Raw genomic sequence first — 87,474 nt, 5'->3', positions numbered from 1 at the left:
GTTGAGTTCATGATGGATTCCTCGCGTAGGTGACGATGGAATCAGTGTGGGGCGGTTAGTGGCTGGAAAAAAGGGGCTGATTTAAGGGCGCTTACGATTGAGTTTACCAGGTTGGTATCATCCTCAAATCTCACATCAGACATAGTAACCACCAAAAATGAGCGCTATAGTCCGTGGAACTATAGCCACCTAATGATGATAGTTCTACCTTTTGGGTAGAACTATCATGCGTGATGAGCGGTTGGTTGCTTTCGGGCAGCGTGTAAGAGCACTTAGGAAGGAAAAAGGCCTCTCACAGGAGGCATTAGCTGCATTGGCTGATATCGATAGAAGCTATATGGGCCATATCGAGCGGGGGGAGAAAAACATCACGCTCACAAAGATTTATCAAATAGCTGATGCTTTATGTATTTCTATTACTGATTTTTTTAATTAGATTTTATTCCTTGAGTAAATCAGTTACACCTAATTTCTCTGCAAAACTTAAATTTCGCCTATGGGCTCGCTCTGCTATGGAGGACAGTTTTATTATCTCAACCTGCGCATTTGCAATAGCGTGTCGATTTTCATCCATTGTCGGGATAGTGACATTCGGCCGAATCCAATCCCCGTTGACAGTCTTTTTGTAATCCCAATCTAGCGTCGCATATGGGCTTATATTCTCACCTATCAAGTAACAATAGAATGAAGTTACTTTTTTAACCCCGTAGTTAGCTATCAAGATACAGTACTTTGTCATTTGATTTAAATAATCAGATAAGTCTGTATCAGGCTCCTTAAACTCAACAATCAAACACTTTTCTTCACCAGGGTTTAGATAAATATCTGGTCGACCAGTCTTCTTAAAGCCAAGTTCTACAACAATCTCATGAGGAACAGGTCTTAATAGAGCTTCTCCATTAACATCAGATATTTTGTCTATCTGAATATCAGAACATCCTTCGAAGTGAACAAATTCCTCACTAAGAATCCATAGATCATTTACTGAATTTGTAGATTTGGATTTTCGTTTAAAAACCAAGTCATGAATCAATCCTTCTTTATCTTTATTCTTCCGTCCTTGAACTGGTTGTTTTTGATAGTCTAAGTCCTCATCAAGAATCTTTTTCAGGATGTTAACTACCATCTCTCTTCTTATTACATATTTGCTAAGTTCCTCTTTATTCTGGTCATCTACTAGTTTTGAAAGCTCTTTCGCTTTTTCCTTAATATCATGTTGATAGGTGTCGGATGTGGGGTTCATACTGACAAGCCCATCATATATTCTTTTAGCTTTATACCCTACCTCAGCTAACTCTTTCGCCTGACAAGCATATAATTTACTAGTGATAGTTTTTTCACTATCACTGACCCTAATGCCCGACTTGGATATCAAATTAAATGGTATCCCGTGTGCTTTAGCTATTCCTTGTACATTGGCTTGTGATGATTCTATGATATCTGAAATAAAATCATATATACTATTCAATTTTTCCGATACTCTATCAAGCAAAAGGTCTTCAATAATTAACGGAGTACTAAAATCAAAAAACAGTCCTTCCGCTTGATATCTAATTTCTTTTTTACTTGGGAACGTAAATTCATCTACAGAATCGGTAACATTTTCAGGCTTATTAAATAGATCCCCATAGAAAACGGATATATATCTTTTTCCGTCAAATGTATCTTTTTTATTGAACAAGTGATTTCCAATTGACTTAACTGGTATATCCTTGCTGCACAAATAAATCTTATTAAAATCAAGATCAGCATCACTGAATTCAAAACAAGCCCAGTTCAATCGTTCATTTTCACCTTCTATCTCTTCAAATCTTACTCTGGTTTTCCCACTTCCAGGTGCAACAACACTACAATATGGAATATCAATTACACCCTCCTTTATTGGTTCAGGTAGGCTTTGTGAATTTATTTCTTTTTTATTTATTTCTTGACCATCTTCAACGAAGCTTAAAGTAATCGAAGGCGCACCTAAACCTTCCTTCGACTCCAAATAAATTCTTAGTAAGAAATGATGTATAAATGATTCAAAAACATTTTTGAATTTAGATTCAACGAGAACAGATCGGTCAGGATCAGTAAGTATTGGCAAACATAGCTCAACCGATGTAAAGTACTTTTGCTCTTTTGAAACTTCTAAAATTTCTTTAGATATAAAGCTATCTTTATAGCATTCTATATATCTATGCTTGAATTCTTCATTCTCATAAAAGAAGCTTGATATTTTCACTAAACCAAATCTATGAAAATATTGAAGTCTTCCACTGCCTCTATTACCAAAACCTTTACTTTTATCAAAAAATTCTACGAAACGGTTATAACTATCAGAATAAAATCCGCTTCCATTGTCTTCTACAATGACGCAGTCTAACTCTTTAGATTCATCCAACTTTGTTTTATAAATAAATTTTACATTGACAAAGGCTTCAAAGGAATCATCACTCTCTTTTCTATAGAAAATCGATTCTAATGAATTAGTAACAGCCTCAAAAATTGGTGAAAGGGGATTATTTGATTTTTTAATAATCCTCATGGCGCCATCTAAGTTGATATAAGCCTTACTATTCATAAAAATTCACCAATTTAATCATTACCGAGTTCCTTTCGAAATATAGCTTATGGACTATATTACAGCTTACTTATTTCACGGTGACCTGACCGTTCATTAGCATGGGAAGAAGCCAATCGCGGAGCTTTATAAGCTCTCGATTTTCAATACTTCGCTCAAATATCATTTTATTGTACTTGGTTACTACTTCATCATATTTATTTAGCAAATCTGGTGTTGGATATGCTAGTTTCAGTGAGTGCAAATCATTTTTTGTAATAGAGCCGAACGTTGTACCTTCAGAATTTCGACGATCAAAAATCTTTTTAAAATATTTCATGACATAAAATAGAAACCCGTCTGATCCAGTCTTACTGTTTAATGCGGCTAAGCCGCGTCCAATACAGCAATCTGTGTTGGCAATATTCATATCACCAACAGGTGCCCGAACACTCAAAAGAATATCACCTTTCTTTGCCATGCGGCCTGGTTCCGTTGTGTATTGTCGGGTTGTAGGAAATAGCCAGCCAAAGTCTGTGGAACCTTGATAAAAAATAGTTCCAACACTCTCATAGTTATAGGAGCCCCCTTCTGGAGATTGCCCCATAGTAATGTTAGCTATTTCAGACAGCGTTTTGTCACTCCAACCCGCAGGTATTTCCCGCTTCAGGGTTAGGTTGTAGACCATTTTTCCGCCAGAAGTTTTGTATGGTTTTCCATTGGCATCAGGGAAGTCATACTGTACAAACCAGTAGTCGTAAAGGGTTTTGGCCATGGATTCCAACTCGGCATTGATGCGGTTGTTGAGTTCGATTTTTGTTTCGAGTGCATCAAGCAAATCAACGATTTTCTGTTGTACGGAAACAGTTGGGAGAGGAACCTTTACGTCGTATATCCTTTCAGGAGAAGTGTGCTTAACTTTTGAGCCAGATGAAGTGAGGCGAATCTGCTCTCGTACAGTCTTAGTCTTGAACAGATGATATACGTAATCTTTCAGTATCTTTTTCGAATCTGCAGTGATTAGCCCCAACCGTTGATTGTGCAAATAAATGCCTGATTCTGGAACTCTGGCACAACTCCCCAACAAACCGGCTGCTTGCTCAGTCATTGCAACAATTAGGTCACCAGCTTCATGTAGGTATTCTTCCGGAACTTCTCCAGTATAAAATTTCTCTTTCCCTGCCTGCCTCTTGAAACCACCTTTTTCATAAAAGTTTCCGGGCGTCAGCACAATATAGTCAGTCTTTTCATCCGAAAAGAATTCACTCTTAAATGGGAACCCATGCTTAATACTGATCTTCCCTTTTAAGTTAGAAAGGGGATAGTTACTCATACCTCAACCCCGCCAACTGGTTTTTAATCTCTACTTCCAGATCACGTGATTGGTTAAACAGGCAATCCAGGTTAGTTGTAAAGCGTTGCAACTTATCGGCAAACTGCTCTGGGGTAATATCGACATATTCGATTTTTAGATCGAAATACTGACCCGCGCTTAGGCTATAGTTCTTCGCTTCGATTTCGTCATAGCTGACCGCAACGGAAAAGTCTTCCATTGCCTTCTTTGCATTAAAGGTATCGATAATGCGAAGCTCTTCTTCCTGGCTAAGCACGGTTTTCTGGTTCTTACCGTCTCTGATTTTTTCGCCTAGGCTGGAGGCGTCAATCAGTACCACGTTATCTTTGTTGCTATCATCCATAAACAGGATGGAGACATTGGTACCGGTAGTAGCAAAAATATTGGAGGGCATGGACACGACACCTGCCAGCATCTTGTGCTCTACCAGGTACTTACGAATGCCTTTGTCAATGCCCGATTGCGCGGTAATAAAGCCTGTAGGCACCACCACGGCCGCTTTGCCACCTTTTTTTAGTGAGTGGATGATGTGTTGCAAAAACAACTGGTAGATTTCCATCTTGTCCTTGGCTTTGGCTTTGATCTTGGGGATGCCCGCAAAGAAACGCTCTTTGTTTTCTTTGCTGTCCAGTTCATCGCGGAAATCACTGAAGTCCATCTTGAACGGCGGATTGGAGACGATGTAGTCAAAACGCTTCAGGTCTTTGCCGTCCCGGTGATAGGGGTGCAGCACGGTGTTGCCCTGAATCACATTGGGGATGGAGTGCACCAGGTTATTCAGGATCAAGTTAAGACGCAGCAGGTTTGAGGACTTTTGCGAGATGTCCTGGGTGTAGATGCTGCAACGGTTCTCACCAATGGCATGGGCTACGTTCATTAGCAGGGTGCCTGAACCTGCGGAAGGGTCGTAGCAACTAACGTTCTTGACTTTGCCTTGTTGCTCCGTGGGAACCAAAATAGCCGCCATAATGCGGGCCACGGCATGGGGTGTGTAGTACTCGGCGTATTTGCCGCCGGAGTTGCTGTTGTAGTCCTTGATCAGGTATTCAAAGATGGTGGCATAGAAGTCAAATTTCTGCGTAAAAATACGCTCGAAGCTGAATTCCACCAGTTTGTTAATGATGGCACGGCAGAAAGCATCGCGTTTGGATTCGTCGGCAATGTACTCGCTTATGCGGTCAAATAGAACTACCTTAGCACCACCGTCGGTCTTGACTGCAAACACGTCATTGTTGGTTTGTGCAATGTCACGCAGAGTATCATCAAACAGCTTGGCGAAGTCCGGTATGTTCTGCTGGCTGAACAGGTAGCTAATAAAGTGGTGAGGTTTCAAGCGTGCGGTATCACCACCCATTTGCAGCTGGAGCATTTCCAGCTCGTCTTCGCTCATGGCGACCAGGGCTTCTTCCCACTTTTCGGAGTTGGCGACCTTCTCGTCGATCTTCTTCGCCTCGTAGGCGAATTTATCGTTAAGGAACTTGTATAGAAAGGTTTGGGTGATGATTTTGAATTCATTACCGTCGTTACCCAAGCCATAGTGGGCACAGATGTTCTTCAGACTATCGATCAGCGCCTTGGTTTTGTCTCTAAATTCAAGTTCTACCACGTACGTGCTCCGGTACTAAATTCTTTCAGGTATTCGCCGACAACCAGACGATTGATATAGCGAGAGGCGTCGGCGTTGAGTTGTATTTTTTGCTCACCCTTGAAGCGCCTGATCACTAAAGGCATCATCTGGCGTTCAAAGTAGCTTTCGTTGTCCAGTATCTGACTGTTGTTCAGTACCTGCTCATCGGCGTCCTGCTTTACTCTGGTAAGGGCTTCGAAGATCTTGCGCTCTGACTCACTGATGCCGCCACGTTCTTGCAGGCGTTTGTGAATGCGGGTGTATTTAGTATCGCCATGGTATTTTTGGCGAAGCTGGTTGTTCTCGCGATTCAGCTCTCTGACGCGCTCGTGGATCTTGTTGAGCGCATCGATGTTGGCCACCATTTCATCCTGGGTGACTTCGCTGAGATTCTTTTTCTTGAAGAGCCTTTCCAGCTCCTCTTTTAGAGTAACGAACTTGGGGTCTTGCTGATCAAAATTATTGGCCAAGGCTTCGCGGGTTTGGCGTAAGGTGTTTTTCAGTTTGTCGGCCAGTACCAGTTCTTCTTCGCCCACCTTGATGAATTTAAAGATGACATCCTCAAGGGCCACATTCAGTAAATTGTCTGTATCCGTGCCTTGTTCGATGCTTTCCTTGAGGTTGAGCAGATCCAGGTGGTTAGAGGCTTCCCGATAGAGGATGTTCAGTTTTGCGAAGTCCAGCTCATTTAGGATGCTGTACTCACCTTGCAGGCGGATGAGGTTGTAGAGGCTTTTCGCATCGCCCAGTGCTTTCTTCAGAGCCAGGATGGTTTCCCTCTCCTGAATCTGGCTTATCTGGTCGGTGAATACCTCGGCATTTTCGATGTCGAAGCGGAATAGAACATCCTTGATATGCTCGATTTCCTGCTTTATTTCCTCTTGGGATTTGAACAGGTTGGAGTAGTGCTCCATTTCATCGCCGAGTTCTAATTGCAGCTCGTCAAAATAGGCTTTGTTGGTCGCGTCAAACTCCTTGCGGATGTCGGCAAAGTCCACCACATAGCCGTAACGGAAGTCCCTATAGGTGCGGTTTACCCGTGTTAAGGCTTGTAGCAGGTTGTGCTTGCGGATGACTCGGCCCAGATAAATTTTCTTTAGCCTTGGGGCATCAAACCCGGTAAGCAGCATGTTGAATACGAACAGGAAGTCGATTTTCCCGGCTTTGAAGTCTTCCACCCAATCCTTACGCTCTTCCTTGGTGCCAACATCATGTAGGATCAGAGCCGCACTCTTCACCTTGTTGCCATGCTTAGCCCTAGCCGCATAGCTGTCTGGCTTGGCTGTGGCAATCAACGATTGGGCAGAATCGTGGATCTCGTATGGTGTAGTGAAGGCCTGTGCGTATACACCATTAAAGATGTCGAACATCTGCTTAGCCTGATCTGCGCTGTCGCAGATCACCATGCCTCCGATTGTGGCATCATTCAGAGCGCCCCGACTTTTCTCAAAGTCAGTTATTATGTAATCAAGCATGGGTTCGACGAAGCTCGGATGAGCATAGATAAGCTTCCGATCCACGTCCCCCATTCTAACTTCTACCTCCTCCAAAGCCTGTTTCAGCGCCATTTGGTAGTTAGTAGCAATCTCTTCCCGAATCAGGCGCAGTGTGTAGCCATCAGCAATGGAAGCGTTGTAATAGTATTTGTGAATGTATTCGCCGAATAGCACTCGGGAGTTGTAATCGTCGCCTAATAGCGGCGTACCCGTGAGGCCAATTTTGATGGCATTGGTATCCGATTGGCTCAAGTTCGCCAGGAAGCTGCCCCTAGGGTTGTAGCTGCGGTGGACTTCATCCAGGAAGTACACGCGCTGGATGGCAACATCGTAGTCCCTGGTTGAGACGACATCCGGGTCGTCCTTAAACTTCTGGATGTTCACGACCGTGATTTCAGGCTTGCCGGAATGGTTGTGGATAGCCTGAGTTGCCTTAATGTCGCGGGTAAAGGCTTCACGGGAATTAACTGTGTGCACTGTCAGGCCGCGAGCGGTGAATTCCCTCTGAGCTTGTTGCAGCAAGTCCAGTCGATCGACAATGAAGTAGAACTTGGGAATGATCTGTTGCTTCTGGAAGTAGTCAGTTAGAAAGCGCACGTTGTAGAAAGTCAGCGCTGTTTTGCCGCTGCCCTGGGTGTGCCAAATGATCCCCTTCTTAACACCTTCATCGAGCTTTCTTTCGATAGCCTTGGTCGCGAAAAGCTGCGGGTAGCGCATGATGTGCTTTTGCAACCCGTCTGTCTCTGACACATAGGCGAGCGCGTAACGCAGGATAAACGCAAGCCGGTCTCTGTTGACTAGGGAGGTGCAAATACGGTTGGTTGGCCGGTTCGGGTCTTTATTGACTATGAATTCGGGATTACTGCGAATGACTTCCAGGTTGTTGTCCTTCAACACCTTGAGCTCGCCTTCATCCGATAGCGGCTTGAGCAGCGCCGTAAGGTTCAGAATCTCCTCCTCACGGAAGTAATTGAAGACCGGCTTGTGATAGGAGCTGCTGGCGTAGAACGCGCCCTGAACAGGTTCTGGGTCGCCGTCGTCATACTCCATATTGTTTGAGAAAATCATGAACTGAGTGATGTTGGCAAAGCGCTTGAACTTGGGGTTCTGGAAGCGCTTGTTGATGCGATCCCGCTCCGCCAATATGCCTTCACGGTTATTCGGCTTCTTCACTTCAATAAAGACCAGCGGCATGCCGTTTATCAGCAGGGTGACGTCTGGCCTAAACTCTTCATCGCCATTCTGGCAGGTCAGCTCGGTAACGACATGGAAGCAGTTGTTGTCGAAGTTTTCGAAGTCGATCAGTTTGGTGTTGGAGCGGTCGCTTAGCCTTTCAAAGAAGGCGCGCCCCAGGTCTTCGTTGTCGAGCAGAAGTTTGACGTCTTCCAGGAGCCGGGAAACATCGTCCACCTCGATGCCGGGGTTGATTCGTGTGATTGCTGATGAGAACAGCTCAGGGAATATGTTGGTGTCCAGATCCCAACTCTGGCCCTTGAGCGAGAGATACTGATAGCCCAGCCTCATCAGATGGAGGATGGTCGGGATTTTTACTCGGGTGTCTTCGTTAAACTTCATAACGTTCCCTGTCTATTATTTTGTCAGTTCGAGCAGATCCCCTATCTGACATTCGAACAGCCGACATAGCTTTTCAATTGCATCCAGATCCACTTTCTGTGCTGTCTCTTTGTAGAGCAAGGTGACTGTGGCCCTACTAAGACCAGTAGCTCTGGCAACATCAGCTATGCGCATCTTATGCTCACCCATCATGCGGGCAAGATGGCATCGAATCATCGTCGTAACCTCAGACTTTGTAGTCTCATGGTAGTCGTAGAAGAATACCACATGCAGTGAATTTTACTCACATTATGTTAGTTCAACTCACATTTTTAGTACCACAATGAACAGCAAGCGCTCCCGGTTCATGACATGGGAGACTTGATGCGTCCGAATTTGAACCGAAAAAGAACTGGTGATCCAGACTCTTGCATCTTGTAGTCTGTCAGCAACATCGATAGAGATATTGTGACCGGTTTGTAGGTACGGTCAGTATGATGAAACCCAATTAGTGAAGATACCGGTAATGAGCAGCAAAGACCTCAAAGAGATACTGGAACGGCAAAAGGCCCTAAGTGACCAACTCCGGAATCCGCTGGCAGACCGGCTTGCAGAACTGGAGTCCACGAACGTCATGCGCTCCTTCTCACAACAATCGAATATCGCCAGGATGTTAGAGGAGCTAAACAAACCCACCATTGCTTCCGAAGCATTAGAACGAGCGGCAGAGATCGCGAAAAGTCACGACTGGATACGTGACTACGGAAAGGAAGCTGAGCGTGCGACCCAATGGATTAAAAACCTGGAAGTACAAACAGCGTGCACCCGGCAGTGGCTCAAAGGTTTAGAAACGCAGTACCGTCTTCCCGAATTTAATGAAGCGACACGCTTCCTGCGAGAGATCGAGAACAACAGCGCCTTTCGTGCAACACAGGAACTGCATAAGCATTTCGAGCAAACACAACGCGCTATGGAAGCAATGCGCTCCCCGTGGCTAGATATCAATAACAGCTTACGCTCGGTCAACGCATTCACAGAGCTACAGCTTCTCGGCCATACATTGCACTCTAACGCGCCGTCATACAGTGATTCGGTATCAAATGCGCTCCGTATAGAGCTGGGTGACTGGAGAGATCAGATCACATGGCCGGAGCGGATATTTACAGATCCGATAGCGCGCTCCGATTTTTATGTAGAGCGCGGCTTCAACGGCGATCTCGCGGATTTTCCCCCGGAAGCTTTTGAGGAAAGCCTGACGCTTGCCGGTCTTGGTCAGGATAGCACCGAAAGCCCTAGCGGTAACGCCAATGACGATGAAGAAGGTTATCAACGCACCAATGATGCACATGGCCAGTTGTTCCGGTTCGAAAGACAGGTTAGGGCATTCATTGCTTCCCGTATGACTGAAGCATATGGGAAGAACTGGATTAAGACACAGGTCCCGCCAAATATCCGCGAAAGATGGGCAGAGAAGCATGAAAAGGCACAGAAGTACGGAGAGCAGCCTTTGCCACTGATCGCCTATGCCGACTTTACAGACTACGTACTGATCATCACAAAAACAGATAACTGGAGTACAGTATTTCAGCATTATTTCATGCGCCCTGAGCTGGTTAGGGAGTCTTTCCAGCGGCTCCACCCGATTCGCCTCTGTACGATGCATGCACGGGTCATCACGCAGGACGATGAGCTCTATCTCCGGGCAGAAACGCTCAGAATTCTGAAGGCAATGGGGCTATCCTGAAAGGCCCCACTCCCACCGAAAGCAAACTTTCACGCAATTTTCAGGCCTTCGATATTACCGCCAGGATCGTGGTATTCCCTGAACACTGCCGGTGTACGGCACGCATTGGTGCTATTTCCTAAACTTCGACTCGCCAAATCAGTGTACTAATCAAGAGGCGAAACTATGAAAAAGCATGCAACCGATGAACAAAAGCTTTTCTATGAAGTGAGTGCCACCAGCTGGAGCACCTATGTATATTTCAATGAATATGCCTGGATCAATATCTTCGATACTGAACCATATCATGATCGGTACTATATGTGTCTGCACGGCTCCGTGATCAAGGCAATAACCAAAAAAGTGAAAACGGGACAGAAAGTGAAATTCGCCATTCATCCTGCGGATTTCAAGGATTTAAACGTCAACCGGTACGGCCTTGAGCCAATCGGAGACATGGAAATCTCAACCATGAAAAATAATGAAGGCAAGAAAGAAAAAATATTAGTTTTCCGCGTATCTGTTCCAGAAACGTCATTCTGCCATATTAGGTCAGCGATGACCGGTAACCACACTGCGACCGTCAGCATGACCGGAACGGATATTTATTACCGGAAAGGACAGATATTCCACCTGACCTTTCAGAGCACGTCAGAATGAATGTGTAACGTGATAAATAAGGCAGTCCACTTCGTTAAATATCATTCAAGGCCAAAGTTTTGTTTCATATCTTCCAACTTCTTTTGCCTGACTTTATCGTAAAAGTCTCTTTTGGACTTTTCTTTTAGTACTACCATTTTCTCATATTCAGAAAGATAATCTTCCAGCCAATCTCCGGGCACAAACCCTATTAGCCCGCCAGTAGTATAAAACATCACGTCTTCAACATGTACTCGAAAGATCTTGGTAGCCAATAAAAGTTCACCTTCTGCATTACGCAATATCAACTCATATGGATACCTGCTCTCTTCATTATAATCTATAAACCCTCTATCCTTCTCAACAGAGGTCAGAGAATAGTTTTTTCCAAAGAGTGTAAAGGTCAAATCCTCTTTCTTCTCTTTTTCATTTTTCTGAGAAGATGGCTCTTCGATAGAAAATTTTCTATATTTAGGCCAGTCCTCACGTTTAAAATGTACAGGGTAAGGCCGAATTTCATCCCATATATCAAGTAGCTTCTTTTCCAGATCCAGAATTTTAGCGAGCTGTTTGCGTTCTGCCACAACTTTTTCTATATCGCTTTCACTTAATACAGGAGTAGCGTCTAAAAAATCGAACTGTTCACGCAAAGCCTTTCGCAAATTTTCAATAGCGGCTTTAACTTTATCAGACACATCATTGTTGGCATTATTCATAGAGAACCCCTCCTCTTATTCCGACTTATATTAATCCTGAATTTCACCGGTAAATTTTTCTGTTCCTGCCGCAAGCAAGACAATGATAGTACGGCCCGTAGCGACCACTCCGCTCGGATACAATGCCTCCGCAGCTGTCACAGCTTTCAGCATTTCCTTGGTACCACTGCCACAGGTTAAAGCTCTTGTACAAGGCAGAGAGCACTCCCAATGCAAGCAGCGAAAGGGAAGCCCACCGGCTAAAGATTTCGATGTTCACGGCCAGTGCCGCCAGCATCGAAGAGTCGGCTAGTCGGTCCGGTAGCCAAATGTCGAAGACCAAACGGACAACTACAGCACTGATAATGAAAAGCAAGGGAAAAGCATATACGCGCATCAGCATCATATTCCCCATACGACCTCCTGTCCGATGTTCCGTTGTTGATTCAATCTTGATCAGCTTATAGGACTCTGATCCAGACTAGATTTCAATAGATTAGGGAAATTAGGCGGCTAGATTTCTTGAATGGCTACGACAAAAGGGCTGCACAAAACAACCCAATCACTAGCATACGAGTATGCCACCAAAAGCCAAACTCATCCTCAACTGACTACTGGCACTCTACACTAGGAGGTTTTTGGACTTTGCGCTACGACTGGGTCTTTTCGCTTTTGTTTTCCTTTGGACCTTCTTACCCATGCCCCGCAAACCAGAGAAACTCTGGTTTTCAACCTCACCAATCAACGCCGTCAGACCTTCGGTCAAAGGCTGCATGAACTGCCCATATCGCATTCGTTTCTCACTGATCGCTTCCAGCTGGGACTCCCAGTGTGCAGTCATATCAGGAACAACCATTCGTTCCGGCAAGCTATTCACCAGTTGCCTTCCGATCTCAGTTGAGTGGATCTCCTTGCCTTTCTTGGTCAGAAACTGACGTTTGAACAACAGCTCGATTATCCCGGCACGAGTGGCCTCTGTCCCTAGACCGTCTGTATCTCTCAGAACTTTCTTGATCTCCTGGTCTGATACAAATCGAGCAATGCCTGTCATGGCAGCCAGCAGTGTTGCATCCGTAAAGCGCTTCGGCGGGCTGGTCTGCTTCTCGTCCAGCCATCCTTCAGTGCAGGCTACAGAATCACCCGTTTTGACATTCGGCAATGCTACTGACGAGAACTCGCCATCTTGCTTTGCACTTCTCTGGGGTGGCAAGAGAGCTTTCCATCCATCGGAAATGACAGACTTCTGCTTAGCGATAAACAAGCCGCCTTCGACCTCGCTATCAATCTGATGCTCTGCATATTCAAAGGGTGGGTAGAACTGCATCAGGTACTGCCGGGCAACAAGTTCGTAGATATTCTTCTCATCCTGTGAAAGCCGATCAGAAGGCATTGACCTGGATGTCGGAATGATGGCGTGGTGGGCACCCACTTTGGAGTCATTCCATGCCTTGCTCCTCAAGCCAAGGTCAGCGTTATTTACAGCATCCGCAAGCGACGTTGTAGTTTTGGCAATCGACTGTGTTACGGTTTTACGCTCGTCATAGTGGCCGTTTGGCAGATAACGACAATCAGACCGTGGGTAGGTGATCAGCTTGTGACGCTCATATAACTGCTGGCAAATATCCAAGGTCTTTTGAGCGTTAAGGTTGAAGCGTTTCGACGCATCTATCTGTAGAGCAGACAGGTTGTAGGGCAAGGGCGCAGGCTGTTTTTTCTTGTCACGTTTAACGGCTTTGATGCTGCCGTTTTTTCCCCTCACTTTATCTAGCACGACTTCTGCAAGTTTTCGAGAGAGCACACGACCTTCTTCATCCATGTAAGGCTCGCACGCAGCGCTTGGTTTCCACTTTGCGATAAAGGACTCACCCACTTGTGTTTGAAGCGTGATGAACACCTCATAGAAGGGCTTGGAGACGAAATTTTCTATTTCCTGGTCACGGTGTACTACCAAGCCCAAAACGGGTGTCTGTACACGCCCAATGGACAAAACGCCGTTATAACCAGCACTTTGCCCTAACAAAGTACATAAACGGGTCATATTGATACCGTACAACCAATCCGCCCTGGCTCTTGCCAAGGCCGATGTCGCTAACGGAATGAAATCTGTGTTCTTGCGTAGGTCATTCAACGCTTTTTTAATCGCAGCGGGGTTCATGTCGTTGACGAGACAGCGCAGCGTAGATTCACGCTTTGCTTTACTGACGCCTGAGTAGTTGATCACTTCATCAACCAGAACCTGACCGACCCGGTCAGGGTCACCCATATTTACAAGCTGATCAGCTTCTTTGATCAGCTTCTTGACTGTATTGAACTGCTTTCGTGTTTGGCTTTTGACTTCCTGCTTCCACTCAGTGGGGATGATCGGCAAATGCTCCCTTCTCCACTTTTTGTACTCAGGGTCATAAGCCTCCGGTTCAGCCTGTTCCAGAAGGTGGCCAATGCACCAGGTCACAACATCGCCGGTGGCAACCTTGATAAAACCATCACCCTTTTGATGTGGCTTAGGGAGTACGTCAGCAACTGCCCGACCGACACTTGGTTTCTCTGCAATGTACAAAATCAACACTTTTTACCTCGGTCCAGCTCTACTACCTTCACTTTTTTCACCTCAGCCTCAAGCGCATCAATCCTCTCAAGCGCCTCGTAAAGGGAAAACTCCAAATTCGCATTGCGCGCTACCACCTGATCGCAGAACTTCTTGATTTCGTCTCGCTGTGATCTATAACGCTCTTTCAACTCACGCTCTTTGTCTCTTTGAGCTCTTAGCCTATCTATATATATCTTGCTCGAAGTAGATGAATAAGTAGATTTTTGTGAATTATGCTTTTCTATTTCTTTCCTGGCTTTATCAACGAATTCAGCATAGTAATAGATACCACCTGAACTAAGCCCTGCTTCTTTATTTATACGGCTTAAGCTAATTTTGCCATCATTTGGTGTCCGCTCTGGCTTTCCATTTATCAATCGCCCCAGAGCAGCTTCCAGACGTTGGACTGTAAGATTGCCTCTTTCTGATAAGCTTACTTCGCTACTCATATATTGAATTCCTTTTCATTAAATATTTCGTAGTCGATATTGTGTTCAGAAAGAATTTTTTCGATAGATCTGATCTCATAATATATTTTTGAGATCACATTGGGCATATCAATACCACTGACCACCAAAGAATTATGTTTAGCTATCAATTTTTCTTTTATTGGTATTAAAGACCTAGCCTTCTCAATGGTTACTACCTTGTATTGACAAACGGTCATATCGCAAATTCTATCACAACTTGGATTGGTGCAATATCCACCAGGATGTTCAACAATAGATAGGCGCGCTTCCTCTATCTGTTTCAGAATTTCTTCTTTACTAAGGTATATTGTTGAGTCACCTTTAGCACGGAGATTTTTAATCCTTCTCCCTTCTGGACCCGCCAATGTTTCTGCCTCATTGTAAATATGATATAAAATATCCGCAGTATAATTTTTATTTTCTCCCGCTATTTCATCTTGCAAGTCAGAATCGATCATCATGTCGAAATAAGAAGCAATATTTGCCTGATTAGAATACCAGGAAGTCATTGCTATATTCATATGTTTAAACTGATGCTTTATATCTAATAACGATGCTAATTTATTACGAACCAAGTAGACCGCAAATGTACGACGGAAGCAATGAGGGTGGACTTCTAGTATATCTCCAACCTTAAGATCACCTTTACGGGTAGGATTCAAACGATCGAACTCTTTTACATCATCAAAGCTTGCTCGGTAGCCTACCGAGTACACAAATGTTTTAAGAGATCCTGAAATAGACTGTTTACCCGCTCTTGGCTTGTATCCTCCAAGATAAGGTAGAGTTAGAAATAGGCTATTAATATCTCGTAGATACTTATTACGCTCGTCACGATGATGAATAGCATTTACCTTGCATTTCCAACCCTCACGAGCAAAGTTAAAAGCATCCCAAAGTAACTCAATGGCTTTCTTAGTAATTGCTACAGTTACCCAAGACGTATTTCTCTCAACGCCTCCAATATTGGGCTTGGTATGAATGCCATTTAGAACGGATACTGTAATGCCTGCATACTTTTTTTCTTGGTATGAGTCGAGTCCAAAAGACTTAATTTCACCATCTCTGCACCCTGTAAAAGCAGCAATAACTATATAGCATGCACCTCTCAGCTTTGATAACCAATAGCCACCATAATCAAAATCAACATCTAACCCGCTCAAAGAATTTTTTATCTTCTTAATGGCATATTTTCTTCGCGTAAGATTACTAGAGTACCTATTAGTTTCTATTATAGCCTTATACTCATTTGTGAATTCATTATATGCCTTTGAGATTTCATGTCTAAATGGATGTAATCTTTCAACAAGCTCAATAGCATTTTTGTAGTATACTGATGCAATTCTTTCCGGCAGACAAACTGCTTGAGAAACAGCATCGCCATTTGGTGCCAAGTATATGGAAAGTTTTTCAAAGTTATCTATGCTCCGCTTTATAAAACCTTCTTTTTGAGCATGTGAAACAAAGATAAGGTGATTCTTCCAAGTCTTATATTTTAACTTTCTATTCTTGGCCTCTTGCAAGAAAAGCCTATAGTTTCGATCATTATCAATGAACCCATAGTCATCACCACCACAAGCCTTAATACAATGTTCAAAAACGGATGCTCCTGACAATAAATTATCTATTGCGCTTTTTTTTGATTTTAGATTTATATCATTTATTACCTTAAAAACTATTTTTTTAGCGCTCGATTTAAACTTACCAGAAAGCATAGTGAATGAAGCTGTGAAATCGATAGACCACAACACCCACTTATCTGATGAGTAATAACTATAAGGATTTCCTTCAGTATCAAATGATACCGCCACCTCTTCATTACAATCATCTACTTGAAGTGCTTCATCCATCAGTATACCCCTAGTAAAAGGTCAATATCTTCTATATCACTCCAGAGCGGATGCGGATCATCCATATGCTTCATATAAGCCTCATCATAAATTGCTTTATGATCTGACCTGATTTTATCTATAATAACCTGGAGAGTATTGTAGACTCTACCTAATAAGCTGGTCGGTTTGGAGTTAACTGCAGGCCTATTCATAGAATCCAAAATTACATCATTGAAGGATAGCAATAGCCATACATCATCTACTTCCGCTACAACAGCATGATGTATACAGCCAAAACATTCTAAAAACTTATGACAAGCAACAAGATCATCTTTGCTAGAAAGACCTTCCCTACGCAGAGCATTTTTTATTTTTATAGACTTTTCTCCGAAAGCTCCACTACATCTCAAACCATTCGAGAGCTTTTTATAATCTTTACCTATTTCAACCTCTTTGACAGGATCTCTAAAAATGAATGAGCTTTCTTTTACGGCCCTATCTAATGGTTTTCCTAACGCTGTTTGCTCTCGTACATACAAAGCAGATGCTAGCGAAAACTCAACAGATACCGAGTCACCATCAGCATAGTGCTTTCCTGCAGTTTCTACCGAGTTATTTAACCCCTGAGCTACCATGAAAATACTTTCAGTAGCTCTCATAATAAGTACTGCCTTAGTCTTCCTGAAACGCTGATTACTTAAAGCTGGTATTCCATAATTAACAATGAATTTATTTACTATGCTCATAAGAGAGCTTGTCATTTTGGACGGCATATCGTTTACAATATTTGGAAATAAATAACCATCTTCATATAAATTTAGCTTTTTACTGATTTCTACCCATCGTTCGAAAAAAGCTTTTGATCGGTTTGTAAAACCAATACTAACTTCATTTTTCTTTCCTGACTGACGTCCTTTAACAGTATTCAACTTATACAAGCGTCGTGTGACATCCCTAAAAGGATTATCTGTCAGGTCTGATATCTTTAAGTTTAACAGTGGAGTTGAATTAACACCGGTGTAGAAACAAGTTATATAGTATGCCACCCTTACCAAATCGGCCTTCCAGACGCTATTGTTGGTTCTATAAGATACAGTTCTATTGGATATCTTATCACCCGATATTGACCTAATAATTCCCTCTTCATTTACTATTTCAAGTGGGAAATTCTCTGGCGTCGTGTCATTTTCCAAATGAGCAGAATAGTCATCATATATTATCAAAAGATTTCTTATAATAATCCTAAGTTCATCATCAGTGTATGGCACAACATGAACTGTATCTTTAGGAAAACAAATGAAGAAATCTTTATATTTATCATATAACTTATGATCGAACTCTAAAATCAAAGCCTTTATTGAATTCTGCCGTGATAGGATAGTCGACCCTTGTTTACCCGAATTGTATTCGTCAACAAGGCTTTCTACATACATTGATATCGAATCATGACAGAATGGTTGGTCGATTCCATTATCGTCCATAATCCGCATAAAGCGGACAAGCTCATTAAATATATTTATTTTTGTTCTATTTGATCTATCCTTTGAGTGGATAATATTACATATTTTTATAGCGAATTCTTTTCTTCCAGCATCAATAATACTCGGCTGATTATTTGGAATTACAATACGCCTGCCGCTAATTGGAAAAACGGGGCATCCTTTATATAACAGCCTTTTAAAATCTGCTGTGCCATGACCATCTGTAATTATCTTATCTGTTAGGTTTATATTAGTGACGTTTGAGTATTGCGAACTGCTGGCCGATATTGTTTTTCTCTTATCTTTTTTTATAAAAGCCATTGTTATTCACCAATTTTCAAAACTATATCTAAAGCCAATTCATGTACTTCGTTCGCAGTCACTTTATGCTCACAAAGCTTAAGGTAGCCAAGCAAAGTTGCCCTCTGCTTATGTCCCATTACAGACTGCAAGTAATCGAGTGCTTTTCCTTCCTTTAGTCCAGAGTTCAGCAATTCCTTCAACCTCTCGACCGCATATGTGGAGCGCAAGTTATGGAACTTATGCTTGAAGTTTGGATGCTCTGTCTTCACTGCATTTCTTATTTCTCCCCAGCGAGCATCAAGACTTTTAGGTGAATACGGGCTGCCACTTTGGTTCAAAAGCAAAGGAGGATTTTCGCCTTCGTCAGGGTTGGTCTTTTCATAAAGCTTTCTGCGCTGAATATATCTGGCCGAATTTATGTATTCGTGTAGCCTATTCATCAGTTCAGAAGGAATCTCTGCTACCCTTACGGTTCCGTTTTTAGTTACGACTCCTAATCGTGGATCAAGATTAAGACCATCCGTATTGATAAGATATTTTTTACTTAGTTGTTCAGAGCTGGGTTTATAGATAGTGCTTGCACGAAGAGTAACGATTTCTGAACTTCTAAGTCCAGCATAACGACTTAATTCAACCGCTATCTGAAACTCATTTGATATCGAAACTTCTTTAAGCTCACCACCTCTATTGGAGTAGCCAATACCGAGTTCTTTATAGTATTTTTCTACCAAATCCCATTCCCCATAATTTATCGGCAATAACTTACGTGACAAGCCGTTATAGCTAGTGTCATTTGGAAGTTTCAACCTCAAGTCAGTGGTGTCTACGTGAATAAATGTGTTCCGCATATACTCATGTGATCCTTGCTTACTGACTTTCACCACTTCATATTTGAATGGTGGGTTTTCAAACGCGTGCTTGCGAGCCAGGTAGAATTTATAAAAATTAATAACTACACCCATGTAGGTGCTTGCGGTGGAGCGCGCGATCTTTCCGCTTTTATAGGCTTCACGTAAATGTTTTCTAAAGCCATAGGTAGGCCTCAGCCTCAAGGGAACTGGCATGTCATCCCATGACATGCCGATGTCCTTCAAAAAGGTAAAGTAATGAAGCAAGGCCTGTGCTTGAGTATTGACGCTTTTCTTTCTGAGGTTGGCTTTAAGATGAATAAGCCAGATATTGGCCACTCTAATACTTGCGCCATTATCTTCGAATAGGAGGGGGAGTTTTCCTAAATTGCTGCCCGTGCCTTCGAAACGTATCGACAGTTCACCGGTACTCGTATCGATATGGCGTTTAATCTGCTGATCTACAACGAAGTCTGGAACTTCCCAAAGTACGATACCCACACGTTCACCTGCGCTACGAATTTCACTATTTCATGGATTGTATACGTAACAATCGTTTTCAATAGAAAAATCGTAACAGTGCGCGGTCCGGGTCACCGGCATGAACAATCTGATCCGCCTGCTTAACCAGCTTGCGCAGCACCGCCACCTGTTTGGCCACGCCGCTGCGCGGCTTCAACTGCCATTCACCGGGTACGATGGGCAGATGTTCCAGTCGCCACTGTTTGTAGGCCGTGTCATAGGCATCCGGCTCCGCCTGCTCCAGCAGATGGCCGATGCACCAGCTCACCACCTGATCGCCACCACAGCGGATCAGCCCCTCTTCCTTCTTCTGCGGACCGGGCAAAACAGCGGCGATGGCGCGGGCAAGACTGGGTTTTTCGGCGATGTAGAGTTTCATGATGTTCGGGATATTGGCATGGAAACGCCAAGAGTAAGAGATCAGGCAACATAAGTCGACAATAGCTGTATATAAAAACAGTAATATCAAATTAATGCCGCTATTTGGAAGGGCTCCTTAAAAGCATCCATAAAACTGATCAATTATCACAATAATTAACCATTTTTAATCAACTGCGTGACAACTATAGTTAACTCATCCTATCAAATACGTGGAGAAACACGATGAACGCTTCCCTGATCACCCGCCTGCTGAATACATCCAACAGCTATGCCCCTCTGGTACTGCGTGTCCCGGCAGGCATTATTTTCATGGCACACGGCGCTCAGAAACTGTTCGGTGCTTTCGGTGGTCACGGCCTTGAAGGCACAGGTCAATGGATGGCGTCGATCGGCCTGGAACCCGGGTATCTGATGGCGCTGCTGGCCGGCAGTGCTGAATTCTTCGGTGGTCTGGCGATTCTTATCGGTCTGCTGGTACGCCCGGCGGCAGCAGCGCTGGCCTTTGCCATGTTGGTCGCCATTTTCGCCGTGCATATCGGTCACGGCCTGTTCGTCTCAAACAACGGTTATGAGTTTGCTCTGGCGCTGCTGGCCATGTCCGTTTCGCTGCTGATCAGTGGCGGGGGCAACCTGTCTCTGGACCGAATGCTGCACCAGCGTCAGAGCTAAGCTCTGACGTCGCTCTGGCCAGGACATTCAATTAACCGACGTCACTGACAATCAGGAGATTTTCATGGGCTTGCTGCTTGATGGCCGCTGGGTTGACCAGTGGTATGACACCAAATCCAATCAGGGTCGCTTCGTGCGATCGGAGTCACAGTTCCGTAACTGGATTACTGCCGACGGCCAGCCTGGCCCCAGCGGCGAAGGCGGTTTTCAGGCAGAGCCCGGGCGTTACCACCTTTACGTATCACTGGCCTGTCCCTGGGCGCACCGGACATTGATTTTCCGCCACCTGAAGGGTCTGGAAGAGATGATTTCGGTATCGGTGGTCAACAGCCACATGGGTGACCACGGCTGGACCTTTGCAACAGAGCCGGGTGCAACCGGTGATGAGTTGTATGGGTTGGATTACCTCTACCAGCTCTATCTGAAAGCCGATCCGAACTACTCGGGCCGGGTCACTGTTCCGGTACTCTGGGACAAGCAGCGTCAGACCATCGTCAACAACGAGTCAGCGGAGATCATCCGCATCCTGAACTCCGCCTTTGATGAGATCGGTGCAGCCCCGGGGGACTACTACCCTCAACTGCTGCGCAGTGAGATCGACACGCTGAACAGTGAGATCTACGACCGCATCAACAACGGTGTATACAAGGCGGGGTTTGCAACCACTCAGGAGGCCTACGAACAGGCTGTTTACCCCCTGTTTGAAGCACTCGACGCACTGGAGGTCCGGCTGAGCACGCACCGTTATCTGCTGGGCAACCAGATTACCGAAGCCGACTGGCGTCTGTTCACCACCCTGATTCGCTTTGATGCAGTCTACCACGGTCACTTCAAGTGCAACCTGAAGCGGATTGTCGACTACCCTAACCTTTGGGGGTACATACGTGAGCTTTATCAATGGTCCGGCGTGAGCGAGACCGTCAACATGCAGCACATCAAGGACCACTATTACCGCAGCCACCACACCATTAATCCGACCGGCGTGGTACCTGTCGGCCCGACTCTGGATCTTAACCAGCCACATCAACGTGAAGCAGTTGGTCAATAAAACCCGGGAGGTTCAATCATGAGCAAGATTCTTGTGCTTTATTACTCATCCTATGGCCATATCGAGACACTGGCTCAGGCCATTGCCGAAGGCGCCGCAACGGTTGAGGATACGGAGGTCATCATCAAGCGTGTACCGGAACTGATGTCAGAAGAAGCGGCCCGGAATGCGGGCGTCAAGCTGGACCAGACAGCTCCGGTTGCCGATCCCAAAGAGCTGGGCAACTATGATGCCATCATCTTTGGCACACCAACCCGCTTCGGTAACATGGCCAGCCAGATGCGCAACTTCCTTGACCAGACCGGTGGGCTGTGGGCAAAGGGAGCGTTGGTCGGCAAGGTGGGCAGTGTCTTCACCAGTACCGGCACCGGTGGTGGCAACGAAACCACCATCCAGTCGTTCCATACCACCCTGCTCCATCACGGCATGGTCGTGGTCGGACTACCCTACACAGCACCTGAATTGAGCGACATTTCCGAGCTCAAGGGTGGTTCGCCATTGGGGGCCGCCACTATCGCCGGCGCCGATGGCTCTCGTACCCCGTCCGAGAAGGAGCTGTCTCTGGCTCGTTTCCAGGGCGCACATGTGGCTGGCATCGCAGCCAGGCTCAGTGCCTGAAGACAACGTGGGCCGGTGTTCCCTGCCGGCTCACAGCCTTCTCCGACATCACCACAGTCATGCCTCTGCGGTCCCTTCCGTTTTGAATGCTGGCGACACACCACTTGATGAACCGGTGCAACACCAGCCCACGTAGCCGGCGGCCTCTTGGCAGGTAAAATGCCATATCAATGCTGCCATTCTGACAGCGGCGAACCTTGCGTGTTTGCGAGTCTGTACTGGCAATCATCATTGCGCCCTCCCTGTGAGCATTGATGACAGCTTAAGACAGCCCTTGTATTATGAATAACGATTAATTCAGATCATATTGATCGTTATTTGTAATGGATTAGCCATGCCACAGCCCAATCTGAGTACCGAGTTGCTGCGCACCTTTGTAACCGTTGTCGATGAAGACGGTTTTATTCGAGCGGCAGAGCGCCTGCACAAGACACAGTCCACCGTCAGCCAGCAGGTTCGCCGCCTGGAACAGGAGCTCGACGTGGCCCTGTTCCGTACTGAAGGACGCAAGCGCGTGTTGACCTCAACCGGCGAAACCATGCTGGGGTATGCACGTCAGCTGCTGGCACTGCAGGAGGATGCGCTGGCGGCCATTACCGAGCAAAGTGCCGAAGGGGAACTGCGCATTGGTGTGTCGCTGTCTCTGACCGAAAGCATGCTGCCGTCCATTCTGGCTCGCTTCAAACAGCACAACCCCGGCATCCGCCTGAATGTGCAGACCGACTACAGTAACAGCGTCTGTCAGGACTATGACGATGAACAGTATGACCTGGCACTGATTCTGCGCCGGGATCGCAGCCAGGTCCGTGGTGAGTTGCTGGGCTATGAGCCACTGATATGGATTGGACCGGCAGGCTATCAGTGGTCCAAGAACCGCCCTCTGCCACTGGTGCTGCTGAACGTGCCCTGCCTGTTCCGCGAAGCCACCCTGCAGGCGCTGGATGCAACCGACATCAGCTGGCGCACCGTGTATTCAACCACCAGTTTTACCAGTTTGATGGCGGCCGTGCGGGCGGGACTTGGCGTGACAGTGCGTACACAGGGCGCACTGACTGAAGGCATGGATAACATCGGCTCACGCCTGGGATTGCCCGAGCTGCCTCCGGTCTATATCGAACTGCGCTATCACACCAATACCCCCGGCTGTGAACAGTTGGCGCAGTTGATCCGGCACGAGCGACTGCAGGCCTGGTAATCAGGTCTCGAGCATCTCTTCAGGCACACCGGCCTGCAGTGCCAACAGCCGGGCCGCTTTCATTCGCGCGCCGGCCTTGAGTGCCCGCCGGCGAGCTTGCTCCAGATCGTCGAGCCGTTCCACTCGCTCGTTGTCCGCGTTGGCTTCAGCCATCTCCGCTTCCAGCTGCTCGAGGTCGGCGGCGGCTAACTCGGCCAGGCGCTGCGCATCCTTGAACGCATCAAGCGCCCGGGCGCATTCCGCCGCCTCACCCTCTTCCGGCTCGGCATCCAGATCGATATCCTCGGCGGCCAGTACGGCCACACTGAGTGGCAATGGCTCCAGTGCCACATTGAGTGGCTGGCCATAGCAGTCCACCGGCTCATTGCGTTGCAATCTGAACGGGAGGAACACCAGCGAGGCATCCAGCGAATAGCGCTCCCGTGCGCCCGGGTCGGCATGATCGATCAGCACTGCCCGCGCATCGATGCGACTTTGCTCCAGGTAGTGACACACATCATCCGGTGTCGCGGCCGGGTCATCCTCATCACTGCGTACAATCAGAATTCTAAGGCTCGCACCCTCCCATTGAGGCGTACGCAGCATAAGGTGACCCAGCAACAGCATCAGGTGACTGGACGTATCCCCCCACCACCAGATGTCGATGCGGCGTTCCTCGGATGGCACCTGTTCCAGTTTCGCCCAGCGCGCTTCGTCACCGTCGAACACCAGCAGGCTGCACCCCTCATGAAAGGCGGTCCACAGGTGCCGGGCAAAGATATGGGTTGCCTCATCCGACAGCGTGCGCGGATCATGTTCCAGCCAATTCAGCAGGATCAGGTTCGCCTTAAGGTTGCCAAGGCCAAAACTCTGCAACAGGGTACGCAGCCCAGCGTCGAATTCATTTACTGTCAGCGCCAGCGGCCAGGCATCAACACCCGCCTTGCGGATATCCTCGGCCAGCACCTGCTCCGCTTCATCCCGCTGCCGGCGCAGACGCAGGCCTTTGCCCTCCAGCAGTTTCACGGCGGTCACAAAACCGCTGCTGCCTTCAAGTCCTGCCGCCAGTTTCAGTAACGGCAACCGACGATGGCTGCTGTCGGAAAACAGCAAAATATTGGGACGCCAGTCGCGGGGGCTGTCCGGGGCGTTACGAATTGACAGCAGGTGCTGCCGAATCCGTCGGGTGTGATAGGAGCGACGCCCGTCCGCCCAGCGAGGCATTGGCGCCTTGAGCTGCAGATAGCGGTAGATAAGCGCCATGATGCCCAACGCCAGCACGCCGGCCATCAGATCAATCGCCAGCATCGCCAGCAGACAGGCCAATGCTCCCGCAAGGCTTAACACGGGATGATAAAAACGGAAACGGGGGCGGAACGACGGGCTGGCGGCACGCGCCTCAAACCAGGTGGCGTAGTTGATCAGACCATACGAGATCAAAAAGAACATGGAGACCACGGGTGCGATCAGATCCAGTTCCCCCAGACCAATGGTCAACAGGGCCACCACGGCCGCAAGCACCAATGCGCGACGGGGGTTGTCGGCCTCGTCACTGCCCTTGGCAAAAGGCGTCAGCAGTGGAAAAAGACGATCCTGCGACACCGATTGCAGAATACGTGGTGCCCCCATGAACGAGGCCATGGCCGACGAGAGCGTTGCCGCCAGCACACCCGCCAGAATCAACGGTGCGAATGTTGCCACCTGTTGCATGGCGGCATAGTCCCGACTCAAGGTATCGGCCGGCAACGCGCCGGCAAAGAGAATGGCCGCCGAGAGATAGACCAGTATCGACAGTACCACGGCACTCAAGGTGCCATTGGGAATGCTGCGCCCGGGATCACGCAGCTCACCCGACATGCTGACACCCTGGGTAAAGCCGGTGACTGCCGGGAAGAAAATGGCGAACAGCAGCCAGAAATCGACCTCCCCCGGCACTGACCAGTTGGCCGACAGCTGTGCGGCATCGAAACGCTCGACGCCTCCGATGAAGAAGGACACCAATGCCAGCGCGAGGATTGCCATAATGCCGAATTGCAGCCTTGTGGCCCAATCAGCGCCTTTCCAGGCGAAGGCGAACAGCAGCAGCGCTGCCAGGGCGGCAATCAGCTGTATACTCCATCCCGGCGCATCAGGGAGCAACCCGGCCACCGCTTCGGCAAACCCGATACAGTAGAACCCCACCGACACCGCCTGCGCCAGAAACAGTACCAGCCCGATCGCCCCACCGAACTCCTGCCCGAGCGTGCGTGAAATCAGATAATAATCGCCGCCCTTTTTAACCCGCAGATTGGTGGCCACCGCCGACAGTGAGAGACTGGTCAGCACTGAGATCAGGTTGGCGGCCAGCAGTATCAACAGCATCAACCCCAGCCCGGCTGCCCCGACCACATAACCAAGCCGCAGGAACAGGATAATCCCGAGAATGGTGAGGATGCTGGGGGTGAAGACGCCGGCAAAGGTGCCCATATGCCCGGTTGCCGAACGTGTTGGGGTGGTTCGCATCGTCAGACTCCTGTCGGATGACGCCCATGGATGTTGCCAGCATAGCGGGACTTAAACCACCTGAACAGCATCCGTCTCAACAAGCGACGCCACGCTCCAGCACCCTGCGCAGCACAAAACTGGAGTGTACCCCTGTAACCCCTTCAATACGTGTAATCTGGTGCAGCAGCAGGTCATGGTAGGCATCCATATCTTCCACAAGTACCCGCAGCTGATAGTCCGCATCCTGTCCGGTGATGATCAGACATTCCAGCACCTGGGGCAGCTCCGCGATCTTGCGCTCGAAATTCTCGAACCGCTCCGGCGTATGCCGGTCCATGGAGATATGCAGAATCACGGTGAGGTTCAGTCCCAGTTTTTTGGCATCCACCAGCGCCCGGTAACCACGAATCAAGCCGTTCTCTTCCAGAGCCCGCACCCGCCGCAGACAGGGGGATGGTGACAGACCGATACGGTCAGCCAAATCCTGATTACTGATGCGCCCTTCCTGCTGCAGTATCTGCAAAATGGCATGGTCATAGCGATCCAGTGTCGCACGATCTTCATGTGTAGGCATAAAATTGCTCTGTAAAATTAATTTGAGATTTATATTGCCAAAAATAGACCATATTGACGCAATTTAGCAATCGCCTGACCGTACAAATCCCCTATCATGAGTCCCATGTTCAGTTTAGGTCCGCGCAGGCGCCAACCGGCTTTACCCGAGCCCTGACGGCGATGACAACTCTACCCGGGATGTCGAATGCAGCGGCCCACCCACAATCAATGGATTATCTCTAATGGAGAGCAAGACCATGGCAAGTGCCAATTTCAACCATCGCAAGTATCAGCCGGTCGAACCTGTCACCGGCTTTACCCGAACCTGGCCTGACCGTCAGGTGACCGAAGCCCCGATCTGGGCCAGTGTCGACCTGCGCGATGGCAATCAGGCCCTGCTGGAGCCGATGAATGTGGCCCAGAAACAGCGCCTTTGGCATCTGCTGGTCAAGCTCGGCATCAAGGAGATCGAGATCGGTTTTCCCTCCGCCAGTCAGCCGGATTACGACTTTACCCGCTGGTTGATCGAAGAAAACCAGATCCCCGATGACGTGCGCGTGCAGGTGTTGGTGCAGGCCCGTGAAGAGCTGATCGCCCGTACCTATGAAGCACTCAAGGGTGTGAAGCAGGCGGTGGTGCATGTTTACAACTCCACCTCCCGCATCCAGCGTGAGCGCGTATTCGGCATGAGCCAGGACGAGATCAAGCAGATCGCCGTGCGCGGCGCGCGCTGGGTGAAAGACTATGCCGAGCAGTATCCTGAAACGGACTGGACCTTCCAGTATTCACCGGAGAGTTTCACCAGCACCGAAGTGGACTACGCGGTTGAAGTCTGTGAAGCGGTGATGGATGTGTGGCAGCCGACGCCCGAGAAGCGCTGCATCCTCAACCTGCCCACTACGGTTGAGGTCGGCCCGCCGAATCACTTTGCCGATCAGGTGGAGTATTTCTGCCAGCATTTGAGCCGCCGCGACAGCGCCATCATCTCCGTACATACCCATAACGACCGTGGCGGTGCAGTGGCGTCCGCTGAGCTGGCCTTGATGGCTGGTGCCGACCGGGTGGAAGGTACCCTCTTGGGCAATGGCGAACGTACCGGCAACATGGATATTGTCACGCTGGCGTTGAACCTCTACAGCCAGGGCGTGGACCCACAGCTGGATCTGTCCAACCCGGACGAGATTATCCAGGTCTGTACCGAATGCACCGGCTTGCCGATTCACCCGCGTCATCCATGGATCGGTGAGCTGGTCTATACGGCGTTTTCCGGCAGCCATCAGGATGCGATTCGCAAGTCCCTGAAGCAACAGCAGGACGACGAGCCTTGGCAGGTGGCCTATCTGCCGATCGACCCGGCGGATTTGGGCCGTGGCTATCAGGCGGTGATTCGCGTCAACAGTCAGTCCGGCAAGGGCGGCATGACCTTCCTGCTGGAGCGCGATTTCGGCATCAGCATCCCGCGCTGGCTGCAGCTTGAACTGGCCCCGATCGTACAGAAAAAGACAGAAACACAGGGCGGCGAGCTGGACAGCCAGGTGATCCATGATCTCCTGGTACAGAATTTCGTGCAGGACCGGGCACCGGCGAGTCTGGACGGCTACCGCATCGAGCGCAGCGGCGATGCCGAAACCCTGGCAGCCGATATCAGTGTCGATGGCGAGCAGGTATGTATCGAAGGCAAGGGCAAGGGTGCCATGGCGGCCTTCATCAACGCCTGGCAGAGCCGAACCGGCCTCAACATTCATGTGGTCGACTACGCCGAGCACGCCATGGGCGAAGGTTCGGATGTAGCTGCCGCGGCCTATGTACAACTGAACGTGGAAGGTCAGCGCGTCTGCGGCATGGCGGTCGATGCCGATACCGTGAGCGCTTCACTCAAGGCAGTGCTGTCAGGCCTGAACCGCTGCGGCAAGTCGACACAGATCGCCGCTGGTGCAATCACTCAGCACGCCTGAGCCTCAAGGGCACCGATTTTCGGTGCCCTGCCCGTCCCCGACACTGAGCGGGCGCTTGTCCCCAGAGCACTTGAGGGCTTCACGCCAGCATCACGCAGACGGCACCCGCCACGATCAATCCCAACCCCGCCAGATCACGGCCATTGAGTTTCTCCCGAAACCAGCGCGCTGAAATCATAAGAGTGAACAGCACTTCGATCTGACCCAGCGTTTTCACCAGCGCAACGGTTTCGAGGCTCATGGCGGTAAACCAGCCCAGTGACCCGATGCAACTGAAAAACGAGATCGCCAACACCAGCCTTGGCCGCTGCCACAGCGCGATCAGCGTATGCGGTTCACGCAACAGCAACCACCCCAACAGCATAAGCGTTTGTGTGGCGATCACGCAGAGCAGCACCCAGGCTGCGCTGTACAGAAACGGCAGCCCCAGCAGCAGGCTGGCTTCACGTACCCAAAGTGTGGTGAGTGCAAAAGCAAGCCCGCTGCCAAGCCCGGTCAGCAGCGTGCTGACTGACACCTCACGCAGGGCGCCGGGATTGGTCATCAACCAGAACGCCAGCGCACCGATCAGTACACCGGCCCAGGCCAGCGGTGACAGCGGCGCGGCAAAAAACAGTGCTCCCAGTACCGCGGCAATCACGGCCTCGCTTTTGGCCAGACCCACACCGATGGCGTAATTGCGTTTTCGGAACAGCACCACCATCAGCGCCGTGGCAATAATCTGCGCCACTGATGCCAATACAATCAACAGGATAAACGAGCCGGTAAATGCCGGCATGGGTGCCGCTTCCCAGCGATACAGCAGCCACAGATATACCGCCGCCAAGGGGCTGGCCCAGATGAAACGTGCCAGCGTAACCCCGGCAGTACTCACGTCTTTGCTCAGGCGGCTCTGAAAGGCGTTGCGCCAGGCCTGCATGAACGCAGCCAGAATGGTAAAGGGTATCCAAAGCCCCATGGAGCATCACCTATGGCAGAAGAAACAGGGAGGCGCATTCTAGAGAATGTCCCGCTACTTTGGTACCGACGATAGTGCCGCCCCTTTCCTGTCGCGACCGGCGCCGGTAAGCTGAAACAAAAAAATAACGGACATTACACAATGAGCGAGATACAACGGCCTGCACGCATTTTGCCTCTGCTGGTACTGGCGCAGTTTCTGGGTACCGTCAACTGGCTGGCCGGTAACGCGATCATGCCGGCTCTGCAGACCGACTGGGGGCTCCCCGACAGCGCGGTCTCAAGTCTGACCAACTCGGTACAACTGGGTTTCATCAGTGGTGCACTGCTGTTTGCCGTGATCGCACTGGCCGATCGCATCTCACCCCGCATTCTGTTTTCACTCTGCGCTGGCGGCAGCGCATTAATCGGCTATCTGCTTGGCTGTCATACCGAAACACTGGAGCAACTGCTGGTGCTGCGCTTTTTCAGCGGCGTGATGCTGGCCGGGATCTACCCGGTGGGCATGAAGCTGGCGGCCAGCTGGTATCCACAAGGGCTGGGACGTGCGCTGGGTTATCTTGTAGGTGCACTGGTGCTGGGCAGTGCTTCACCTCATCTGCTGTCCGGTGTATTGGGAGATCACTGGCAACTGGTGATTTTGGCATCCGGTGCCGCCTCAGGCATTGCCGGGCTGATGATTCTGCTGGGGGTACCGGATGGCCCAGCGCTGTATCGCGGCGCTCCGCTGCGCTGGCATGCATTGAGTCTGGCCCTGCGCCATCGTCCGCTGAGACTGGCGGCTGGCGGCTATTTCGGCCATATGTGGGAGCTGTATGCGGTTTGGGCCTTTGCTCCGATCTGGTTACTGGCCTGGAGCCGGGAGCATGAGACCGGCCTTAATATCGGCCTGCTCAGCTTTCTGGTGTTGGGTGCTGGCAGTATCGGCTGCATTATCGGCGGCAAGCTGTCAGTCCGCTGGGGCAGTGATCCGGTCGCCCGCAGCATGCTGATGCTGTCAGGGCTCTGTTGTCTGCTTTCACCCTTGATGTTTGCCATGCCATTCTGGCTGATACTTGTTTTCTGGCTGGTTTGGGGCCTGAGTGTATCGGCTGATTCACCTCAGCTATCGACGCTGTCCGCCCAAAATGCACCGTCAGAAGTCATCGGCAGCGCCCTGACCCTCATGAACTGCCTGGGCTATACCCTCTCGGTACTGTCGGTGGCACTGCTGAGCCAGCTGCTGGCAGCGATCCCGGTACACTGGTTGCCATGGATATTGCTGCCTGGGCCGGTGTTGGGGCTTTGGAGTCTCGCTCGGTTACGGAGGCTGAGTAGTGCGCCCGGGCAATAATAGTTCAGTTAGGCATCAAGGATGCTTGCCTCTAGCCGACTGATCATGTCAACTTGACTCGTATCTGACACAAACTGACATGGATAGAACAGTGACGCGTGTACTTTCAGCCTGTCTGGCAAGCCTGTTTCTGCTGACGCTACTCAATGCCCCCGCAGCTTGGGCTGACACGCTGGCGCTGGACTCGCGTGAACAAGCCCTGATCGACAGGGGTGAGCCCATTACACTGGCGGCCATGTATGACTTCGTGCCGTTTTCCTTTATCGAGGACGGCCAGCACAAGGGATTTGTCGCTGACCTGATCAGCCTGCTGGAGCAAAAAACCGGTGTTCGCATTGATGTTCATACCGGCGAGTGGTCCAACAACCTGCGCATGCTGCGCGAGCAGCAGATCGATGTCATTGCCGATATCTCATTCAAGCCCGAGCGCACCCCCTATACCCTGTACACCACGCCCTACTTTGAAATTCCCACCGTTGTGTTTACGCAAAAAAGCTTTGGCGAATACAAGAGCCTTGCTGACCTGTCCGGCAAGCGCGTTGGCGTACTGCAGAACATTTTTTACCTGCCCGAACTGCGCTCCCACAACGATATCGAAGTGGTTGAATTTGATGATTACGAACGACTGGTACGGGCGCTGGCCTTTGGCGAGGTCGATGCGGCAATCCAGAACCTGACCAGCGGCTATCACTACGCCTCACGCAACGCCTACACCAATATCAAGGTGGCGGGCGAGTTCCAGCTGCGTAACGTGGGCCGTGAAGACCTTCGTTTTGGTGTACGCGTTGACAGGCCGGCGATCCGCTCACTGCTGCAGAAGGGAATGGACGCAATTACCGACGCTGAATGGCGTGAATTGATTGACCACTGGGTTGGCAGCGAATCACTTGGCTTTATCCGCAACGCCCGCACCGTTGCACTGACACCTGAAGAGCGCGAATTCGTCAAGCAGATGCCGGTGATCCGGGTCCATAACGAAGAGAACTTCGAGCCCTACAGCTTTTATGAAAATGATCAGCCCCGTGGACACTCGGTAGACTTGATTCGACTGCTCGCCGAGCGAGCAGGCCTGCAGGTGGAGTTTGTCAGCGGCAAGCGCTGGGATGACTACCTGCAGATGATGCGCAGCGGTGAACTGGACGTCATGACCAATATCGTGCGCTCACCGGAACGTGAGCGGTACATGCTTTTTACGACGCCCTACCTGCGACTGGCTCAGGCACTGTATCAGCACAGTGACAGCCAACCCATCAATACGCTGGAAGAACTGAAAGGCAAATCACTGGTACTGCCGGATGGTTTCTTCCTCTATGACCAGTTCAGCCGTGTTGATGGGCTCAACCTGATCGCTTCATCAGACAGCCTGGAGTCACTGATGATGGTCAGCACCGGTCAGGCAGATGCCACCATTGAGCTGATGAGCGTTGCCGATCACCTGAGTCAGAAATATGGCATCCCCAACCTGAAAACGCTCAGCACCCTGAATATCAAGGGTGGCGACCCGCTCTCTCTGCAGCTGGCGGTACGCAAGGATCTGCCGCTGCTGCGCGATATTCTGCAGAAAGCGATGAACAGCCTGACCGAAAAAGAGAAGCGCGAGCTGCAACAGGAGTGGATTGCCCGCACCAACAACCCAACCCACTATGTTCACCTGACCGGCCAGGAACTGTCCTGGCTCGAATCCAGAGCTGCACTGCGCATTTGCGTTCAACGCCACCGAATGCCGTATGAGCAGATCACCGAAGATGGTCGCCATGTCGGCGCCTTTGCCGACATGCTGGAAAAAATCCGCAACCACTCAGGCCTCAGTTTCCGATTGGTGCCGGTGGAACACTATGCAGCGGCCCTGAAAGCACTGCAGCAGGGGCACTGCGACCTGATCTCCAAGTCCCCCCTGCTGCCCGAGCAGCAAGGCCTGAGTTTCACCCAGCCTCTGTTTAACACCTCGTTGGTGATCGCCACCCGGCTCGACGAAGTGTTTGTCAGCCGTACCGAGCAGCTTGAGCAAAAAACCATCGGTGTTGTCCAGAATGACGACCCTCACTTATGGTTGCAACAGTCCTACCCCCAGCTTCAGTTACGACCCTATCTGGATCTGTCAGCAGCACTTAAAGCGCTGAACGAGGGCGAGATCTTTGCCGTAGCCGACACCCTGCCGGCAATGGCACGAGGACTGGGGCAAAATTTCTTTGCCAACCTGAAGATCTCCGGCCAGATAGAGTCGGACTACACCGCCCGATTTGCGATGCGCGCAGAAGACGCCACCCTCAACCAGATCATGAACAAGTCACTGATGTCGGTCACGGACGATCAGCGCGAATCGATCAGCAACCGCTGGATGACAGCACCCACCTATGCCGAACGAACCGACTACACGCTGGTCGGCCAGGTCACGCTGGCCACCGCCTTTGCACTTGCGCTGATCCTGCTCTGGAACCGTAAGCTGTCACGCCTGAACAACACCATCCGCGAAAACAACCTGCAGCTGCTGGATGCGCATGAAGAGCTGAAGCTGAAAAACCGCATGCTGGAACAGCTGTCGGTAACAGACCGACTGACCCGGTTAAAAAACAGGCTTTATGTGGAACGTATTTTTGACCAGGAGATTGCCCGTGCAGAGCAGGGTGGTCAGTATGATTTTGCCGTACTGCTGCTGGACATTGATCACTTCAAGCGGATTAACGACCACTTCGGTCACGCAGCCGGAGATGCCACGCTGACCGACTTCGCAACGATCCTCAAGGGCAGCTGTCGCGAACGGGATGTCATTGCCCGCTGGGGTGGCGAGGAGTTCATGGTAATCTGCCCGAACACGAACGCCGAGAATGCCGAAGTCCTTGCCCAGAACCTGTGTCGCGCGATCCGTGAACACTCCTTCCCCCTGATCGGTCATTGCACCACCAGCATCGGCGTCACTGTCTGGCGCCCCGGCGACCGTCAGAAAAGCCTGAGCATTCGCGCCGACACCGCACTCTATGCGGCCAAGGAAAGCGGTCGGGATCGCGTGTGTTGTGAATTCTAGACCGGCTTAAACGCTTTACAGAAAAGATGCTTTCAAGATACACTTTATAAAGATGTCATATTAATACACTTATAAGGAAGCATCATGCTGAGCCAGAACACCATCGATATTGTCAAATCCACAGCCCCCGTAATTGCCGAGGCCGGTCCTGCCATGACCGCGCACTTCTATGAGCGCATGTTCAGCCACAACCCTGAGCTGAAGGATATTTTCAACCTCACCCACCAGCAGTCAGGCCGCCAGCGCGAAGCGCTGTTCAACGCGGTCCATGCCTATGCCGCCAACATCGACAATCTGGAGGCGCTGCTGCCGGCCGTTGAAAAGATTGCGCAGAAACATACCAGTTTCCAGATCACGGCCGCACAGTACGATATCGTGGGGACTCACCTGCTGGCGACCATCGATGAGCTGCTTTCCCCCGGTCAGGCCGTCATTGACGCCTGGGCCGAAGCCTACGGCGTGCTGGCCGGCATTTTCATTGACCGTGAAGAAGCCATCTATCAGGAGAGTGAGCAGCAGGCCGGTGGCTGGCGTGGCAAGCGCACGTTTGAGTTGGTAGAAAAGCGCCGTGAAAGTGATGTCATCACCAGCTTCGTGTTCAAACCGGTTGATGGCGGTGCCGTAATGCCATTCAAACCCGGCCAGTATCTGGGTATCTATTTGAAGCCTGAAGGGTTTGAGTATCAGGAAATTCGTCAGTACAGCCTGTCGGCTGCACCCGCCAGTGACCGTTACCGCATCTCGGTCAAGCGCGAGCCGGAAGGCAGGGTGTCCAACTTCCTGCACGATCACCTGCAAACAGGCGACCGTGTGGAGCTAGTCCCACCGGCCGGCGACTTCTACCTGCAGGCACAGACAGACACCCCGGTCACCCTGATTTCAGCCGGTGTGGGCCTGACACCAATGCTGGCCATGCTGGAAAGTCTGACCGAACAGAAGGCCAGTGTGAACTGGTTCCATGCGACCGAAAACGGCAGTCATCACGCGTTTGCAGAACATGTCGATCAGCTGTGTCAGCAGCATGAGCAGTTCAACAGCCAGGTCTGGTACCGAATCCCGGACGCGACAGACAAGGCCGAATCACGCTTTGACCATGAAGGCCTGCTGGATCTGAACGCCGTGAAAGAGATGATCAGCGACCCTCGCATGCAGTTCTACTTCTGTGGTCCGCTTGGCTTCATGCAGTATGTCGCCGGCCAGCTGAAAGCCCTGGGCGTGGAGGACAGCCGCGTTCACTATGAGTGCTTTGGTCCGCACAAGGCACTTTGAAGATCCGCATTCAAACTCCCCTTAAACAATCAAGGCGCCCATGGGCGCCTTGATTGTTTACTGCCTGACAATTCAGGAATCAGACACGAATATCGATATTTTGGCCGACCGGGCTGGTCGGATCGACCGTGGGCACGGGCGCTGCACTTTGAATCAACTGGACCGCCTGCTGCCCGGTTGTTTCGATCTGATCCTTCACCATCGAGTTGATCTTGGTAGCATGAGTGGCCTGAGTCTGCATGTTACTCATGGCGGTGCTCATTGAAGCGATATCCATGGATATCCTCCTTTACTTAGAACATGTGACACCATTTTACGACATCCATGTCTGGCATAACAGTTCAGAGCATTCCCCGCTGATGAAGATTATTCACGCACCAGAATCAACCTGATTGCATCCAGTCTGAGTTCGGCATTTCCCAGCGCCGCCGCCATCTGCTCGGTATCCGCCTGCAGAGCGGCAAGCTCTTCGGGACGCACCATCGGGTTAATTTCTGCCAGAGCCGCCAACCGCTGGTATTCAGCGCTGCGCTGTTGCTTCAACTGCTCCAGCGCTTCGCCACGCAGCTTCACCAGTGCATTTGCTACCAGTGGGTCGGCCTGTTTCAACTGGGCACTGATCTGTTCCCGCGCCAGGCGGACCATTTTCTGCCCGGTATTGCGAGTCACTGTTTCCAGCAGCTGGTTCAGTGGCTGATGTCCGATCATACCGGCCAGATCACGACCATCCTGATCCAGCAGCAGGCGCACACTGCCACTGGGCAGGTAACGCTCCAGCTGCAGCTGGCGCGGAGCCGGACAGCTCAGCTCATATACGAGTTCCAGCAGTAAAGTGCCCGCCTGCAACGGCGGCAGTTTAAGGGTGCACACCGCGCTGTTGCCCAACTCACCCCGCCCGATCAGCTCCATGGTGCCGGTCAGCAGAGGATGCTCCCAGCTCATGAACTGGATATCTTCCCGTGCCAGCGCACGCTCACGACTGAACGTGAGGGTCAGCCCCTCCTCGGGCAGGCCCGGCAGCTGACACAGCATGTGATCACCAGGGTGCAACACCAGCCCGTCCGGCCCGTGCGGCTGAGTATCAACGCCAAAACGGTCAAACAGTTTTTCCGCAAACGCCTGCAATTCACGGCTGTTTTCTGCCGCAGCCACTTCATCCAGCAGTTGCCGGGCCTGCTCCGGCCGGCAGCTGCTCAGCTCAAGCAGCCGGTCACGACCATTAGACAGGTCGAGTTCCATTGACTCACGTTCATGTCGGGTATCATCCAGCAGCGCCTGCAATGCCTCAGTATCTTCTGGCTGCTGCAGGCACTGCAAAAGCCGAGGAGCAAAGCGGCGGTAAAGCGCATCGCCCACGGCACAGACCCGACCAAAGGCATTCAGCCCTTCGTCATACCAGCGCAACAGCACTTCACTGGTACCACCGGTATAGACCGGCACATGGATCTGAATATCATCACACTGACCAATACGATCCAGACGCCCAATGCGCTGCTCCAGCAGGTCCGGGGTCAGTGGCAGGTCAAACAGCACCAGATGCTGGGCAAACTGGAAGTTGCGGCCTTCACTGCCAATTTCAGAGCAAACCAACACCTGAGCACCCAATTCCTCTTCGGCAAAATAGGCTGCTGCACGATCTCGATTGACCAGACTCATGCCTTCATGGAAGACGGCAGAACGCACCCCCTCACGCAGATTGAGGTGATCTTCGAGCGCTACAGCCGTGGCGGCTTGGGCGCAGATCACCAGCACCTTGCGGTTGCGATTCAGGCTCAGCCACTCGACCAGCCACTCAACCCGCGAGTCCACTTCGAGCCAGTCATCCTCGATGATTTTTTCCGGATGCAGCCAAGCCTCGGGAGCCACTTCCTCATCAAACAGGGCCAGCTCTGGCGGCATTTCCAGTGAATGCACCTGCAGCTGACGCTGCGGGAAGCCACTGACAGTATCACGGGTGTTGCGGAACAGAACCCGCCCCGTGCCCTGACGGTCTATCAGCTGGCGGATCAGTCCATCCAGCCCCTGCGCCTGCTGTGGTTCGGGCAGCCGCAACCAGTCATCCACCACCGTGTTGCCAAGCCGCTCGGCCAGAGCCTTCTGCAGATGCACGTCAGCCTGCAGGACACTGGCCCCGTCATCACCCAGCAAGGGTTCGATCAGACTGTTCAGCTGCAGGTAACGGTGTTCCTCATCCAGAAACTGCTGCAGATCAGGGTAGCGAGCCGGATCAAGCAGGCGCAGGCGGGCAAAATGACCTTCAGGCCCAAGCTGCTCAGGTGTGGCGGTCAACAACAGAACGCCCGGCGTATCCTGTGCCAGCGCTTCAATGGAACGATAGGCATGGCTTGGCGTCTCCTGACTCCAGCCCAGATGGTGAGCTTCGTCAACCACCAGCAGATCCCAGCCGGCCGCCTGAGCCTGCAGCTGGCGCGCATCCGAGCGCGTCAAAAGAGACAGCGGGCAGATCACCAGCTGGCTGGATTCAAACGGATTGGCCTGCCCACCCAGTTCAATATCAACGCAGCGCGCCTCATCCAGCAGGCTGAACCTCAGATTGAAACGGCGCAGCATCTCCACCAGCCATTGATGCACCAGTGAATCCGGCACTACAACCAGTACACGGCTGGCACGTCCGCTGATCAGACGCTGGTGGATCACCAGGCCGGCCTCAATGGTCTTGCCAAGCCCCACCTCATCCGCCAGCAGCGCTCTCGGCGCCATGCGCTGGCTCAGCTCGCTGGCAATGTAGAACTGATGCGGCAACAGCTGTACACGGGCACCCAGCAGACCGTGTGCAGCCGAAGCTCTGAGCCGATGCTGTTGCTCAAGAATCGCGACACGCAGCTTGAACAGGCCATTGCGGTCGATCTGCCCTGCAAACAGCCGCTCCTGTGGTCGGCTGAAATGAACCGCGCTGTCGAGCTCCAGTTCAGGCAAAATGACCTCTTCGCCCGCCTCATCAACGCCGCGGTAGATGAAGCACTGGTTATGCTCCATCCGCTCAACCACCTCCATCGCATCTCCGAGCATATTGCAGACCCGGTCTCCGGGTTCATAGGCAACACGGCTGAGAGGTGCGTTATCGGCGGCATAGGTACGGGTTTCTTCAGCGGCCGGAAAACGGATCTCGACACGGCGGTTGGCATATTCGACGACGATGCCCAGACCAAGTTCTGCTTCACTGTTACTGATCCAGCGCTGTCCGGGTACAAATGGCGGTAGTGACAAAATGTGGCTCCCTTGAATTCAGGCCGGCAATTTTAGGCGCTTGGCGGACAAGACTCAAAGCCTGATCGCCAAAGTGGCTCAATCCGACATAATTAAGGCTATCTTCCGCTGCAATTGAGGCAATAACTCCTGCTCGAACCAGGGGTTGCGCCGCAGCCACAGATTATTGCGCGGGCTTGGATGCGGTAACGGTATGCGGCTCGGTCCGAATTCCTGCCAGCGGCTGACCCGCTCGGTCAGGCTCATGCCCTTGCCCAAATGCCACTCCTGCGCATAACGCCCTACCAGCAGGGTCAACTCAATGTCAGGCAGCTCGGCAAGCAATTGTGCGCGCCAGGCCGGGGCGCACTCCGGGCGAGGCGGATTATCACCTGACTTGCCGCGTCCGGGATAACAGAACCCCATGGGTACAATCGCCACTCTGGAAGGATCGTAGAAACGGTCACGGGTCAGGCCAAGCCACTCCCGCAGACGATCACCACTGGCATCGTTGAACGGGATGCCAGTTTCATGCACCTTCAGCCCCGGCGCCTGCCCCACGATCAGCAAGCGCGCCCGAGCGTCTGCCTGCACCACCGGTCTGGGGCCAAGCGGCAGCTGGTCGGCACAGATGCGGCAGGCACGCACCTCTCGCAGCAATTCAGTCAGTGGCATCGGCATCCGGCCCTCCGCTAAATTCTCAATAGCCCTGTTGTATCATACTGATGCCAGTGTAGAAGCCATTTTAAATAAGTGGGTTTTGTTGTACTGTCCGCTAATACAACAACGCCTGTCGAGAGGGATCTTTCATGAAACAACAGGTACGCTGGCTGCTCGGCCTTGCTCTTGTGGTGCTGACTACACTGACACGGGCCGAACCTTTCTCCCCCTCGCCTGCCACCATGGCCCAGCTTGAGGCCATCCGTGAGGGGGGATATGTCCTGTTTATTCGCCATGGCCCTACCGACTCGGGCCAGCCGGATCAGGTACCAATTGACCTTGACGACTGCGGCACACAGCGCCCCCTTTCGCAGGCCGGTCGCGACATCATGCGTGATGTCGCCCGCCAGTTTCATCAGGCCAACATTCCCTTCAGCGATGTATACAGCAGCCCGCTGTGCCGAGCCTACCAGACAGCCGCCATCATCTTTGGTGATGAGGGGTATCGGGTTGATCAGAATCTGATGTACGTGGCGGCGCTGACCAGCAGTGAGAAACAGCCGATCATTGCCCGCACCCATGAGCTTCTGAGTACACCCGTAGCACCCGGCAGCAACCGAGTTCTGGTTGCCCACGGCCCGAATATGGTTGAAGTGATGGAGTATTTCCCGGTCGAAGGCACACTGGTCATCATTCGCCCCCGCCCCGATGGCAGCGGCTTTGATTACGTTGCCAGCATCGAGCCCAACCACTGGAACAGTCTGCTGCAAGTGGCGGAGTAAACCTGATGCGCGCGGGTAAAACCATCCTGATGATGTTCCTGTTGCCCGCTCTGCTGGTACTGTTCATGGGCATACTGCTGGGCTATCTGTCCCTCAACAGTCTGCGCCAGCAGCAACAGGACAGCAGTGCTGCCCTTGCGCTGGACCTGGCCACCATCCATCAGGAGGCCAGTTTTAACCGTGATATCGCCCATCTTCACAGCCGTGTCATTGATGTCCTGGATCGGGCCCGCACTCGCGATCTGACTGAAGTCCAAGTCTATTACGCCCACCGGGATTTCGTTGATGAACTGGCAGAGATCAACACTCGGGTTGAAACCCTGCGCCAATCCAGCCTGCTCAAGGAGGTCAACCACAACTCGGTCAACCGACTGGCAGAAGAGTTCGAGGCCTATCGCAGCATGGTGATCATGGCCACTGAGATCGCCGCCATCGACCCGAATACCGCCAATCGCTTCTTCGCGACAGCCCAGCAAAGCTACAACGAGTTTTCACAGTTTACCGGTCGAATATCGGTGCTGCTCACGGAGCGCGCTCTGCAGCGTGAACGGGAAAGCCAGACCCGTTACGACCAGACGTTCCTGCGCATTCTGGTCATGAGCCTGTTGGCCGCATTGGTCATTACCCTTATCGTGATTCTCGTGGCTCGCATGATCAGCAGCCGAGTACGAGACATTGCCGATGCACTCAGCCAACTGGCCTATAACCAGAGTGCCTGCCTGAAATTGCCATCCATAGAACGCTTGCAGCGCACCTCCAAAGGTGAGTTCGGGCGTATTGCCGGCGTCCTGCTGGGGTTTCGTGATGACATGGTGCGGCGTATTCAGGCCGAAGAGGCCAATCACCGCCTGATCTTCTATGATGCACTCACCGAGTTGCCCAACCGCCGCATGCTGCAGGAACAACTGATACACCTGACCAGCAGTGAGCGGATGAAAAACTACTACGCCCTGCTCTGGATCGATCTGGACCGCTTCAAGCTGCTGAACGATCTGCGTGGCCACCAGGCAGGTGACAGCTTCCTGTTCGAGCTGGCGTTGAAGATTCGTACCCTGCTGCGTGAAGGCGACCTGCTGGCGCGTGTCGGGGGGGACGAATTTGCCGTACTGGTCGAACTGCCTCAAAGCGATCGTTCTCTGGCAGCACGGGAAGCGGAACAGATCGCACAGGAATTGCGCTGCGGCCTTGAAGGCGAGTACTCAATCGAGGACTTCAATCATTTCCTGAGCGTCAGCATCGGTATTGCACTGTTTACCGACCGCCAGTTTGAAAGTGAAGCGCTTCTGGGGCAGGCCGAGCTGGCCAAGTATCAGGCCAAGGAAGCCGGACGCAATACTGTCAGCTTCTACGACCCACAGATTCAGGCCGAAATCAGCCAGCGTGCAGAGCTGGAAAATGAACTGCGTCAGGCGATCGACCGTGATGAGCTTGAGCTTTTCTACCAGCTACAATTCGATTGCAAGGGCAACGCCACGGGGGCAGAGGCCCTGCTGCGCTGGCGTCACGCCGAAAAGGGGCTGGTCTCTCCGGCTCAATTCATTCCGCTGGCGGAAGAAACCGGCCTGATCGTACCGATCGGCAGCTGGGTACTGAAAACCTCCTGCGAACAGCTTTGTCGCTGGCAGGACAATCCGCTCACGGCCAAGCTCCAGCTGGCGGTCAATGTCAGTGCGCGTCAGTTCCGTCAGTCCGACTTCGTGGCCGATGTTGAGGCAATTTTATCCCAAACCGAAGTGCCACCCGGCAAGCTCAAAATCGAGCTGACCGAGTCCACCGTGCTTGACTATGTCGAAGAAACCATCAGCAAGATGGTTCAACTGCGCGAGCGCGGCGTGAAATTCTCAATGGATGACTTCGGGACCGGCTACTCATCACTTCAGTACCTGAAACGACTGCCGCTGGACCAGATCAAAATCGATCAGTCGTTTGTACGTGATATCGCCACTGACAACGACGATGCCATGATCATCAAGACCATCATCGCCATGGGCCACGCCCTGTCTCTTGACGTTATCGCAGAAGGTGTCGAAACCGAGCAGCAGCGCGCCATTCTTGAAGCCTATGGCTGCCTGCACTATCAGGGCTATCTGTTTGCTCGCCCTCTGCCGCTTGCCGAGTGTGAACAGCAGTTGCAAACAGGATCGGCGTCCGTTCATTGACGATCCGCCACTTTGTATTTAGATTTATCTAATATATTCAAAGAGGCCTCACCATGTTATCTGCACCGCTGCAACGTCTGCTTACCGTTCTGCTGCTGGGCCTCGCCGGCAATGTCATGGCTGCCGAGTCGATTGAAAGCGTCTCTGTCGAGCGCCGTGCCCTGGAAGAAAAGGTACAGCTCGATGGTGTTATCGAAGCGGTGCAACAGAGCACGGTTTCGGCTCAAACCAGTGGACGTGTCACTGCCCTGCCCTATGACGTAGATGATTCGGTACCGGCCGGAGCTCTGATCGTGCAGCTTGAAGACAACGAACAGCAGGCGCGGTTGCAGCAGGCCCAGGCTGCTCTGTCTGAAGCCGAAGCGGGCCTTGCGGATGCACGTCAGCAGTTCAGTCGCAGTCGCTCACTGCATGAGCGCCGCATGATTGCCGACCAGGCGCTGGATCAGGCTCGCAACCAGCTCAGCGCCAGCGAAGCACGTCTGGCTGGTGCTCAGGCAGCGGTTGCCGAGGCCCGCAAGCAGCTGGACTATACCCGTGTTACCGCTCCCTACGGGGGTATTTTGACCGAACGCCATGTAGAGCTGGGTGAGAGCGTCAATCCCGGCCAGCCCCTGCTCAGCGGCCTTTCACTGGAGCAGCTGCGTGTGGTGGTGGATTTGCCGCAACAATATGCCGGTATCGCCCGCGAAGCACGCAAGGCCCGTGTCACACTGCCGGATGGTGATGTGCTGCCCACCGGCAAAATGACGTTCTACCCCTATGCTGACCCGATAAGCCACAGCTTTCGACTGCGCATGACGCTGGATGAGCCCGATACCCGCCTGTTTCCGGGCATGCTGGTCAAGGTCAGCATCCCTGTTGCCAACCGCGACGCGCTCTGGATACCCGCTACCAGCCTGCTGCATCGCAGCGAACTGAGAGCCGTGTTTGTGCTCGATGGCAACGACCACCCTCGCCTGCGTCAGGTACGCACCGGTGTTCGCAACGGTGACCAGGTCGAGATTCTGGCAGGCCTGATTGAAGGAGAACGCATCGTGGCTCATCCGCTGCAGCTCAGCGGCCAGCCTGAACTGAGTGTTAGCGGGGAGTCTCGGCCTTGAGCGCGTCACTGCCGCCCGTCGGCCCTTCGGGCGCGATCGCCCGCGTATTTCAGAACTCGCGCCTGACACCTCTGCTGGCCCTGCTGGCCATCCTGCTCGGTATTCTGGTGCTCGTGTTCACCCCCAAGGAGGAAGAACCCCAGATCGACGTGACATTGGCCGATATTCTGGTGGCCATGCCCGGTGCCGGTGCCGCTGAGGTCGAGAACCTGATCGCCACGCCCGCCGAACAGGTAATGAGCGAGATCGAAGGGGTCAAGCATGTCTACTCGGTATCACGTCAGGGACAGGCCGTGATCACCGTTCAGTTCAAGGTTGGTGTCAGCCGTCAAGAGGCACTGGTCCGACTCTACAATCAGGTCTACTCCAATCAGGACTGGCTGCCTGCCGACCTTGGCGCCAGCCCGCCGCTGGTCAAGCCACGAAGCATTGATGACGTACCGATCATGACTCTGACGCTGTATGACCCGCAACAACGTTACGGCGGTGAGGAGCTGACCCGGCTGGCACACATGCTGGAGGTGGCACTGAAGCGGATACCGGGTACGCGGGATATCTATACCGTTGGCGGTGTACCTGATCGGGTCGAGGTGCATTTTGATCCCGCCCTGCTGGCCGGGTACCGACTTGCCCTGGATGATATCGCACAGGCATTGCAGGCCGCCAACAGCAGCTCACAACCGGTCAGGATCACCCGTAACAGCCTCTCCATTCCGGTGCAGGCAGGCCTGCTGCTGGAAGATATTGAGAGCATCCGCAGTCTGGTAATCGGTATGCACCAGGGAGCCGCTGTCTTCCTGCGTGATGTAGCCGAAATCAGCAGGGGCCGTACTGTACCGGATCGCAGCGTTATGCTGGGGTTCGGCCCGGGCAAGGCAGCGGATAGGCCCGGCACCATCGGACAGGTATATCCTGCCGTAACACTGGCCATTGCGAAGCAGCCCGGCGAAAATGCGATCAACATTACCGAAGCCATCGAAGCAAGGCTGCAACTGCTCAAGAACCGGGCATTGCCCGAAGATATCGAGGTGGTGATCACGCGCAACTATGGCGAAACCGCTTCAGCCAAGGCCCGCAAGCTGATCACGGATCTGGTCTCTGCCACCCTGTGTGTGATGCTGCTGGTGCTGGCCGCCATGGGCTGGCGCCAGGCCACTATCGTCGGTGTTGCTGTACTGGTAACCCTGCTGCTGACACTGGTGTTTTCCTGGGCCTGGGGCTTCACCCTTAACCGGGTGTCGCTGTTCGCGTTGATTTTCTCCATCGGGATTCTGGTAGATGACGGCATCGTCATCACGGAAAACATCAACCGGCGCATACAGAACTCTCTTCATCCAGTGAAGGATATCATTCCGGTTGCCGTTGACGAGGTGGGTACGCCAACCATTATGGCCAGTCTGACCATCATGGCTGCCCTGATCCCCATGGCTTTTGTAAGCGGCCTGATGGGCCCGTACATGAGCCCTATCCCGATCAATGCATCGGCCGGCATGGTGATTTCACAGATTGTCGCCTTTGTGGTCGCCCCCTGGCTGGCACTGCGTCTGCTGCACCACCGTCAGGGGACACAGGCCAGCGAAACCGGCAGTTCGGGTGATGGTGTCAACCCGACAACACTCCGGCTTTTCAGCCGCCTGCTGACTCCGTTTCTGGGGGCTCACCGCGGCCGCCGGGCCCTGCTGGCACTGCTGGTGGTCGGCCTGACGTTGCTGGCCGCTGCCCTGCCGGTGTATCAGCTGGTGATTCTGAAAATGCTGCCGTTTGACAATAAGTCGGAGCTGCAGGTCGTGGTCGACATGCCGGAAACCGCTCCGATGGAGGAGACGCAACGCCTATTGCTGGCGCTGGGGCAGCACCTTGAAACCGTTGCGGAAGTTGCGAACTGGCAAAGCTATGCCGGCACCTCGGCGCCGATCAACTTCAACGGGCTGGTACGCCAGTATTATCTGCGCAGCGACCCCTGGCAGGGAGACCTGCAGGTCAATCTGGTCGCTGAAAGCGAGCGTGAACGCCCGTCACACAACATTGCCCAATCGTTGCGCCAGCCCCTGCAGGCGATCGCCGCGCCTTTTGACGCTTCGGTGAAAATTGTCGAGGTACCTCCCGGCCCTCCCGTCCTGTCACCGCTGGTCGCCGAAGTGTACGCGGCCGATGCGACCAGACGAGCGGAGCTGGCGCGTCAGTTGATGGCACAGATGCAGCAGATCGAAGGATTGGTCGATATCGACTCAACACTGGAAGCACCCACCCGGCAATGGCAGGTGGTGGTTGATCGCGCCCGTGCGGCTCGGCTGGGCATTTCCCAGGCGCAGGCCGTGCAGGCACTGCAGACAGCACTTGGCGGCAGCAACCTGAGTTATCTGCATGACGAACATGCCAAATATCCGGTCCCGATCCGGGTTATTCTGCATGAAGGCGACAAGGCACAGCCATCGGCACTGCTCTCGCTGCAGCTGCGAAACCGTGAAGGCCAGCTGATTCCTCTTGCCAGCTTCGCCCAGGTTGTTGAGTCAGACTGGGACGCGGCCCGCTATCACAAGGACCTGCTGCCGGTGACCTATGTCACGGCGGACATGGCCGGTGCGATCGACTCTCCACTCTATGGCATGTTCCGCATGGTGAATGCACTGAATCAGCTGGAGGATGCGCCGGAACAGTTCTTTATTCGTCAGCCGGACCTGCCGGAGCTTGGCACACTGAAATGGGACGGCGAGTGGCAGATCACCTATGAGACGTTCAGAGACATGGGACTGGCCTACAGTGTTGGCGTGTTCATGATCTTTGTACTGCTGGTGGCGCAATTCCGCTCCTACCTGATGCCGCTGGTGATCATGGCCCCCATTCCGCTGACGCTGATTGGGATTCTGCCCGGCCATGCTCTGCTGGGCCGCGAGTTTACCGCGACCAGCATGATCGGCATGATTGCTCTGGCAGGCATTATCGTGCGCAACTCCATCCTGCTGGTGGTATTTATTCGTCAGTTACAGGATGAAGGGATGGCATTGGAAGACGCGGTGGTGATGGCCGGAGCCGTCAGGATCAAGCCCATCGCTCTGACAGCGGTTTCCGCGATGGTGGGTGCCTGGTTCATTCTTGGCGACCCGATCTTCAACGGACTGGCAATCTCGCTGGTGTTTGGCCTTGCCATGTCGACACTGCTGACGATCATTATTGTGCCGCTGCTGTATTATGCGTTTGCACGCCGCCGCTGGTTATAGCCGCGGCGGCAATCAATCCAGGGCTTCAGCCTCAGGCTGCCACTGCTCTGTCCACTGCTGCAGCCACGCCGAGAGCTCATCATTCGGCATCGGTCTGGCAATGGCATAACCCTGGCCCAGCTCACAGCCCAGATCCAGCAACGCCTGACAATGGGCCTGAGTTTCGACCCCTTCGGCAATAACAGAGCGACGGAAAGCCTGAGCCAGACGAATGACACCATCCAGAATCGCCAGATCATCCGGGTCATCAAGCATGTCACGCACAAAGCTGCGGTCAATCTTGAGCAGCTCAGCCGGCAGACACTTAAGATAGGTGAGCGACGAGTAACCGGTACCGAAGTCGTCCAGCGCAAAGCCCACGCCCAAACGCTGGCAGGCGATGATGATGTCCGATACCTGCACCACATCATCCAGTGCCGTGGTTTCCAGAATTTCCAGCTCCAGATCACCGGGCTGAATCTCGGGCCGCTGTTGCAGCTCTTCGTCCAGGCGCTCGACAAAACTGGCATGCTGCAGATGGATGGCGTCGATATTAACGCTGACCTGCAACGCGATACCGGCCCGTTTCCAACTCAGCAGCTGATCCAGCGCCGTACACAGCACCCAGTGCCCCAACTCAATCGCCAGGGGGTGGTTTTCAATCACGGGAAGGAAAGCAGCCGGTGGCAACAGACCCCGTTCAGGGTGCTGCCAGCGAATCAGCGCCTCACAACCGATCACTTCGCCAGTGCGCATGTTCACCTTGGGCTGATAGAACAGCTTGAATTCCTGGTTGTACAGCGCTTCCCGGATGCGTTCCAGGCTTTCATGCTGGTCACGAACCGCCCTGTCACGTTCCACATCAAACAGATGGTACCGGTTCTTGCCCGCCTGCTTGGCCTGATACATCGCCTGATCAGCCTGACGCTGCAGCTGATCGGCATCCAGGGACTCCTGCTGCGGATAAAACACCACACCAATACTGGCGGAAACGGCCAGCTCCAGATCATCCAGCTGGACCGGTTCGGCCGCCGACTGCAGCAGGCGCTCCAGTACCGGCGTACTGGCACTCGGGCTTTCCAGGTTCTGCAATACGGCAACGAATTCATCCCCACCCAACCGGGCAAGAGTGTCTTCATCACGCATCACCCGCTTCATGCGCCGTGCCACCTGCACCAGCAGCTGATCACCCACTGCATGGCTATGGGTATCATTGACAGCCTTGAAGCCATCCAGGTCGATAAACAGCACCGCGATGCTGATGTCATGACGATTGGCCTGTGCCATCGCCTGTTGCAGACGATCCGCCAGCAGAGTTCGGTTGGGCAAGCCGGTCAGCGGGTCAAAGTGGGCGATCTGCTCAAGCTGTTTCTGCTGCAGCTTGAGGGTTGTGATATCGGACAGCAACGACACATAGCCCTGCAAGCGACCGGCCTCGTCGTAAAATGCATTTACCTTCTGCAGTACGGCATAAAGTTCACCTGCCTTGTGTCGGTTCCAGACCTCCCCACTCCAGTGGCTATCACGTTGCAGGGCCTGCCACATGCTGGCGTGGAAGTGCTTGCCCTGAAGGTCAGAGTTGAGGAAAGCGGGGGTTCGCCCCATCACCTCGTCGGCCGCGTAACCGGTTGTACGGGTAAAGGCGTTGTTGACGCTGACAATATTGCCGTCAGGGTTGGTAATCATGATGCCTTCGTTAGCGTTATCAAATACGCTTGCAGACAGGCGCAGCTGGCTCTCATGCAGCTCTCTACGTCTCAGGCTCACCAGCAGTTCGGCAAACAGTTTCAGCAGAGCCACGGTTTCGCTGCCAAATTTATTGCGGTGGCGCATGGAGGAAATACCGATAAAACCGCTACAGCTGCCCCTGCCCATCAACGGCTGATCAATCAGGCTTTTGGTGCCCTGTGATTTCAGTATTTCGGCTACAAAGGGGTCGGGAACCTGCTCCAGGTCCGCTATGACAATCGGCTCGCCTCTACCGTGCAGATCAATCCAGTTGGGGAACTCATCCATCGGTAGCTGCTGCAGCTTGTGCGCTTGTGGGTCAACGCCCTTGGCACACCATTCAAACGTCATCGAGGCGGTTTTACGCTCAAAGTCATACTCGAACAGGTAGCAGCGATCGGCATCAAAAAAGCTGCCGATCTCGCGCATGGCATCATCCAGAGCGGATTCGATTTGATTCAGCGGCAGGTTGATGAAACGGCTGGAGAACTTCAGCACGATCTGCCGATAACGATCCGCCTGTGCACTGAGCTGTTCTGCATGACTGCGCTGCATTTCGGCACTGACGCGGTCCACAAACAGTTGCATCAGTCCTGTTGCCATATGCGCCTGCTGCAGTGGCCGCTGACTTAAGGCAACCAGCAGCCCAACAGGTTGCTGCTGCTTGTCCAGCAAGGCACTGCCAATATAAGCCTGCGCCCCCATATCCACCAGCATCAGATCCTGGGGGTAGAGTGTTTGAATATCGTTTTCGTGCAGCAGCTGATGATGCTGCAGCACGTCTGCGCAGGGCGTATCGGCCAAGGCGTAGCTGAAGCGGTGAATACTGCCTTCGTCAGACCAGCCGGCCAGCACTTCGGCCCGCTGGCCATCACTGGACAGCCTTGCCACGAAGGCATATTCAACACCCAGCGCCTCAACCAGATGCCGACTGACCGCCTCATAGAAGTCTTTCCCTGACAGCGGAGCAAAGCTGGTCGCCAGAGCAGCCAGCGCCTGCCGCGTCAACTGCTGCTCGGTAATGTCCTGCACCGTCCCCAATGTCTGCACCGGCTCACCCTCGGGCGTATACACGGTTTCGGCACACACACTGACGTGTTTGACGATATCACCCGGCAGCAACAGGCGATGATTGATCTCATAGGTTTTGCCGGTTCTCAGGGCCTCACTGTACACCTCCCTGATTCGCTGTCTGTCTTCAGGGTGCAGTCGCGACAGCGCCTGGCGATAGCTGGAGTCATTGTCAGACGGATCAAGATCCAGCAAGCGGTACATTTCATCCGAACAGGTAAAGCGCTGATTGGTGTGATTCAGCTCCCAGCTGCCAACTCTGGCAATGCGTTGAGCCTCTCGGAGGCGTTCACTGCTCAGCTCAAGTGCTGCTGTGGTTCTGCGGCGTTCCCGCTCCAGTTGACGCCTGCGCTGGATGTTCAGAATCAGTATGGTGATGACCAGCGCCTGCACCAGCAAACCTCCGGCCAGCAGCCAGACCTGCAGTTTGCGACTGCGCTCAAGTTCATTCACCTGTGCATCCACCATCGCCTCCAGCCGCTCCTGATAGTGCCAGAGATCCTGTGCGGCGTGCCGCCCCGGAGTGATATCGGTGATGATGGAAAACAGCAGGTTCTGTTCGTTGAAGTAATAGGGGCGCGAATGGACTTCAACGGTGCGAACTTCGCCATCGGCCAAACGGTGGCGGAACAGGAAATAGTTGCGCCCTTCGGCTTCGGCCAGGGCTCGCTCCTGTGCCACCTGCTCCGGGGTAAAGGTATTGATCTGCTGGATGCTCATGCGCTGCAGCTGTTCAACCGGATAGCCGTAAAAAGCGGCTGCCGCGGCGTTGGCTTCGATGATCCGGCCACTGTCGGGCTCGATCAGCAGCATCATCACGCCGGACTCGCGGAACACCTGCTCGAACTCCGGCCCCTTGGCCACAACGGAGGCCAGCCCTGACACCACCAGCAGCATCGACAGCATCACCGCCAGCAGCATGCGGCTCAGCTGGGGCAGTGAAAACCGCTTCAGTACAGATTCAAACATCCGCCACCCCGACAGGATGACTCGCAGTGTTTGCCGGGACAAAGGTCACAGAAGCAGAAACGGGAGGGAAACGATGGGGCAGACACGGGACATGCCTGCGATCAGGGTGCTCGGTAAGGGTCTCAAACAGGGCCATCAAAAGGCTTGCTCCAACTACTGCCATCCGCTCGGTCATTCAAACTAACAAATATTGAAACCGACAACAAGCGTTTAAAGCTGTCGCAAGCCAGATACGACTTGGCCATTGATAATAATCAGATATTAGTCTTTCCTGATATGGCTTCCAGCTGATCCACGATATGGGCGGCAATCGGGATGGCGGAGGTGGCAGCCGGTGAAGGTGCATTGCACACCACCAGTGCCCGCTCGGTTTTCACAAACAGGAAGTCATCCACCAGCGAACCATCCCGCGCCACCGCCTGCGCCCTCACCCCGGCCGGGTAGGGTTTCAGATCCGCCAGGGTCAGCTGTGGGCAATACTTGCGTACCAGCTGCAGATAGCCGTTGCGGAACAGGCTGTTTTTCATCTCGGCCAGTCCCGGCTTCAGGTTGCGTCCCAGCATTTTGAGCAATCCGGGCCAGCTCAACATGCCGGTCATTTCGGACAGGCTCAGATCCCGCTTGCGGTAACCTTCTCGCTTGAACGCCAGCACCGCATTGGGGCCAACGGTGACGGTGCCATCGATCATCCGCGTCAGGTGTACGCCCAGAAACGGCAGATCGGGGTCGGGAATGGGATAGATCAAGTGGTTCACAATCCGGTTGTGCTCGGGCGGCAACAGGAAGTATTCACCCCGAAACGGCACGATGCGAAAGTCCGGCGTCTGCCCCAGCATTTTGACCATCCGATCCGCCCAGAGTCCGGCGCAGGCAATCAGATGCTCTGCGCTGAACAGTTCCGCATCGGTTTCCACCTGAACACCGGACCCGTGCTCTTCTATCCGTCTCACCTTGGCGTTGAAGCGCACCTCGCCACCGGCCTGATGTACCAATTCCACCATCTTTTCACAGATGCGGGCGTAACTGACAATGCCGGTCGAAGGTACGAATATGGCCCCCGCCCCGGTAATGTTGGGTTCGCGCGCCCTGAGCTGGTCGGCATCGAGCACCTCGATCGGCAACTCATTCTCGGCACAGCGTCCGATCAATGCCTGCATCCGCTCCAGCTCCTGCGCGTTGGTCGCGACCAGCAGTTTGCCGCATTCATCAAACGGAATGCCGTGCTCACGGCAGAAAGCCTTGGTGGCGGCATTTCCCGCCTTGCAGAAACGCGCCTTCAGACTGCCGGGCTTGTAGTACACCCCGGCGTGAATCACGCCGGAGTTGTGGCCGGTCTGATGCTGCGCCGGAGCGGATTCTTTCTCCAGCACCAACACCCGCTTGCCCGGAAAACGCTGTTGCAACTCCAGAGCCGTTGCCAGCCCCAGAATGCCGGCGCCGATCAGAATATAGTCATGCATGACGGGCATGCTCCTCACCTCCTGCCGCTGCTGCTTCGGAAAAGCGTCGACTGAACAGGAACAGCGCGACAAATGCAACTGCAGCAACCAGGTCATAAGCCAACTGACCGTGGGGCCAAAGCAGACCGATGGCACAGACACCGCTGAGCAGACGCAACAGCAGGTTGAGCCGCCCTTCCAGATAACCTTCCATGAAGCCGACGAAGGCGTACATGCCGAGAATACCGAAGGCAAAGATGGTCAGTACCTCGGTCCAGCTGCCGCCGATAAACGGGGTGTAGGCAAACAGCAGCGGTACGACATACAGCCCCTTGGAGATTTTCCAGGCGGTGAAACCGGTCGCCATGGGCGGTGTACGGGCAATCGCCGCCGCCGCAAAGGCGGTCAGGCAGACCGGAGGGGTCACGTTGGAGTCCTGCGACAGCCAGAAAATGATCATATGCGCGGCCAGCAGGATCATCGCCAGCTTCTCGGGCGCCATCGCCTGCTCCAGCAGCTGCCCCTTGAAGTCGGCCGGTACCTGCTCCAGCAGGCCCATCGCCTGCGCCTCGCTCATGGGTGCAGCCAGTGCCGTCAGACTGTTCGGGTCCACCAGCATGAAGATGGTGCGTGCCATCTCCGGCAGCTGACCATTGACCATCAGCTGGATCAATTCACGTTCGGCCATCAGACCATAGAGCGCCGGTGCCGACAGGGTCGCCAGCACGATGTAGGCAGCCGTGACCGGCAGCCCCATCCCCAGCACCAGCGAGGCCAGCGCCACCAGTACCAACGTGATGAACAGGCTGCCACCGGCCCAGTCGGTCACCATCAGCGAGAAGGTGTTGCCGATGCCGGTCATGGAGACCACATTCACCACCAACCCCACAGCAATCAGCAGCATGGCGGTGGTGGCCATGTTTTTCGAGCCTTGCGCCAGGGCATCGATGATCTCTCGCGGCCCCATTTTGCGCGGCGACAGCCAGGACGCCACCACCACGGACAGAATGGAAATACCGGCCGCGTAGGTGGGTGTAAAACCCTGTACCAGCAGGGTGACCAATACCACCAGCGGCAGCAGGCAGTGCCAGCCTTCCTTGAACACCTCACCCACCGGGCGTGTGTTCATCTCAACGGCGTGCGCATGGCTGCGCTTGGCTTCAACCCGTACATAGAAGCCCACCGACAGAAAGTACAGCAGCGCAGGCAGCGCCGCGATCCCGATAATCGTCACATAGGGAATCTGGGTATAGGACGCCATGATGAACGCCCCGGCGCCCATCACCGGCGGCATCAGCTGACCACCGGTAGAGGCTGCCGCTTCGACACCGGCGGCAAAGCGCGGCGGAAAACCGGCCTTCTGCATCAGCGGGATGGTAATCACACCGGTGGATACGGTATTGGCCACGGAGGAGCCGGACACCGAGCCCATCAGACCCGAGCCGAACACGGCCACCAGACCAGGCCCACCGACCATCTTGCCGGCCACGGCACGGGACAGATCGATGATAAAATCACCGGCGCCGGATTTCACCAGAAAGGCACCGAACAGGATGAACATGAACACATAAGTCCAGGAGATCATGGCAATGGAGCCAAACATTCCCTCGGACGAGAAGAAACTCCGGTACAGCACGGTTTCCAGGTTGAGGCCGGGGAAATTGAACATGCCCGGCACATACTGCCCCCACCAGAACACATAGGTCAGGGCAAACAGAATAAGACAGGGAATAAACCAGCCGGTGGTCCGGCGTGTCAGTTCCAGCGCAATCGCAATGGCGACAATCGATACGATCCAGTCCGTGGTGACAAAATTGACACCGCGCGCATAGAGCGCATCTTCAAACAGCATCAGGTACACGGTTGTTCCCACCGCCGCCAGACCGATCAGCAGGTCCAGCCCCAGCAGCAGCTTCGAGTCACCGGCCTTGCGGCTCATCGGCACCATCAGCGCACAGATCAGCGCAAAACCGGCAAAGTGGATTGCGGCTACCCAGAGTTCGGACAGGGTGCCCAGGGTGTTGAAATAGATATGAGCCAGCGCAAACAGCGCACCACCCCAGTAGATGAAGCGTCCACTCAGCGAGTGCTCGTCACGCTTGGTCAGCTCAAGGCTTTTGAGGCGCTCGGCGGTCTGCTGATCATTCAGCGGCGTTGAGGTCATCGACTCTGTCCTCTGTTGTTCGGTATTCACCACAACCGCACACCCCGCCCCTTGGCGGGGGTGCAGTCGACAGACTGGTGAGCAAGCTCGGCTTACTCGGCGATCAGGTGATCCGGGATTTCAAGGCCCGCTTCACGGTAGTAACGCACCGCGCCCGGGTGCAGCGGAACCGGCATGCCGGCGATCGCTTTTTCCAGCGCCATCGCTCTGGTGGCGGCATGGATACCGTTGAGGAAAGTCAGGTTTTCATAAATGGTCTTGGTCAGCTGATACACGTCCTCTTCCGACACGTCCGCGTTCACCGCCAGGAAGTTCGGCTGGGCAACGGTGTTGATCGCTTTGGTCTGGCCTGGATAGGTGTTGGCCGGAATGACATAACGGGTCCAGAGATCATAGCGACCGTTGGCCTGCTTCATCTGCTCGTCGGTGAAATCCAGCGTGGTGATGTCACCGCCCATGGCCGCATAGGCGCGGGTGATGGCCGAGGTCGGAACGCCCGACGGAATATTCATGCCGTCAATGGTGCCGTTCTGCATCGCATCCGCCGATGGACCATAGCCCATGTAGGCCAGACTGAAGCTGTCCGGATCGATACCCAGGTTGCCCAGAATGGTACGGCCCGAACCTTCGGTGCCGGAGTTTTTCGGCCCGATGGAGAATTTTTTGCCCTCAAAGCCTTTCAGGTCGGTAATGGTGCCGGTTTTGGCATAGGGCGTGCGGACCACGAACTGCTCCACGTTCTGCCACAGCATGGTGACCGAGCGCAGGTAATCCTGTTTGCCGGACTGTTTCAGCTCGCCCTCACCGTTCCAGGCCCAGGCCCCATAAAGACCCTGCAGGATCGAGAACTGAACCTGGTTCTCACGCATCAGTTTGATGTTTTCACCGGAACCGGCGGAGTTGATGGCAGAAACGGACAGGCCGATGGTGGGCTCAAGCTTTACTTTTGCCAGTGTCGCAATGGCCACGCCGACCGGGTAGAAGGTACCGCCGGTTGATGCGGTGGCCATGATGTAGGAACGTTTTTCTTCAGCCTGTGCCAGACCGGCAGTGCCGCCAACGGTTGCCATGGCCAGCGTCAGACCCATCGCCTTGATCAGGGTGCGTTTGCTCTGATTCATCTTGGTATCCCTTATCGTTATGTCATCAGTCATTGTTGTTAGTGACCTGAATAACAAAGCAGGAACCGGGCCAATTCACTCGATTCTTACAACCCTTTGTTTTTTAAAAACATTCATCATGCAACACTGACCTGATGAGCGAGATTTCGCCTATTAAGCTCTCTGAGCATAGGCAAAAAACCGCTTATTGCGCGGTAAAGTCACTGCGATTCAGGCCATAACGCTGCATTTTCTGATTCAGTGTGCGTCGCGGCAGGTCCAGCTCATCCATCACCGCCTTGATATTGCCCTGATGCCGCTCCAGCGCTTCACGGATCAGTTGCGATTCATACTCAGCCACCCTTACCGCCAGCGACAGCGTCTGGCGCCCTGCCAGCGGTGCACTGACCAGCGGCGTCTGCCGTGAAAGCAGCTCAGCCACACTGGCACGCGGATCAACCGCATACCGGATGGCGATGTTTTTCAACTCGCGCACGTTGCCCGGCCAGGCATAGGATTGCAGCGCATCCAGATCATGATCACTGAGCTGGCGCGCTTCACGATCATGCTGATCAGCCCCCCGACCGGCATAGTGGGCGAACAGCAGCGGCACATCCTCGATCCGCTCCCGCAGCGGCGGAATATGCAGCTCGGAGACACTGAGGCGGTAGAACAGGTCTTCGCGGAAATTGGGGTCGCCGCGCAGGTCCACCTTGGCGGCAGCGACCACCCGCAGATCGACCGGTATCAATGTATTGGACCCCAGCCGTTCGATCACATGCTCCTGCAACGCTCGCAGCAGCTTGATCTGCAGGTGCAGTGGCATGCTCTCGATTTCGTCCAGAAACAGGGTGCCGCCACTGGCATACTCAAACTTGCCGATACGGCGCTTGGCCGCATGGGTAAACGCACCGGCCTCATGACCAAACAGCTCACTTTCGATCAGGTTTTCCGGAATGGCACCACAGTTGATCGGCACAAACTGCTTCTTGCCACGGGTGCTGTACTCATGCAGACACTGCGCCACCAACTCCTTGCCGGTACCGGTCTCACCATAGATGATCACATTGGTATCCAGCTCGGCCAGCGCCAGCAGTTCACGTCGCAGGCGTTGAATGGCCGGTGAAATACCGATCAGGCGCGCTTCCAGCACTGAACGACTGGCCAGACTCTGCTGCAGACGCAGATTTTCAAGCATCAGGCGCCGCTTTTCACAGGCTCGGCGAATCCGCTCGACCAGGCGCTCGGGCACAAAGGGCTTTTCGATAAAGTCGTAGGCACCTTCGCGCATGGCCGCCGTGGCCATATCCACATCGCCATGCGCCGTGAGCAGAATCACCGGCAGATCCGGTGCACGCTTGAGAGCTTCAGTCATCAGCTCAAGGCCATCCATGCCGGGCATGCGCACATCGGTCAGCAGAATGCCGGGGCAGAACGGGTCGATCTGCTCCAACGCCTGCTCGGCCCGGCTGAAACACTCCACACTGAAACCGGACAGCTCCAGCCACTGGGCGGTAGCTTCACGCACCATCGCCTCATCATCCACCAGCAGTACGCGGCCCTGATCAATCATTATTCGCTCCTTGTTGGTAAAGCGGCATGCTCAGCCGGAAACAGGCACCTTCAGCCTGATCAACAGGTTCGATACTGCCACCGAGGTCACGCAAAATACTGTGTACGATTGCCAACCCCAACCCAAGCCCCTGGCCCACCTCCTTGGTGGTGAAAAAGGGTTCAAACAGTTGAGCGCGATGCTCGGGCTCAATGCCGGGGCCGTTGTCCCGAACATCCAGCAGCATCCGGCCATCCTCTACGGCCTGCACACTGATCCAGAGGTGGTGTTCACCGGGTCGGGTCGACATGGCATCGCAGCTGTTCTTGATCAGATTGATCATGACCTGCTCATAGCGTGCGGCATCGCCGGCAATTTTCATATCAGGCTGCGGCGGATCGAAATGCAACTGCAGATCCAGCTCCTCGAAGCGACCACGGAACAGCTGCAACACCTGTTCCATCACCTGCTGCAGCGACACCGGCTCGATACGTTCCGGCTTGCGATAGGCGAAGGTTTTCAGCTGCCCGGTGATCAGCGCCATGCGGTCGAGCAGCTGCTGTTGCTGGCGCAGGTTACGCACCAGTGCATCAGGGTTATCCAGCTGCTTTTCAGCAATGGCGAGATAGGTACGCATGGCGGTCATCGGCTGATTGAGTTCGTGCACCACCGAGGCCGACATCCGCCCCAGCGCCGCCAGCTTTCCGGCTTGCACCAGCTCGGCCTGTGCCTCTTCCAGTGCTCGGGTACGTGCCACCACTTTCTGTTCCAGGGATTCATTGGCTTCACGCAGTGCCTGCTCCAGCCGTTTGCGACGGCTGATATCGATCAGAGTCACCAGATACCCGAGTTCAGGGTGGTGCGCCATCTGCCGAATCGAGATCAGCATGGGAAACTCACTGCCATCGGCACGCTGGCCGACCACTTCCAGCCCGGTCAAGGGCTGAAAGCGTTCGCTGCCGAGCGCACCCAACGCTTGCTGCAGTGGTCGGGCCGAAAAGCCGGCCCGCAGCAGGTTCAAGACCGGCTGATGCCGAATCTGCTCTACCGATACGCCGAACAGCTGCATCGCCATCGGGTTGACCAGCTCAACCCTGCCCGAAGGCGTAATGTGTATCAGCCCGACCTGCGCGGTATTGATGATGTCACGCTGCTGCTCTTCACTGCGTGCCCGCTCCTGCAGCCGCTCCAGCTGGAGACGACGCTTCTGACGTGACTCGCGCAGATACAGCAGCAACAGGCCCAGCGCCACCCCGCCGGAAAGTACCGAGGCCACCACCAGCTGCTCACGCTGTTTGGCCGGACGGATATCGGTCAGTGTACTCACCTGCCAGCCCAGATCATCCAGCTCAACCCGATGCACGATCGCCATGGAGTTTTCATGCGGCACCAGCTGCAGACGGGTACCATCACTCAGCAACCGGGACTGCATCTGCTCCAGTGGCCAACCCAGATCAGACTTGAATACCAGCTCACCCGTCGGCGATACCACCAGCAGCGGATAGTCCGTTGTCAGTTGCTCGCCCAACCGAGGCACATCCAGCCGTATCACGGCCACCCCCACCAGCCCGCCATCATAGATCGGGGCCGACATGAAAAAGGTCGCGGTTTCCAGATCTTCCTGATACTGCAGCTCCTGCCCCTGCTCTCCCGCCAACGCCTGCTGGAAGTAGTGCTGCTGCCACTGCGAGCGCAACCGCTGCGAGCTTTCATCACGCCAGTTGCTGTACGCCAGCGCCTCACCCGTGGGGTCCAGTACAAACAGAGCCGTCGAGCCGGCCACCAGGTTGAACTGCTCCAGCACCCGGTTCACCAGAATACGGTTATGTTCATCGGGCTGGCGCAGAAAGTCTCTGACCTGCAGGTTCTGTGCAACCAGAAAGGGCAGATAGTTGTATTGACCCAGGGTGCGGCGCAGCTGGCCGATGCTGTTCAGCAGTCGATCGGAGCCCTCTACGTGCAACTGCTGCATGGCCCGATCATAGGCCACCCGACCGCCCCACCAGGCCAGCAGCAGAAACATCAGGCTGTACAGCAGAATTCTGAGGCCAAGCGACAGGCGAAGTTTTGAAGACGTGGCACGTTCAGGCATTGGCAGTCTCTCTTGGGCAGGCGCTGAACCTTAGCAAAGGCAGATATTTTTTTCAGCCGATCAACGCCTGTGCCATAATAGCGGCCCCATTCTATTCAGTCTGTATGGATACCATGACCGCCAACACCATTATCGCCTATCAGGGCCACGAAGGGGCCTATTCCCATCTTGCCTGCCGCCACGTGCACCCGGAGCTGACGCCCCGCGCCTGCGAAAGCTTTGTTGAAGCGATGTTTATGGTCGAGCGCGGCGAAGCGCGACTGGCGATGATTCCGCTGGAGAACTCCACCGCCGGGCGAGTTGAAGAGATCTACCGCCTGATGCCGAAAACGCGCCTGCATGTGATTGGCGAGCATTTTGAGCCGGTCAACCACTGCCTGCTGGCGCTGCCCGGCACCCGCATCGAAGATCTGAAAACCGTGTCCTCTCATCCTCAGGCGCTGGCACAGTGTGCCGAGAACATCCGCAGCCTCGGAATTGAGCCGGTTGCCGCGCTGGATACCGCAGGCTCGGCCGATGAGTTGTCGCAGAAACGCACCCAGGGTCATGGCGCCATCGCCTCCAGCCTGGCGGCTGAGCTGTACGGGCTGGAAGTGCTGCGAGAAAACTTTCAGGACAAGACCGGCAACACCACGCGCTTCATGATCCTCTCACGCGACCAGATGATGCCGCCGCTGGAGAAGGATGTGCGTTACATCACGTCCCTCATGTTCCGTGTGCGCAACATCCCGGCGGCGCTGTACAAGGCACTGGGCGGCTTTGCCACCAACGGAGTGAACATGGTGAAGCTGGAAAGCTACATGGCCTCTGAAACCATGACCGTGTCCAGCTTCCACCTGGATATTGAAGGCCACCCGCATGAGCAGGCGATGAAGTTCGCGCTGCAGGAGCTTAACTTCTTTGCTGAAGAGGTGCGCGTGATCGGCACCTATGCAGCTCACCCTTTCCGCTTCAGCCACCTGAATCTGGAGCTGTAGTCCGGCGCTCAGCGCTCCGGCGTACATTCACCCCGCAGGGCACAGCCCAGTGCCTTGCGGATTGCATCCGGTGAAAGCCCAAGCGCAATCAGATGATGCAGCTTGGTGAAGGCCGCTTCCGGGGTCAGATCGAGCCCCGACACCACACCGACCTGATTCAACAGAGCACCCGTTGCATAGGCTCCCTGACTGACCGCTCCCTGCTGGCACTGGGTCACATTCACCACCACCTGCCCTCGCGCACCTGCTCGGGCCAGAACATCCAACAGACCGGTTTCGGTTTCCGGCGGGTTACCAACACCATAGGTAAGCAACACCAGTCCTTTTACCGCATCGGGTGCCAACGCCTCCTTCAGCAGCCGCAGCGGCATGCCCGGATATACCATCAACATGACCACTGCATCAGGATCATACGCGGGTATTTCAAAGCGTACCTGTTGCGGCGGCAGTCGCTCTGCACTCAGCTCAATGTCAATCCCGGCCTTACCCAGCCAGGGGGCATTCGGCGAATCAAACGCATCCAGGCCGCTGCTTTTCACCTTGCGGCTGCGATTGCCGCGCAGCAGGCGTCCATTGAAACAGATGCATACCTCAGCAAGATCAGTACGCGACGCCAACAGCAGCGCCGTGACCAGGTTATCCAGCGCATCATTGCGCAGCTGACTGAGCGGAATCTGAGAGCCGGTCAGAATCACGGGCTTGTCCAGCTGCGACAGCATGAACGACAGTGCAGACGCGGTGTAGGCCATGGTATCGGTCCCATGCAACACCACAAAACCCGTGTAGTCACGCCACTTTGCCTGCAGGGTTCTGGCAATCTGCTCCCAGTCGGCCGGCACCACACTGGCACTGTCGATCAAGCGATCAAACTCCAGCAGGTCAAACACCGGCAATGCCCGATCCCCCAAAGCCGCCCTGAGCCGAGCATCAAAGCCCGGCTCAGGCACATAGCCATTGTCAGAGGCCACCATACCGATGGTGCCGCCGGTGTAGATCACCAGAACCCGGTTCATCATGGCGCTACCGCAACCGGTGCCAGCATGGCATGAGGACTCAGAATTGCATCCAGCTTGGCTTCGGGCAGCAGCCCTTCGGCCAGCACCAGTTCGCGCACGGTAGAGCCCGAGGTCAGTGCGGCAGAGGCGATCCGCGTTGAATTGCTGTAGCCGATATACGGCACCAACGCCGTGACGATTCCAATGCTGTTGTCCAGATGCCGGGCACACTGTTCTTCATTGGCTCGAATGCCACGAATGCAACGATTTTCAAGCATGGTACAGGCCGAGGTCAGCATCTTGATTGAATTCAACAGGTTATACACGATCAGCGGTTCCATCGCGTTGAGCTGCAGCTGCCCGGCTTCAGCCGCCAGCGTCACCGCCAGGTCGGCAGCAATCACCTGATAGGCCGTTTGATTGACCGCCTCCGGAATCACCGGGTTGACCTTGCCCGGCATAATGGAAGAACCCGGCTGCATCGGCGGCAGCATAATTTCACCCAACCCGGTACGTGGGCCGCTGGACAGCAGACGCAGATCGTTGCACATCTTGCCCAGCTTGATGGCAAAACGCTTGAGAATGCCGGAGAACATGACGAAAGCGCCCATGTCTGAGCTGGCTTCCACCAGATTCGTGGCGGATACCACCGGCTTGCCGGAGATCTGCGCCAACCGCCCCACCGCCAGCGCCTGATACCCCGGCGGCGCGTTGATGCCGGTCCCGATTGCCGTACCGCCAAGATTGACCTCGCACAACAGCCGCGCCACCTCATGCAGGCGGTCGATATCCTCATCCAGATTGACGGCAAAAGCCTCAAACTCCTGCCCCAGCGTCATCGGCACGGCATCCTGCAGCTGAGTACGTCCCATTTTGACGATATGGGAAAACTCGCGCCCCTTCTCTTCCAGCGCCTCGATCAGGCTGCGGATTGCCTGTTCAAGCGGCTCAGCTGCAAACTGAATCGCCAGGCAGACCGCTGTCGGATAGGCATCATTGGTGGACTGGGAGCGGTTAACATCATCATTGGGGTGCAGATACTGGTACTCCCCTCGCCCATGCCCCAGCTTCTCCAGCGCCAGATTGGCGATCACCTCGTTGGCGTTCATGTTGGTCGATGTACCGGCGCCGCCCTGAATCAGGTCGACCACGAACTGATCATGCAGATGACCGGCATCAATCTCGTCACAGGCGGCGATGATGGCACCCGCCTTTTCTGCCGGCAGCACACCCAACTCACGGTTGGCCCAGGCGGCAGCCGACTTGACCTGCACCAGCGCACGTACCAGCGCCGGAAAATGGCTGATGGGCACACCGGTAATGGAAAAGTTATCAAGAGCACGCTGGGTTTGAATGCCATACCAGGCTTCAGCCGGTACCGCCAGATCACCCAAAAGATCATGTTCAACGCGCATGTTCATCGAATGCATAGACCCTTGCAAACAGATTAAAAAGACCCCCGGGTTCGTCGTGAACCCGGGAGCAACTGGAGAAGCCTGTTACCTGGCAGCCTTGCCGGAAACGGTTTCACGCGCCTTGATCCGTTCCAGATCTTCCGGCTCAATTTCCCAGGCGACCGGGTCCACATTCATATCGCGGAACTGGCTGGCATCGAAAACCGGCTGTTCGACCCCCTCGCCGATCTGGCGATCAAAATCACGCAAAATGCGCAGACCCGGCTTGACCAGAAACAGCAGCGCGATCAGGTTAGCCAGCGCCAGCAGCCCCATGGTGACATCGGCAAAGCCGAATACGGTTCCCAGATCGGTGGTAGCCCCCCAGCACACAAGGCCAATGATCAGAACCCGGAATCCATTGAACAGATTCTGGTTTTCCGTGCTGAAGAAATTGAGGCTGTTTTCACCCAGATAGTAGTTGTAGAGCATGGTACTGAAGCCGAACAGCACCAGTGCAATGCTGACAAAGGCACGCCCCCAGTCACCGACATGATCGGCCAGTGCCGACTGTGTCAGCGCGACACCTTCAACCGCGACACCGCTGCCCGGCTCATAAACCCCGCTGAGCAGAATGATAAATGCGGTTGCCGAACAGATAATCAGCGTGTCGATAAAGACCGAAAAGGACTGCACAATGCCCTGATTGGCAGGGTGCGGCACATAGGCCACGGCTGCCACGTTGGGTGCACTGCCAAGCCCGGCCTCGTTTGAAAACAGGCCACGCTTGACCCCCATCATGATCGCCGCGCCAATGCCGCCACCGACTGCAGGTTCAAGGCCGAAAGCGCTTTTAACGATCAACATGAACACATCCGGGATACGGTCAAAATTGAGGCCCAGTACGACAAACGCCACCAGCAGGTAGCCACCGGCCATGATCGGTACCAGCACCTCGGCGACTTTGGCGATACGCTTAACACCGCCGAAGATGATCATGCCCACCAGCATCGCCATGGCGATCCCGGTATAGAACACCGGCACCCCAAAGGCGTCACCGACTGAGGTCGCAACGGCATAGGATTGCAGCGCCGTAAAGCAGAAACCAAAGGTCACCAGCAGCAATACGGAGTAAATCGCAGCCAGCCAGTTCCACCTTTTGCCCAGCCCACGGGAAATATAGTGAGCCGGGCCACCACGATAGGTGCCGTCCGGCTCGGCCTGCTTGTAGGTTTGCGCCAGCGTACATTCAAGAAAGCTGGTGGCCATACCCATCAGACCAACCACCCACATCCAGAAAATGGCACCGGGGCCACCCAGCGTAATCGCCACGGCAACGCCGGCGATATTGCCGCCCCCCACGCGCCCGGCCACCGACAGCAGCAGCGCCTGAAACGAACTCAGGTGGCCATGTTTATCATGCTTGAACGCCTGACTGGCGCTCAGAATTCGGAACATGCGACCGAAATAGCGAAACTGGACAAAGCGCGAAACGACCGTAAAACCCACACCAATAAGGATCAGCAGGCCGATCAGCACCTTGCCCCAGAGAAGCTCGTTGAGAAATTCCAACATCACTGCACTCCACTCTATTCTTGTTTTAGGACGGTGGGTCATTTAATCAATGATTCAGCACTGATAAAATTTGTCACTCTGACTACAGAATGGCGTATTCTGGCGCACAAACAACACCAAAAAGTGCCAGCGCATTTTGGCGCATTCCCAACTACACGCCTTCAGGAGGTGACGCGATTGAACGAGGACCTGGCCCAAAACCTGCGCCTTCTGTGCAGCTATCACAAATCGATCGCTGAAGTGTGCCGCCGACTTAACATCAACCGTCCGCAGTTCAACCGTTACCTGAGCGGACGTTTCAAGCCCTCAGCCGGCACCCTGCGTCGTATCTGTGATTTCTTTGGTGTTGATGTACACGAGATCCTGCTGCCGCATGACCAGTTCCAGCGTCTGGTGCAGGTACGCCCCAGTGCCCTGCCACCCAGCGATCCCTCCACGGATAACCTCAGCGCACACCTTGATCACCTGTTCCGCAGCGGAAGCCAGGGGCTGGAACGCTATATCGGTTACTATTTCGAGTATTACCTGTCGATGTCGGCGCCGGGAAAATTGATCCGTACGCTGGTCTGTATCGAGGAGCGAGATGGGCGCTACCTGTTCCAACGCACCGAACGGATGCAACCGGAGCCGGGCGAACCCGCCTGCCACAACCGCTACCAGGGTGCTGCCGTAATGCTCAGTGACCGGCTGTTTCTGGTTGACTACGAAACGCTGAATCGACATGAACTGACCCAGACAATTCTTTTCCCCAGCTTTCGTAACCGACTTACCCGGCTGACAGGGCTGCGCGTCGGAGTGTCGGACAACAGCGAACGCATGCCCTGCTGCACACGGGTGCTGTATGAATATCTGGGCACCAGCATCAGAGTGCGCAAGGCGCTGGCGATGTGCGGACTGCTCGACGCCGATCAGGATGAGCTCGACCCCAGCATTTCTGCTGCGGTGCAAAACAACATGACAGAGGAAGAGATTCATTTTCGTGCCCGACACCACACCGGCCGATAGCGTCCGAGCGCAATATCAGAACATTACCATTGTGATATAAGAGCTTATATTTATTCCGCACCGCACAAAAATATAATTTCTTAGAAGGTTTTATTCTAAAAATACTATTGTGCATTGCACAAAAAGAGGCCATATTGAAGCTGTCCTGCATCGCAGGGCACCGCGAGAGTCGTTGCTCTTCCTCAATCTCTCGCATCCCATTTCCAACTCTGGCCGTTTTGAGTTGTTTGCACTTTGCCTGCCCCTCTTCACTGAAGAGGGGTTTTTTTTGACTGAATTCAGGAAGGAAAGGTGTGGCGGGGCAAGCGAGTGTCGCGCGTCAGACTGCCTGCTCGCGGGCGGCACGTTCCTGCAGTTTTTTAAGCACCCGTGATACCGCCACGAAGCCGAAGGTTGCCGTGACCACGGTGGTGGCGCCGAAGCCACCGGCACAATCCAGTCGCGTGCCGTTCTCCATCACGCTCTTCTGCTGGCAGACACTGCCGTCCGGCTGCGGGTAACGCAGCTGCTCTTCAGAGTAGACACATTCAACGGCAAAGCGACGACCGCTGCTGCTGAAACGATAATGGCGCCGCAGGAAAGAGCGCACTTTGGCGGCCAGGGGATCGGTTTGCGTGCGCGTGAGGTCGGCCACGCGGATCAGCGTCGGGTCGACCTGACCACCGGCACCGCCGATGGTGATCACCGGCACCTTGCGTCGCTTGCACCAGGCGATGACCGCTGCCTTGTCCTTCACGCTGTCGATGGCATCCACCACGTAGTCCAGATCGTCGTGCAGCAGCTCATCCAGGTTGTCGCGGGTTGCGAAGGCTTCCACCTCATGCACCAGACAGTCCGGGTTGATATCTCGGATACGTTCCGCCATCACCGCGACCTTGGACTGTCCGATGGTGGAGCTGAGGGCATGGATCTGGCGGTTGGTATTGGTGACACACACATCATCCAGATCAATAAGCGTAATTTCGCCTATGCCGCTGCGCGCCAGTGCCTCCGCCACCCAGGAGCCAACGCCCCCGATGCCGATCACGGCCACATGGGAGCGCTGAAACAGTTCGAGCCCGTCCAGCCCATAGAGCCGAGCCGTACCACCGAAGCGCTGATCGAGTGCGTTACTCATCGTCGAACTCATCCTCGGTCAGCTCAGTCAGTACGACTTCACCACACTCGTTGCATTTGCCTTCGATAAAGACCAATCCATACAGCTCGTACTCCTCAGGCTCAGACATACCCAGCCCCAATTGTTGGCAGTGGTCGCACCAAGTATCGGTCAGGAAGAGTTGCTGTTCTTCAGAGTCGCGGGCGTAAAAATCCCGCTGCACACGATTCTCGTTCATTTTTTGATCAATCTTCATAGGAGGCGCATGATAAATCAGCCGGCAGCACCATGCCAGCGCAGAGCAAAAGGATCACGCCAGTCACCCGCCAGCAGCGCTGTCATCTCGGGCAACCTGAACAGCTCACCCCGGTCAGGATCAGCGCGGAACGCACAGGGTGTACCTGCAAGACTGAAACTCAACTGCCAGGCATGCAGATAGCCACGGTCCGGTCGGGCCGCATCCGTTTTTTCATGATAGATCGGATCACCGATAATGGGCGCACCGATGCTTTTCAGGGCCACCCGGATTTGATGCGTTTTACCGGTATAGGGGCGACACAGAAAGGCGCGCAGGCCCGGCTGGATCGATGCACTGTAGAACTCGGTACGCGCCCGGTTTTCGTCTGTACGGGTAAGCTTCCAGCTGCCGCGACGGCTGCGAACCATGCCGCCTTCGATACGGCCCTGCTTTTTGCGCGGCTTGTGATCGCTCAGGGCCAGGTACAGCTTGCTGACCTGTTGAGTTGCAAATGCCGCCGACAGCTCAGCGGCACTGTCCGCCGAGAGCGCAAACACCACCAGTCCGGACGTGATTCGGTCCAGCCGATGCACCGGCCAGACCGCTTGCCCCAACTCACGCGCCAGCAACATTGCCAGACCGGCGGCTTGATCATCCTTATGCATACTGATGCCCGGTGCCTTGTCGATCACGACAAAGCGGGCATTGCGTTCAATGATGCGGAAGGCAGGTGCGGTGTCCGGATGGCTCACCAGTTCATGACCTGTTTGACGAAGGGTACGGTAATCTTGCGTTGCGCACTGAGCGAGGCCACATCCAGCTTGTCCAGCGTCACCAGCAGGTGCGCCATGTTGCGGCTGCCGTGATGCATCAGATAACGAATCACATCATCACCCAACTGCAGGCCACGGGCCTGAGCGCGTGCACGCAGGGCAACCACCTTGGTGTCGTCATCCAGTGGCTGCAACTGAAACACCATGCCCCAGTTGAGGCGTGACTCAAGGTCGGCCAACCGAATACCGAGCTTGGCCGGCGGCAGGCTGGCGGCGATGATCAAGACATGGCCGTTGGCGCGCATCCGGTTATACAGGTGGAACAACGCCTCTTCCCACTCCGAGTCACCGGCGATCTGTTCCAGGTTATCGATGCACACCAGGTCCAGCTGATCGAAATCTTCCAGCAGCTGGGGGCCATACTGTTTAAGCTCGGCCAGCGGCAGGTAGACGGCACTGCGGCGAACCGGGTCGGATGCATGGCAACAGGACTGCAACAGATGCGAGCAGCCCGTGCCCGCATGCCCCCAGAGATAGAGATACTGCTCGCCAAAACCGGCCACCGATTTCTCCAGTGCAGCGCACACCAGTCCATTGCGGCCACAGACGAAGTTCTCGAAGCGGGCATCATCCCGCAGCGTTATTCCCAGAGGTAACTGCACAGGTGCAGCAGAACGGCTTTTCTCTTTTTGAATCACTGCAAGCGTCTTATGGTTCGCGATACCGAGGAAAAACATACGGCGTGTAAATGACGCGCGTAACTCTAACACAGAGCGCCCGCAACCTGATAAACTAGCGCGATAATTTTTTACCGTTATTTACCCGCTTTAAAGGTTGACTCACCCATGTCTACAGGTTCTGAAAAAACTTCCCTGAGCTACAAGGATGCCGGCGTTGATATTGATGCCGGAAACGCGCTTGTCGAGCGCATTAAAGGTGTCGCCAAACGCACTGCCCGTCCTGAGGTCATGGGTGGACTGGGTGGGTTCGGTGCCCTGTGCGAACTGCCGGCCGGCTACAAGCAGCCGGTACTGGTATCCGGTACCGACGGTGTTGGTACCAAGCTGCGCCTGGCAATGGACCTGAAAAAGCACGACACCATCGGCATCGATCTGGTCGCCATGTGTGTCAACGATCTGGTCGTGGCCGGCGCCGAGCCGCTGTTCTTCCTCGACTACTATGCCACTGGCCATCTGAATGTCGACATGGCCGCTGACGTTGTCACCGGCATCGGTGCCGGTTGCGAGCTGGCCGGTGCCGCGCTGGTGGGCGGTGAAACCGCTGAAATGCCGGGCATGTATGAAGGTGATGACTACGACCTGGCCGGCTTCTGCGTGGGCGTGGTTGAAAAGTCCGAAATCATTGACGGCAGCAAGGTTCAGGTAGGCGATGCCCTGATCGGCCTGGCCTCTTCCGGCCCGCACTCCAACGGTTACTCCCTGATCCGCAAGATTCTGGAAGTGGCCAATGCCGATATGCAGCAGCCGATGGGTGACAAGACACTGGCAGACGCCCTGCTGGAACCGACCCGCATCTATGTAAAGTCGATCCTGAAGCTGATCCGCGAATCCCAGGTCAATGCCCTGTCACACATCACCGGTGGCGGCCTGCTGGAAAACATCCCGCGTGTACTGCCCGCTTCGGCCAAAGCCGTGATCGACATCGATTCATGGACCCTGCCGCCGGTATTCCAGTGGCTGCAGGCTGAAGGCAACGTGGATGCGCGTGAAATGTACCGCACCTTCAACTGTGGCGTAGGCATGGTCATTGCCGTTCCGGCTGACAAGGCCGATGCCGCCATCGCCCTGCTGCAGGGTGAAGGCGAAAGCGCATGGCTGATCGGCCAGATCGAAGCGGCCGCCGAAGGCGAAGAACAGGTTGAGCTGCGTCAGGGAGCCTGAGCATGGCATCCAAACGCATCGTAGTACTGATCTCGGGCAGCGGGTCCAACCTGCAGGCCATTCTTGATCAGACCCTTGACGGCCAGATCGACGGCAACATTGTGGCGGTGATCAGCAACCGCCCCGATGCTTACGGCCTGACCCGGGCAGAACAGGCGGGTGTTGATGCCCGTCTGCTCGACCACAAACAGTTTGCCGACCGTGAATCCTTTGATCAGGCACTGGTGGAACTGATCGACAGCTACAGGCCTGATCTGGTGATACTGGCCGGCTTCATGCGCATCCTGACGCCCGAGCTGGTCCGTCACTACCATGGCCGCCTGTTCAACATTCACCCCTCCCTGCTGCCCAAGTACAAGGGGCTGAACACGCACCAGCGTGCGCTGGACGCCGGTGATGACAGGCACGGTTGCAGTGTGCACTTCGTCACCGAGGAGCTGGATGGCGGGCCTGTCATTGTGCAGGCCAGCGTACCCATCACCACGGATGAAACTGCCGACAGTCTGCAACAGCGCGTACATGCACTTGAACACCGGATCTACCCGCTGGCGGTAGAATGGTTCTGCACCGACCGGTTGGTACTGACCGATGCAGGCGTGACGCTGGATGGGGAACCTCTTCCCGCTACAGGTTTCCAATACGGCAACTGACCGATGGAGGCTGCATGACCCTGACATTCAAGACAGCGCTGCTGTCCGCCCTGCTGCTGACAGGCGCACCCGCTTTCGCTGAAACCGACCCGTTGCCTCCGTTCAAGGCGGTCTACACGACCGAGTTTGATCTGGGGGTATCTCTCAGTGGCGAAGCGGTGCGCGAACTGCGCCGTGAAGCCAACGGCCACTGGCACTTCAGTTCTGAAGCGTCCGCCATGATGGCAGGGATACGCGAGGCGTCAGAGTTCGACTACCGCAGCGGCGAGATGATCCGTCCAATCAAATACGATTACCATCGCAAGGTACTGGGCAAAAGCCGCCGCGCCAGCATCGATTTTGACTGGCCGGCCGGCAAGGCCACCAATGTGGTCAAGGACAAGCCCTGGAAGATGGCCATCGAAGCCGGCACTCAGGACAAACTGAGTTACCAGTTGCAGATGCGGCTCGACCTGAAGGCAGGCCTGCAGAGCATGTCCTATCTGGTAGCCGATGGCGGCAAAGTGAAAACCTACGCCTTTGCCGTGACCGGCGAAGAACAGGTCAAAACCCCCTACGGTACGTTTAATGCGGTACGTGTTGTCCGCGACCGTGGCGAAGATTCAGATCGGGAAACCCTGATCTGGTTCGCCCCCGAACTGGACTACCTCATCGTTCGTTTGCAGCAGACAGAATCCGATGGCAAAACCTATGGCCTGCTGCTGAAAAATCTGGAGACACCATGAGTGAAGCATTGATCAGCGCAACCGAAAACCGCCTGCTGGCACGTGAACAGGCTGCGCTGGACAAGCCCGATGAGCTGTTTTACTGCAGCTATCTGATCAGCCACCTGAACCTGGTGGCGGCTGAACTGCCCGAATCAGGCGAAGCCTTCCTGCATGACCTGCAGCAAAGCCTCGACAGCGCCTTCAGCGTTGACCAGCTCAGCGATCAGGACAAGTCAGGCATCAAATCGCTGTGGAATGAAGTCTGCGGCGAAATCGGATCACCGCTGGCCAGCTGATCCAGCACATCCACCAGCAGCACCCGCTGCTGGTCCAGCGCCAGCGTCAGGGTAAAGCAGCGCTGGTTGCCACTGATGTCCATATAGGGCGCCGAGCGCAGAATCCGCCGCTCATAATCCTCAGCCGCAACCAACTGATAGAACCAGGGACGCCAGCTCCAGTTGTGGCCGATCACTCGCACATCCTCGTGCCACTGGCCGTCACGGTATTCATAGTTGGGCGATACCTGCAGCCCCTGACGGTCACAGATAAAGCAGCGCAGAATGGCCGCATCCGGGCAGTAGTGCCTGAGGGCTTCAGCCCCCTCACCCGCCAGCAACAGATCACGCAACGCCAACAACTGGCTCTGCAAACCTTCCAGATGCCACTGCCGCCGCGCCGACTGCTCAATCATCTGCTCAAGATAACGCTGCAGCAACTGCTGTACGCGGTCGTAGCAGGCATCCGGTGCCAGAAAATCGGGCAGCGCGGGGTCAAAAATGAACCCCTGCACATAACTGGCGTTGCACTGCAGCGCGAGAAAAAACTCCTCTTCCGTTTCAACGCCCTCGAAAATCAGCTTGCTGCCCAGCCGTGAGGCCATATCGCCGAGCGTATGCAACAGTGCACTTTCCTGGTGCCCGAATGCACTGTTCTTGAACATCCGCATATCGATCTTGAGCAGATCTGGCGTAAACGCCAGCAGCCGGTCCAGCTGCTGAAAACCGGTGCCAAAATCATCCAGCGCCACCCGCACCCCTTCGGCACGGTAACGGCGAGCCAAGTGGTGAATACGATCAATCCCGCCCCCATGCTCTGTGATTTCGACAATCACACGGCTCAGGTCCACACCGGCCTCACGCATCATCTCCAATGTTGGCAACGGCTCCAGCGGATCCAATGCATCGATCCACTCCGGCGACAGGTTGATGGTGAGATAAGTATCTTCCGGGGCTGACAGGAAGGCATTCAGCGCCTGACGGCGCACGCTACGGTCCAGCTGCAACCGCTCAGCCGGTGAAAGGGTCGGGTCCTGAAACAGCCCGCCAGCCGATACGATCTTGCCACTGTCATCCCTGCGTCGCGCCAAGGCTTCGTAGCCGGCAACCCGACCGGTGGCAATCTCCACGATCGGCTGAAACCAGGGAAAAAGCGTGTGTTGCATAAATACCTCGGAAAACATGCGGCTGTGTGGCTTACCCATAAGCAAAACCCGGGCCAGTGTATTACGGACCCGGGTTAACGATGGATCATTAATCAGGGAACGATCAGCGACCGATGCGCTCGCCCCAAAGGTCATGTTCATCGGCGTCGGTTACGCGCACGCGCACCCGGTCACCCGGTTTCACGTCCACATCATCCAGCAGATAGATCTGACCGTCGATTTCCGGCGCATCCGCCTGGGTACGACCGATGGAACCATCCAGACCGACCTCGTCGATCAACACTTCAAGCTCGCGGCCGATTTTCTGCTGCAGCTTGCGCGCACTGATGGCCGCCTGCTTCTCCATAAAGCGCGCCAGACGCTCCTCCTTCACCTCTTCAGGTACAGCGGGGTGAATCGCGTTGGCGGTGGCGCCGTCGACCGGTGAGTAGGTGAAGCAGCCCACACGGTCGAGCTGAGCTTCATCCAGGAAGTCGAGCAGGTACTCGAACTGCGCATCAGTCTCGCCCGGGAAGCCGACGATAAAGGTGGAGCGCAGCGTGATGTCAGGGCAGATATCGCGCCAGGCATTGATGCGATCCAGCGTTTTCTCGCTGGCGGCCGGACGCTTCATGGCACGCAGCACATCCGGATGTGCATGCTGGAACGGGATGTCCAGATAGGGCAGGATCTTGCCCTCGGCCATCAACGGAATCACGTCATCCACGTGCGGATAGGGATAGACGTAGTGCAGACGCACCCAGGCGCCCAGATCGCCTATCGCCTCGCACAGCTCCTTCATGCGAGTCTTGAGCGGACGCCCCTGCCAGAAGCCGGTACGGTATTTGGTATCCACCCCGTAGGCACTGGTGTCCTGCGACACCACCAGCAGCTCCTGTACACCCGCATTCACCAGACGCTCGGCCTCATCCATCACATCGCCTACCGGGCGCGAAACCAGATCGCCGCGCAGTGACGGAATGATGCAGAAGGTACAGCGGTGGTTACAGCCTTCCGATATTTTCAGATAGGCGTAATGACGCGGCGTCAGCTTGATCCCCTGCGGCGGCACCAGATCGATGAACGGCTCATGCTTGCGCTCGGGCTTGGGCAGGTACTGATGCACCGCACCCACCACCTGCTCATACTGCTGCGGCCCGGTCACGGCCAGCACCTGCGGATGGATATTGGTAATTTCATCCGCCTGCGCGCCCATGCACCCGGTCACGATCACCTTGCCGTTTTCGTTCAGCGCCTCGCCAATCGCTTCCAGCGATTCCGCCTTGGCCGCATCGATGAAACCGCAGGTGTTCACCACCACCAGATCCGCCTGATCATAGGAGGGCACCACCTCGTAACCATCGGAGCGCAACTGGGTCAGAATACGTTCGGAATCAACCAGCGCCTTGGGGCAGCCAAGGCTGACAAAACCAACTTTGGGTGTGTGTGCAGACATAGGGATCAACTGTTCAGGATTGAGCCTGAGGGCGAACGCCGACAGGGGTTAAGAAAGGCGCGATTATAGCGCAAAGCGGTGGAAGAATCCCTATCCCGATCGGCCCGATCAAACATCACCCAGATTCTTTTGCCAAAACACGGCACTCCCCGCCCTGGGGTCCAACTCGTAACCGGAGAAGCCGAACTTCTCATAGGCGGACTTCGCCACGGTATTGTTGCTAAGCACCTCCAGTGTGATCTTGCAGCACTGTTTCTCTCTCGCCACGGCCTCCACTTCCTCCAGAAGCCTTTGACTCAAGCCCATGCCCCGGTACTCGTTGAGTACACAAATATCATGAATATTGATCAACGGCTTGCAGGCAAAGGTTGAGAACCCCTCAAAGCAGTTCACCAGACCGGCCGGCCTGTCATTCACGTAGGCCAGTATACTGAACGCATGGGATACGGCAGACAGCGCCGGCACCAGACGGTGCATCACATCATCTTTCAGCGGCACGCCGCCGCCCATCGGATCGCAGGCATAGGCATTCAGCAGGAACGGGATATCCAACCGGTGCCGACTGTTTTCATAATCGGCCCGTACGATTTCAATATGCATGTTTCATCCTTTCAGCAACATAAACAGATCCGCCAACAGCCAATTTAATATGCAAAAAACATGCAACGGGTTACCGAATCAGAAACACGCATGATACCGTCCGCCCTTGGGGGGGCTTCATGCAGACGGGTGGTCAGCCCGTCTTAATCCTTTACCCACCTGTCGCCTTCCTTGTGATATACCTTTTTGACAGCAGCCCAAGCCACCTTGTGGGCCGTTTCCTCCCGCCCCGCATCGCCCCGGCGATCTTCAGGATCACTGTATTCATCCCAGGCGAAATGGAACGCCTTGCGATAGATCTCTTGAGCCTTAGCCGGCAAATTGTCGCGCACACTGTCCGGCAGGTCTGAATTGTTATCGTATGGCATCGGTCTGCCCCCCTGAATGTTTCAATCAGTGACAGCGTAGCAGCTGCCGGCACCAGTATCGTGCAAAGGGAGGTGTGGGGTTTTACCGCAGCGCTCTTCGCGAGCATGGATGCCAGGCTCAACTCAGCGAAATGCGCAAGATGGCGCGGTAACGCTATGGTTTTGCGGCGTGTCGGAGCGCCAGCACAGGGGCGCCCGACAACAGCCGCTGGTTAACCCCTGAGTTCGAGATCTTCCCGAATAACCTCGGGATGGCGAAACGCAATGTCGATGAGCGCCTTTGCCGGACCAGAAGGTTTACGTCGACCTTGCTCCCATTCCTGCAGGGTACGTGGAGAAATATGCAGTACCTCAGCAAACTCAACCTGGGTTAGCCCAGTTTTGCCGCGCGCCTCCGCAACCTCGTTAGGCTCAACACGACTGATTCGCGCCGCTTTACCTGCTTTCATTTCTTTAACAGATTGGAGCAACTTGTTGCCAAGCTCCTCTGCACTCAGGGTCTCGTCACTCATTTTCCAGCGCCTCACGTATCGACTTCAGGATATGCGCGGATATGTTTTCCTAGACGGCCTTTTTGTAGATCACCAATAACCAGATCTCACCACTAGCCAACCTGGTGAAGTAGATGACTCGCACCCCACCACGCTTCCCTGAACCCGCTACCGACCATCGAACTTTTCTACAACCGCCGCTACCAGGAATTGGGTCGCCAATTTCCGGATTGGCTGCCAACCAAGCGAAGAACGCATTCCTTTCTTCCTCAGTCCAGATATTTCTGGCATCTGCTTCGAATGTAGGGGTTTCGATGATGGTAAACATGACTACCAATATACGTCATTGACGGAGTTATGCAAGAAGGATGGCTTGAAGGGTTAACGTTTGCAGCATGCGCGCCCACGGAATGGAGCCGAAGGCGCAATGTAGTGGGCGTCGCCGTGCCTGCGTTGGTTAGGTGATAACTTCATGGTATCTAAGGAATTCTCTTAATCGATAGAACTGCTCAAAGCAAAGCTCTGTCAGATCTTTTAACCCGGTTCCAAGATCAACGTAGTGACTTGACCCCAGAGTCACCTTGATCACTCCGTCTGGGGTAAATTCCTCTACCTCCTCAATAAGCTTAGGCTTTGCCCGCATATCGAAATTTACAGCATTTGGAGCAGGTGGAATATAACCTGAAAAATCCGGGCTCACATGTCGATCATGTACAGTTATATTCCTTAGCCCACCCTTGCCCTTAAAAATTGATGTGTTTTCATCTTTATATTTTTTAAGAGCATCAACGCCAATTATAGGCTTAGCCTGCTCCAGTGCTGAATACAGTGCATTTAATATTGCGCTCAACAGATAGGATGCTTCCTTTTCGCATGTAGCATCTCTGGTGAGCGGAGAGTTGCGGCTCTCTAGGGCATCAAGAAGTTCGAGAAAAAATCGAGCCTCTGCCAACTTTTCTGAAGCACTCATTACTCTCACCTAACGCCTTGCTTTGGGGCTGCCGAAGCGTAGCGTAGGCAGTCCCAGCCACGATAGTGGCGACAACAGCAACTTGTTATGTTGCTTTGGCACTACCGTATTAAAAATGTGGTGCGAGGGAGAGGACTCGAACCTCTCTACGTCCCTATTGGCTGCAAACACTTAAACTAATACACCATCTCTCGTAAGGGTTGGAATGTCCCACCGTGGCCTCGCAAGAACGCCATTCCGCACCATACACATGATTTAACGTCTGATATTTTCATAACAAGCTCCTTTGCTTTCTTTACGCCATCGTTGATAGTTTCAATTAGCTCAGTCACTTGGAATTCCAACCCAAACGAGATGTCAGCATTAATCTCCATGTTTACATTTACTGCCAATTCTTTGAGTTCAAGCTGAACTCGATAAAGCAACATAACGCTGCCAACAGCGGCCGAGCGTAGCGAGGTCCCAGCGCACGTAGTGCGCGATGCTGCTTGGCCTTGTATGGATAATTCTCTGCGTTTTCCGGGTAAATTGGGACCCACCCTCAACGGCCATTGAGGGCCTTCATGCAGCAGCTCGATGATTGGCCGGCTCCTCTTGCGAGAGACCGATAACAAGTGCGTAGCGCTGCATGACTCGTTAGCGATAACTCGAACAGTCATCGGGGCCCCGAGCCCGCATAGCAAGGCAAAGTTAGCTTATGACCATACACACAGAAAGCCAAATCCAAATCAACGTCGGCGTAGACGTCGGTAAATCCAAACTCGATATCGTCCTGCATCCGCTGGACCTCCATTTCCAAATTTCGAACGACGAGCAAAGCATTCTCAAGGTCGTTCATGTGCTGAAAAAGCGCAACATCGAACGCATTGTGGTCGAAGCCACAGGGCGCCATGAGCACGCATTCGTGTTCGCCTGTGACCAGGCCAATCTTCCCATTGTCGTGGTCAATCCAATCAGCATAAGGCGATATGCCCAAGCAATTGGCGTACTGGCTAAAACGGATAAGATCGATGCCAGTGTCATCGCCCGTTTTGCCGCCACCATACAGCCTGACATTAAGCCAATTCCTGATAAACAGTCTCGCCTTATCAAGGACTTACTGATTCGCCGCAGCCAGCTACTTGAGATGCAAACCATGGAGAAAAACCGACTCCAAATCTTGCCCAAAGCGCTGCATCGTTCCATCAAAACACTGCTTCGCTCATTACAAACCCAAATCAGTACCATCACCAAACAGATCGATGAAGCCGTCATGCAGGTCAAACACTGGCGCACCAAAACGGAGATCCTGACCAGCGTGCCGGGCGTCGGTAAAGTCCTCGCCTATACCTTGCTCAGCGATCTACCAGAGCTTGGCAAACTCAACCGCAAAGAGATCGCTGCACTCGTCGGTGTCGCACCCATGAACCGCGAAAGCGGCTCCTGGAATGGCAAACGGCGCATCCGCGGAGGCCGTAACCGTATCCGCACGGTCATGTTCATGGCGATGCTGTCATCAATCCAGTGTAACCCTGTGTTCAAACGCTTCTACGAGCATCTGAAAGCCCAGGGCAAACTGCCCAAAGTGGCCATCATTGCCTGCATGCGCAAGCTGATCGTGGTACTCAACACCATGCTCAAGAATGAGACACGCTGGGGCGAAAATATGGCTTAAATATTTAACTGGACACCACAGTCACTTGTTATGTATTTAGTAGTCATCCCACCGACCTGATGACATCTGAATGAATGCACCGGAATCATAAGAAGAGTCAGTATATGTAGATTTACAGACCTTACACTCCCAGTACCCCTCACCATTTCCTTGTAATCGAATCAGCTTATGGTCGCCATCAAAGCATTTCTGGCAATATGGACCATTTTTATTTGACGCAGCTCCAAGCCAGTAATAAGGCTCTTCCCAATTCACTTGCTCTTTTAGTTTAAGCCGGCTTTCGAGTTCTGATATTTCTTCTTGTTTCTTTATTAATTCTGTTTGGATCTCTGCGATCTCCATTTTTGCATCAGCGAGAGAGCTTACAAGGTCAGCCAGCTTCAATTTCAGTTCGGCATCTTGTAGAGAAAGATCACTATTCTTTATAAGTTTTGCTATTTCCGTAGCCGTTTTGATGCTACCTAATGCTGAAGAAATTGAAGCTATGTCCATAGATACTCCATATTAGAATACATAACGCCCTAATCAGCCGCGCCGTCTTTTGGCGTCGGCTGAATTTGATTGTTATGCGTATGTTGCAACCTACTTTGACGCCAAATGACACCAAGCATCAGAATTACAATACCAATAAGAATGTTGTTATAGAATTTTGCAGTCTCAATTTGGGACGTGAGAGACCTTAGCTGAATAGAAACAGTTTTATCCAGAGACGCTATTTTCTGCTCGAACAATTTAGTATCAGTCTCTTGTTTTAACTTAATATCTTTAAATTCAAATACTTTTTCTGGGTCATCTTGCACGATCTTCATTAACGAAGTTACTTGCTCGTATTGCTTTTTAATATCTGCCACTTGCAGCTTTACATCTAGAGCTTCTTTCTCACCTAAGGTGAGGTCACTGATTGAATTTAGCTTTGAGTCAATCGTTTCAATCTTATATGTAAGGCTATTAATTTTGTCATTGTATTCTTCAATGACAACTTGAATTTGTTTTGAGTTTTTCACGCTCTCAACATTGCTTTTTATGCCTTGTGTCCATGCGAAAAAGCCAACTGCTATGGCAAAAATCAACAACATACCGCTGAATAGCTTATCTAAAATATCACTCAATTTTTATATCCTTGTTGTAATAACTTCAAAACGCATAACGCCGCCAACACGCGCGGCTTTGTAGTGAAGGCGAAGCCGCAACGGAAAAGCCGTCGCTGTGCTTGGCATTGTTAGATTTCATCTCGCGAACGAAGCTCTTGCAGAACCACGAGGTACTGATTAGCCATTAGCTCAATGGTGTATCCAATTTTTAGGACGGGAAAATTACAGGTCTTTCCGAACACGTCTTGAAATATTGCGCCCAGGTTTTTTCCATGCGTATCGAAGCTAGTGATTCGATATACGAAATATAGGTAGTTCAGTCGATCACCATAGTCGTTTGTTGACTGTGCCATCATGCTGTTGACATCAAGCACTCTCGGTAGAGCCGACCAAGAAGGATCAGCTGGTTCGAGTTGGTCCTTATGCGGAAGATGATTCTCGTTCAGAAGCTTCACGTAGTCCCGCTTAAAGGAATTCTTTAACTCTTCGTATCGGTTACTTGTCTGTGCTGAATCATCGAACAGGTATATCGTCCAAAAGTAATTTTCTAGCAACGACCTGACGAGAATATGAGTGAAATAGCGCTCATCAGTATTGGCCGATTCATCCAGGCGAAAATCACATCCTTCCACCAAGGTGCCAGCAATTGAATGAAAGCGAAGCACCTCTTGCCCGAAGAAACCAAGATGGCCACCTCTTGAAGAAAGAGACCGAAAGGCTTCAAGTTCGGATTTTAACTGTTCAAAGTAATTCGTAGTCATGCACTCTCCTTGAAATCTAACGCCCGCAGCACGTGCGGCTTTGTAATGGAGGCGCAGCCGCAATGTAAAAGCCGTCACCGTGCCTGCGATTGTTAGCTGACTATAATCTGTTACCTTTTGAAAAGTTGCAACGCTCACAAAGTAATTGCAAGTTCCTAACCGTATTACTCCCACCTTTCGAAAACGGAACAATATGATCAAAGCATAACTTTGCATTGGAGCTACATTCTACGCACTTACCTCCATCCCTTTGCCAAACCTCCCTCTGAACCGCTCTTGGTATGGCCTCTCGGCGCGGCTTCACTGGCTTAGAAATAGGCATTGACGATATATCGACACGAATCAAACTTTCGTCAGTGACAGGCTCAGGCTGTAAATCCTGGCGTGGCTTAGCCTTGAAATCAGGTAGTGGTTGAAAAGACTTAAAAGCATTGATGTGAGCTATCAGATCATCAAGCTCTTCAGTACTCGTGATGATTAGTTTTAGAGCAGGCTTTCCCTTTCCTAACCCTGGCGATGGATAAGTATTACTATGCCGACCAGATTCAGCTGCATATTCCAGAGCTATTTCTGGTACAGATTCCGAATCTGGAGGGTATGGCAGCCATACAAAAGCATAATCATCTTTATTTGGTTGATCTGTTTGAACTACTACACCGAGGTTACTTCCAACATCCCATGCAGTGACTTTCACCGTCTCACGCGATGGCAGCCCGAACTCTTTGTTAATTCTATCTATCACCTGATCTTTAAACATCAAACTAAATTTCCTATCTACTAAGATGCAGCTAACGCGAAGCTTTGCGGCAATTTTGGAACCGCGCAGCGGTGGAAAAATTGTCCGGCAACAGCGACTGGTTATGATGGAATGACAATGCTCTTATCATACTCATTCACTACCAGCTCATAAGCGTCCAGAAATAGATTGAACCATCTCTGACCGGTTGGTGACGTGCTTGGATAATCCATCAGTAGCCGCCCAACACTCAGACCTTTTCTTGCTCCTTGGGGGACCTGCATTTGAGGCAAGATCTTGTTGTAGTCTTTAACAGCTTTCCCGCCGTTATGAGCAATACGGTTTCGGACTTTATGCGCGTGAGCGAGCCGATCATAGACTGGTTTCGTTATTACCTTCTCGAATCTGCCGAAGAAACCATTTTTTCCATTAAGAGCTTGCGCCCTCGACTGGACTTGATGCGGAGACGCCCAGCCCATAACGCCGGCAAGACCTTTATCCGATGACCCCATCAGATGAACGGCCCGCTGGGGCTCCACACCAAACCTGTGCCGAATTTCTATTTTGAAAGCTTCACAACAGAACCCCTCGTACTGTGCTGCAATCTCAAAAAATACGTACTGCGCTATATCCCTGCGGTCGTGATTCATTAACTTTCGAAACCCATCGCCGTCTTGGTAAGCCCCGTTCAGCGCTATTCGATCAAATACTGTTCTCGCCCTGCCCAAGTCATCCTTGAACCCTTTAACGAGTTTATCCTTTACTGTCTTTTTTAATGCCACTTAAACCTCAATGATCATAACAGTCTGTTAATGAGGTCTTTGACCTCATAATAATTATTATCAGGTATACCTTTTATTTTCCCTGAGCCAGCCATAACCCACTGATTTCATTGAACTCGAAACGCTACTCTCAGAAGAAAAAGGTAAAACAGCTCCATAGCTGCGGTTCAACCGAGTACAGACCAAAGCAATACGGGATGGGCACTTGCCAGAAAGAAGATGATCAACTGCTGAAATATGAAAACTGCAAACCGTCCCGGTCATCGACCCTTCCTCTTTTCCCTGTCATTGTGGCTGCCGACTTCCCGCTGGCAGGTTTCAAGATTGCCCCAGATGTGCGCGTTTGGCAACAGGGTTGGTTACAGGTGTTTCTCCATATGAATATGCTCAATACCGGCATCCATAAACGTTTGGCCGTAAGGTGCAAAGCCCAGGCGTTCGTAAAAGCCGGTGGCGTGTAGCTGGGCACCGAGGTAGACGCGTTGATGCCCGGCTGTTGCTGCCTGTTCGGTCAGGGCCTGTACGATTTCAGCGCCGATACCCTGTCCGCGATGGGTGCTCAGCACGGCGATGCGGCCTATATGACCGTCACTGAGTATGCGCCCGGTGCCAACCGGCTGGTCATCTACATAGGCCAGTACGTGCATGGCACTGGCGTCCAGCCCGTCGTATTCCAGCTCGGCGGGAACGCCCTGCTCCTGCACGAACACGGTTTCACGGATCGAGCAGATGGCGGTTTTGTGCAGGCCTTCAAAATCGACAGGGATGATTCGGGGCATGTCGGATCTCCTGCGTGAGTGCAGTTTCAGGGGAAGGGTTTGAGGCGTTTCAAAAATGGCAGCAGAGAAAAGTTAAGCTGCTGGCTGATCACGCGGGCGCGCTTTTCCAGCTGGCTTTGGCTCTGGCCGTGATCATCTTCAGCGGCGAAGACGATCCAGTTGCCGCTTTGGGTGTGGCAGCCGTAAATCGTGCCGAACTGTTGCAGCAGCAGTTCCAGGGTGTCGGGCCCCTGATGCTCGCGCCACAGGTTCATCACCAGCCAGCCACCCGGCTTCAGGCGCTCGGCACAGAGGGTCAGGTACTCTTCACCCAGTTGCTGATCGCTGAGCCCTTCGGCCCCATAAATGTCACTGAAGATAATGTCGGCCTTGCGGGTTTCCACATGGCGCAGAAACCCGAGGGCATCCTGGGTGTGGACCTGTATCCGCTTGCCGCGTGGCAGTTGAAAGAAGCGGTAGGCCACCTCGACCACTTCCGGGCGCAGTTCGGCAATCTGTTGTTTGCAGCCGGCAAAGCGACCATGCAGGCAGGTGTTGAGCGCCCCGGCCCCCAGGCCCAGGCTGATCACCTGCTTTGGCTCGGCGAACAGCAACACCAGCAGCATGGCCCGTACATATTCATGCTCTGGCAGCAGCGGTTCGTTCCTGAGACAACAGCTTTGCTCGTCCTGATCACCAAAGGCCAGATAGCGCTTGTCGCCATCGTCCAGCACGCGCACGGCTCCGAATTCGTCATAACCGCGATAGATTTCGTGACCGGGCAGGGACATGGTGGCTCCTGAAGCTGCTGAATGAACGGGGCGCATTATGCCAGATCTAGCCTCAATATCGCAGAATAGCGATGGTTTATGGGAACACTTCAGGTTGTTCTCAATTAGAACTATGTAGTAAGTTCTTTGAGCCAGAACAATAAAACTGCCGCAACTGCCACGTCTGAATGATGTGGCCTTCAGGTTTTCAACCTACCTCACCTGCTCCAAATAGCTTAAAGGCGTTTCGCTCGCCGGATCAGAACAAGGGATCTATGAGCGTCTCATCCAACAGGAATGGAGAAATTTGTCATGCGAACATTGCGCTTAAGCACCATGCTCACCGGCGGTTTTGCGATTGTGGCCGTTATCATGTTGATTGTCGGCCTGATCAGCATACGTGCAGCCATGGATATGAAAAACGATATCGAACAGATTGGCGGGACACGCATCTCGGCAATCGATCTGCTCAATCAAGTCAATACTGAACGGCTACAGATCCGTGTGCAGGGCCTGTCGGTACTTGAACACCGCTACTACTCTGAAGCGGCCACTAAAGCACATCAGCAGAATATCAATCTTCGCAACGCATCTTGGGAGCATTTGGATGAGGTGCTCGCTGTGTACACGCTCATCCCGCGCACAGACCGTGGTGAAGAACTTTATCAGCGCTTGAGGAAAACCCTCGACGCGTGGCGTCAAAGTTACCGTCCGGTTGATGACTTGATGCTGCAACTATCCCAGGCCACTGACAGCAGCACCTATGAGCCGCTGTATTTCCAGTACCAACAGGCTTTCAGAGATGTAATCGGACCATCTGAACAGGTTGAACAGCAGTTGCAGGACTTGATTGATCGCAACAAGGAGCTGACTGACCTGGTGGTAGCAGAATCCGCTGCCGGTGCGAATACTGCCGTCACCATCATCATCATAGGGGTGGCCTTCGGCTTCCTGCTGGCTTTGGGCGCAGGCCTGTTCATTTCACGCAAGGTTCTGCGCCAGCTGGGTGGCGAGCCTGCCATGGTGAAAGATGTGGTCAACAAGGTTGCCAAGGGTGACTTGACCACCGAAATCATCTTGCGTGAAGGCGATAAGGACAGCCTGCTGGCCTACTTCGCAGAAATGGTTACGACCATGCGCAGCATGATGAAACAGATTGCTGATGCATCGGTTCAGGTATCGGCTGCAGCTGAAGAGCTCTCAGCATCAAGCACTCAGACCAATACTCAGGTGCAGCTACAGCAGGCCGAGATCACTCAGGTTGCCACCGCCATGAACGAAATGGCTGCCACCGTAGTGGATGTGGCCCGCAACGCCGCTGCGGCTGCCGAAGCAGCCCAAACCGCCAACAGCGAAACCGATAACGGGTTGAAAGTTGTTAACGGTGTGATTGAGGTTATTCACCAGCTGGCATCCGAAATCGACAAATCGGCTTCCAACATGATGGAACTGGTTCAGGACAGCCAGGAGATCGGGTCAGTGCTCGATGTAATTCAGGAGATTGCCGAGCAAACCAACCTGCTGGCGCTGAACGCTGCCATTGAAGCTGCACGTGCCGGCGACCATGGTCGCGGCTTTGCCGTGGTTGCGGACGAAGTCCGTTCGCTGGCCAGCCGAACCCAGGACTCCACTGAAGATATTCAGAAGCGGATCGACAAGGTTCAGCACAGCTCAAATGCTGCAGCGCGTCAGATGGAAGAAGGCAAGGCCAGCGGATTGAAAACCGTGACTCAGGCGACTCAGGCCGGTGAAGCACTGCAGACCATCAACGCATCGGTAGCGGCCATCAATGACATGAATGCTCAGATCGCAACCGCTGCCGAGCAGCAGTCATCGGTAGCGGATGAGATCAATCGCAATATCACCAATATCACTCAGGCGATTGAAGAGACCGCCGCAGCCGCCAGTCAGGTGACAACAGCCAGTCAGGAACTGGCACGCCTGTCCAGCATGCTGCAGAATAACGTACAGCAATTCAAACTGAGCTGACCGTTGACGCCCGCCACTCAGTGCTGCCGGTAAATACCGGTAGCACTGCCCCCTGACACTGCCCTTCGTATATCTCACGTTCACGCACGACTAAAGTCTGGCGCTGCACCCTGCCCCTTTCCTTTTGCCTGATGCACACTAGACTGAAACTAACCCACTGAAAGCCGGAGAGATTATGCCCCGCGTACTGGTTGTCGATGATGAACCGAATATTCTGCTGTCGCTGGAGTTTCTGATGCAGCAGGCAGGCTTCGAGGTCTCGACGGCGGAAGATGCCGAGCAGGCTCAGGTACTGATCAGCCAGCAGGTGCCGGATCTGATTCTGCTGGATATCAGCCTGCCGGGCATGAGCGGCTTTGATCTGCTGGAGCAGCTGCGGGCCGATGACGCCACCCGTCAGCTGCCGGTGGTCATGCTCACCGCCCATGGCCGCGAGGTGGAAAAGGAGAAAGGGATGGCACTGGGGGCCAGTGATTACATCACCAAACCCTTCTCGACCCGCGAACTGGTCAGCCGGGTGCAAACCCTGCTGGGTAACGGCAACGGAGACTAGCCATGCCCTCGCGTCAGAACCTGCTGGGACTCTGGATGCTGCTGTGCGGCGCGCTGCTGTTTGGCGGTATTGGCCTGCTGCTCTGGCTGGACACCTCACTCACACCCGCCACGCCTGAACGGGTCGCCCTTTGGCTGTTGGGGCTGAGCCCGGCCGTTGTGGTGCTGATGCTTGGGATGGTGCTTGAACGCCGGCTGTTCAGGCCGCTGCGGCAGTTTCAGGTGCTGCTGGCACGGCTGGTGGCCAGCCCGGATGCGCGCTCCGATTTCCCGCTGGATGGCTGGCTCAAACCGCTGCAGCCTGACCTTGACCATATTCGTGACGGCTGGCGGGGTGACCGGTCGCGCCTGCGTGATGCCCATGACGAGGGGGCAGCCGAGGCGCTGCGCATTCAGCAAGAGCTGGAGGGCGTGCTGCAGGTGCTGGACCTGCCACTGTTGATCTGTGACGACCACCAGCGCCTGCTGCTGTTCAACCCGGCGGCACGCGAGCTGTTCCATGATCAGCCCGCACTGGGGCTGGGCCGTCGCATCAGCCAGCTGCTGCCCCACGCCAGCCTGAACGATGCACTGAAGCAGCTGCCGCAGGATGGCTCACCGCGCCAGTTGCTGCTGCCCGGCGAGCCGCGTTGGCTGCGCTGTGAGCTGCGACGCCTGGGGGCACGCCACGGTGGTGCCCTGATCACCTTGCGAGACACCACCCATGAGCTGGAAAGCGACCAGCGCTGGCGCCGTGAGCTGGCCGCACTGCTGCCCCGTCTGCGCGGCCATGCCGGTAGCCTTGGCAGCGCCGCCGATGCACTGGTGCAGGTCGAGAACAACCCTGAGCTGCAGCACAGGCTGGAACAGGCGATCAGTCAGGAGAGTCAGGCCCTGTCGCAAAAAGTGGAAGCCCTCACCCGTCTGGTCGAGTCTCATCAGCTGAGCCAGTCGGGGCTTGAAGAGACCTGGTCCAACGACCTGTTCAGTGCGCTCGGCGAGCGCCTGCATGAAGAGGCGATTGAGCTGACACCGGTGGGCATTCCGGTCTGGATTCGGGTCGATGGGCCGGCCCTGTTGGCGATGCTGGAGCGGCTGGTGCGTGAACTGGTACAGATCAGGCAGGTGGATGCGCTGGATATTGAAGTGCTGCTGGGCAACAAACGGGTCTATCTGGACCTGATCTGGCAGGGTGAGCCACTGACCGATCATCAGCTGGGCCTCTGGCATGCGCTGCATCTGTTCGATGATCCGCTCTCCCCCCGTATCGAGGATGTGCTGGCGCAGCACGGCGCCGAGCTGTGGTCTCAGCCCCGCAATGAAGCCGACACCGCTTGCCTGCGCCTGCCGCTGCCCGCGTCCAGCCGCGGTGCCCGCCCCCAGCCAAGGGCCGAACAGCCAGCTGACCAGCCAAGACCCGAATTTCATGACTTCAGCATTGCCGAGCTGCCCGCCCCTGACGCGGCACTGGCGCATACCCGGCTGGAGGAACTTGAGCTGGTGGTGTTCGATACCGAAACCACAGGGCTGGACCTGCGCGGCGGGGATCAGATCATCAGCCTCGCTGCCTGTCGTATTCTGCGGGGTCGCCTGTTGGCACAGGACAGCTTTGACCAGCTGATCAACCCGCAACGGCCGATTCCGCCCGAAAGTACCGCCATTCATCATCTGACGGATGCCGATGTGGCCAATGCCCCGCCTATCGAGGTGGTGCTGCCACGCTTTCATCAGTATGTGGGCCCCGGTGTACTGGTCGCACATAATGCGGTGTTTGACCTGCTGGCGCTGCGTCTGGCCAGTGGCGATACGGGGCCCGCGTTCGATATGCCGGTGCTGGATACGCTGTTGCTGTCCCGTGCCATCGACCCGACACTGGAAGGCCACGGGCTGGATGCGTTGGCCGAGCGGTTTGAACTGACTTTCCCGCCCGGCACTCGGCACACGGCGCTGGGCGATGCACGCGTTACCGCCGAGTTGCTGCTGGCACTGCTGCCACGGCTGCGATCACGCGGCATCGAAACACTTGAGCAGCTGCTTGAGCTGCAGCGTGAAGTGGAACAGGGACGCTCATCATGAAACGAAACGAACAGAATCGCCTGTTGGCGCTGACATTACTGGCCCTGCTGCTGTTTTCGCCGCCACTGCTGTTGCTGTTCGACCGTGAGGGCAATTGGGGCTTCTCTACCCTGCCGCTGATCATCTATCTGATCTGGGCGGTGCTGATTCTGCTCGCGGCCCTGATTCTGGAGCGCCCCCATGAGGAGTGATTTCATCGTCCTCATCGTCGCGTTCAGCTATCTGGCGTTGCTGTTCGTGATTGCCGCCTGGGGCGACCGCCGCGCCGAACAACGTCGCTCGCTGGTGAACTCGCCCACTGTCTATGCGCTGTCGATTGCCGTGTACTGTACCGCCTGGACCTTTTACGGCAGTGTGGGCCGCGCTGCCACCACAGGCCTGAGCTTTCTGCTGATCTACCTTGGCCCCACGCTGGCGATGCTGTGCGGCTGGATGCTGATCCGCAAGATGATCCGCATCGCCCGTGCCCAGCGCATCACCTCCATTGCCGACTTCATCAGCGCCCGCTACGGCAAGAGCGGCAGCCTTGGTGCGCTGGTGGCCCTGATTGCCGTGATCGCGATCATGCCCTACATCGCCCTGCAGCTGAAGGCGATCACCGTCAGCTACGCCATTCTGACCGAGTACCCGGATCAGACGCTGCCGCAGCTTTCACTGAGCGGCTTTCTCAGCGACAAGGCGTTCTGGGTATCACTGGTGCTGGCGGTATTCATCATTCTGTTTGGTACCCGTCATCTGGATGCCAGCGAACGTCACGAAGGTATGGTCACGGCCATCGCCTTCGAATCGCTGGTGAAGCTGTTCGCCTTTCTGGCGGTGGGTTTTTTCGCCACCTTTGTGCTCTATTCCGGCCCTGCCGACCTGATGGCCAGCGCCGCTGCCGAGTTGCCACAGCTGGGGCAGCGCTTTGGCCTGGAGCAGATTCCCGGTGGTGCACTGGGCTGGTTCGGCACGCTGATGCTCGCCACGCTGGCCTTTATCACCCTGCCGCGCCAGTTTCAGGTGCTGGTGGTCGAGAACGTCAACGAGCAGCACCTGCGCCGTGCATGCTGGCTGTTTCCGCTCTACCTGCTGCTGATCAACCTGTTCGTGATTCCGATCGCGCTGGCCGGGCTGCTGGGCGGCAGTGCAACCGGTGAGCCGGACAATTTCGTCCTGACCCTGCCTTTGGCGGCAGGGCTGCAGGCACTGCCGCTGCTGGTGTTTATCGGTGGGCTGTCGGCCGCGACCAGCATGATGATTGTGGAGACCATCGCCCTCTCGACCATGGTCAGCAACCAGCTGGTGATGCCGCTGTTGCTGCGCTGGCGCAGCCTGCAGCTGGCCAACCGGCCCGATCTCTCCGG

70 protein-coding genes and 1 pseudogene (1 of these 71 only partly in view) are annotated in these 87,474 nt (G+C 54.0%); 27 read left to right on the top strand and 44 right to left on the bottom strand.

Features of this window, described 5'->3' with window-relative positions:
- Positions 1-226: 226 nt before the first annotated feature.
- On the top strand, positions 227-436 hold the full coding sequence (locus ABIE60_RS12710) for a helix-turn-helix domain-containing protein (protein ID WP_354469860.1): 210 nt from the start codon (positions 227-229) through the stop codon (positions 434-436).
- A 3-nt stretch (positions 437-439) separates the two neighbouring features.
- Here the strand turns inward: ABIE60_RS12710 and ABIE60_RS12705 are convergent, their stop codons facing one another.
- The 5 genes from ABIE60_RS12705 to ABIE60_RS12685 form a co-directional block, all read right to left on the bottom strand.
- Positions 440-2,566, bottom strand: coding sequence for a hypothetical protein (locus tag ABIE60_RS12705; RefSeq protein WP_354469858.1), 2,127 nt, complete (start codon positions 2,564-2,566; stop codon positions 440-442).
- A 70-nt stretch (positions 2,567-2,636) separates the two neighbouring features.
- Positions 2,637-3,878: a restriction endonuclease subunit S gene (locus ABIE60_RS12700; RefSeq protein ID WP_354469856.1), complete on the bottom strand. Its 1,242-nt coding sequence runs from the start codon at positions 3,876-3,878 to the stop codon at positions 2,637-2,639.
- Entirely contained in the window at positions 3,871-5,505 is a 1,635-nt protein-coding gene (locus ABIE60_RS12695; protein WP_354469854.1) for an HsdM family class I SAM-dependent methyltransferase, read from the bottom strand. Before ABIE60_RS12695 ends, ABIE60_RS12700 begins: the two co-directional genes overlap by 8 nt.
- On the bottom strand, positions 5,499-8,597 hold the full coding sequence (locus ABIE60_RS12690) for a type I restriction endonuclease subunit R (protein ID WP_354469852.1): 3,099 nt from the start codon (positions 8,595-8,597) through the stop codon (positions 5,499-5,501). The genes ABIE60_RS12695 and ABIE60_RS12690 overlap by 7 nt, the downstream gene beginning before the upstream one ends.
- Before the next feature lie 15 nt (positions 8,598-8,612).
- The gene (locus ABIE60_RS12685; protein WP_502914960.1) at positions 8,613-8,789 is read right to left on the bottom strand and encodes a helix-turn-helix domain-containing protein; all 177 of its coding nucleotides are present in this window, start codon (positions 8,787-8,789) and stop codon (positions 8,613-8,615) included.
- Positions 8,790-9,102: 313 nt separating this feature from the next.
- On the opposite strand from ABIE60_RS12685, the gene ABIE60_RS12680 reads away from it, so the two are divergent.
- Complete coding sequence (locus tag ABIE60_RS12680) at positions 9,103-10,320, top strand: Swt1 family HEPN domain-containing protein (RefSeq protein ID WP_354469848.1); 1,218 nt, start codon at positions 9,103-9,105, stop codon at positions 10,318-10,320.
- 165 nt (positions 10,321-10,485) lie between these two features.
- Positions 10,486-10,959: a hypothetical protein gene (locus ABIE60_RS12675; protein ID WP_354469846.1), complete on the top strand. Its 474-nt coding sequence runs from the start codon at positions 10,486-10,488 to the stop codon at positions 10,957-10,959.
- A 41-nt stretch (positions 10,960-11,000) separates the two neighbouring features.
- Here the strand turns inward: ABIE60_RS12675 and ABIE60_RS12670 are convergent, their stop codons facing one another.
- The 7 genes and pseudogenes from ABIE60_RS12670 to ABIE60_RS12640 form a co-directional block, all read right to left on the bottom strand.
- On the bottom strand, positions 11,001-11,654 hold the full coding sequence (locus ABIE60_RS12670) for a hypothetical protein (RefSeq protein ID WP_354469845.1): 654 nt from the start codon (positions 11,652-11,654) through the stop codon (positions 11,001-11,003).
- A gap of 601 nt (positions 11,655-12,255) precedes the next feature.
- On the bottom strand, positions 12,256-14,199 hold the full coding sequence (locus ABIE60_RS12665) for a DNA topoisomerase III (protein WP_354469843.1): 1,944 nt from the start codon (positions 14,197-14,199) through the stop codon (positions 12,256-12,258).
- A complete protein-coding gene (locus tag ABIE60_RS12660; protein WP_354469841.1) occupies positions 14,193-14,669 on the bottom strand; it encodes a hypothetical protein in 477 nt (158 codons plus the stop codon). Before ABIE60_RS12660 ends, ABIE60_RS12665 begins: the two co-directional genes overlap by 7 nt.
- Positions 14,666-16,540 carry a site-specific integrase gene (locus ABIE60_RS12655; RefSeq protein WP_354469840.1) on the bottom strand — a complete coding sequence of 625 codons (1,875 nt, stop codon included), beginning with the start codon at positions 16,538-16,540 and terminating at the stop codon, positions 14,666-14,668. The genes ABIE60_RS12660 and ABIE60_RS12655 overlap by 4 nt, the downstream gene beginning before the upstream one ends.
- A complete protein-coding gene (locus ABIE60_RS12650) occupies positions 16,540-18,324 on the bottom strand; it encodes a hypothetical protein (RefSeq protein WP_354469838.1) in 1,785 nt (594 codons plus the stop codon). Before ABIE60_RS12650 ends, ABIE60_RS12655 begins: the two co-directional genes overlap by 1 nt.
- Before the next feature lie 2 nt (positions 18,325-18,326).
- Positions 18,327-19,655 (bottom strand): tyrosine-type recombinase/integrase, encoded by a 1,329-nt coding sequence (locus ABIE60_RS12645; protein ID WP_354469836.1) that lies wholly within the window; start codon positions 19,653-19,655, stop codon positions 18,327-18,329.
- 82 nt (positions 19,656-19,737) lie between these two features.
- A pseudogene (locus tag ABIE60_RS12640) lies at positions 19,738-20,055 on the bottom strand (toprim domain-containing protein); the annotation flags it as partial.
- Positions 20,056-20,279: 224 nt separating this feature from the next.
- On the opposite strand from ABIE60_RS12640, the gene ABIE60_RS12635 reads away from it, so the two are divergent.
- The 4 genes from ABIE60_RS12635 to ABIE60_RS12620 all read left to right on the top strand — a co-directional run bounded on the left by ABIE60_RS12635 (position 20,280) and on the right by ABIE60_RS12620 (position 23,587).
- Entirely contained in the window at positions 20,280-20,726 is a 447-nt protein-coding gene (locus ABIE60_RS12635; RefSeq protein WP_354469834.1) for a DoxX family protein, read from the top strand.
- A gap of 64 nt (positions 20,727-20,790) precedes the next feature.
- Entirely contained in the window at positions 20,791-21,774 is a 984-nt protein-coding gene (locus ABIE60_RS12630; protein WP_354469832.1) for a glutathione S-transferase family protein, read from the top strand.
- Between the two features lie 18 nt (positions 21,775-21,792).
- Complete coding sequence (gene wrbA, locus ABIE60_RS12625; protein ID WP_354469830.1) at positions 21,793-22,392, top strand: NAD(P)H:quinone oxidoreductase; 600 nt, start codon at positions 21,793-21,795, stop codon at positions 22,390-22,392.
- Positions 22,393-22,726: 334 nt separating this feature from the next.
- Positions 22,727-23,587, top strand: a complete 861-nt coding sequence (locus tag ABIE60_RS12620; RefSeq protein WP_354469828.1) for a LysR substrate-binding domain-containing protein — start codon at positions 22,727-22,729, stop codon at positions 23,585-23,587.
- Here ABIE60_RS12620 and ABIE60_RS12615 read toward each other — a convergent pair whose 3' ends face one another.
- Both ABIE60_RS12615 and ABIE60_RS12610 read right to left on the bottom strand, forming a co-directional pair.
- A complete protein-coding gene (locus ABIE60_RS12615) occupies positions 23,588-26,068 on the bottom strand; it encodes an APC family permease (RefSeq protein ID WP_354469827.1) in 2,481 nt (826 codons plus the stop codon). It lies immediately after the preceding gene.
- Positions 26,069-26,144: 76 nt separating this feature from the next.
- Complete coding sequence (locus tag ABIE60_RS12610; protein ID WP_354469825.1) at positions 26,145-26,624, bottom strand: Lrp/AsnC family transcriptional regulator; 480 nt, start codon at positions 26,622-26,624, stop codon at positions 26,145-26,147.
- A gap of 238 nt (positions 26,625-26,862) precedes the next feature.
- Here ABIE60_RS12610 and leuA point away from each other — a divergent pair, with 238 nt between their 5' ends.
- Positions 26,863-28,560, top strand: a complete 1,698-nt coding sequence (leuA, locus tag ABIE60_RS12605; protein WP_354469823.1) for a 2-isopropylmalate synthase — start codon at positions 26,863-26,865, stop codon at positions 28,558-28,560.
- A gap of 79 nt (positions 28,561-28,639) precedes the next feature.
- Here the strand turns inward: leuA and ABIE60_RS12600 are convergent, their stop codons facing one another.
- Positions 28,640-29,518: an EamA family transporter gene (locus tag ABIE60_RS12600; RefSeq protein ID WP_354469821.1), complete on the bottom strand. Its 879-nt coding sequence runs from the start codon at positions 29,516-29,518 to the stop codon at positions 28,640-28,642.
- 141 nt (positions 29,519-29,659) lie between these two features.
- Here ABIE60_RS12600 and ABIE60_RS12595 point away from each other — a divergent pair, with 141 nt between their 5' ends.
- From ABIE60_RS12595 to hmpA, 3 genes are all read left to right on the top strand, one after another.
- Positions 29,660-30,850 (top strand): MFS transporter, encoded by a 1,191-nt coding sequence (locus tag ABIE60_RS12595; protein ID WP_354469820.1) that lies wholly within the window; start codon positions 29,660-29,662, stop codon positions 30,848-30,850.
- Between the two features lie 91 nt (positions 30,851-30,941).
- The gene (locus tag ABIE60_RS12590; RefSeq protein WP_354469818.1) at positions 30,942-33,872 is read left to right on the top strand and encodes a transporter substrate-binding domain-containing diguanylate cyclase; all 2,931 of its coding nucleotides are present in this window, start codon (positions 30,942-30,944) and stop codon (positions 33,870-33,872) included.
- An 84-nt stretch (positions 33,873-33,956) separates the two neighbouring features.
- On the top strand, positions 33,957-35,141 hold the full coding sequence (hmpA, locus tag ABIE60_RS12585; RefSeq protein WP_354469816.1) for an NO-inducible flavohemoprotein: 1,185 nt from the start codon (positions 33,957-33,959) through the stop codon (positions 35,139-35,141).
- Between the two features lie 79 nt (positions 35,142-35,220).
- Here hmpA and ABIE60_RS12580 read toward each other — a convergent pair whose 3' ends face one another.
- The 3 genes from ABIE60_RS12580 to ABIE60_RS12570 form a co-directional block, all read right to left on the bottom strand.
- Positions 35,221-35,418, bottom strand: coding sequence for a YjfB family protein (locus tag ABIE60_RS12580; protein WP_354469814.1), 198 nt, complete (start codon positions 35,416-35,418; stop codon positions 35,221-35,223).
- Positions 35,419-35,507: 89 nt separating this feature from the next.
- Positions 35,508-38,369 carry an RNA polymerase-associated protein RapA gene (gene rapA, locus ABIE60_RS12575; RefSeq protein ID WP_354469812.1) on the bottom strand — a complete coding sequence of 954 codons (2,862 nt, stop codon included), beginning with the start codon at positions 38,367-38,369 and terminating at the stop codon, positions 35,508-35,510.
- Positions 38,370-38,447: 78 nt separating this feature from the next.
- Entirely contained in the window at positions 38,448-39,023 is a 576-nt protein-coding gene (locus ABIE60_RS12570; RefSeq protein ID WP_354469868.1) for a uracil-DNA glycosylase family protein, read from the bottom strand.
- Positions 39,024-39,157: 134 nt separating this feature from the next.
- Between ABIE60_RS12570 and ABIE60_RS12565 the strand changes: the two genes are divergently transcribed.
- The 4 genes from ABIE60_RS12565 to ABIE60_RS12550 are packed head-to-tail and all read left to right on the top strand — an operon-like array spanning position 39,158 to position 46,270.
- The gene (locus ABIE60_RS12565) at positions 39,158-39,790 is read left to right on the top strand and encodes a histidine phosphatase family protein (RefSeq protein ID WP_354469810.1); all 633 of its coding nucleotides are present in this window, start codon (positions 39,158-39,160) and stop codon (positions 39,788-39,790) included.
- Positions 39,791-39,795: 5 nt separating this feature from the next.
- Positions 39,796-41,949, top strand: a complete 2,154-nt coding sequence (locus ABIE60_RS12560; RefSeq protein WP_354469808.1) for a putative bifunctional diguanylate cyclase/phosphodiesterase — start codon at positions 39,796-39,798, stop codon at positions 41,947-41,949.
- 53 nt (positions 41,950-42,002) lie between these two features.
- A complete protein-coding gene (locus ABIE60_RS12555) occupies positions 42,003-43,052 on the top strand; it encodes an efflux RND transporter periplasmic adaptor subunit (protein WP_354469806.1) in 1,050 nt (349 codons plus the stop codon).
- A complete protein-coding gene (locus tag ABIE60_RS12550) occupies positions 43,049-46,270 on the top strand; it encodes an efflux RND transporter permease subunit (protein WP_354469804.1) in 3,222 nt (1,073 codons plus the stop codon). Before ABIE60_RS12555 ends, ABIE60_RS12550 begins: the two co-directional genes overlap by 4 nt.
- Positions 46,271-46,282: 12 nt before the next feature.
- On the opposite strand, the gene ABIE60_RS12545 is transcribed toward ABIE60_RS12550, so the two are convergent.
- From ABIE60_RS12545 to ABIE60_RS12520, 6 genes are all read right to left on the bottom strand, one after another.
- The gene (locus ABIE60_RS12545) at positions 46,283-50,017 is read right to left on the bottom strand and encodes an EAL domain-containing protein (RefSeq protein ID WP_354469802.1); all 3,735 of its coding nucleotides are present in this window, start codon (positions 50,015-50,017) and stop codon (positions 46,283-46,285) included.
- A gap of 254 nt (positions 50,018-50,271) precedes the next feature.
- Positions 50,272-51,477, bottom strand: coding sequence for an L-2-hydroxyglutarate dehydrogenase (gene lhgD / locus ABIE60_RS12540; RefSeq protein WP_354469866.1), 1,206 nt, complete (start codon positions 51,475-51,477; stop codon positions 50,272-50,274).
- Positions 51,470-53,620 (bottom strand): TRAP transporter permease, encoded by a 2,151-nt coding sequence (locus tag ABIE60_RS12535; protein WP_354469800.1) that lies wholly within the window; start codon positions 53,618-53,620, stop codon positions 51,470-51,472. Before ABIE60_RS12535 ends, lhgD begins: the two co-directional genes overlap by 8 nt.
- Positions 53,621-53,712: 92 nt before the next feature.
- Positions 53,713-54,741 (bottom strand): TAXI family TRAP transporter solute-binding subunit, encoded by a 1,029-nt coding sequence (locus ABIE60_RS12530; RefSeq protein WP_354469798.1) that lies wholly within the window; start codon positions 54,739-54,741, stop codon positions 53,713-53,715.
- 184 nt (positions 54,742-54,925) lie between these two features.
- Positions 54,926-56,293 (bottom strand): sigma-54-dependent transcriptional regulator, encoded by a 1,368-nt coding sequence (locus ABIE60_RS12525; RefSeq protein ID WP_354469797.1) that lies wholly within the window; start codon positions 56,291-56,293, stop codon positions 54,926-54,928.
- Positions 56,286-58,364, bottom strand: a complete 2,079-nt coding sequence (locus tag ABIE60_RS12520; protein ID WP_354469795.1) for a sensor histidine kinase — start codon at positions 58,362-58,364, stop codon at positions 56,286-56,288. Before ABIE60_RS12520 ends, ABIE60_RS12525 begins: the two co-directional genes overlap by 8 nt.
- A gap of 113 nt (positions 58,365-58,477) precedes the next feature.
- Here ABIE60_RS12520 and ABIE60_RS12515 point away from each other — a divergent pair, with 113 nt between their 5' ends.
- Entirely contained in the window at positions 58,478-59,341 is an 864-nt protein-coding gene (locus ABIE60_RS12515; protein WP_354469865.1) for a prephenate dehydratase, read from the top strand.
- Positions 59,342-59,349: 8 nt separating this feature from the next.
- Here the strand turns inward: ABIE60_RS12515 and ABIE60_RS12510 are convergent, their stop codons facing one another.
- From ABIE60_RS12510 to ABIE60_RS12500, 3 genes are all read right to left on the bottom strand, one after another.
- Positions 59,350-60,357 (bottom strand): asparaginase domain-containing protein, encoded by a 1,008-nt coding sequence (locus tag ABIE60_RS12510; RefSeq protein WP_354469793.1) that lies wholly within the window; start codon positions 60,355-60,357, stop codon positions 59,350-59,352.
- Positions 60,354-61,757: an aspartate ammonia-lyase gene (locus ABIE60_RS12505; protein ID WP_354469791.1), complete on the bottom strand. Its 1,404-nt coding sequence runs from the start codon at positions 61,755-61,757 to the stop codon at positions 60,354-60,356. Before ABIE60_RS12505 ends, ABIE60_RS12510 begins: the two co-directional genes overlap by 4 nt.
- A gap of 78 nt (positions 61,758-61,835) precedes the next feature.
- The gene (locus ABIE60_RS12500) at positions 61,836-63,305 is read right to left on the bottom strand and encodes an alanine/glycine:cation symporter family protein (RefSeq protein ID WP_354469789.1); all 1,470 of its coding nucleotides are present in this window, start codon (positions 63,303-63,305) and stop codon (positions 61,836-61,838) included.
- 177 nt (positions 63,306-63,482) lie between these two features.
- On the opposite strand from ABIE60_RS12500, the gene ABIE60_RS12495 reads away from it, so the two are divergent.
- Positions 63,483-64,310: a helix-turn-helix transcriptional regulator gene (locus tag ABIE60_RS12495; RefSeq protein ID WP_354469787.1), complete on the top strand. Its 828-nt coding sequence runs from the start codon at positions 63,483-63,485 to the stop codon at positions 64,308-64,310.
- A 319-nt stretch (positions 64,311-64,629) separates the two neighbouring features.
- On the opposite strand, the gene tcdA is transcribed toward ABIE60_RS12495, so the two are convergent.
- Genes tcdA through hda form a run of 4 tightly spaced genes read right to left on the bottom strand, consistent with a single transcriptional unit; the run spans position 64,630 to position 67,115 of the window.
- Positions 64,630-65,427 carry a tRNA cyclic N6-threonylcarbamoyladenosine(37) synthase TcdA gene (gene tcdA, locus ABIE60_RS12490; protein WP_354469786.1) on the bottom strand — a complete coding sequence of 266 codons (798 nt, stop codon included), beginning with the start codon at positions 65,425-65,427 and terminating at the stop codon, positions 64,630-64,632.
- Positions 65,420-65,662 carry a C1 domain-containing protein gene (locus ABIE60_RS12485; RefSeq protein ID WP_354469784.1) on the bottom strand — a complete coding sequence of 81 codons (243 nt, stop codon included), beginning with the start codon at positions 65,660-65,662 and terminating at the stop codon, positions 65,420-65,422. Before ABIE60_RS12485 ends, tcdA begins: the two co-directional genes overlap by 8 nt.
- Before the next feature lie 17 nt (positions 65,663-65,679).
- The gene (locus ABIE60_RS12480) at positions 65,680-66,396 is read right to left on the bottom strand and encodes a TIGR01621 family pseudouridine synthase (protein WP_354469782.1); all 717 of its coding nucleotides are present in this window, start codon (positions 66,394-66,396) and stop codon (positions 65,680-65,682) included.
- Positions 66,393-67,115 (bottom strand): DnaA regulatory inactivator Hda, encoded by a 723-nt coding sequence (gene hda, locus ABIE60_RS12475; protein WP_354469780.1) that lies wholly within the window; start codon positions 67,113-67,115, stop codon positions 66,393-66,395. The genes ABIE60_RS12480 and hda overlap by 4 nt, the downstream gene beginning before the upstream one ends.
- Positions 67,116-67,262: 147 nt before the next feature.
- On the opposite strand from hda, the gene purM reads away from it, so the two are divergent.
- From purM to ABIE60_RS12455, 4 genes are read left to right on the top strand one after another with little or no spacing between them, the layout of a single operon-like run.
- Positions 67,263-68,318, top strand: a complete 1,056-nt coding sequence (gene purM / locus ABIE60_RS12470) for a phosphoribosylformylglycinamidine cyclo-ligase (RefSeq protein ID WP_354469778.1) — start codon at positions 67,263-67,265, stop codon at positions 68,316-68,318.
- Positions 68,319-68,320: 2 nt separating this feature from the next.
- Positions 68,321-68,968, top strand: coding sequence for a phosphoribosylglycinamide formyltransferase (gene purN / locus ABIE60_RS12465; RefSeq protein WP_354469776.1), 648 nt, complete (start codon positions 68,321-68,323; stop codon positions 68,966-68,968).
- 14 nt (positions 68,969-68,982) lie between these two features.
- A complete protein-coding gene (locus ABIE60_RS12460) occupies positions 68,983-69,693 on the top strand; it encodes a DUF3108 domain-containing protein (RefSeq protein WP_354469774.1) in 711 nt (236 codons plus the stop codon).
- Entirely contained in the window at positions 69,690-69,971 is a 282-nt protein-coding gene (locus ABIE60_RS12455) for a YfcL family protein (protein WP_354469772.1), read from the top strand. Before ABIE60_RS12460 ends, ABIE60_RS12455 begins: the two co-directional genes overlap by 4 nt.
- On the opposite strand, the gene ABIE60_RS12450 is transcribed toward ABIE60_RS12455, so the two are convergent.
- The 6 genes from ABIE60_RS12450 to ABIE60_RS12425 all read right to left on the bottom strand — a co-directional run bounded on the left by ABIE60_RS12450 (position 69,899) and on the right by ABIE60_RS12425 (position 74,980).
- Complete coding sequence (locus ABIE60_RS12450) at positions 69,899-71,155, bottom strand: EAL domain-containing protein (protein ID WP_354469770.1); 1,257 nt, start codon at positions 71,153-71,155, stop codon at positions 69,899-69,901. The two genes, ABIE60_RS12455 and ABIE60_RS12450, sit on opposite strands and share 73 nt — an antisense overlap.
- A 64-nt stretch (positions 71,156-71,219) precedes the next feature.
- Positions 71,220-72,551: a 30S ribosomal protein S12 methylthiotransferase RimO gene (gene rimO, locus ABIE60_RS12445; protein ID WP_354469769.1), complete on the bottom strand. Its 1,332-nt coding sequence runs from the start codon at positions 72,549-72,551 to the stop codon at positions 71,220-71,222.
- Positions 72,552-72,659: 108 nt separating this feature from the next.
- Entirely contained in the window at positions 72,660-73,151 is a 492-nt protein-coding gene (locus ABIE60_RS12440; RefSeq protein ID WP_354469767.1) for a GNAT family N-acetyltransferase, read from the bottom strand.
- A gap of 143 nt (positions 73,152-73,294) precedes the next feature.
- Positions 73,295-73,519 carry a ChaB family protein gene (locus tag ABIE60_RS12435; protein WP_354469765.1) on the bottom strand — a complete coding sequence of 75 codons (225 nt, stop codon included), beginning with the start codon at positions 73,517-73,519 and terminating at the stop codon, positions 73,295-73,297.
- Between the two features lie 212 nt (positions 73,520-73,731).
- The gene (locus ABIE60_RS12430; RefSeq protein WP_354469763.1) at positions 73,732-74,031 is read right to left on the bottom strand and encodes a helix-turn-helix domain-containing protein; all 300 of its coding nucleotides are present in this window, start codon (positions 74,029-74,031) and stop codon (positions 73,732-73,734) included.
- 436 nt (positions 74,032-74,467) lie between these two features.
- Positions 74,468-74,980 (bottom strand): hypothetical protein, encoded by a 513-nt coding sequence (locus ABIE60_RS12425; protein WP_354469761.1) that lies wholly within the window; start codon positions 74,978-74,980, stop codon positions 74,468-74,470.
- A 703-nt stretch (positions 74,981-75,683) separates the two neighbouring features.
- Here ABIE60_RS12425 and ABIE60_RS12420 point away from each other — a divergent pair.
- The gene (locus ABIE60_RS12420) at positions 75,684-76,634 is read left to right on the top strand and encodes an IS110 family RNA-guided transposase (protein ID WP_354469863.1); all 951 of its coding nucleotides are present in this window, start codon (positions 75,684-75,686) and stop codon (positions 76,632-76,634) included.
- A gap of 36 nt (positions 76,635-76,670) precedes the next feature.
- On the opposite strand, the gene ABIE60_RS12415 is transcribed toward ABIE60_RS12420, so the two are convergent.
- The 7 genes from ABIE60_RS12415 to ABIE60_RS12385 all read right to left on the bottom strand — a co-directional run bounded on the left by ABIE60_RS12415 (position 76,671) and on the right by ABIE60_RS12385 (position 81,553).
- Positions 76,671-77,126, bottom strand: coding sequence for a hypothetical protein (locus ABIE60_RS12415; RefSeq protein ID WP_354469759.1), 456 nt, complete (start codon positions 77,124-77,126; stop codon positions 76,671-76,673).
- 29 nt (positions 77,127-77,155) lie between these two features.
- Entirely contained in the window at positions 77,156-77,743 is a 588-nt protein-coding gene (locus ABIE60_RS12410; RefSeq protein ID WP_354469757.1) for a hypothetical protein, read from the bottom strand.
- A 110-nt stretch (positions 77,744-77,853) separates the two neighbouring features.
- Complete coding sequence (locus ABIE60_RS12405) at positions 77,854-78,486, bottom strand: hypothetical protein (protein WP_354469755.1); 633 nt, start codon at positions 78,484-78,486, stop codon at positions 77,854-77,856.
- A 100-nt stretch (positions 78,487-78,586) separates the two neighbouring features.
- Positions 78,587-79,243 carry an HNH endonuclease gene (locus ABIE60_RS12400; RefSeq protein WP_354469862.1) on the bottom strand — a complete coding sequence of 219 codons (657 nt, stop codon included), beginning with the start codon at positions 79,241-79,243 and terminating at the stop codon, positions 78,587-78,589.
- Between the two features lie 101 nt (positions 79,244-79,344).
- Positions 79,345-80,004, bottom strand: a complete 660-nt coding sequence (locus ABIE60_RS12395; protein ID WP_354469754.1) for a hypothetical protein — start codon at positions 80,002-80,004, stop codon at positions 79,345-79,347.
- A 359-nt stretch (positions 80,005-80,363) separates the two neighbouring features.
- Entirely contained in the window at positions 80,364-80,783 is a 420-nt protein-coding gene (locus tag ABIE60_RS12390; RefSeq protein WP_354469752.1) for a GNAT family N-acetyltransferase, read from the bottom strand.
- Positions 80,784-80,809: 26 nt separating this feature from the next.
- On the bottom strand, positions 80,810-81,553 hold the full coding sequence (locus tag ABIE60_RS12385; protein WP_354469750.1) for a spermidine synthase: 744 nt from the start codon (positions 81,551-81,553) through the stop codon (positions 80,810-80,812).
- Positions 81,554-81,844: 291 nt separating this feature from the next.
- On the opposite strand from ABIE60_RS12385, the gene ABIE60_RS12380 reads away from it, so the two are divergent.
- From ABIE60_RS12380 to ABIE60_RS12360, 5 genes are all read left to right on the top strand, one after another.
- On the top strand, positions 81,845-83,521 hold the full coding sequence (locus ABIE60_RS12380) for a methyl-accepting chemotaxis protein (protein ID WP_354469748.1): 1,677 nt from the start codon (positions 81,845-81,847) through the stop codon (positions 83,519-83,521).
- 175 nt (positions 83,522-83,696) lie between these two features.
- A complete protein-coding gene (locus ABIE60_RS12375) occupies positions 83,697-84,074 on the top strand; it encodes a response regulator transcription factor (RefSeq protein ID WP_354469747.1) in 378 nt (125 codons plus the stop codon).
- A 2-nt stretch (positions 84,075-84,076) separates the two neighbouring features.
- Positions 84,077-86,128, top strand: coding sequence for a 3'-5' exonuclease (locus tag ABIE60_RS12370; RefSeq protein ID WP_354469745.1), 2,052 nt, complete (start codon positions 84,077-84,079; stop codon positions 86,126-86,128).
- Positions 86,125-86,319: a hypothetical protein gene (locus ABIE60_RS12365; protein WP_354469743.1), complete on the top strand. Its 195-nt coding sequence runs from the start codon at positions 86,125-86,127 to the stop codon at positions 86,317-86,319. Before ABIE60_RS12370 ends, ABIE60_RS12365 begins: the two co-directional genes overlap by 4 nt.
- Positions 86,309-87,474, top strand: partial view of a sodium:solute symporter family transporter gene (locus tag ABIE60_RS12360; protein WP_354469742.1) — the 5' end (the start) only. It continues 1,600 nt past the right edge of the window; only the first 1,166 of its 2,766 coding nucleotides appear in the window; it begins with the start codon at positions 86,309-86,311; the stop codon falls past the right edge of the window. Before ABIE60_RS12365 ends, ABIE60_RS12360 begins: the two co-directional genes overlap by 11 nt.

Source organism: Marinobacterium sp. MBR-109 (genome assembly GCF_040547565.1).
Classification (GTDB): Bacteria; Pseudomonadota; Gammaproteobacteria; order Pseudomonadales; family Balneatricaceae; genus Marinobacterium.
Note: the sequence above shows the minus strand (reverse complement) of the source record. Positions and strands in the feature narration are given on the sequence as shown.

Bases quoted from the DNA above. Each gene is read 5' to 3' on its own strand.
- ABIE60_RS12545 (WP_354469802.1), bottom strand. From the start codon at position 50,017: ATGTTTGAATCTGTACTGAAGCGGTTTTCACTGCCCCAGCTGAGCCGC.
- ABIE60_RS12415 (WP_354469759.1), bottom strand. From the start codon at position 77,126: ATGGACATAGCTTCAATTTCTTCAGCATTAGGTAGCATCAAAACGGCT.
- purM (WP_354469778.1), top strand. From the start codon at position 67,263: ATGTCTACAGGTTCTGAAAAAACTTCCCTGAGCTACAAGGATGCCGGC.
- ABIE60_RS12580 (WP_354469814.1), bottom strand. From the start codon at position 35,418: ATGGATATCGCTTCAATGAGCACCGCCATGAGTAACATGCAGACTCAG.
- ABIE60_RS12505 (WP_354469791.1), bottom strand. From the start codon at position 61,757: ATGAACATGCGCGTTGAACATGATCTTTTGGGTGATCTGGCGGTACCG.
- ABIE60_RS12375 (WP_354469747.1), top strand. From the start codon at position 83,697: ATGCCCCGCGTACTGGTTGTCGATGATGAACCGAATATTCTGCTGTCG.
- ABIE60_RS12630 (WP_354469832.1), top strand. From the start codon at position 20,791: ATGGGCTTGCTGCTTGATGGCCGCTGGGTTGACCAGTGGTATGACACC.
- ABIE60_RS12710 (WP_354469860.1), top strand. From the start codon at position 227: ATGCGTGATGAGCGGTTGGTTGCTTTCGGGCAGCGTGTAAGAGCACTT.
- ABIE60_RS12555 (WP_354469806.1), top strand. From the start codon at position 42,003: ATGTTATCTGCACCGCTGCAACGTCTGCTTACCGTTCTGCTGCTGGGC.
- ABIE60_RS12670 (WP_354469845.1), bottom strand. From the start codon at position 11,654: ATGAATAATGCCAACAATGATGTGTCTGATAAAGTTAAAGCCGCTATT.
- rimO (WP_354469769.1), bottom strand. From the start codon at position 72,551: ATGTCTGCACACACACCCAAAGTTGGTTTTGTCAGCCTTGGCTGCCCC.
- ABIE60_RS12535 (WP_354469800.1), bottom strand. From the start codon at position 53,620: ATGACCTCAACGCCGCTGAATGATCAGCAGACCGCCGAGCGCCTCAAA.
- ABIE60_RS12610 (WP_354469825.1), bottom strand. From the start codon at position 26,624: ATGCCTACACATGAAGATCGTGCGACACTGGATCGCTATGACCATGCC.
- ABIE60_RS12425 (WP_354469761.1), bottom strand. From the start codon at position 74,980: ATGAGTGCTTCAGAAAAGTTGGCAGAGGCTCGATTTTTTCTCGAACTT.
- ABIE60_RS12685 (WP_502914960.1), bottom strand. From the start codon at position 8,789: ATGATGGGTGAGCATAAGATGCGCATAGCTGATGTTGCCAGAGCTACT.
- ABIE60_RS12615 (WP_354469827.1), bottom strand. From the start codon at position 26,068: ATGCGAACCACCCCAACACGTTCGGCAACCGGGCATATGGGCACCTTT.
- ABIE60_RS12380 (WP_354469748.1), top strand. From the start codon at position 81,845: ATGCGAACATTGCGCTTAAGCACCATGCTCACCGGCGGTTTTGCGATT.
- ABIE60_RS12510 (WP_354469793.1), bottom strand. From the start codon at position 60,357: ATGATGAACCGGGTTCTGGTGATCTACACCGGCGGCACCATCGGTATG.
- ABIE60_RS12620 (WP_354469828.1), top strand. From the start codon at position 22,727: ATGCCACAGCCCAATCTGAGTACCGAGTTGCTGCGCACCTTTGTAACC.
- ABIE60_RS12705 (WP_354469858.1), bottom strand. From the start codon at position 2,566: ATGAATAGTAAGGCTTATATCAACTTAGATGGCGCCATGAGGATTATT.
- ABIE60_RS12600 (WP_354469821.1), bottom strand. From the start codon at position 29,518: ATGGGGCTTTGGATACCCTTTACCATTCTGGCTGCGTTCATGCAGGCC.
- ABIE60_RS12530 (WP_354469798.1), bottom strand. From the start codon at position 54,741: ATGAATCAGAGCAAACGCACCCTGATCAAGGCGATGGGTCTGACGCTG.
- ABIE60_RS12435 (WP_354469765.1), bottom strand. From the start codon at position 73,519: ATGCCATACGATAACAATTCAGACCTGCCGGACAGTGTGCGCGACAAT.
- ABIE60_RS12595 (WP_354469820.1), top strand. From the start codon at position 29,660: ATGAGCGAGATACAACGGCCTGCACGCATTTTGCCTCTGCTGGTACTG.
- ABIE60_RS12680 (WP_354469848.1), top strand. From the start codon at position 9,103: ATGAGCAGCAAAGACCTCAAAGAGATACTGGAACGGCAAAAGGCCCTA.
- ABIE60_RS12485 (WP_354469784.1), bottom strand. From the start codon at position 65,662: ATGAAGATTGATCAAAAAATGAACGAGAATCGTGTGCAGCGGGATTTT.
- ABIE60_RS12570 (WP_354469868.1), bottom strand. From the start codon at position 39,023: ATGCCACTGACTGAATTGCTGCGAGAGGTGCGTGCCTGCCGCATCTGT.
- ABIE60_RS12500 (WP_354469789.1), bottom strand. From the start codon at position 63,305: ATGTTGGAATTTCTCAACGAGCTTCTCTGGGGCAAGGTGCTGATCGGC.
- ABIE60_RS12385 (WP_354469750.1), bottom strand. From the start codon at position 81,553: ATGTCCCTGCCCGGTCACGAAATCTATCGCGGTTATGACGAATTCGGA.
- ABIE60_RS12560 (WP_354469808.1), top strand. From the start codon at position 39,796: ATGCGCGCGGGTAAAACCATCCTGATGATGTTCCTGTTGCCCGCTCTG.
- ABIE60_RS12675 (WP_354469846.1), top strand. From the start codon at position 10,486: ATGAAAAAGCATGCAACCGATGAACAAAAGCTTTTCTATGAAGTGAGT.
- ABIE60_RS12370 (WP_354469745.1), top strand. From the start codon at position 84,077: ATGCCCTCGCGTCAGAACCTGCTGGGACTCTGGATGCTGCTGTGCGGC.
- leuA (WP_354469823.1), top strand. From the start codon at position 26,863: ATGGCAAGTGCCAATTTCAACCATCGCAAGTATCAGCCGGTCGAACCT.
- ABIE60_RS12440 (WP_354469767.1), bottom strand. From the start codon at position 73,151: ATGCATATTGAAATCGTACGGGCCGATTATGAAAACAGTCGGCACCGG.
- ABIE60_RS12525 (WP_354469797.1), bottom strand. From the start codon at position 56,293: ATGATTGATCAGGGCCGCGTACTGCTGGTGGATGATGAGGCGATGGTG.
- ABIE60_RS12430 (WP_354469763.1), bottom strand. From the start codon at position 74,031: ATGAGTGACGAGACCCTGAGTGCAGAGGAGCTTGGCAACAAGTTGCTC.
- ABIE60_RS12635 (WP_354469834.1), top strand. From the start codon at position 20,280: ATGAACGCTTCCCTGATCACCCGCCTGCTGAATACATCCAACAGCTAT.
- ABIE60_RS12660 (WP_354469841.1), bottom strand. From the start codon at position 14,669: ATGAGTAGCGAAGTAAGCTTATCAGAAAGAGGCAATCTTACAGTCCAA.
- ABIE60_RS12455 (WP_354469772.1), top strand. From the start codon at position 69,690: ATGAGTGAAGCATTGATCAGCGCAACCGAAAACCGCCTGCTGGCACGT.
- hmpA (WP_354469816.1), top strand. From the start codon at position 33,957: ATGCTGAGCCAGAACACCATCGATATTGTCAAATCCACAGCCCCCGTA.
- purN (WP_354469776.1), top strand. From the start codon at position 68,321: ATGGCATCCAAACGCATCGTAGTACTGATCTCGGGCAGCGGGTCCAAC.
- lhgD (WP_354469866.1), bottom strand. From the start codon at position 51,477: ATGCATGACTATATTCTGATCGGCGCCGGCATTCTGGGGCTGGCAACG.
- ABIE60_RS12655 (WP_354469840.1), bottom strand. From the start codon at position 16,540: ATGGATGAAGCACTTCAAGTAGATGATTGTAATGAAGAGGTGGCGGTA.
- ABIE60_RS12450 (WP_354469770.1), bottom strand. From the start codon at position 71,155: ATGGGTAAGCCACACAGCCGCATGTTTTCCGAGGTATTTATGCAACAC.
- ABIE60_RS12365 (WP_354469743.1), top strand. From the start codon at position 86,125: ATGAAACGAAACGAACAGAATCGCCTGTTGGCGCTGACATTACTGGCC.
- ABIE60_RS12515 (WP_354469865.1), top strand. From the start codon at position 58,478: ATGACCGCCAACACCATTATCGCCTATCAGGGCCACGAAGGGGCCTAT.
- ABIE60_RS12700 (WP_354469856.1), bottom strand. From the start codon at position 3,878: ATGAGTAACTATCCCCTTTCTAACTTAAAAGGGAAGATCAGTATTAAG.
- ABIE60_RS12405 (WP_354469755.1), bottom strand. From the start codon at position 78,486: ATGACTACGAATTACTTTGAACAGTTAAAATCCGAACTTGAAGCCTTT.
- tcdA (WP_354469786.1), bottom strand. From the start codon at position 65,427: ATGAGTAACGCACTCGATCAGCGCTTCGGTGGTACGGCTCGGCTCTAT.
- ABIE60_RS12690 (WP_354469852.1), bottom strand. From the start codon at position 8,597: ATGAAGTTTAACGAAGACACCCGAGTAAAAATCCCGACCATCCTCCAT.
- ABIE60_RS12520 (WP_354469795.1), bottom strand. From the start codon at position 58,364: ATGCCTGAACGTGCCACGTCTTCAAAACTTCGCCTGTCGCTTGGCCTC.
- ABIE60_RS12400 (WP_354469862.1), bottom strand. From the start codon at position 79,243: ATGTTTAAAGATCAGGTGATAGATAGAATTAACAAAGAGTTCGGGCTG.
- wrbA (WP_354469830.1), top strand. From the start codon at position 21,793: ATGAGCAAGATTCTTGTGCTTTATTACTCATCCTATGGCCATATCGAG.
- ABIE60_RS12460 (WP_354469774.1), top strand. From the start codon at position 68,983: ATGACCCTGACATTCAAGACAGCGCTGCTGTCCGCCCTGCTGCTGACA.
- ABIE60_RS12650 (WP_354469838.1), bottom strand. From the start codon at position 18,324: ATGGCTTTTATAAAAAAAGATAAGAGAAAAACAATATCGGCCAGCAGT.
- ABIE60_RS12565 (WP_354469810.1), top strand. From the start codon at position 39,158: ATGAAACAACAGGTACGCTGGCTGCTCGGCCTTGCTCTTGTGGTGCTG.
- ABIE60_RS12390 (WP_354469752.1), bottom strand. From the start codon at position 80,783: ATGCCCCGAATCATCCCTGTCGATTTTGAAGGCCTGCACAAAACCGCC.